The organism is Streptomyces malaysiensis subsp. malaysiensis, assembly GCF_040653035.1.
Classification (GTDB): Bacteria; Actinomycetota; Actinomycetes; order Streptomycetales; family Streptomycetaceae; genus Streptomyces; species Streptomyces malaysiensis.
The window spans coordinates 1-115343 of sequence record NZ_JBEZNG010000027.1 but is presented as its reverse complement, the minus strand read 5'-3'; the positions used below and the strand labels follow the sequence as shown (position 1 = coordinate 115343).

Here is a 115343-nt window from a genome sequence, read left to right as displayed (position 1 = left end):
GTAGCAGGACTGGGCGAAGGCCGCGGGGTTCTTCGCGGCCTCGGTGAACCCGGAGGACCAGGTCCAGCCACCGAAGGACCACAGCACCTTCAGGCCCGGGTGGAGCTTCTTCAGCTTGCGCAGCTGGTTGAAGTTGCCGCGCAGCGCGCCCGCGTCCCAGGTGTCGGCCTGGCCGTCGACGCTGCTCGCCGCGTCGTACGCCTTGTCGTAGTCGGCGTAGGAGTCGCCGATGGCGCACTTGCCCCCGGTGACATTGCCGAAGGCGTAGTTGATGTGGGTGAGCTTGGCGGCCGAGCCGGAGGTCTCGACGTTCTTGACGTGGTAGTTGCGCTGGTAGATGCCCCATTCGGTGAAGTAGCCGACGACCTTGTCGCCGGCGGCCTTCGTGGTGGGGGTCTGGGCGGCCTTGGAGGTGGCCTGGGGGGTACCGGCGCTCCGGGGTTCACCGGCGGCGGCCGAGCCCGCGAGCAGGGTGGCGGTCAGGACCGCCGTACACACCGCCGCGAGCGCGGCGGACAGTCTGGGTCTGAGCATGGAATCTCCTCGGTGGGGGGTGAGGGGAGAGTGAACTGCCCGACGACCTGCCCATAGCTTGACATGAACGCGCAGGGCAGGGTGGGGAAACGGTAGAAGGACTAGACCACTTGGGTCAATGGTCTGGGCCAATCTGTTCCGCCGTGGGACGTTGGTGGGAGAGCGGGTAGGAAGGTGGTGGGCGTACCCGTGCGAAGTTGGTTGAAGCTCGGGCAACCGGTACCGGAGCGCTCCGGACCGGGCATACTCCCACCGCCGTAGTGCAGGTCATCACCGATCGCGATCCGACGGGGCGGCCGGCCGGCGGCAGCAACACCGGCGGCGCCGCCTCACCCCGGCGAACGTCGCCGCAGCGCCTGACCAGGGGAGAGGAGAGCGCGCCATGACCGACCACGTCCCGCTGCCGGTGGAACGCGAATTGCCCACCGAAGAGGCCCGCGACCTGATGTCGCTCGTCCGCGAGCTGATCGAACGGGAGATCAGGCCCCGGGCCGCCGAGGAGGAGGCCGCCGGGCGCTTCCCCCGCGAGCTGTTCACCCTGTTGTCCCGGTCCGGGCTGCTGGGGCTGGTCCACCCCGAGGAGTTCGGCGGCGGCGGCCAGCCGTACGAGGTCTACCTCCAGGTCCTCGAAGAGTTCGCCGCGGCCCGGCTGACCGTCGGCCTCGGCGTCAGCGTCCACACCCTGGCCTGCCACGCCCTCGCCGGCTACGGCAGCAAGGAGCAGCTGGCAGAGCACCTTCCCGCGATGCTGGGCGGCGGTCTGCTCGGCGCGTACTGCCTCTCCGAGCCCTCCTCCGGCTCCGACGCGGCCGGGCTCACCACCCGGGCCACCCGCGACGGGGACACCTGGATGATCGAGGGCACCAAGGCGTGGATCACCCACGGTGGCATCGCCGACTTCTACACCGTGCTCGCCCGCACCGGCGCCGAGCGCACCCGTGGCATCAGCGCCTTCCTGGTCCCCGCCGACGCCCCGGGGCTTTCGGCGGCCGCGCCCGAGCACAAGATGGGCATGGCCGGTTCGCCGACCTCCCAGATCCATCTCGACGGGGTGCGGGTCCCCGACGCCCGCCGCATCGGCGAGGAGGGCCAGGGGTTCGCGATCGCCCTGTCCGCCCTCGACGCGGGCCGTCTTGGCATCGCGGCCTGCGCCGTCGGCGTCGCCCAGGCGGCGCTGGACGAGGCGCTCGGGTACACCGCGCAGCGACGGCAGTTCGGCAGGCCGATAGCCGACTTCCAGGGGCTGCGCTTCATGCTCGCCGACATGGCCACGCAGATCGAGGCCGGGCGCGCCCTGTACCTGGCGGCGGCACGACTCCGGGACGCGGGGCGGCCGTTCTCCAAACAGGCGGCGATGGCCAAGCTGTTCTGCACGGACGCAGCGATGCGGATCACCACCGACGCCGTCCAACTGCTGGGCGGATACGGCTACACGGCGGACTTCCCGGTCGAGCGCTATATGCGCGAGGCGAAGGTCCTCCAGATCGTGGAGGGCACCAACCAGATTCAGCGAGTGGTGATCGCCCGCGCTCTCGCGGGGCCTGAGACCGGCTGAGCCGGACGTTTCGGTTGGGGGCGCGGCATGCGCCCCCGCCGCTTCGCTACCGCTGTGCCACCGGGAACCGGACCGGGCGGGAGCCGGGGCCGCCGAGGTGGGAGAACGGCTGCATCCGCCAGTCAAGGCCCGCCGGAAGCGTCAGCAACAGCGCCGCGTTCTGCTCATGCGCCTCCAGCGACGCGTCGGCGGGCGCGGCGTCGGCCGCCCGGCGGCCGGTGCCGGCGCAGACCGTGAGCCCGAACGGGTCCCACGGGGAGGAGCACAGCGCGTGCTCGGGAAGAACGTCCTCGTCGGCGAGGAGTGCGATGGGACGGGCGCAGTCCGGGCAGATGACCCGGAACATCTCATAGGTGTCGTTGATGTCTTCGGTATCGATGTCGCCTGCGTCGAGGCGCTCGAGATGAGGCATGAGTTTCCCCCTCGGGTGGGCTGGCCAGGCGCGTCGGCCTCGACCACAGCAAGCATTTCCCTTGCGGCCGCATAGGTAATCGCCGCATCTCATAGGACACCCATGAGGAGATGTGGCGTTCGTCACATGCCCGATGCAGATGCGCCCGTACCAGCGTCTCCGTCCGCTGTGCCGACCCGTTGTGCCCGAGCGCCCCCGACCACATAAGGTGATCGGCTGTGGAGGAGTTGGACAGACAGATCGTGGAGCTGCTCGTCAAGGACGGCCGGATGAGCTACACGGACCTGGGCAAGGCCACCGGCCTGTCCACATCGGCCGTGCACCAGCGGGTTCGCCGCCTCGAACAACGGGGTGTGATCCGCGGCTACGCCGCCGTCGTGGACCCCGAGGCCGTCGGGCTCCCCCTTACCGCGTTCATCTCGGTCAAACCCTTCGACCCCAGCGCGCCGGACGACATCTCCGAGCGGCTCGCCGACGTGCCCGAGATCGAGGCGTGCCACAGCGTCGCGGGCGATGAGAACTACATCCTCAAGGTGCGCGTCGCGACCCCGCTGGAGCTGGAGCACCTGCTCAGCCGGATCCGCTCGCTGGCCGGTGTCTCCACGCGCACCACCGTGGTCCTCTCCACGCCCTACGAGGCGCGCCCGCCGCGCGTCTGAACGCCGGGTGTCCGGATGCCGGGTGCCCGAACGTCGGGCGCCTGCTGAACGCGCCCCACCCTGCTGAACGCGCTCCATCTACGCTCCGAACACACCCCCTATACGTCCCATCCGACACCCCAGCCGAGGCAGCCCGCCGTGAACGACCCGACCCCCGCCCAGGCCCCCGAAAGCCGTACCGTCCTGCTGCGCGGAGGTGAGGTCCACAGCCCCGCCGATCCCTTCGCGACCGCGATGGTCGTCGAACGCGGCACCATCGCCTGGGTCGGCTCCGAAGGGGCCGCGGACGGCTTCGCGGACGGTGTGGACGAGGTCATCCAGCTGGACGGGGCGCTTGTCACCCCCGCCTTCACCGATGCGCATGTGCACACCACCGCAACGGGGCTCGCCCTCACCGGACTCGATCTCAGCGGCGCCCGTACGCTCACCGAGGCGCTGGAGCGGGTGCGTGCCCACGCCGCCGCCCACCCCGGCGACCGGGTGCTGCTTGGCCATGGCTGGGACGCCGCCCGCTGGCCCGAGGGACGGCCGCCCTCCCGGGCCGAACTGGACGAGGCGACCGGCGGCCGCCCCCTCTATCTCACCCGCATCGATGTGCACTCCGCCGTCGTCACCACCGCGCTCCTGGACCTTGTGCCCGGCGTGTCGGACCTGGCCGGCCACCATCCCGGTGGTGCCCCCCTGACCGGCGCCGCCCACCACGCCGTCCGGGCTGCCGCCCACGCGGGCGTCACCGAACGGCAGCGCACCGACGCCCAGCGCGCCGCCCTCGCCCGCGCCGCCTCGCTCGGCATCGGCACCCTCCATGAATGCGCCGGGCCCGACATCTCCTCCGAGGACGACCTCACCGGGCTGCTGAAGCTCGCCGCCGGGGAGCCGGGGCCGCGGGTGTACGGCTACTGGGCCGAGGCCGCGAGCAGCGCCTCCGACCTGGACAAGGTGCGCGAACTCGGCGCCATCGGCGCGGCCGGCGACCTCTTCGTCGACGGGGCGCTCGGCTCGCATACGGCGTGTCTCCACCAGCCCTACGCCGACACGCCGCACACCGGCACCGCCTATCTGGATACGGCGGCCGTCGCCGCCCATGTCATCGCCTGCACCGAGGCCGGGATCCAGGCCGGTTTCCACGCCATCGGCGACGCCGCCGTCACGGCCGTCGTCGAGGGTGTACGGACCGCCGCCGACACGGCCGGGCTCGCCCGCGTCCGCGCCGCCCGCCACCGCGTCGAACACGCCGAGATGCTCACCCCCGAGACCATCGCGGCCTTCGCCGACCTCGGCCTCACCGCCTCCGTCCAGCCCGCCTTCGACGCCCTCTGGGGCGGCGAGGACGGTATGTACGCCCAGCGGCTCGGCCCCGAGCGGGCCCGCACCCTCAACCCTTACGCGGCGCTGCTGCGCGCCGGAGTGCCCCTGGCGCTCGGCTCCGACAGCCCCGTCACCCCGCTCGACCCCTGGGGCACGGTGCGTGCCGCCGCCTTCCACCGCACCCCGGAGCACCGGATCTCCGTCCGCGCCGCCTTCACCGCCCACACCCGCGGCGGCTGGCGGGCCATCGGACGGGACGACGCGGGCGTTCTGGTGCCCGGCGCGCCCGCCGACTACGCGATCTGGCGGACCGGTGAGCTCATCGTGCAGGTGCCCGACACGCGGGTCGCCGGATGGTCGACCGATCCGCGCTCCGGCACGCCCGGACTGCCCGACCTCACCCCCGGCGGCCAACTGCCCGTCTGCGTGCGCACGGTGGTGGGTGGACACACCGTCCACCTCCGGCCGGACGAGTGACGCGCGGACGCCCCGTACCGCCGAACGATGAGCCCCCGGCCTGTCGTGGCATCTGAACATCGTCCGTACTGACCTGGTCATTTGAGGAAACGGCGCAGGTCATGCGGCTGTTGACAGGGTGCGGTCGGTGGCGGGTAGGTTCGGCCTCGTCCACCACAGGACGCCCGACCGGGGAATCTTCACGCAGTCGTCGAACGCCGCTGGGCCAGAGGGAGACGCGCCACCGCGGTGCGCCACCACTGGGAGCCAGGTCCAGTGCACGGGGGCGAGGGAGGGACGCCCGGGTCGGCAGGTGCGACCCGGGAGGGGCCCGGACGCTCAGTAGACAACGGCTCTCGGTCGATCCGCAGCCAGCGGGTCCCAGGTCGGCCCGAAGGGCGTCGGGCCCCCACTCCGCTCGCGCACACGGCGGGACCGCCCCCGGCGCGGGGGCGGGCCGCCGCCGGGACAGGGAACCCCCGCCATGGCCGAAGCGTTCCGTACCGCGAGGTCACAATCCGCACCTCGGGACCACTTCCGCGCGCCCGCGTTATACGGTCACCTCACCACAGCACGACCTGTAGGAAGGCCGCACCGTGCCATCGGGTTCCGACACCACCGCCGAAGCCGCCCCCACCGGGCCGGACGCAGACCGCCCGGGTCAGCGGCCCGGCTCCGCCGCCACGCCGCCCACCGGTGGTGCCGTGGAGGGCCGTGACGCCGCCGAGAGCGGCGAATCCGGCGCGGCCGGGACGACCGGGACCACCGGGGCCGGGACGGCCGGTGCGGCCGGTGCGGCCGGGACCGGGGTCGCGCCGTCCACCGGAGAGCGGCGGCCCGGCCGGCTGCGCCGTCTGGGCCTGCTCGCCCGCCGCGAGGCGCGGCGCAGCGCGCTCGCGGCGGTCAGCGGGCTCGCGCTCGGCCTTGCCTTCCCGCCGTTCGGGGTGTGGCCGCTGTCCCTGGTGGCCGTCGCCGCCCTGGCCCTGCTCACCCACGGCCGGACCGCCCGCCAGGGCGCCTGGACGGGCTTCGCCTTCGGGCTGCCGTTCTTCCTGCTGCTGCTGAAGTGGCTCAGCGTGGTGGGCTGGGACGCGGTGGTGGGCCTGTCCATCATCGAGGCGGCCTTCCTCGCGCTGATGGGCGCGGGCCTGGCCCTGGTCTCCCGGCTGCCGGTACCGGCCCTGTGGCCGCTGTGGACGGCCTGTCTGTGGGTCGCCGAGGAGTGGGCCCGCGACCGGGTGCCCTTCGGCGGCTTCCCCTGGGGCCGGCTCGCCTTCGCCAACACCGGCTCGCCCTACACCCCGCTCGCCGCGCTGGGCGGCGCCCCGCTGGTCACCTTCGGCGTGGCGCTGACGGGCGGCGCGCTCGCCTGCGCCGCGCTCGTCCTGTGGCGGCTGCGCGGCGCCGGGGGCTTCTCGGCGCGCCGCGCCCTGCCCGCCGCCGGGGCCGTGGCCGTCGCCGCCGCCGTGACGGCGGCCGGATTCGCGGTGCCCATCCCCACCGCCGCCGACGACTCGGTCGACATCGCCGTCGTCCAGGGCAATGTGCAGCAGCCCGGGATGGACTTCCTGGGCCGCCCCATGATGATCCTCGACAACCACGCGAAGGCGACCCTGAACCTGGCGAAGGACGTCAAGGCCGGCCGTATCGCCAAGCCCGATCTCGTCATATGGCCGGAAAACGCCTCCGACCTCGACCCCTTCCAGTACCGGGAGGCATACGCCCGGATCGACGAGGCCGTGCGGGCGATCGGTGTTCCGGTGCTGGTCGGCGCCCTGGTTGACCATCCGACCAAACAGGGCTATGTGGAGAACCAGGGCATCGTCTGGGACCCGAAGAGCGGTCCCGGCGCCTCGTACACCAAGCAGCATCCGGTGCCCTTCGGTGAGTACGTCCCCTTCCGCCAGGAGCTCAGCAAGATCATCACCCGGCTCCAGCGGGTGCCCCGCGACTTCTACCCCGGCGATCACACCGGTGTGCTCAAGGTCGGCCCGGCCCGGCTCGGCGATGTGATCTGCTTCGAGGTCGCCTACGACGAGATCGTGCGCGACACGGTCAACGCGGGCGCCCGGGCGATCGTCGTCCAGACCAACAACGCCACCTACGGCCGCAGCGGCCAGCCCGAGCAGCAGCTGGTCATGTCCAAGCTGAGGGCGATCGAACACGGCCGGCCGGTGATCACCGCGGCCACGAGTGGGATCAGCGCCGTGGTCTCCCCGGATGGCACGATCGAGCAGCGGACGAAAGAATTCACGCAAGATGTGCTCACCGCGCGCATCCCGCTGCGTGACGGCAAGACCCTGGCCGACCGCGTCGGTGCGATCCCCGAGTGGGTGCTCGCTATGGTGGGCGTTCTGTCCTGCGCGGCCGCGATCATGATCGGCCGTCGGGGACGTACGGACGAGAAGGGGCAGTAGCCGTGAGCGACGCACGCGAGGCCGACGAGCCGCGCCGGAGCAACGACCGTGATGACTCGCCTCGCGGGCGGAGAAGCGAGCAATCCGATGCTGCGAGCGACGCACGCGAGGCCGAGGAGTCTGGCGCCAAGGCCGAGGAGTCTGGCGCCAAGGCTGAGGAGCTGAGCACCGAGGCTGACGAGCCGAGCACGAAGGCAGGCGAGCCTGGCGCCGAGGCCGACGAGCCGCGTAGCGGAGCCGACGAACCGCGAATCGAAGGCGCGGAATCGGGGCCGCGCCGTGCGCGTCAGGATGACGGTGGCCGGCGGAAGTACGGGCCGCTCGGTTCGACCTTGGTGATCATTCCGACCTATAACGAGGCGGAGAACATCAGGCCGATCGTCACGAGGGTCCGGGAGTCCGTTCCGGACGCGCACATCCTCGTCGCGGACGACAACAGCCCGGACGGCACGGGCAAGGTCGCCGATGAGCTGGCTGTCGAGGACGACCACGTCAAGGTGTTGCACCGCAAGGGCAAGGAGGGCCTCGGCGCCGCGTATCTGGCCGGGTTCCGCTGGGGCATCGAGCACGGCTACGGCGTGCTGGTGGAGATGGACGCCGACGGCTCCCACCAGCCCGAGGAGCTGCCCCGGCTGCTCACCGCGCTCAAGGGCGCGGATCTGGTCATCGGTTCCCGCTGGGTGCCCGGCGGCCGCATCGTCAACTGGCCCAAGTCCCGCGAGTTCATCTCCCGGGGCGGCAGTACGTACTCCCGCCTCCTCCTCGACGTCCCGATCCGCGATATGACGGCCGGGTACCGCGCGTTCCGCAAGGAGACGCTCGAGGGCATCGGCATGGACGAGGTCGCCTCCCAGGGCTACTGCTTCCAGATCGACCTGGCCTGGCGGGCCATCAAGGCGGGCTTCCACGTCATCGAGGTTCCGGTCACCTTCATCGAACGCGAGCGCGGCGAGAGCAAGATGAGCCGCGACATCGTCACGGAGGCGGCCTGGCGGGTCATGTCCTGGGGCGTGGGCACACGGGTCAACAAGGTGCTGGGCCGCAAGGATTCCAGGGACTCCAAGGACTCCAAGGACTTCTAGGACTTCTAGGCCCGCATCCCGGGCCTGGGACTCCCGGGCCCGCATCCCCGCCCTCGCCGCGGCCGTCCGATCCCCGGCTCCGCGCTCGGAGTAGTCCCGCGGGCGTTGTTCCGCCCCGTACCGGACACTTGAGGCGGAAGGAGGCGGAACATGGCTAAAGCGACCGCCAAGAGCGGGAAGACGACGGCGCGCGGCTCGATGGCCCGCGGAAGCGCCAAGTCGGGCAGCATGGAGACGCGGACCAAGGAGGATCTGTACCGCGAGGCCCAGAAGGCGGGCATCGAGGGCCGGTCCCAGATGTCCAAGAGCCAGCTGATCTCGGCACTGCGCCATCGCTGACCATGGGGACCACGGGATCGGGCCCGGCTCGGTCTCAGCGGATCCCCGGGACGGTCAGCACCGTGAGCAGTGCCGTCCCGGCGACCAGCCAGGCGACGTAGTCGCCGATATGCCCGGACTGGAGTCGCCGTAGGGGCGCGAGTAGCGCGGCCGTCCCGGTGTGGACCGGCCGCCGTACCGCCAGTGTGGCCAGGGTGATGGCGAGGGCCGTGGAGAGCAGCCCGAACAGGATCCCGGTCGTCTGCCAGTGCGGCGGCACATACACCGGGGCGGCCGCGGCGCGTCCGTCGAGGACCGTGCGCCGGTAGCCACCGGCGTCGGTGGACAGCGCCCCGGCCCGGCCCACCGCGGACGCCCCGGCCGGGATCACCCCGACGGCCGGCGACGCGGCCAGCAGCGCGGCGGGCACCGCAAGCGGCGGCACCGGGATGCGCCGGAGGCGGCCGCTGGTCTCGGGCTCCTCCTCACCGGTGGTCTCCGGTCCGCTGTACTTCTCGTCCCGGGGCCTGCGGCCCGCTCCGGTGGAGATCCGCGGCCCGGCGCGCAGCACCGCGCCTCCGGTCACCGCCGACACCCGGTCAGCGCCACCCACCACACGAGGACCTCCAGCACACCGGTCATTCGACACCTCCGCCGGTGGCGGGTACCCACGACCGCCGCGGCCGATTCCTCGAGATCCGCAGCCCTCGCGATCAGCTGTCCTCGCATCGGCGCACCCTTGCGACCTCGCGGATTCCATACGGTCTTCTCCGGACTTCCGGACCCTCCGGGACCCGTCGCACGTTGGAACCTATGAGATCTCCTCGATCCCCATGACCATGCGACCCGGGCTCCAGATCGCTCACGGCCCCGGGCACACTTGGAGGCATGATGACCGGCGCATCGCAGCAGAGCGACCCGACCCGCCCGAAGCGCTCACGCGCCCGCACCTTCGTACCGCTGGGGATCGCCGCCTGGCTGGTCCTGGAGATCTGGCTGCTGACCCTGGTGGCGGACCTGGCCGGCGGGGTGACCGTCTTCCTGCTGCTGGTGGCGGGCGTGGTGGTGGGCGGGGCCGTGGTCAAGCGCGGCGGCCGCCGGGCGTGGCAGAGCCTGGCCGGGTCGATGCGGCCGGACGCCGGGGAGCCCCCGACGCGGCCCGGAAGCTCCTTCACGATGCTCGGCGGGCTGCTGCTCATGGTGCCCGGGCTGATCTCGGACGTGGCCGCGCTGCTGTGCCTGTTCCCGCCGACTCAGGCGCTGCTGCGGCGCCGCGTGGAGAGCGCGCTGTCGCGTCGGATGGGCTTCGTCCCCGGATCGCCGTCGGACCCGTTCCGCCAGGCGCGTGAGGAGTGGGACCGCCGGAACGGGCAGGAGCCTCCGGAGCGGGGCACGGTCATCCAGGGCGAGGTGATCCAGGACGGGGACGACCGGGACCGGGGCGGCGACGGAGAGCCGGGCCCCGGGCTGCGCCCGCGCGACCGGGGCTGAGACCACCGGGCGCCGTGGCCCGGCCGAACGCGGACCGGGGCCCTGGCCCCACCGGACGCGGACCGGGAACCGTGGCCCGGCCGAACGCGAACCGGGGGCCATGGCCCCAACGGACGAGAACCGGGGCCCTGGCCCCAACGGACGTGGACCGGGCGCCGGACCTGGACCGGGGGTCATGGCCCGGCCGGACGCGAACCGGGGGCCATGGGCCCACCGGGCGCGAACCGGGAGCCGTTGTCCCGTCGGGCGTAAACGGGGCCGTCGCCCCGCCGGGCGTAAACCGGGGGCCCTGGGCCCACCGGACGTGGACTGGGCGTCGGACGTGGACTGGGCGTCGGACGTGGACCGGGGGCCGTCGCCCCGCCGGGGGCCATGACCCCACCGGACGTGGACCGGGGGCCGGACGCGAACCGGGGGCCATGGCCCCGCTGGACGCGGACGAGGGCCGGGGCCACTGCTCAGCAGTGGCCCCGGCCCTCATTACCTCTGGTGTTATCGCAGTGCTGCCGCTCGCACTCAGGCAGACTTACGGGTGTCCCGCGGATGCACGGCGATGTTCATGGCTCCGGAGCGCAGGACCGCCAGCCGCTCGGCCAGCACTTCCTCCAACTCCTCGCGGGTGCGCCGCTCCATGAGCATGTCCCAATGCGTGCGCGCGGGCTTGCCCTTCTTCTCCTCAGGACCATCGCCGTCGACGAGGAGTGCCATGGCGCCGCACGCCTTGCACTCCCACTCCGGCGGGATCTCCGCCTCTACCGAGAACGGCATCTCGAATCGATGGCCGTTCTGGCATGCGTACTCCACCGCCTGGCGCGGGGCCAGATCGATGCCGCGGTCGGTCTCGTAGCTGGTCACCACGAGTCGCGTGCCGCGAAGAGCTCGCTCACTCATGAATCGTGCCTCCCGGGCTTGTCGCCCACAGGACAGGTGTCGCTGTCGTCGTCATCCGGTCAACGTCCGGTCGGCGGTGAAGATTCCCGTATTGGGACATGCGTCGCCCGTCGTGCCGCCCCGTTGTTCTACCCACAGGCGCCCGGTTTGTCACATCTGGCAGCAGATGTCACCCAGCGTTTCTGGTACTTTAGCGCGCAGTAACGGTCCGCCTGGTAGGCCAAGGGCGTACACTACCGCCCCGACCGCGTCAGCTCTAAATCAGGTCCCGGACCTGGGGCTCGACGGCACCCTGTGCCACGATTCCGGACCCCGTCCCGGCGGGTGCGGGAATCGCGAAGACGCGCAGGAAGAGCTGCGACAGCGGCCCGATGGCCAGCGCGAACAGCACCGTGCCCACCCCCACCGACCCGCCCAGCGCGAAGCCGGTGGCCAGCACCGCCAGCTCGATCCCGGTCCGCACCAGCCGGATCGACCACCCGGTGCGCTGGCGCAGCCCCGTCATCAGCCCGTCCCGTGGGCCCGGCCCGAACCGCGCCGAGATATAGAGCCCGGTGGCCACGCCGCACAGCACGATCGCGAAGAGCAGCAGCGGGATCCGCACCGCCAGCGCCTCAGGCTGTGGTGTGAGCCACAACGTGGCGTCCATCACTGGCCCGACCACCAGCACATTCGACACCGTGCCAAGACCCGGTCGCTGGCGCAGCGGGATCCACAGCAGCAGCGCGGCGACCCCGACGGCGACCGTGACCGTGCCGATCGACAGCGGGGTGTGCTCGGTCACGCCCTGGTGGAAGACGTCCCACGGGTCGAGGCCGAGGTTGGCGCGCAACTGGAGCCCCATGGACGCCCCGTAGAAGATCAGCCCCACATACAGCTGGACCAGACGGCGCGGAAGGCGACGGCGCGGACGGCGATCGGACAATGCGTGCTCCTGGTGTGAGTGGCCTGCGGCATGTCACTCTGTGGCCCGGAACCAGTCCAGTTCCACGGCCAATTCCCGAAAGGTGGACCGCATTCGATGAGTCCATGGACGTCCGCGGTCGGGGCACCCCAACTGGCCCGGCTGCTCGGGTCACAGCACACCCGTGACGGCGTGGTCGCCGGGGCCGCGGCCTCGCTGACCGGGGGCCGCCGCGTGCCCGCCTACCGCTCCCTCGCCGATGGCGTACGGCTGCTCATCCTGGAGGGCCGGGTCGCGGTCGCGGCACGCCTCCCCGCCGAGCGCGAGCTGGCCACGGCGCTCGCGGTCAGCCGCACCACCGTCGCCGCCGCCTACGAGGCGCTGCGCGGCGAGGGGTTCCTGGAGTCCCGGCGCGGCGCCGGGAGCTGGACCGCCATGCCCGCCGGAAGCCCGCTGCCCACCCGGGGGCTCGATCCGCTGCCGCCCGAGGCCGCCGCCTCCGTGATCGACCTCGGCACCGCCGCGCTGCCCGCCCCCGAGCCATGGCTCACCCGCGCGATGCGCGGCGCCCTCGACGAACTGCCGCCCCACGCCCGCACCCACGGCGACTACCCCGCCGGGCTGCCCGCCCTGCGCCAGGCGCTCGCCGACCGCTACACCGCCCGTGGCATCCCGACCATGCCCGAGCAGATCATCGTCACCACCGGCGCCATGGGGGCCGTCGCCGCCACCTATCAGCTGATGGTCAGGCCCGGGGAGCGGGTCGCCGTGGAGTCGCCCAGTTATGCCAACATCCTCCAGCTGATGCGGGAGGCGGGCGCCCGGCTCGTCCCCGTGGCCATGGCCGACCGGCTCGCTGGCTGGGACATCCCGTCCTGGCGCCAGGTCCTCAGCGCCGCCTCACCCCGGATGGCCTATGTCGTGGCCGACTTCCACAACCCCACCGGCGCCCTCGCCACCGAGGAGCAGCGTCGGCAGCTCGTCGACGCGGCCCGCTCGGCCGGAACGATCCTGGTCGCCGACGAGACCATGGCCGAACTGCTGCTGGACGAGGAGGTGGAGCTGCCCCGCCCCGTCTGCGCCTTCGACCCGGCGGGCAGTACCGTGATCACGATCGGTTCGGCGAGCAAGTCGTTCTGGGCGGGGCTGCGCATCGGCTGGGTGCGCGCCGCGCCCGATGTCATCCGCAGCCTGGTCGCCGCCCGTGCCTACGCGGACCTGGGCACCCCCGTCATCGAACAGCTCGCCGTCGCCTGGCTGCTGAACACCGGGGGCTGGGAACAGGCCGTCGAGGTGCGCCGCGACCTCGCGCGCAGCAACAGGAACGACCTCGTCGATGCCCTCCGGCGCCATCTGCCCGACTGGGAGTTCACCGTTCCGCACGGCGGGCTCATGCTCTGGGCCCGCACCGGCGGTCTCTCCGGCTCCCGTATCGCGGAGGCGGGCGCCCGGCTGGGGGTCCGGGTGCCGTCGGGGCCCCGCTTCGGGGTGGACGGCGCGTTCGAGGGGTACGTACGGCTTCCGTTCACCGTCGCGGGAGCGGTCGCCGACAAGGCCGCCACCCGGCTGGCCGCTGCCGCCGACCTGGTGGCCACGGGCGCCACGTTCGAGGCCGAGTCGCCCCGTACGCACGTGGCCTGACCGGCCGTCGCCGCGCGCCCCGGTACACCACCCCGATACGTCACCCCGGCGGGCCATCCGCCGGACGGTTCAACCGTGGCGCGGCATCCCGGCGCACCCCCGGCAGTTCAACCGTGGCGCGGCATCCCGGCGCACCCCGGCCGCTCAACTGTGGCGCCGACGCGCGCCGGCCGCTCACCCCCCGACGGGGGCCGGGGCCGCCGGTGCCGCGGGGTCCGGGGCGGGCAGCAGCCTGAGCACCGCCTGCCGCTCGGCCTCGCTGGCCGCCTCGTCGTACGGATCGGGCGTGGCCGGCACCTGGAGGCGGTGCACCGGCCCCGCGCCCAGGCGGGCGTAGCCGCGGCCCGGCGGGACCTCGGGCGTCGGCGTGGTGTGCGGCGGCGTCCCGAGGACGGCCGCGACCCGCTCGGCCGAGACCGGGCCCAGTACCACCCGGGCCCGGGTGTGGCTCCGCACGGCCTCGCTCAGCGCCTCCGCGGCGTCCAGCTGATCGGCCACCACGACCCGTACGTTCGCCGCCCGTCCGTGCCGCAGCGGCACGGCCAGCAGCTCCTGCGGATCGGTGCGGCCGTCGGCCGCCGCGAGATGGCTCATCACCGACGGCCGGTCCAGCAGGATCCACAGCGGGCGCCGGATGTCCTCCGGCGGGGGATGCCGCAGCTGGCGGGCGCGGTTGGCGGCGATCAGCCGGCGCTCGGTCTCATGCCCCGCCCACTCCAGCGTGGCCAGCATTCCGGCCAGCCCGCACTCCACCGCCAGCACCCCCGTCCGTCCGCTCAGACACGCGTACTCGCCGGTGCCGCCGCCGTCCACCACCAGCACCTCGCCATGGGGCAGCGCCTGAAGCGCGATGGAGCGCAGCAGGGTCGTGGTGCCGCTTCCGGGCTCGCCGAGCGCGAGCAGATGCGGCTCGGTGGAGCGCGGGCCGGTGCGCCAGACCACCGGGGGCACGTCATGGGTCTCCGGTCCGTCCCCCGCCGCCTTCTCGAGGCCCACGCCCGGTGTTGTGCCGTCCGCGCTCTCCTCGCACGTCTCCGGAGCCGCCAGCACCGGCAGCGTCCGCTGCACCGACGACGGGTCGGTGAAGCCCAGCACCGTCTCGCCGGGCGTGGTGACGAAGCGCTGGGCGTGGATCGTGGTGGACAGGGCGGGGAGCACGGTGAGGGTGAGGCCGTTGGCCTCCTCGTCCCACTCGAACAGATATTCACGGCCGCGTCCCGACTTCGCGTACAGGAGTTGCTCGATCCGGGTGCGGGCCGCGGGCTCGCCGTCGGTGAAGTACGCGGGGTACTGGAGATGCAGCCGGGTGAGCCGTCCGCCCTCGTCGAAGGTGAAGGAGTCGAACGCCTTGGACCAGTCGCCGCCGTGGCTGTAGAGCGGGCTGGGGTCCTCGGCGGCGGAGAAGTACGGCACCAGGGCCTCGTAGAGCGTGCGCAGCCGCTCGGCACCGTCCGCGCCGGGCGTCCGTGGTTCGGCGGTGGCGCGCCCCCGTCCGGCCCAGCCCGCCGCGCCGATCAGGCTGATGGCCGCCGCCAGTGGGCCGTACGGCAGCAGGAAGAGAACGAAGCCGCAGGCGACCACGAGGACGAACACCGGTCCGCGGCGGTCACCCGGCAGCTCCACCCATTTGCGCCGCCCGGCGGTGGCGAGCACGCGCAGCCCCCGGGAGAGCGCGACCAGGGGGTGGAGCACATCGGCGACGCCGTCGGCCGCCGTGCGGGCGAACGCGCGGCCGCGGACGAGCGGGACGAGCGAGGAACCCGCGGTGCTGCCGAGGCGGAGGCGGGGGAGCGGTCTCCGGGCCACGTCAGATCTTGATCCCACCCAGGAGACTGGCGAGGCTCGCGCCGCCCGCCTTGATGCTCGGAGCGATCGCGGTGGACGCGAGATAGAAGCCGAAGAGCGCGCAGATGATCGCGTGCGTTCCTTTCAGGCCGTCCTTGCGGAAGAAGATGAAGACGATGATGCCGAGCAGTACGACGCCGGAAATGGACAGGATCATCACGGTCTCCTGGCTGGTGGGGGACGGTCAGTCACCATGAGGGGTTCCAGGATCACAGCATGTATCCACCGGGCGAAAGGTGCAATTGGGTGGATTATCGGTGTAATCATCACCATGGAGGCGTGGCGCTCCGAGCCGACCGCCGTCCTTAGGGTGGGTGATCACATACCCAGGTAGCGAAGCCGGAGGCGACAGGCCATGACCGAATCGAACCCCGAGAGCGAGCCCGCACACGACCCGGAGGTGCTCCAGCTGGCGGCCAAGGTCTTCGACCTGGCCCGGCAGGGTGACACCGATACGCTCGCCGCCTATGTGGACGCGGGCGTCCCGGCCAACCTCACCAACGACAAGGGCGACTCCCTGCTCATGCTCGCGGCCTACTACGGCCATCCCGCGGCGGTGTCGGCCCTGTTGGAGCGCGGCGCCGACCCCAATCGGGTGAACGAACGGGGCCAGACGCCCATCGCCGGGGCCGCGTTCAAGGGTGAGGAGGAGGTGCTGAGGGTGCTGCTGGCCAAGGGTGCCGACCCTCGTGCCGGGTCGCCCTCGGCCGTTGAGACGGCGCAGATGTTCGGGCGGGAGGATCTGCTCGCGCTGTTCCGGGCCCCGGGTGCGGAGTAGCGGGGCGTTGGGGCGGCAGTCCCCATTGACCGTTCAAAAAGTGAAGCGCGAGACTTCATTCAGACCGTGAGTTAAGCGATGAAACCAGTCGGCGTCAAGAGCGGTCGCGTCAGGTAGGTTCGGGCAGGGGGAAGGAGCCCGATGGGTCAGATGAACCGACGGACCGTCCGCGACCTGCGGCGCGGCAACCGCTCGACGCTGCTGCGCCAGCTGTACTTCCAGGGCCCGGTGAGCCGTCAGGAACTGGGGACGCTCACCGGGCTCAGCTCGGGTTCGGTCAGCAATGTCGTCGGCGAACTGCTCGCCGACGGGCTGGTGGAGGAGGCCGGGTCCGTCGAGTCCGACGGCGGCCGCCCCCGTACGCTGCTGCGGGTCGCGCCCGGCAGCGGCCATCTCATCGGGGTCGACGTCGGCGAGACCCATGTCCGCGTGGAGCTGTTCGACCTCACGCTGACCGAACTGGCCAGGTGGGAGCATCCGCTGACGCCCGGAGGGCTGGAGCGGGAGCCGGAGCCGGTCGTCGGCCACATCCTGACCGGCCTCGACGCGGTGGTCGCCAAGAGCGGCGCGGAGCCCGGGAAGGTCATCGGCGTCGGGGTCGGCGTCCCCGGCGTCGTCGAACAGGGGGACGAGGCGCTCGTCCACGGCCCGACCGCCGGCCGGGACGCGGTGCCGCTGGAGCGGCTGCTGCGCACCGGCACCGAACTGCCGCTGTTCATCGACAACGGCGCCACCGCGCAGGGCCAGGCCGAGATGTGGTTCGGGGCGGGCCGCGGCGCGGACAACGCGGTGATCGCCCTGATCGGCTCCGGCGTCGGCGCCGCCATCGTGACCGCCGGGATGCCGTACCGCGGCGCGACCAGCAGCGCGGGGGAGTGGGGGCATACGGTCGTCCAGGTCGGCGGGCGCGCCTGCCGGTGCGGCGCGGTCGGCTGTCTGGAGGCGTACGTCGGGGCGCAGGCGGTGCTCGACCGCTACGGGCGCCGGGCGGGCGGCGTGTACGGGGGCGCCGAGGGGGACGCGGCCGCCGCCGGTGCCGGTGCCGGTGCCGGTGCCGGTGCGGGTGTCGGTGCCGCCGCCGGTGTTGGCGCCGGTGCCTGTCTCGGTGCCGGTGAGGACCAGCAGGCCGCGTTCGCCGCGATCGTCGGGGCCGCCGGGACCGAGGCGCGGGCGCGCGAGGTGCTGGAGGAGACCGCCGCCTACCTCGGCGCCGGTATCGCCGATCTGATCAATCTCTTCAACCCGGAGCGGATCATCCTCGGCGGCTGGGCCGGGCTGCTCCTCGGCGGCCGGATGCTCCCCAGGATCCGGGCCGCCACCGCCGCGTACGCCCTGCACCGGCCGTACGCACAGACCGAGATCGGCCTTGCCGAACTGGGGCCCGACGCGGTGGCGCTGGGCGCGGCCACGCTTCCGCTGGCGCACTTCCTCGCCACCGGCAGAGCCCGCTGAGGGTTCGACTTCTGTCGGTTCAGGGGGAGTTGGGTCGGAGCCCGCCTCAAATTCTTTGATGCAAGAAGGTCCAGACCTATTGACATGCATCGAACAGGGCTGGACATTGTGTCTCCCTGGAGGTGACCGATGACGGCCCAGGCGCAGGCAGCCCAGCCCTCGCTGCGCACTACCGTGCGCAATCCGCGGCGTGTCAGCCGCTCAGCACTGCTGTGGACGCTGTACCGCCACGCTCCGCTCACCCGTCAGGAACTCGTCCGCCATACGGAGCTCAGCGCCACCACCGTGAACGCGGTCATCGGCGAACTGATCGCCGAAGGCGTCGTCACCGAGGTGGAATCGGACCCCGGTGCCGGGGTCCGGCGGACCCGGGCCCGCTTACGGCTGGTTCCCGAACACCGGTACGTCATCGGCGTCGACATCGCCGATACCCGGGTGCGCGTCGGGCTGTTCGACCTCGCCCGCGCCCAACGGGCCGGTGTCAGCTACCCGTTGCCCTCGGACGGGTACGACGCCCGGATCGTCGTCGGCCATATCCTCACCGGCCTCGACGCCGTCGTCGAGGCGGCCGGCATCCCCCAGGGGCACATCGTCGGCATCGGCATCGGCGTGTCGGTCACCGGCTGGGACGCCGTCCCCCTGGAGGGGCTGCTGCGCACCGGTACCGCGCTGCCCCTGCACATCGACAGCGCCGCGGAGGCCATGGGCCGGGCCGAGATGTGGTTCGGCGCCGGACGCGGTGTCCAGCACGCCGTCGTGGCGCTCATCGGCTCCGGTGTCGGCGCGAGCGTCATCACCCACGGCGCCTCCTACCGGGGCGCCACCAACAGCGCGGGCCAGTGGGGCCACACCACCGTCCAGGCCGGGGGCCGCAGCTGCCGGTGCGGCGCCCGCGGCTGTCTGGAGGCGTACGTCGGCGCCGACGCGGTCCTGGAGCGCTTCCGCCAGGCCCGGCGCGGCCGCATAGCCCCCGGCGCGGACAAGGAGTCCGCGTTCGCCGCGCTGCTCGCGGCCGCCGACACCTCGACCGCCGCACAGCGCGTCCTGGAGGAGGCGGCGGTGTACCTGGGCGCCGGAATCGCCAACCTGGTCAACCTCTTCAACCCCCAGCGGATCATCCTCGGCGGCTGGGCCGGGCTGCTGTTCGGCGCCCGTATGCTGCCCCGGATCCGCGAGACGGTCGCCGCGCAGGCGTTGCGCCGGCCGTACGCCCACACCGACATCGGGCTGTGCGGGCTCGGCCCCCACGCCGTGGCGCTCGGCGCCGCCGCCCTGCCCGTCCGCCACTTCCTCACCGAGGGCGCGCAGCGCGCCGCCCGCCGCCCGGCCACCACCCCCCGAGGAGCGCGGACGCGCGCCGCCCCTACCACCCGTATGCCGGTGCCCTAGCACCCGTGGACCCCGGCCGCGGCCAGCTGCCGGAGCCCCACCTTCCCCCCACCGGACCGGCACCCAGCCGGTCCCATCCCCCACACAGGAAGGCACCACCGTTCGATGAGAAAAACCGTGCGCAACACCGTGATCGGTCTGCTCTCCGCGACCGCGCTCGCCGCCACTCCCTGGTTGACCGCCCCGGCCACGGCCACGACCACCCCCCAGGCGAAAGCCGCCGCGGCCGAGTTCACCGACAACTTCGACGGCGCGGCGGGCAGCGCGGTCGACGGCTCCAAGTGGGGCCTGGAGACCGGTGACAACGTCAACAACCACGAGCGGCAGTACTACACCGACGGTAACAAGAACGCGGCGCTGGACGGCAACGGCAACCTTGTCATCACCGCCCGCAAGGAGAACCCGGCCAACTACAACTGCTGGTACGGCCAGTGTGAGTACACCTCCGCGCGGCTGAACACCGCGCAGAAGTTCACCACCGCCTCCGGCCATGTCGAGGCCCGGATGAAGCTGCCCCAGGGCCAGGGCATGTGGCCCGCCTTCTGGATGCTCGGCGACGACATCGGCAGTGCGGGCTGGCCCAACTGCGGTGAGATAGACATCATGGAGAACGTGGGCTTCGAGCCCAGCACCGTCCACGGCACCCTGCACGGCCCCGGCTACTCCGGCGAGGGCGGCATCGGCGCCGGCTACACCCTGCCCGACGGCGGCAAGTTCTCCGACGGCTTCCACACCTTCGCCATCGACTGGTCGCCCAACAAGATCACCTGGTCCGTCGACGGCAACGTCTACCAGACCCGCACCCCCTCGGACCTCAACGGCAACCGCTGGGTCTTCGACCACTCCTTCTACATCATCCTCAACCTGGCCGTCGGCGGTTACTGGCCCGGCGACCCGGACGGCAACACCTCCTTCCCGCAGCAGCTGGTCGTCGACTACGTCAAGGTGACGGGCGGCAGCTGACGTCTGCTGCCGATGTGGAAGCCCACTGAGCGGTGGCTTCGCTGGTCAGCATGGGGCGGACCGCCTCCGGGACCACCGCGACGCGGGCTTCCACATCGGCCCCCGGCCACGGGGATGGGCCTCGATGCGGAGTCGGTCCTCGTTCGGCCCTCCGCACCCGTATGATTGGTATCCACTCCCATGTACGGAGTTGGGGGCCAGATGACTGCCACGTGGTGGCTTATGCAAGGTGAGGCCGCGGTCGGCGAGTTGCGGCAGTACGGGGTCGACCAGCCCGTTTTTCTGTGTCACTTCACGCCGGGACCGGCCTGGGAGGCCGTCCGGGAACAGTTCGAGGCGTGGTCCGCGCTGCGTGGACCGGACCCCGACGGCAGCCGTACTGCCAAGGTCATCCGGTCCATCATGGACCTCGGACTGCGGCTTGTGCCCACCGACGACAGCCCGTCGATGGCGCTGTTCACCGAGTGCATCCTGCGCATCGACGGCCATACCGCCCGGTTGCGCTATTGACTCGGTGGCTCGTGAGGAGTCCGTGCGGCAGGGGCTGGGATCGCCCGGTAGCGTGCGGTCATGAACATCGGTGATGTGGTCGAGGACTTCGAACTGCCGGATGATACCGGCGCTGTCCGTTCGCTCAGCGGGCTGTTGGTGGACGGTCCGGTGGTGCTGTTCTTCTATCCGGCGGCCTTCACCCCCGGCTGTACCAAACAGGCGTGTCACTTCCGGGACATCGCGGCGGAGTTCAAGGAGCTCGGCGCCCAGCCGGTCGGGATCAGCGCCGATTCGGTCGAGAAGCAGGCGGAGTTCGCCCATGCGTACTCCTTCGGCTATCCGCTGCTGTCGGACCCGGAGGGGACCGTGCGGGCGCGGTTCGGGGTGAAGCGGGGGATCGCGGCGGTGCCGACCAAGCGGGTCACCTTTGTGATTGATACCGATCGCAAGGTGCTGGAGATCGTCAAGAGTGAGTTTCGGATGGGTGTGCACGCGGATCGGGCGCTGGAGGCTTTGCGCGGCAGAAGCGCGTAAGGCCGCGGGACGCGGCACCGCCCTCCCCCACCCCGCCCCTCCCCAAAACCGGAGCCAGCCCCGGCCCCCACCGAAACCAGTCTCTTGGTGGGTTCGCTGCGGGGGCATGGGGCGGGGCCGCGGTTGCTGTGTGTTCGGGGGCGGGCCGGGGGGTGGTGTCGTGCTTGTTGGGGGTGGGGGCGTGCGGTCGGGGTTGGGGGTTGGGGGGCGGACCGGCCGTGTGTAATCGGTGGGTCAGGTCAGCCGGGAGAAGGTGAACGAGAACTCCGCGGACGTTGCGTTCAGGCGGTGTTCGGCCAGTACTCCCGGGCCGCAGGACTGGCTGCCGATGCCGTGCTGGCCGTGGTCCAGGTTCAGCCACACCGTGTCGTTCGACGGGTCGAGATCCGGTGTGTGCTCGGCCGCGTCGAGCTGCTCGGTGGTCCAGCGGCGCGCGGTGAACCAGAAGGCCGGGTCGCCCTCGATCCGGACCCCCGAGCCGTCGGGTGCGGTCAGCCGTGCCCAGCGGACGTCGATCCGGGCGCCGTTCTCCTGGGGGCGGACGTATGGCGTCTGGAGTTCGTCCACCGGCAGCGCCCACCGCCCCACCCGGGCGGCCGTGCGGGTGTCCGGGTACGCCTCGCCGGGGCCGCCGCCGAACCACTCGGCGTCGCCCAGTGCCGCCGGGACCCCGAGCCGCAGGCCCAGGCGCGGCAGTGGGCAGGGCCACTCGCCCAGCGGGGTGACGGAGACGGCCAGGCTCAGCCGTCCGGCCGCGTCGGCGGTCCAGCGGTAGACCGTCTCCAGGCCGATGTCCACGGCGGCGGGCGCGACACGGGTACGGACGGTCAGCGCACCGTCCGGCGTCGTCTCCACCGCGTCGGTGCGGTGCCGCACCCGGTGCAGGCCGAGTCGGCGCCAGATGACGCCCCAGCGCTCGTCCGGCTGCCAGGACGCGCCGTTGTCGTTGTCGGTGGGCGCGCGCCAGATGTCCAGCCGGGGCGGTTCGGTGACGGGGAGCCCGCCGAGGGACGTCAGGGCGCCGGTGGCCGCGTCGAAGACGCCGGGGCCGAGCACGATCCGGTCGCCTTCGCGGCGCGGCGCCTCCCCGGAGGCGAGGGCGCGCGCCCCGGCGCCAGGGGCGGCGGCGGGGAGCTGGGCCCAGGCCACCGTATGGCCCGCCTCCGCCCACGCCGTCGCGGCCGCGAGCCGCGCCTCGACGGTCCACCAGGTCTCCGCCCCGGCCTCGGCGCCGGGCGGCGGGGCCGGGAGTTTCAGCTCGACCGACTCGCCCGGGGGCAGCGGCGGCACCGCCAGTTCACCCGAGCCGATCGCCTCGCCCTCGGCCTCATAGGTCCAGGTGAAGGCCAGATGGGACAGATCGGCGAAGTCGTGGCCGTTGGTGATCCGGACCGCGCCGTCGGCCCCGCCCGCCCCGTCCGCCCCGTCCGCCTCGGCGCCCTCGATCCGCACCGGTTCGATGACCTTCTTGTACTCGATCAGGCCGGGGGAGGGGGTGCGGTCGGGGAAGACCAGCCCGTCGCATACGAAGTTCCCGTCGTGCAGCTCTTCGCCGAAGTCCCCGCCGTACACATGGTAGAAGCGGCCGTCGGGGGCGCGCCGGGTGAAGCCGTGGTCGATCCACTCCCAGACGAAACCGCCCTGGCAGCGCTCATGCGCCTCGAAGAGCCGCTGGTACTCGCTCAGCCCGCCAGGACCGTTGCCCATGGCGTGGGCGTACTCGCACTGGATGAACGGCAGCGCCCGGCGCTTCGCGTCCAGCTCCGGATCGCTCCACGGCGGCTCGGTGCGCCGGCCGATCAGGTCGACCTCCTCGTGCGGCGCGTACATCCGTGAGTAGACGTCCGTGTCGGCGCAGGAGTGGTCGCCCTCGTAGTGGATCACCCGGGACGGGTCGCGCTCCCGGATCCAGTCGGCCATGGCGGACAGCCCGCGCCCCGTGCCGCACTCATTGCCCAGCGACCACATCACCACGGCCGGGTGGTTCTTGTCCCGCTCGACCATCCGCTCGGCGCGGTCGAGCAGCGCCGGGGTCCAGCGGTCGTCGTCCACCGGGTTGTTCCGCCAGTCCAGCACGCCGAAGCCATGGGTCTCCAGATCGCATTCGTCGATGACCCACAGCCCCAGCTCGTCGCAGAGCCCGAGGAAGGCCGGATGCGGCGGATAGTGGCTGGTGCGCACGGCGTTGATGTTGTGCCGCTTCATCAGCACCAGATCGCGGCGCATGGTCGCGAGGTCCACGGCCCGCCCGTTTTCCGGGTGGAACTCATGCCGGTTGACGCCACGGAAGAGCACCCGCCGGCCGTTGACCTTGAGCAGCCCGTCCTCGACCACCACGGTACGGAACCCCACGCGCAGCGAGACGCTCTCGCCCACCGTGGTCAGCCACGCCTCGTACAGCCGGGGCGTCTCCGCCGTCCACGGCTCGACGGGGACGGTGGCGCTCTCCCCGGTGGCCAGGTCGAGCCCCAGCTCGGGGACGGTGATCCGGCCGCCGGGGTCGGAGTCGATCCGCAGGGTGCCCTCGCCGGTGGTGTGGTCGTACGAGGCGTGGACGAAGTAGTCGGCGAGCGAGCCCTCGGGGCGGTGCTCCAGCGTCACCTCGCGGAAGATGCCGGGCAGCCACCACTGGTCCTGGTCCTCGAGATAGCTTCCGGAGGACCACTGGTGGACGCGGACGGCCAGCACGTTCCCCGACGGCTCGAGCAGACCCCCGACCGGGAACTCATGCGGCAGCCGGCTGCCCTTGAAGGTGCCGAGCTCCTCGCCGTTGAGCCAGACCCGGGCACAGGACTCGACGCCCTCGAAGCGCAGCACCGCGTCCCCGCCGTCCGGCCAGTCGCCGGGCAGGTCGAAGACGCGCAGATGGTCGCCGGTCGGGTTCTCGGCGGGGACGTGCGGCGGGTCCACCGGGAAGGGGTAGCGCACATTGGTGTAGATCGGTGCCCCGTGGCCGTGCAGCACCCAGTGGCCGGGCACCGGGATCTCGTCCCAGCCGCGGGCGTCGTAGCCGGGGCGGGCGAAGGCGTCGTCCTCGGCGGTGGCGGTCGGCGACAGCCGGAAGGACCACGTCCCGTTCAGGCTCAGCCGCGCGGCGTCGGAGGACGGGGTCCAGGGGCGGGGCGGCAGCGTTCCCGCGCCGGGGGAGCGGTCCTCGTAGTAGGGCAGTGGCGTGTGCTGCGTGGAGCTCATCGTTCTCCTCGGTCAGCCCTTGATACCGGTCTGTGCCACACCCTGCACCAGTCGGCGCCGGAGGAACACGAAGACCACCGAAGACGAGGACAAGTGGCGGGAGCCATAATGCCGTCGACCGCGCCCGTGTGCGGCAATTAGCCTGGCCGCCATGAGCGACCTGCGAACGATCCATGACGTCCCCGTCCTGATGTGCGCCGCCGACGGCGAGACCATCGGCGCCGAACGCGACGCGCTGGATCTCATCGGCAACGCCTCGTACCAGGGTGCCCAGTGGGTCGTGATCCCGGCCGAGCGGTTCGACGAGGCGTTCTTCCGGCTGAGCACGCGCGTCGCCGGGGACATCGTCCAGAAGTTCGGCCAGTACGGTATGGGGCTCGTCGTCCTCGGCGACATCTCCCGCCATACGGAGGGCAGTTCGGCGCTGCGGGACTTCGTCCGTGAGTGCAACCGGGGGCGGCAGACGTGGTTTCTGGCGGACGTCGAGGAGCTGCGGGAGCGGCTCAAGAGCTGAGCGGCCGAGGGGCTCGGCGGCCGAGGCGCCGATGGGCAACTCGGCGGAGGTTCAGCCCGCTTCGAGTACGGCGCGGACGACCGGCCCGGCGGCGTCCCCGCCGTGCCCACCGCCGGTGACCACGGCGGCGGCCGCCACATCGTTCCGGTAGGCGGTGAACCAGGCGTTGGTCTTGGGCTGGCCGTCGATCTCGGCCGAACCCGTCTTGGCGCCTATGTCACCGGTGAGCCCGGACATCGCACGGGCGGCGGTGCCGCTGGTCGCGGTCAGCCGCATCATGGCCTTGAGCTGCGACACGGTGGCCGGGCTGAGGCTGCGGTCGCTGGTGGCGATCTCCCGGTGGTCCACGGATCGCGGCACGATGACGGGCTGTTTGAAGGTGCCGGTCCGGGCGGTGGCCGCGACGGAGGCGATGGTGAGCGGATTCATCTGGACCGCGCCCTGGCCGATCATGGCGGCGGCCTTGTCGTCGCCACTTCCGCCCGGCACCTCGCCGTCGAAGGTGGTGACGCCCACCCGCCAGTTCAGCCCGAGCCCGAACACGGTGCGCGCCTCCTGGGCCAGCGCGCCATCGGGCACGGCTCCGGCGAGCGAGACGAACGCGGTGTTGCAGGACGCCGCGAAGTCCTGTGCGAAGGTGGCGCCGGGGTTCGCGCTCCCCTCGACGTTGTGGAACGTCATGCCCTGTGCGTACGCCGCCGTCCTCGGGCAGGGCACCGGGCGGCTCGGGCTGACCGTGCCCGCCTCCAGCAGGGTGGCCGCGGTGACTATCTTGAACGTCGACCCCGGCGCCGTCTGCCCCTGCAACGCGGCGTTGAACTCGGCCTGATCGGAGTTGGCCACCGCCAGGATCTCGCCGGTGCTGGGCTCGAGCGCCACCACGGAGGCGCCGTCGCGGGTGGCCACCGCCTTCTCCGCGCTCTTCTGCACCCCGGTGTCGAGGGTGGTGCGCAGCGTGCCCGGGGTGCCCTTCGTCACCACATGAAGCGTCGCCCCTGAGGTGCCGTCGGGCTTGACCGCCGCCACCTCCACCCGCGCCGTGCCGCCCGCGTCCGCCCCGTATCTCGCGCGCAGCGCGATCAGCACCGGGTCGAGCGAGGGGTAGCGGCCCTGCCGCAGCTCCTTGCCGTCGCGGTCCAGCACCCGCACCGGTGGATTGTCGGCCAGGTCCGTCCGCAGGGACTCATCGGCGCCCAGTCGGGGGTGGAGGACGGAGGGCCTCCAGTCGACCAGCGGCTTCTTGGTCGTCCGGCCGCGCACCACGGTCAGCCGCGACTCATACGTCCAGCTCGATCGGGCCTTGCCGAAGGTCACCTCGGCCTTGACGGTGAACGGCACCGTGGTGCCCCGCGCCGTGCCCGGGGTGGTCGTCACCCTCTTCACATGGGCGTCGTCGCGATAGCCGCTCAGCGCGCCGATGGCCGACTCGGCGTCATTGGTGAGTCCGGCGGCGAGCATGTCATTGCCGTCCGCCCATGCGTCCAGGAACTCCCGCGCGGTCCGCCGGGTCTCGTCCGCGGTCACCGGGCCGTCATGGGCCGCGGTGGTGTCGCCGCCGGTCACGCCCGTGTAGAGGTTGTATCCGCCGTATCCGGCGACCCCCAGGAGCCCCGTTAAGGCCGCCCCGAAGACAACCTTCCCCACCGCCCGCATGGCGTCCCCCCGATGTTCAACTGTGACCGCTTTTCAGCGGTGGTCGGCTTGTGCGCCGCCCAGTCGCCGCTCAGGCGGCCTTCTCCACCTCGCAGCGCAGCGCCCGGGTGTAGACCTTCAGCAACCGGCTGTACTCGGCCCGCTCCGAAGGCCGCAGTGCCCGGCCCGCCCGGGCCCGCAGAAAGACGCGAATCGCCTCGTTGGCCTGATCGGTGGAGGGGGTGGTCAGTAAGCCGGGTTGTTGAGTAGGAGTCGGACGCATGCCATAAGACTAGATGCCCCTACCGACAACGGCACCGGCGTAAACCGCCCAACAGCGGTGTTACCGCCGGTATGTGAGGAACGCCGCATCGTCCGCACGGGTGTTCCCCCTCCATGCCCCCATGGCATATGCCCCGCCACGGCCGGGGTATGCCTCCTGGCGCCCACCGTGCTCGGCAGCCGCTTCCCCATCAGCTCCGACCAGCGGTTTGCGGCCCGACGAGGATCACTTCGAGGGTACGGGGGCCGTGGACGCCTTCGACGCGGTCGAGTTCGATATCGCTGGTCGCGGACGGGCCCGAGATCCAGGTCAACGGGCGGGCCGGGTCGAGGCGTTCGAGCGCCTCCGGGACGGAGCCCACGACCTGGTCCGGGACGCGGATCACACAGATGTGGTGGTCGGGCACCAGGGTGATACGGCGTCGTCCCTGGTCGGGGGTGGCGTCCAGGACCACCGTGCCGGTCTCCGCGATGGCCACCGCACAGGCAGTCACCACGCTGGAGACCGCGTCCAGGTCGTGCGGGGTCAGCTCCGCCGTGTCCGGAACCCGGCGCACCGCGTCGGGGACGTCGGACAGCCAGGAGGCGGGGAGGCCCGGGGGCGCGGCCACGCTGGTCGCGCCGCGGTCGGCGAGGAGACGGGCGATCAGGGCCGGGAGGGACGGGGCGCCAGGGGCGCCGGGCGCCTCGGGGGTGCCGGTGTGGTCGGGGGTGTCGGCGCGGTGGACGATCGCGCGGTAGTCGGCCAGGTGCTCCGCGAGGAGGTCCACGGTCTCGGCGGAGCCGCGGTCGCCGTGGACGCGGTGATAGGTGCGCTCGACCGGCACCTCACCGGGCGTCTCGGCGCGCGGCACATCGGCCAGGGCGCGGCGGATGCGGGCCATCACCAGGGCACGGGAGCCGAGGCCGGAGGCACCGGGGGCGCGGGGGCCGGGGTCCTGGGTGCTCCGCGTGCCGGGGGCGTGGGCGCCCTGGGCGTCGGGGTTGCCGGGGTCGTCGGGGTTCCGGGAGCCGGGGTCTCGCGGGGTCATGTGGTCTTCCTTCCCTCCGTGCGGCTCCCGCCCCGGGTGCGCTGCCACCAGTCGCGGAACGACTCCTCCGGCACCCTCGGCAGTTCACGCGTATCGCTCCACGCCCGCCCGGGACCGGGCAGCCGGCGCGGATGGAAGCGGCGGGTGCGGGCGGCCAGGCGCTGGCCGGTGCGCAGCACCAGGGGGTGGTCCAGGGCCCAGCGGGCGGCGCGCATCGCGGCACGCTCGGCGGCGTGGCCCTTGGCGGGCTTGATGACCGCACGGGTGCCGCGGACGGAGGCGGGCCCGCCCTCGACCACGCGCTCTCGCAGATGGACCAGGACCTCCGGGATGTCGATGGCCACCGGGCACACCTCGTAGCACGCCCCGCACAGGGACGAGGCGTACGGCAGCGAGGCGTCCACCTCGCTCTGGGTGCCGCGCAGTTGGGGGGTGAGGATCGCGCCGATCGGCCCCGGATACGCCGATCCGTAGGCGTGGCCGCCCGCCCGCTCGTACACCGGGCACACATTGAGACACGCCGAGCAGCGGATGCAGCGCAGCGCCTGGCGGCCCACGGTGTCGGCGAGGGTGTCGGTGCGGCCGTTGTCCAGCAGCACCAGATGGAAGGTGCTCGGTCCGTCCGCGTCCGTGGTGCCGGTCCAGGTGGAGGTGTACGGGTTCATCCGCTCGGCGGTCGAGGAGCGGGGCAGGAGCTGGAGGAAGACCTCCAGGTCCTGGAAGGTGGGGACGATCTTCTCGATGCCGACGACGGAGATCAGCGTCTCGGGGAGGGTCAGGCACATCCGCCCGTTGCCCTCGGATTCCACGACCACGAGCGTGCCGGTCTCCGCGACCATGAAGTTGGCGCCGGAGATCCCCACCTTGGCGTTCAGGAACTTCTCGCGGAGGTGCAGCCGCGCGGCCTCCGCCAGGTCGGCGGGCGCGTCGGTCAGCCCCTCCGGGGCCGGGCGGCCCCACCGGGCCATCTTCGCCGCGAAGATGTCACGGATCTCGCCCCGGTTGCGGTGGATCGCGGGCACGAGGATGTGGGACGGGAGGTCGTCGCCGAGCTGCACGATCAGCTCGGCGAGATCGGTCTCGTACGCCGTGATCCCGGCCGTGGCGAGCGCGTTGTTCAGACCGATCTCCTGCGTGGCCATCGACTTGACCTTGACGACCTCGCGTTCGCCCGTCGCCCGCACCAGCTCGGTGACGATGCGGTTCGCCTCGTCCGCGTCCGCGGCCCAGTGCACCTGGCCGCCGGCCGCCGTGACCGCGCTCTCCAGCCGCTCCAGATAGTGGTCGAGATGGCGCAGCGTACGGTCCTTGATGGCCGCGCCCGCGGCGCGCAGCCGCGACCAGTCGTCCAGTTCGGCCACCGCCGTGGCGCGCTTGGCGCGGATGGTGTGGGTGGCGTGGCGGAGGTTGGCGCGCAGCTGGGTGTTGCGGGTCGAGGCGTCGGCGGCCGTCGGGAAGGCGGGCATCCCGAGGTAGGTGGCCTGATGGGGTGCGTTCACCAGACGTCTCCTTCCGTGCTGGCCAGGATCTCGGCGAGGTGGATGGGACGGACCGTGGATCCCTGGCGGGCGAGTGTGCCGCCGATGTGCATCTGGCAGGAGTTGTCGAGCGTGCACACGGCCTCGGCGCCGGTCGCCGTGATGTTGCGCGCCTTGTCCGCCCCCATGGCCGCCGAGACCGCCGCGTTCTTGACGGCGAACGTACCGCCGAAGCCGCAGCACTCCTCGGCGCCCGGCAGCTCCACCAGGTTCAGCCCCCGCACGGCGGCGAGGAGCGAGCGCGGGCGGTCGCCGAGCCGCAGCATCCGCAGCCCGTGGCAGGTGGGGTGGTAGGTCACGGTGTGCGGGTAGTACGCACCGACATCGGTGACCTTCAGGACGTCGGTGAGGAATTCGGTGAGCTCGTACGTCTTGGGGACGGCCTCGGCCGCCGCCTCCGCGAGCTCCTGGCCGCGCCCCTCGGCGGCGGCCTTGGCACCCATCCGGGGGTAGTTGTCGCGCACCATCGCCGCGCACGACCCCGAGGGGGTCACCACGTATTCGTAGTCCCGGAACGCCGTGGCGTAGCGGAGCAGCAGCGGTTCGGTCTGGTGGCGGTAGCCGGTGTTGAACTGCGGCTGGCCGCAGCAGCTCTGCCCGTCCGGGAAGCCGACCTCCACACCGAGCCGTTCGAGGAGCGTGACCACGGCCTGGCCGGTGCGTGGATAGAGGGTGTCGTTGACGCAGGTGATGAAGAGCGCTACGCGCACGGTTCCTCCTCGTCGCCCTGGCCGGTGGCGGCCCCTGTGACCTGCGCGTCCCCCAACCGGGCGGCTGCCCGGTCCCACGCCGAATGATCACCTGTGGGCTCATACTGCCTCAGCGGCTGGGTGCTGTGAAGCAGCGCGCGCAAGTCGGTCAGACCACCGGTGATCGCTCCGGCCGTCCGGGCCTGGACCAGTACGTTTCCCAGGGCCGCCGCCTCGGCCGGGCCCGCGACGACGGGAAGTCCGCAGGCGTCGGCGGTGAGCTGGCACAACAGTGTGTTGTGCACCCCGCCGCCGACGATGTGCACGGTGCGGACCGTACGGCCGGACAGCCGGGCGGCGTCCTCGATCGCCCGGCGGTGCGCCAGGGCCAGGGAGTCCAGGACGCAGCGGGTGGTCTCGGCCGGGGTGCGGGGGACGGGCTGGCCGGTGCGGCGGCAGGCATCGGCGATGCGGTCGGGCATATGGTCCGGGGCGATGAAGGCGGGGTCGCCGGCGTCGACCACGGAGCGGAGGGGGGTGGCCTCGGCTGCCGCCTCGAGGAGGGTGGGGAGGTGGTGTTCTCCGCCGGTGCTTTCCCAAGTGCGCAGGCACTCCTGGAGCATCCACAGGCCCATGATGTTGCGCAGATAGCGGACCGTGCCGTCGACGCCCAGCTCGTTCGTGAAGTTCGCCGCGCGGCTGGCCTCCGTGAGCACCGGCGCGTCCAGTTCGAGCCCGGCGAGGGACCAGGTGCCGGTGGCGATGTACGCGAAGTCGGGTGTGGTGGCCGGGACGCCGACGACGGCGGAGGCGGTGTCGTGCGAGCCGACCGCCGTCACGGGGGTGGGGTGCGGAAGGCCGGTTGCGGCGAGGACGTCCGGGAGGAGGTGTCCGGCGGGGGAGCCGGGGTTCCGCAGGGGCGGGAAGAGGGACAGGTCGATGCCGAGGGCGTCCGCGACCTGGGTGGACCACGAGCGGGTGCGCGGGTCGATGAGCTGGGTGGTGGACGCGTTCGTCAGCTCGGTGCCCGCCTCGCCCGTCAGCCAGTACGCGATGAGGTCCGGGATGAGGAGCAGGCGGTGGGCGGCGGCCAGGGCGGGCGTGCCCCGGGCGGCGACGAGCTGGTAGATCGTGTTGAAGGGGAGGTGCTGGAGGCCGGTTGCGGCGTAGAGGGCCGGAGGTGGGATGGCCGCCCAGACAGTGTCCGCCGTGGTGGCGGTGCGGGCGTCGCGGTAGTGGACGGGGTTGGCGAGGAGCGAGCCGGTGGCGTCGAGGAGGCCGTAGTCAACGGCCCAGGTGTCGATGCCGATGCTGGTCAGGCGGTTGTGTGCGGTGTGCGCCGCGGCCGCGTTCAGCCCTTCGAGCACGCCCTGGTACAGGGACAGGATGTTCCAGTGCAGGGTGCCCAGGACGCGGGTGGGCCGGTTGGGGAAGCGGTGCGCCTCGTGAAGGGTCAGCCGGTCGGGGGCGACCTCGCCGACGATGACGCGGCCGCTGGACGCACCGAGGTCCACGGCGGCGAAGCGGTGTTCTGTGGTGGGCACGTGGACCTCGTGGTGAGTGGGGTGCGTGGGTGGTCGCTGTGGTTCGTACGGGCGGGGGCCGGGGCCTCCGGGGCGGGGCCCTGGACCGTATATTTACGGCGCCGACGGCTGTTGAGCGTTGGGTTGGTCGGAGATCGGCGCCACAAATACGCCCCTGGCCTTCGGCATGGGGAACCCCGAGCGTCCAGGACTCCACCCCTGCGACCCCGTCCCCCCCCTCACGCGCGTGTCAGCGCAGGAACGCCGCCGCGACCCCCGCGTCGACCGGGATGTGCAGACCCGTGGTGTGGGTCAGATCGCCGCCCACGAGTGCGAAGACCGCGTTCGCCACATGGGCCGGGAGCACCTCGCGCTTGAGCAGGGTGCGCTGGGCGTAGAACTCGCCCAGCTTCTCTTCGGGGACGCCGTAGACCGCCGCGCGCTGTGCGCCCCAGCCGCCGGCGAAGATGCCGCTGCCCTGAACGACGCCATCGGGGTTCACACCGTTGACACGGATGCCGTGCTCGCCCAATTCGGCGGCGAGGAGGCGGACTTGGTGGGCCTGGTCGGCCTTGGTGGCGGAGTACGCGATGTTGTTCGGGCCCGCGAACACCGCGTTCTTGGAGGTGATGTACACGATGTCACCGCCCATGTTCTGGGCGATGAATGCCCTTGCGGCCTCGCGGGATGCCAGGAAGCTGCCTCGCGCCATGATGTTGTGCTGGAGGTCCCAGTCCTCGGTGGTTGTTTCGAGGAGGGGCTTGGAGATGCTGATCCCGGCGTTGTTGATGAGGATGTCCACGCCGCCGAAGTCCAGCGCGGCTTGGGCGAACGCCGCCTTGATCTGTTGTTCCGAGGTGACGTCGGCGGCGACTGCGGTGGCCTTGTCCGGGCCGCCCAGTTCTTGTGCGACGGCCGCGGCCGAGTCCGCGTTGATATCCGCGACCACTACGCATGCGCCCTCGGCCACGAGGCGGTGGGCGATCGCCTTGCCGATGCCTGAGCCCGCGCCGGTCACCAGGGCGATACGGGTCGCGAGGGGCTTCGGCTGCGGCATGCGCCGGAGCTTGGCCTCTTCGAGCGCCCAGTACTCGATGCGGAACTTCTCCGACTCCTCGATGGGGGAGTAGGTGGAGACGGCTTCCGCACCGCGCATGACATTGATCGCGTTGACGTAGAACTCGCCCGCCACGCGGGCTGTTTGCTTGTCCTTGCCGTAGCTGAACATCCCGATGCCGGGGATCAGCACGATGGCGGGGTCCGCGCCGCGCATGGCGGGGGAGTCGGGCGTGGCGTGGCGTTCGTAGTAGGCCGCGTAGTCGGTGCGGTACTCGGCGTGGAGCTCCTTGAGACGGGTGATCGTCTCGTCGAGGGGTGCGTCCGGGGGGAGGTCCAGGACCAGGGGGCGGACCTTCGTACGGAGGAAGTGATCCGGGCAGGAGGTGCCGAGGGCCGCGAGGCGTGGGTGTTCGGCGCGGGAGATGAAGTCCAGGACGGTGCCGGAGTCCGTGAAGTGGCCCACCTGGGGGCGGTCCGTGGAGGCCAGACCGCGGATCACGGGGGCCAGGGCGGCGGCGCGGGCGCGGCGCGCGGATTCGGGCGGGGTGGGGTGGATGACCGGGCCGAACGGGTCCGCCTTGCCGCGTGCGGTGAGGAACTCCTCGGCGGTGCGGATAATGCGGAGGGAGTTCGCCTCGCATTCGGCGGAGGTGGCGCCCCAGGCGGTGATGCCGTGGCCGCCGAGGACGCAGCCGATGGCCTGCGGATTGGCCTTCTTGACGGCGGCGATGTCCAGGCCCAGCTGGAAGCCGGGGCGGCGCCAGGGCACCCACACGACGCGGTTGCCGAAACACTCCTTGGTGAGCGCCTCACCGTCGGCCGCGCAGGCGAGGGCGATACCGGAGTCGGGGTGGAGGTGGTCGACATGGGCGGCGTCCACCAGGCCGTGCATGGCGGTGTCGATGGACGGCGCGGCGCCACCCTTGCCATGCAGGCAGTAGTCGAAGGCCGCGACCATCTCGTCCTCGCGCTCCACCCCCGGGTAGACCTCGGTGAGCGCCCGGAGCCGGTCCAGACGGAGCGCGGCGAGGCCGGAGTGGGTGAGCGTACCCAGATCGCCACCGGAGCCCTTGACCCACATCAACTCGACGTCCCGCCCCGTGACGGGATCGATCGCCGTGCCCTTGGCGGAGGTGTTCCCGCCCGCGTAGTTGGTATTGCGAGGATCGGCGCCCAAGCGATGCGAACGCTCCAGCAGCGCGGCCGCCTCGGAGTGAGGTTCTGCGGTCATGTCGTCCTCATGGTGTCAGTGGCCCTGTCTCAACGAATGCGATGAAGCGAGGCCCGCCCCCCGCGCAGGCCCGCCCCGAGGGCGGACCCGGGCCCGGGGCGGCGCCCCGGGCGGTCGGGCCCGGGCGCCCGGAAGATCCGGGCCGGCGCCCCGTGAAGCGAGTGCGGCGCCTTGGCGGGGTTGGGGGCGGTGTCCTAGCGAGGTTGGGGGCAGCGCCCGGGTGGTCGGCGGCGGTGCCCGGAGGGGCCCGGGGCGGTGCCCCGGGGGTCGAGTGCGGTGCCTTAGCGGGGTCGGGGGTCGGGGCCTCGGGTCGGGCATAGCCCGGGGTCGGGGGCGGAGCCCCAGCGGGTCGGGGCGAAGTCCCGGTAGTTCGGGGCGGTGCTCCGGGGGTCCGGGCCGGAGCCCGGGGTCGGGGGCGGAGCCCCAGCGGGTTCGGGGCGGAGCCCCGAGGGGTCGAGGGGCGGAGCCCCCGGGGGGTTGGGGGCGGAGCCCCCGCTGGGGTTTGGGGCGGAGCCCCGGAGGGGGGCCGGGGGCTTGCCCCCGGTTTCGGGGAGGGGCGGGGTGGGGGAAAGCACACGGCGCCAAGGCGCTACGCGCCCCACCCCGCCTGCTGGCCCCCCACCCGCTCCGCCACGATCCGCTCCGCCCACCCCGAGTCCCGGTACGCCCCCATCGGGTCGGGGTCGATGCCCAGTTCCTCGCGGACCTCGGCGAGCAGCGGCCGTACGTCGGTGTTGTACGCGTCCATCAGGACCGCGTTGGCACCGAGGACGTCCCCGCCGCGCTGGGCCGCCGCGAGCGCGTCGCGGTCGACCAGGAGCGCCTTGGCCGTGGCCTCTTGGACGTTCATGACGGAGCGGATGATCGCCGGGATCTTGGGCTCGATGTTGTGGCACTGGTCGAGCATGAAGGCGACCCCCGAGCTCAGCCCGCCACCACGCACCACCTCGTACATGATGCGGAAGAGCTGGAAGGGGTCGGCGGCGCCCACCATCAGGTCGTCGTCCGCGTAGAAGCGGGAGTTGAAGTCGAAGGCGCCGAGCTTCTTCTCGCGCAGGAGGAGGGCGACGATGAACTCGATGTTGGTGCCGGGGGCGTGGTGGCCGGTGTCCACGCAGACCTGGGCCTTGGGCCCCAGCTTGAGGCAGTGGGCGTAGGCGGTGCCCCAGTCGGGCACGTCCGTGGTGTAGAAGGCGGGCTCGAAGAACTTGTACTCCAGCAGCATGCGCTGCTCCTCGCCGAGCCGCTCGTACACGGCGCTCAGCGCCTCGGCGAGGCGGTCCTGACGGGCCGCGATGTCATCCTGCCCGGGATAGTTCGTGCCGTCGGAGAACCAGAGCTTGAGATCGCGGGAGCCGGTGGCATCCATGATGTCGACGCACTCCAGGAGGTGGTCAAGCGCCTTGCGGCGGACCCCGGGGTCGGGATGGGTGACCGAGCCCAGCTTGTAGTCGTCGTCCTGGAAGACGTTGGAGTTGATGGCGCCCAGTTTCAGTCCGCGTTCCTCCGCGTATTTGGCGAGCGCCCCGTAGTCCTCCACCCTGTCCCAGGGGATGTGGAGGGCGACGGTGGGTGCCACTCCGGTGAAGGTGTGCACCTGGGCGGCGTCGTCCAGCTTCTCCTGGGGGGAGCGCGGCACACCGGGCTGGGCGAAGACCTTGAAGCGGGTTCCGGAGTTGCCGTACGCCCATGACGGCGTCTCGACCGCCTGGCTCTTGAGGGCCGCCTTCACGGCTGGAACGTCAGACATGAATCTCCTTCATGAAACGATTCAAGAAACCTAGCCGCGCGGTCCGCCACGCGTCAAGAAGTGGTGCGTCCCCGACCCCACGGCGAACACCGCGCAGCCGTCCGCCAGTCGCAGGAAGCCGGCGCCGCGGCTGGTCACATCCGCCGCGCGGCGCGCGGGGACCCAGACCTCCGCGGTGGTGTTGACCGGGATGGACACCGTGAGGCTGAACTCCTCGCCCTGCGACCAGCGGGTGGTGACCGGGCCGTGCGGCGAGTCGTAGCGGCCCTCGGCGGAGCGCACTTCGCCGCCGGGGCGGGGCCGGATGAGGATCTCGCGGAAGCCGGGGGCGGCGGGGGCGATCCCGGTGATGTTCTGGTACATCCACTCGCCGACCGAGCCGTAGGCGTAGTGGTTGAAGGAGTTCATCCCGACGTCCTGGAAGCTGCCGTCGGGTTTGATGGAGTCCCAGCGCTCCCACATCGTGGTCGCCCCCCGGTCGATCTGGTACCCCCAGGAGGGGAAGGTGCGCTGGTGGAGCAGGCGGTAGGCAACGTCGGTGTGACCGGCCCCGGTGAGGGTCGGAAGCAGCCGCGGGGTGCCGAGGAAGCCGGTGGACAGATGCCAGTCGCGGTCCCGGACGAGGGCCACGAGCCGGTCGGCGGCGGGCTTGCGGAGGCCAGCGGGGAGCAGATCCATGGAGAGCGCCAGGACGTACGCGGTCTGGGTGTCGCCCTTGACCCTGCCGTCGGCGGAGACATAGGCGCGGTTGAAGGCCGCCTTGATACGGGTCAGGAGGTCCTCGTACGGGGCCGGGTCCTCGCCCAGGACGTGTGCGGTGCGGGCGACGAGGTCGGTGGCGTGTGCGAAGTAGGCGGTGGCGATGACGTCCTTGGGGGTGTCCGCCTCGACGCTGAGCCAGTCGCCGTAGCCCTCGGCGGGCCGCAGCAGATCGGTGCTGTGCCGCTCCAGGTAGGTGATCCAGCGCCGCATGGCCGGCCAGTTCTCGCGCAGCACCCGGGTGTCGCCGTACGCCTGGTAGAGGTTCCAGGGCACGGTCACCCCGGCGTCGCCCCAGCCCGCCGCGCCGTTGCCGACGTCGCCGAGGTGGGGCGCCACATCGGGGAAGGAGCCCTCGTCGGTCTGGCCGTCGCGCAGGTCCTGGAGCCACTTGGTGAGGAAGCGGGCGGACTCCATGGTGTAGGCGGCGGTGCTGGAGAACACGTTGATGTCGCCGGTCCAGCCGAGCCGTTCGTCCCGCGCCGGGGTGTCGGTGGGGATGGACAGGAAGTTGCCGCGCAGCCCCCAGGTGATGTTGGAGTGCAGCTGGTTGAGCATCGCCGAGTCGGTGTGGAAGGACATCGTGAACGGGGCGTCGGTGTGCATCACCCGCCCGGTGACCGCGTCGAGCGGAGGCTTTCCGGGGTAGCCGGTGACCTCGACGTAGCGGAAGCCGTGGAAGGTGAAGCGCGGCTCGTAGGTCTCGGGGCCGCCGCCCTTGAGGGTGTAGGTGTCGACGGGGCGGGCGGTGCGCAGATTGGCCGTGTAGGCGGTGCCGTCGGGGGCCAGTACCTCGGCGTGGCGGATCCGGACCTTTCGGCCGGCCGGGCCGGAGACGGTGAGGCGGACGCTGCCGACCATGTTCTGGCCCAGGTCGAAGAGGTGGACACCGGGGGCGGGTTCGGTGACCTCGACCGGCTTGAGCTCGCGTTCCACCCGGGTCGGGGCGTCGGTCTGGGCCACGACCTCGGCCGTGATGTCCGCGGCCGTGACGGCGGGCTGCCAGCCGGTGTCGTCGAAGCCCGGTGAGGTCCAGCCCGGGGTCTCCTTACGGGCGTCGTACTCCTCGCCCATCAGCAGATCGGCCGTCAGCAGCGGGCCGGTGGCCGCGCGCCACTGCTGGTCGGTGGTGATGCGCTCGGTGCTGCCGTCGGTGTACGTGACCTCCAGCTGGGCGAGCAGCGCGGGGTGGTCGCCGTAGCGGCCCTGGCCGAACCAGGCGATGTTCCCGGCGTACCAGCCGGGCGCGAGGGTCACCCCGAGGGCGTTGGCCCCGCGGCGGAGGGCGTCGGTGACGTCGTAGGTCTGGTACGCCACGCGCTTGCGGTAGTCCGTCCAGCCGGGCGCCAGTTGGTCGCGGCCGACGCGGACGCCGTTGAGGTGGGCTTCGTAGAGGCCCAGCGCCGTGGAGTGGAGCCGGGCGCGCGCGACGGGCTTGGTGAGCCGGAAGGTGCGCCGGAGTTGGGCGGGGGACTGGAGGGGGAACACCCTGCCCCAGGGGCCGCTGCCCCAGGGCGCCAGCTCCTTGGCGGTGGCCCAGCCGCTGTCGTCGTAGTCCGGATCCGCCCAGCCGGTGGGCGGTTCGGCGTCGGTCGTGCGCCAGGTGGCGTCCGTGTGGTGGTGGGTGGTGGTGCCGTCCTCGGTGGTGAGTTCCAGGGTGGCCAGCAGCCCCGCCGGGCCCCGCTCGGCGTTGGTGGCCGCGATGGCGAGGGTGGCGGCGCCCCGGCGCAGGAATTCGGTGATGTCGACGGTGACCGGATGGCTCCACGCCTTGAGCACGCCCAGCGCCTCACGGGCGGCGACCTCCGTGCCGTTCACCTGGGCGGTGAAGCCGTCGTCGGCCGCCACCACCAGCCGGGCGCGGCGGACGGTGCCCGGGGCGGGGACGGAGCCGCGGAACCACCGGGTGGCCGCGGGGGCCTCGGCGGCCGGATCCCCTTCGGGGAACCAGATCCAGGAGGCGCCGTCCAGGGCCGGGGGCGCGGTCAGCGCGGCGGGCGCGGTGATCCAGCGCGCCCGCCACCGCTCGGCGCCCAGCAACCCGGTCTCCCACCAGGCGGGGGCGGACCACGGGGAGGGGCGGCCGTGGCCGTCCCAGACCCGCACCGACCAGTGGTACCGGGTGCTCGGGCGCAGGGCCGGACCGTCGTAGGGGACCAGGACCGACTGGTGTGCTTCCGTCCTGCCGCTGTCCCAGACGTCGGGGTCGCCGAGCCGGTCGGGGGAGGTGGCGACCCGGATGTGGTACGCGCTCTGCACCTGGTCGTTCGCGTCCGAGTCGAGGACCCAACTCAGGCGGGGGCGGGGCGTGTCGAGGCCGAGCGGATGGGGTGCGTACTCCACCGTCGTGCTACGGACCCGCAGCCCGGCGCCGGGCCGTTCCGCGGCGGTGGCGGACGGGGTGAGTGCGGGCAGACCCGTGAGGGCCGTACCGGTGGCGGCGGTGGTGGCGAGCAGGTGGCGTCTGCTGATCACGAGCGTCCTCCAGTGACGACTGGGTACGGCTGGATACGGCTGGGTACGGCTGGATTTCCAGGAACGGTTGGCCGAGTCACGCGGGAACGGTTGGCCGGGCCACGCGGGAACGGTTGGCATGGCCAGGAAAGACGAGAGAGATGTAAAACGATTCAACCCAAGGCGCCTGGACCGTAGGGCCGGACATCAGGGTGCGTCAAGGGGGCTGAATCGATATGGGCATATCCCGTGCGCACCCCCTTGACGGCCGCATAGGGCGGGGCTAGCTTCCCGGAATCCGGCATTGAAACATTTCATTTATTGCCCCTGCGTACGCGTCAGGAGACTCCGTGAGCCAGCCTGCTACGACCGGTGTGCCGGTCCTCGCCCTCGAGGGGGTGAACAAATCCTTCGGCGCCGTACGGGCCCTCCGGGACGTCTCGCTCGAGCTCTTCGCCGGTGAGGCCCATGCCCTGGCCGGTGAGAACGGGGCGGGCAAGTCCACGCTCATCAAAACCCTCGCCGGGGTGCACCGGCCCGACTCCGGCCGGGTGCTGCTGGACGGCGAGCCGGTGGTCTTCCACGGCCCCGCCGGAGCGCGTGACGTCGGCATCGCCGTCATCTACCAGGAGCCGACGCTCTTCCCCGATCTGTCCATCGCCGAGAACATCTTCATGGGCCGTCAGCCCCGCCGGGCGCTCGGCCGGATCGACCACAAGGCGGTACGGACCTCCACCGCCGCCCTGATGGCGCGGCTCGGCGTCGAACTCGACCCGGACCGGCCCGCCAGGGGCCTGTCCATCGCCGATCAGCAGATCGTCGAGATCGCCAAGGCGCTCTCCTTCGACGCCCGGGTGCTGATCATGGATGAGCCGACGGCGGCGCTCACCGGAAGTGAGACCGCCCGCCTCTTCTCGGTGGTCGAGACGCTGCGCGCCGAGGGCGCCGCCGTGCTGTTCATCTCCCACCGCCTGGAGGAGATCTTCGAACTCTGCCAGCGGGTCACGGTCCTGAGGGACGGTCGGTGGGTGGCCTCCGAGCCGCTGGCCGGGCTGACCCAGGACGATCTGGTCCGCCGCATGGTGGGCCGGGACCTGGCCGAGCTCTACCCCAAACAGGACAGCCGGGTCGGCGAAACCGCGCTGTCGGTGCGGCGGCTGACCCGTGAGGGCGTCTTCCGGGACGTCTCCTTCGATGTACGGCGCGGTGAGATCGTCGCGCTCGCCGGGCTGGTCGGTGCCGGGCGCACCGAGGTCGCCCAGGCCGTGTTCGGCGTGGACCGGGCGGACGCGGGCGAGGTGCGGGTCGGCGGGTCGGCGCTGCGGCCCGGTTCGCCGACCGCCGCCATGGACGCCGGGCTCGCGCTCGTCCCTGAGGACCGGCGCCAGCGGGGCCTGGTGATGGAGATGTCCATCGAACGCAACATCGGGCTCACCGGCCTGGACCGGCTGGGCCGCGCGGGGCTGGTGAAACGGGCGCTGGAGCGCGGCCGCGCGGCCGACTGGGCGGTCCGGCTCCAGCTGAAGTACGGCAGTCTCGCCGACCACGTCGGGGTGCTCTCCGGGGGCAATCAGCAGAAGGTCGTGCTCGCCAAGTGGCTGGCCACCGAGCCCACGGTGCTCATCGTCGACGAGCCCACGCGCGGGATCGACGTGGGCACCAAGGCCGAGGTGCACCGGCTGCTGTCGTCGCTGGCCGCCGATGGCCTCGCGGTGCTGATGATCTCCTCCGATCTGCCCGAGGTGCTGGGCATGGCCGACCGGGTCCTGGTGATGCACGAGGGCCGGCTGGTCGCCGAGATCCCGCGCGCCGAGGCCACCGAGGAGTCGGTGATGGCCGCGGCGACCGGACTCACGGAGGGCGCCGATGGCGCCCGTATCGCCGGTGAGGCCGACGCGACCGGGCCCACCGGCACGAGTGGGCACCCCCACGCCAATGGGCCCACTGGCGACCCCGCGGCGATCGGGCACACCGAGGCCACCGGTGACACGGGCGTCACCGGGCCTACGGGCGTCACTGGGCCTACGGGCGTCACTGGGCCCACTGGGGCCACTGGCACGAGTGGGCACCCCCACGCCGCCGGGCCCACGGGCGCGACCGGGCCCCCCGGCACCACCGGTGACACGGGCGCCGCCGGGCCCACCGGCGCCAGCGGGCCCACCGGCACCACTGGGCTCACCGGGGCCACTGGCACGAGTGGGCACCCCCACGCCGCCGGGCCTACGGGCGTCACCGCTACGGGTGTCACCGGGCCCACGGGCGCCGCCGGGTCCACCGGCGTCACCGGGTCCACCGGCGTCACCGGGCCCACCGGCGCCTGCGGCGCCAGCGCAGAAGGGACTCGTACGTGAGCGTGACCGTCGAGAAACCCGAGAAGTCCGACCAGACCGCCGCCGCGCCGGAGACGGCGCGTTCGGCGCGTTCGCTCGTCGACGCCGTCTTCCGCGCCCGGGAGATCAGCATCGCCGGGGCGCTCGTCCTGCTGGTGCTGTTCACCTGGATCGCCGAGCCGCGCTTCCTCAATGACCAGGGCATCAAGGACCTGCTGCTCAATGCCGCGATCCTGGTGCTGCTCGCGGTCGGGCAGTCGGTGGTGGTCATCACCCGCAACATCGATCTGTCGGTCGGCTCCGTGGTGGGCCTGTCCGCCTTCGCCTGCGGGAAGTTCGTCTCCGGCACCGACCACGGGGTCCTGACGGTCCTGGCTCTCGGCATCCTCGTCGGCGCGGCCTGCGGCATCGTCAGCGGTGCGCTGGTGAGCTTCGGGCGGGTGCCCGCGCTGGTGGTGACCCTCGGAATGCTCTACATCATCCAGGGCGTCGACTACTGGTGGGCGCAGGGGGAGCAGATCAACGCGGCCGATGTGCCGCAGCCCGTGCTGGACCTCGGCAGCGGCAGCGTGCTGGGCATTCCGTACCTGCCGTTGATCGCCTTCGCGGCGCTCGCCGCAACCGCGTACGTCCTGCGCACCTACCGCGCGGGCCGTGAGCTGTACGCCATCGGCTCCAGCCCGGAGGCCGCCCGGCTGGCCGGGGTGCCGATCCGGCGGCGGGTGCTCGCCGCGTATCTGTTCTCCGGCGCCGTCTCGGGCTTCGCGGGCGCGCTGTGGCTGGCCCGCTTCGGCACCGTCGTCGCCGACAACGCCCACGGCTGGGAGCTGACCGTGGTCAGCGCGGTGGTGGTCGGTGGCGTCGCCATCGTCGGCGGCACCGGCACCGTGTGGGGCGCCGCGCTGGGCGCGCTGCTGCTCACCACCATCGGCAGCGCCCTGGCCGTGCTGAAGGTCGACTCCTTCTGGCAGGACGCCATCGCCGGTGCGCTGCTGCTGGCGGCCATCAGCGTGGACCGGATCGTGAGGGTGCGCATGACCCGTGCGCTGAGGAAGAGGAGCGCCCGATGAAGCTCAGGTGGGACACCGCCGTCGGGGTGCTGCTGGTGGCCGTCTTCCTGACCGGCCTCGGTACCACGGACGGCTTCGCGAGCCACGACAACCTCGCCTTCGCCTTCAACGACATCGCCGAGGTGGCGCTGATGGCGCTGCCGATGACGCTGCTGGTGGTGGCCGGGCAGGTGGATCTGTCGGTGGCCTCGATGCTCGGTCTTGGCAGCGCGCTCACCGGCCAACTGTGGGACGCGGGCTGGGCGTTCGAGACGATCGTGCCGATCGTGCTGCTGGTCGGGGTGGCCGGCGGGCTGCTCAACGGCTGGCTGGTCACCCGGGTCGGGCTGCCCTCGCTCGCCGTCACCATCGGGACGCTCGCCCTCTACCGGGGGCTGGCCTCGGTGGTGCTCGGCACGGGTGCCATCACCGACTTCCCCGAGACGTACGCCAAGTGGGCCGTGGACACCACCACCGTGCCCGGCACCTTCCTCACCTATCCGGTGGCGCTGTTCATCGTGCTGGCCGTCATCGCCGCCGTGGTGCTGCACGCCACCGGCCTGGGCCGGTCGCTGTTCGCCATCGGGGCCCAGGAGGACGCCGCGTACTTCGCGGGCATCCGCGTCAAACGCGTCAAGCTGCTGCTGTTCGTCGTCAGCGGGCTGATCTCGGCCTTCGCGGGGATCGTGTTCACCCTGCGGTACGGCAGCGCACGGGCCGACAACGGCCAGGGCTTCGAAATGCTCGTCATCGCCTCCGTCCTGCTCGGCGGGGTCGACTTCGACGGCGGGAAGGGCACGCTGTTCGGCGCCGTGGCCGGGGTGCTGCTCATCGGCGTCCTGAAGAACCTGCTGACCCTCAACGACGTGGCCAACGAGGTCCAGGTGATCGTCACCGGGCTGCTGCTGGTGGCCTCCGTCCTCACCCCCCGTCTGATCACCACCGTGAGCGCCTGGCGTCACCGGCGCGCCGCCGCCTCGACCAGCTGAGCCACGCACCCCACGCACCTCACGCACCCCACGACTCCACGCACCTCGAAAGGTCCCTCCATGGCCCTCCCGTCGCCCACCACCACCCTCGGACGAGGCGCTGCGCGCCACAGCTACTTTCCCGGACGCCGCGCCGCCACCGCCGCCGTGGTCTGTGCCCTGGCCGTGGCCCTGGCCGGCTGCGGCGGCACCACCAAGAAGGACAACGACAACGGCGGCGCCGCCAAGAGCGACGCCAAGGCCGACCCCGACGCGCCCCTGAAGAAGGGCCTCAAGCTGGCCTTTCTGCCCAAGCAGATCAACAACCCGTACGAGAAGCTCGTCGACGAGGCGGGGATCGCGGCCGTCGGGGAGTTCGGCGGCAAGGGCAAGGAGGTCGGCCCGTCCGACGCCAGCGCCTCCTCCCAGGTGTCGTACATCAACACCCTGATCCAGCAGCGGCAGGACGCCATCCTGATCGCGGCCAACGATCCCAACGCGGTGTGCGGCCCGCTCAAGCAGGCCATGAAGAAGGACATCAAGGTGGTGGCGTACGACTCCGACACCGCCCCGGCCTGCCGTCAGCTCTTCATCAACCAGGCCAGCTCCGAGGAGATCGGCCGCAGCCAGGTCCAGCACCTCGCCAAGCAGCTGGACTACAAGGGCCAGATCGCGATCCTGTCCGCCACCCAGAACGCCACCAACCAGAACACCTGGATCCGCTTCATGAAGGAGGAGCTGAGCAAGCCCGCCTACAAGGACATGAAGCTGGTCAAGACGGTGTACGGGGACGACGACGACCAGAAGTCCTTCCAGGAGACCCAGGGCCTGCTCAAGGCGTACCCCAAGCTCAAGGGCATCATCGCGCCCACCACGGTCGGCATCGCCGCGGCCGCCCGCTACATCAGCGGCTCCTCGTACAAGGGCAAGGTCGTGCTGAACGGACTCGGCACGCCCAACCAGATGCGCAAGTACGTCAAGGACGGCACCGTCGAGCAGTTCGCGCTCTGGGACCCCAAGAAGCTGGGCTACCTCGGTTCGTTCGCCGCGGCCGCGCTCGCCTCCGGGCAGATCACCGGGGCCGAGGGGGAGAAGTTCAAGGCCGGGAAGCTGGGCGAGTACACGGTCGGCAAGGACGGCGAGGTCATCCTCGGCCCGCCCACCGTCTTCGACAAGGCCAATATCGACAAGTTCCACTTCTGATTCCGAGGCGGTCGGCGATGCGGCGGGTGTGTTTTCTGCTGAAGGTCCGCCAGGACCGGATCGAGGAGTACCGCGAGCGGCACGAGGCGGTCTGGCCCGAGATGCGGGCGGCGCTCTCGGCGACCGGCTGGCACAACTACTCGCTCTTCCTGCGCGAGGACGGGCTGCTCGTCGGCTATCTGGAGACCGAGGACTTCGAGGCGGCCCAGGCCGCGATGGCCGCCACCGAGGTCAACGCCCGCTGGCAGGCCGAGATGGCGCCCTTCTTCGAAGCGCTCGACGGCGCGAAACCGGACGAGGCGATGAAGCCGCTCACGGAGGTCTTCCACCTCGCCTGAGCGCTCCGCTGAGGGTGCCACGATCCGTCGTCGGCCATCCGCGGCGCCGTCGTGGCTGGCCACGCGGCGGAGCCGCATATCGACTCAGCCGCGGCGGAGCCGCACATCGACACAGCCCCGCGCCCCTTCGGGGCGCTCGGGCTTCGGCCTCCGGCCTCGTCCCGGCCCCCGGGGGCCGGGGATCCCCCCCCCGGAATTCGCGGGGTCCAGGGGCGGAGCCCATGGTTCGGGAAGGGGCGGGGTGGGGAAAGAAGCTCGCCCCCCACAAGCGCACCAGGAAAGGAACGGACATGAGACCACTGGCCATCGCCGTCCTGGCCACCGCCCTGCTAGGCGCCGCAACCCCGTACGCGGGCGCGGACACGAGCACAGGCGCGGGCTCCGCGGCCGCCCCCGGCCCGGCCGTCAGCAAGCTCGCCGAGACCCAACTCGACGCCAAGGCAATCTACTTCGAGTCGTTCAACGGCCTGGTCAACAACAACGCGTTCCAGAAGAACGGGCTGCTCACCTACAAGGGCTATCAGTACGCCGTCTGGTACACCGCCGACCGCAGCGCCGTCATCGGGCGCCGCGCCCTCACCGCGCGGAGCTGGCAGACCGTCACCCTGCCGCACCGGCTCACCATCGACGACTCCCACAACGTCATCTCCATGGGGATCTCGCGCATCGACGGCCGGCTGCATCTGAACATGGACTCCCACAGCAGCGGCTTCTTCTATGTGAAGTCGGTGGCGGGGCTGGTGGACGACCCCGCCGGACACCCCTGGACCACCGCCCAGTTCGGCGCCGTCCAGACCACGCTCGACGGCCTCCCGCTCACCTCCCAGTTCACCTACCCGCAGTTCATCGCCACCCCCGATGGCCGGCTCCAGCTCAGCTACCGCTCCGGTGTCTCCGGCAACGGCCGCAACGCGCTCGCCGAGTACGACGGAAGCGACTGGACGGCCCTCGGCGCATGGTCCTCCGCCACCGGCACCTACACCAGCGAGCACGGCTCCAGCACCGCCCGCAATATGTATCTGCACGGCATCGACTACGGACCCGACGGCAGGCTGCACGCCTTCTACACGTGGCGCGAGCAGAGCAGCGCGGTGATGTGCGCGGGCGGCGGTCTCACCAACCACGACACCGGCTATGCCTACAGCTCCGACCGCGGCCGTACCTGGCGCAACGCGACGGGCGCCGTCGTCGGCACCACCGGCGGCTCCGACACGGTGGCGGTCGGCGACGCCGGAACCGTCGTCGATCCGCTGGGCCCCGACCACTCGCTGATGAACCAGGAGAGCCAGGCCACCGACTCCGCCGGGCTGCCGCACGCCCTGATCAGCTATGTCCCCGGCCGCTTCGGGCAGTGCACCACCGACTACGTGGCCGACCGGACGGCCAACGGCCGCACCTTCCACCTCTTCAAGGACGCCTCCGGCACCTGGAAGAAGACCGAGATCCCGGTGGCCCTCGGCTCCAGCCAGCGCAGTCACCTGGTCTTCGACCGCTACGACAACGCCTACGCGGTGATGCCGTACGGCCGGATCGTGGCCGCGTCCAAGTCCTCGGGCTGGACGGACTGGAAGACCCTCTTCGACGGCAGCGGGCTCAACGCCTTCGGCGAGGTCGTCGTGGACGACACCCGGCTCGCCCAGGACGGTGTCCTGTCGTATCTGTACCAGCGGAAGTCCAGCGGCACCACACCCTCCGCCCTCCGCGTCATCGACTTCGCACTCCCCTCCTGACGATGGCACCAGGGGTGGGCATCAAGGAGGTGGCGCGTGCGGCCGGGGTCTCGGTCGGCACCGTCTCCAACGTCATCAACCGCCCGGAGTCGGTGTCCGAGGCCACGCGCGACCGGGTGCAGGCGGTGATCGAGCGCCTGGGCTATGTACGCCAGGAGTCGGCGCGCCAGCTGCGGGCCGGTCACAGCCGGATCATCGCGCTGTTGGTGCTGGACATGGCGAACCCGTTCTTCGTGGATGTGGCGAGCGGTGCGGAGCGTGCGGCGCGGGAGGCGGGGCTGGGGGTGATGGTGTGCAACAGCGCGCAGAGCCCCGATGAGGAGGCCGACTACCTCGGGCTCTTCGCCGAGCAGCGGGTGCGCGGGGTGCTGATGACACCGGCCGATATGACCGGGCGCAACCTCGCCTCGTTCCGGCGGCAGCCCATCCCCTTCGTGCTGGTCGACCGGGTGCTGCCCAGCGCCGAGGGGTGTTCGGTGTCGGTCGACGATGTCACCGGCGGGGAACTCGCCGTCCGCCATCTGCTGGACCTGGGCCATCGCGGTGTCGCCTATGTGAGCGGGCCGATGCGGCTGGCCCAGTGCCGCGACCGCCGCGACGGCGCGCTGCGTGCCCTGGGCGAGCGGGGGCTCGGCGAGTCCGCGCTGCGCCATGTCGAGGTGGAGCGGCTGGACGTGGCCTCGGGCCGGGACGCGGGGGCCCGGCTGCTGGGCATGTCACCGCGGCCGACGGCGGTGTTCTGCGCCAACGACCTGCTGGCCCTCGGGGTGCTCCAGTCGCTGTACGGGGCGGGGGTTTCGGTGCCGGGGGAGGTGGCGCTGGTGGGGTACGACGACATCGAGTTCGCGGCGGCGGCCGCGGTGCCGCTGACCTCGGTGCGGCAGCCCGCCTTCCGGATGGGTCGTACGGCGGCCGAGCTGCTGATCGAGGAGACGGGGGAGCGGGCCGGGGACCACCGCCACCAGCGGATCGTCCTCCAGCCCGAACTCGTCGTCCGCGGGTCGAGCCTGGTCCGCGCCCGCGGCTGAGGAGGCGGCCGGGCGGGCATCTGGGAGGTGACGGTCCTGCCCGACCGGTCGAACAGAGCACTACGATGTTCCCGCGACCGCGGTAGGTCGCGGGAAGGCGGAGGGCCCGGGTCGTGGGACGCATGGTGGGGATCAAGGACGTCGCGCGGCAGGCGGGAGTGTCGGTGGGCACCGTCTCGAACGTGATCAACCGGCCCGAGATGGTCGCCGAGACCACCCGCGACCGGGTGCAGGCGGTGATCGAGCGCCTGGGCTATGTACGCCAGGAGTCCGCGCGTCAGCTGCGCGCGGGGCGCAGCCGGATCATCGCGCTGTTGGTGCTGGACATGGCGAACCCGTTCTTCGTGGATGTGGCGAGCGGTGCGGAGCGGGCGGCGCGGGAGGCGGGGCTGGGGGTGATGGTGTGCAACAGCGCCCAGAGTCCGGACGAGGAGGCCGACTACCTGGGGCTCTTCGCCGAACACCGGGTGCGCGGGGTGCTCGTCACCCCGGCCGATGTCACCGGCGGCAACCTGGACGGCTTCCGGCGCCATGACATCCCGTTCGTCTTCGTGGACCGCGAGGTGCCCAGCGCCGAGGGGTGTTCGGTGTCGGTCGACGACATCGAGGGCGGCGCGCTGGCCGGCCGCCATCTGATCGCCCAGGGCCACCGCTCGGTGGTCTACGTCAGCGGTCCGATGCTGCTCCCGCAGTGCCAGGACCGGCGCGCCGGGCTGCTCAGCGCGTTCGCGGAGGAGGGACTGCCCGCGGAGACGATGATCCATATCGAGGCCGAGCGGCTGGACGTGGCCTCCGGCCGGGACGCGGGCGCGCGGCTGCTGGGGATCTCACCGCGGCCGACGGCGGTGTTCTGCGCCAACGATCTGCTGGCCCTGGGGGTGCTCCAGGCCCTCTTCGCGGCCGGGGTTTCGGTGCCGGGGGAGGTGGCGCTGGTGGGCTACGACGACATCGAGTTCGCGGCGGCGGCCGCGGTGCCGCTGACGTCGGTGCGGCAGCCCGCCTTCCGGATGGGGCACACGGCCGCTGAGCTGCTGATCGAGGAGACCGGCGAGGACGCGGACACCCATCACCACCGGCGCATTGTGCTCCAGCCGGAACTGGTGGTCAGGGACTCGACGTTCGCCCCCAAACCGGTGGCTTGACCATCGCCTCGGCGGGGCCGACCCCCTCGTTGTGCACCCCGGGCAGGGCTATGAGGAATACGCCGGGGCCAGGGGCGACGCCGGAGCGGCGGTCAGCAGCGTCTTGATGTCCCGTACGGCGGCGCGCCCCGCGCGGTTGGCGCCGACCGTGCTGGCCGAGGGCCCGTAGCCGACCAGATGCACGCGCGGATCGCGGATCGCCCCGGTCCCCTCGACGGCGATCCCGCCACCCTGTTCGCGCAGCCTCAGCGGGGCGAGGTGGTCGATCGCGGCGCGGAAGCCGGTGGCCCACAGGATCGTGTCCGCCTCGACATGGCGCCCATCCGCCCAGGCCACTCCGTCCGGGGTGATCCGCTCGAACATCGGCAGCCGATCGAGTATCCCCTTCTCACGGGCGCGCAGCATGGCCTCCGTCAGGGGCAGCCCGGTCACGGACACCACACTCCGCGGCGGCAGGCCCTGCCGTACCCGCTGCTCGACCATCGCCACGGCCTCCCGCCCCTGCACCTCGCCGAACGGCCCCTCGCGGAATACCGGCGGGCGCCGGGTCACCCAGGTCGTCTCGGCGGCCACCTCCGCGATCTCCAGCAGATGCTGCACCCCGGAGGCCCCGCCCCCGACGACGATCACCCGCCGCCCGGCGAACGCCTCGGGCCCGGGGTACTGCGCGGTGTGCAGCTGCCGCCCCCGGAAGGTCTCCTGCCCGGGGTAGCGGGGCCAGAACGGCCGGTCCCAGGTCCCGGTCGCGTTGATCAGCGCCCGTGCGGACCAGGTCCCGGCCGAGGTCTCGACCAGCAGCCGCCCATCGTCCCCGTCCCGTACGGCGGTGACATGCACAGGGCGGACAACCCGCAGATCGAAGGCGTGCTCATAGCGTGTGAAATACGCGGGGATCACCTCGGACGAGGGCCGTTCGGCATCCGCCTCGTCGGTGGTCAGCCGCATACCGGGCAGGTCGTACATCCCGTGGACCTTGCCGTACGTCAGCGAGGGCCACCGGAACTGCCACGCCCCGCCGGGCGCGGGCGCGTGGTCGAGCACCACGAAGCCGGTGCCGGGCTCGTACCCGGCCCGCCGCAGGTGGTAGGCGGCGGACAAGCCCGCCTGCCCGGCACCGATGACCACGACGTCCACGCTGTTGTTCATGCTTCTACTAACTCTGCTCGGGTGCGGTCTCTTCCCGGTCCTCCAGCCGCCGCCCCCGGCTCTCGGCCACCCGCAGCGCGTCATGCAGCGCCTCGGCGAGCCGATGTCCCACAAAGCGCAGCTCACAGGCGTCGGCCTTGCGGTCCCGGAGCATCGGCCTGGCATGCCCGAGAAGGTCGGCCCCGGTCCGTAGCTGTACGGCCTCCATCTCGTCGGCCAGCCGGGAGAGGTAGCTGGTGCCGGTGTTGTCGGTGACGAGGAAGCAGGGCTGCCCGTTCAGTCCGGGCCAGGGCAGCAGACGAGGGCGTGATGAAGGCATGAGGGCTCCATGGCGTTCCGAGGTTTGGCTACCGCGAGTGATGGGGCGGTGGCGGAAACAGCTTCGTGTGCGCGGAAGCTGGCACGCAAGATGACAGCTAATTTCCGCTTCAGATGGCATATGTGACCGAGTGGGCAAATGACCTGATGTGGCGGGCTGTCCTTGCCAGACTCAGAACTCGCACGGCGGCATGGCAGGCTCGACCCAACGGGAGGCATACTCGTGGCAGCACCAACGGGACCGACGGTCCGTCGCATGCAACTCGGCTGGGAGCTCAAGAGGTTGCGGGACGAGGCCGGATTCACCCTCGCGGAGGCGGTGGACGGGTTGACGTTTTCCACCACGAAGCTGTTCCGCGTCGAGAACGGCCTCGCGGCCCTGCCCAAGTCCGCTGACCTGAAAGCCCTCTTGGATCGATACGGCGTCGAGGCCGAGGACGACGTGGACTTCCTCATGCAGATCCACCGTGACTCTCTCAACCGTGGCTGGTGGTCGGTCTACCGAAGTGTGCTTCCGTCCGGAGTGGGCATGCACATCGGTCTGGAGAACGGAGCCCGTACGAGCCGGACGTGGCAGCCTCATGTCGTCTTCGGCCTGCTGCAAACGGAGCGCTACACACGGGAGATGTTCCTGGCCGCCAAGCCGGTCGAAGAGACCACCACGGAGTTCGTCGAGCGGCACATCCAGATCCGTATGGAACGTAAGCGGGCCCTGACGCGTAGAGACAGCCCGTTGGAACTCTGGGTCATCCAGGACGAGGCGTCGCTGAGACGGGTGGTGGGCAGCCCGGAGATCATGCGTGAGCAGTACGAGGAGATCCAGACCCTGACCCGGCTGGACAACGTGACGGTTCAGATCCTTCCCATGGCCACGGCCACGTACAGGACCGGTGCCAACTTCAACCTGTGGGAATTCGGCAGTCCACTGCCGAGAGTCGTGCAGAGCGATGCGATCGACAGGTCGGACATCAGCGACAAGGAGACGACCATCTGGTCCTTCTCCCGCAGGTTCGAGGCTCTGCGAGCAGGTGCCCTCGCCCCCGGCGAGACACCGGCCTTTCTACAGCAACTAGCACGGGAGATCTGACATGGCCTACCGCGTAGCGACTGACGTGGCGCCGGAGAGCGCCTGGTTCAAGTCCTCCTACAGCGAGAACAATGGCACCATGTGCGTGGAGATCGCCCACCTCCCCCACAACGCCCAGGTCGGCATCCGCGACTCCAAGGACCAGGGCGGCCCCGCCCTGGTCGTCTCGGTCACGGCCTGGGCGGAGTTCCTCGCCGCAGTACGCAAGGTCTGACGGCGCTGGGGACGGGCGACCAGGCGCGGGTTTCGTCTCGCGCCTTCGGCGCATGTGAGCAGCGGGGCAGGGGGTGCCGGGCCGGGCTCGCGTCGCCGGCCGCCGGGCTGGGTGGGGCATGGCGCCGGTGGCGGCTTCTGTGCTCGGTGGCCGGGGCCCCTCCGGAGCGCGGGCGACGGGGGTTCGGTACCCCCTTCTTAAAAACGCTTGATCTGGCGCAACTAATTTGTCAAACGTTTTCCAGGGGTACCCCCTCCCCCGCCGCAGTCCGGACCGGTCCTCAACATGGGCCGACGGGGGCCGCCACCGGGCCTCGCCCCCACCGGCCCGGTGGTCGGCGACGCGAGCCCGGCCAGGGCACCCCCGGACCCATGCTCAAAGGCGCCGAAGGCGCGAACGGCGCCGCACCGACGCCGAAAACCGTTCGCGGAGCGCGCCCGCCCCGAACTACCGTGCCTGGCCGTGGACATTGACGACCCCAAGGACGTGGTCCGGGCCACCTGGCTCCGCCCTGGCGGCTGGTTCCTGGGCACCACCGGGCACAGCGCCTGGACCGGCACCGATGAGGACTGGCTCGGTGGCGGCGTCGCGATGTGGTGGAGCCACGCGGACGCCGCGACCTACCGGGACTGGCTCATCGGGGCCGGACTGACCGTCGAGGGCGAGGAGTTCGTCCCCGAGGGCGACGGCGGCCACGCGCTGTTCTGGGCGCGGCGGCCGTCGGCGGGGGAGTGACGCGCAACGGGTTCAGTCGACCGGGGCGTCCTCGCCGGGCTTCTGCCAGGCGCAGATCCCGAGCGTGGCCCGTCCCTTCTCGACCAGCGGGTCGGCGATCCGGGCGGGTGGCATGGTGCTGTGGCCCCGGTAGCAGATGACCGTGCGGTCCGTGTGTCCGGCGAGGTCTACGAGGATCTGGTCCCAGTGGCGGTACTGCACATCGTGGCCGGAGTCGGCGTAACCGCGTACGGCCGGATCGCCGGGCAGGTGCTCCTTCCAGGTGTCGATCGTGCTGGGCGGCACGGTCGTGTCCTTCTTGCCGCTGTAGAGGATGACGGGGGCCGTCAGCTTTGACAGATCGGGGCCGGGCCGCTGGCAGTACAGCCTCTGCTCATGCACCTGGGGCGCGGGATCGGCCTTCTGGCCGCGCTGGTTGTAGGTGCGGGCGCCGTCCTCGAAGGCGGTGTCGGCGAAGCCGGGGATGCGCTTGGTCGGGCTGTCGTCCGGCAGTGCCCACCAGACGCGGGGATCGGCGATCTGCGGCGCCAGCGACTTGCCCAGCTCCTCGTCGGACATCGAGCAGTCGGGGCGCTTCGGGCCGTACGGGGGCAGAGCGGCGGCCAGGTGCAGTGACTGGATGCGGTCCGGGGCCAGGGACGCCAGCTCGGCGGCGTAGGGACCGCCGCCCGAGATGGCGATCACGCTGACCTTGCGCACCCCGACGCGGTCCAGCACCTGGAGCGCGTCCTCGGCGAAGTCGGCCTTGCCCAGGCTCTTGTCGAACTCGGTGTCCCCGAAGCCGTTGCGCTCGACCGATATCAGCCGCAGTCCGAGGGACTCCCGGGTGCTGCGCAGGAAGTCCGTCATATGCGCCACCCGGGCGCTGGTGCCCGTGCCGCCGAGGTAGAGAACCGGCTTGCCGTCCCGGGGGCCCTCGTCGATGTAGTGCGCGGTGCGCCCCGAGTCCAGTTTCAGCGCCCGCACCTCCGGGCCCAGCGAGTCGAAGTCGTCCTGGATCCGGACCCGATGGACATCGGTGGCGTGTGGCTCGCGTGGCGCGGTGGCCGTGGCCGTGGCACTCACGGCTCCGGAGCCCGTGAGCAGGACGGTGGCGACGGCGGTGGCGGCGATACCGGTGACGAGCGCTCTGGGCACGTGTCTCTCCTGGTCATAGGGGGAGGGTGGCGTCGATCGGGCGGAACGAACGCCACCTACCCCCTTTGATCCGGAAGACACTAGGCGGCGGACGTCATGAAGTCCTTCGGCGCCAGGGCTCGTTTGACGATGCGGGTGTCGCCGATCCAGCCGTAGAAGCCCTGGCCGAACTTCTCCTCGAACTGGGTGGCACCGATCACGAAGGGCTTGCCGAGGGTGGCGATGCCCGTCGAGGGCTGGCCGGGGTTGCGGGCGATCTTCGAGCCGTCGACGTACACCACGGTGTGGTGGCCGTCGTTGACGACGGCGATATGGGTCCACCGGCCCACGGGCAGGGCGTGGCTCCAGGAGGTGGGATCGGCGTCCTGCACCTGGGGGTAGACCACGAACTGGAGGAAGCGTTCGGGGGTCACATTGAGGCTGCACGTGGGCTCGTCGGGGGACCAGCCGGTGGTCTTGCCCGCGTCGCCGTTGCGGCCCTCCCAGCTGAGGATGCCCATCCAGGCGTGGTCGCCCTCGAAGGGTTCCGGGAGCTTGATGAATGTCTCGATGGTGTAGCCGCTCGTGAACTTCTCGGAGTTCAGCGGCGCCGTGGCGGAGGTGGTCAGGGCCGCGCCGCGGTCGGGCGCCTTGCCGCCGTCGAAGCGCAGACTGGCGTGGGCGGGCTGGTCGCGGTGGTGGTCGCCGGACCAGGTCAGGATCTCGGGCTTGCTGTCGTGCAGCCGTGTCACCCGGAGGTCGTTGCCGTGGCCGGACAGGTCGCGGACCACCGTTTCGGTTCCGACCGGTCCGTCCGCGTCCGCGCGGGAGGCGGTGCCCGAGGCGTCGAAGCGCCAGTACGCGAGGGTGCCGCGCGGCATGACCTCGGAAGCCGGGCGCGGCTTCCGAGGCACGACCGGCGCGAAGCCGGAGAAGCGGCGCTCGAAGTCGATGCCGAGGCTGAACCGGTCGGTGGGGCCGGTCAGTTCGATGGTCTCCGCCTCCAGAGGTGTTCTCTTCTCCGGGTCGCGGCTGAGGAACCAGGGCGAGAACGTCTCGACGTCGATCACGTTGCGGACCAGGTCGAAGGCGTAGAGGCGGATCATCCCGGCGCCGCCGTAGTACCGGTCCTGGTAGTTGGTGATGTGGACGTGGACATCGTTGCCCTCGTCGTTGGTCAGGACGGTGCGCCCCGGGGGCCAGTAGTGGCCGCCGAGGGCGAGGAAGATCTGGTCGTTGCCGCGGATGAGGCCGTCCCACAGCCGGCGGCCGTTGTCCGAGAGCTGTGCGCTGCCCTCGTCGTCGGCCCAGACCAGGTCGTGGGTGGTGAGGATCGCGGGCAGTGTGGGGTGCGCGTCGAGCACCTTCTGCGCCCAGCTCAGCCCGGAGGCGGAGAGCCGCCAGTCGAGGGCGAGGACCAGCCACTCGCGCCCGCCCGCGGTCAGGACGTGGTAGCTGTTGTAGCCGTCGGACGAGGCGCCGCCGAAGGTGGGCATGGCGGAGAACCGCCGCGGGCCGAAGGCGTCGAGATAGGCGCTGTCGCCGCGCTGGTCGTCGGTGCTGGAGTCGATGTCGTGGTTGCCGGCCAGGACGCTGTAGGGGACCTTGCCGTGGATGGTCCCGAACGTGGACGCGGCCAGCGCGATCTCGTCCCGCGAGCCGTGTTCCGTGACATCGCCGAGGTGCGTCATGAAGGCGATGTTGGCGTCCTCGCGCTGGGACACCAGATACCGGAAGGTGGCCCGGAGCGGCTCCGGGTCGGCGCTGTCGGCGTCGAAGAGGTACTGCGTATCCGGCAGGACCGCGAGGCTGAACCGCGGTGAGTCCTGGTCGTACCGGTGGCCGCCGGACTTCGCGGTGGCGGCGTGGCCGGGTGTCGTACCCGATGTGACGGCCACCGTGCCCGCGGCCGACACCACGGCGGTGGCCCGCAGGAGTGTCCGTCTGCCCAGTTGGTTGCGTTCCGCCGCGTTCATCCGCACTCCCGCGCATCGTGTGAAGAATCGGTGACCTCGGCCCGCACTGTGGTCAAGGGCCGTGACCACGTGGGGGCGGCCAGATGAACGGCGCCTGATCCGTTGCGGGCGGAACGGCCGTGGGGCGGAGACGACTTGGCGGGCCCTCCGCGGCCGATATTCCTTCAACTTTCATATTTCTCCGCACCATCCGACAGTGGTCCGCCGCCGGTTCAGCGGTCATGAGAGCGTGTCTCGTCAATTACTACGGATAACCGTATTAGTAATTTGGCGGCGATTATTTTCGGACGCTCCGGCGGCGGATCCGGCGGTCCATCCATGAAATCCAGCCGAATTCATCTCCGCAAGCAACCTTGATTTAGTCGCGAGCATGTCAATTATCTCCCCCGGGCCCGTTCCATGGAGGCCCTACACGGCGGCGTGAAGCCCATCAGCGCGCATCGTCGGAGGTGGCGGGCGCCGGGCGGGGTGGCGCCAGGGAGCGGGTGCCGATCGCGCCGCTCACGGCGCTTTGTCATCGCTTTAACCACGCTATGTGTGAGCTTTATTCAGCTTTGGTGAGCGCAATTCCTAGGGAATTCCAGGTTTTCCAGCCTGGCATGCTGGCGCTGAAAGTCGCCTCGGGGGAGGATGCAGAGAAAGGTTCAGAAGATGCAGCGTTCTTTCGTCGCGGAGTTGGCGGCACCGGGTCACAAGGTGCCTGTTCGGGCCTGCGATCTGGAGTCGAACCCGGTATGGCTGTTCGCTTCGATCGGTGAGTATCCGGTGTACGACGATGTCGCCTACGAGGTGATGATCAAGGATGAGCGTCGGATGAACCGGTACTCCGAAGCCGTCCGGCGCTACGCCCCCGGCCGTACGGTGCTCGACATCGGCACGGGTCAGGACGCGGTGTGGGCGCTGGCCGCCGCCCGCGCCGGAGCGCGACACGTATGGGCCGTGGAAGTCATCCCCAGCTCCGCGCAGATCGCCCGGAAGAACATCGAGCAGGCCGGTTTCGCCGACCGGATCACCGTGGTCGAGGGGCTGTCCACCGAGATCGAACTGCCCGAGCCCGTCGAGATGTGTGTCTCCGAGATCATCGGCACGCTCGGCGGCTCGGAGGGCGCCGGCCGCGTGCTGCGGGACGCACGGGAGCGCCTGGTGCGGCCCGGCGGGGTGTTCATCCCGCACCGCAGCGCCACCACGGCCGTCGCCCTCGATGTGAGCAGCGCCAACCTCGGCGAACCGCTCGGCTTTCCGCCCCTGGTCCTCCCCTATGTGGAGAAGGTGTTCGCCTCGGTGGGCCGCCCCTTCGATCTGCGGGTGGTCCTCGAGGGGGTGCAGGACAATCCGAAGGTGCGGGAGCGGGCGTATCTGTCCGACGTCGTGGAGGTGGAGCCGCTGGAGTTCAACGGCGATCTGCGCCCGGAGGGCGTCGACGCCGCCGAGCTCACCTTCACCCGGGAGGGCCGCTTCTCCGGGCTCGCGCTGGGCATGCGGCTGTGGGTGGCCGAGGACGACGAGCCGATCGACTCGCTGTTCCAGCCGAGCAGTTGGACCCCGGCGTACGCCCCGCTGGCGGAGGAGGGCCTGCCGGTGCGGCCGGGCGACCGGTTCGAGTTCGACTTCACCACGGTGGTGAGCGACGACGGCGTACACCCCGACTACGGACTCGCCGGCGAACTGCACCGGGCCGGCGCTCGGACGGCGCCGCTGAGCTGGGGCTCGACACACCATGCGGACGGTTTCCGTACGACGCCCTTCTACCGCTCGCTGTTCCCCCGGCCCTGACGCGTCAGAGGTGGGAGCCGTCCGGCTTCGGCTGTGCCCAGCCGGCCGGGCGCCTCCACACCGCTCGCGCCCGTTCACCGGAACAGTTCCGTCAGGCGGTACGGCGCTTTCGGCCGGAGGGGAACATGAAGGTCACCGTGGCCTCGTCCGGCCCGCCGTCGTTCGCCACGTTCCATGTCGCGGAACGAAAGTTGGCTCGTGGCGGGCGGCGCGTCTATACCGGAGGCACATCGAGAGCGCAGGGGCCCGGCCCCCATGTTCTTCCTCAGGAGGTTGCCCGTGCCGAATGTTCCCGGCCATGTCCCGCAGGACGCCTTTCCCGCGGCCGTGGTCAAGGTCGCCGACGCGCTCGCGGACGCCGCCCGCCGCGGGACCCCGTGTCCGCCGGTGCGCGCACTCCTGGCAGGTGGTGCCGATGGTGCCGAAGGCGGCATCGAGGCCGCCTACGCGGTGCAGCGGCTGAATCTGCAACGCGAGCAGGCCACCGGCCGCCGGATCGTCGGCCGGAAGATCGGTCTGACCTCTCCCGCCGTGCAGCGCCAGCTCGGCGTGGACCAGCCGGACTTCGGCGCGCTGTTCGCGGACATGGCCGTACCGGAGGGCGGCGAGGTGCCCGCCGGACGGCTGCTCCAGCCCAAGGTGGAGGCCGAGGTGGCGCTCGTGCTCGGCCACGACCTGCCACACCGCCGGTGCACCGTCGTGGACCTGCTGCGCGCCACGGACTTCGCGCTGCCCGCGCTGGAGATCGTCGACAGCCGGGTGCGGGACTGGGACATCTCCATCGTCGACACCGTCGCCGACAACGCCTCCAGCGGGCTGTACGTCCTCGGCGCCTCCCCGGTGCCGCTGGCCGGGCTCAACCTGCGCTCCGTGCGGATGACCATGACACGCAACGGCGAGACGGCCTCCCAGGGGACCGGTGCCGACTGCCTCGGCAGCCCGCTCAACGCGGCCGTCTGGCTGGCCTCGGCCCTCGCCGAGCGCGGCGATCCGCTGCGGGCGGGCGACCTCGTCCTGACCGGGGCGCTGGGGCCGATGGTCCCCGCCGCCCCGGGCGATGTGTTCCACGCCCGGATCTCGGACCTGGGCGCCGTGGAGGTCCGGTTCGCCGCGGAAGGAGACCACCGGTGAGCGGCGCGATGAACACCCGCACCAAGGTGGCGGTCATCGGGTCCGGCAACATCGGCACCGATCTCATGATCAAGGTGCTGCGGCTCTCCGACACCCTGGAGATCACCGCGCTGGCCGGGATCGACCCCGACTCCGACGGTCTGGCCCGCGCCCGCCGCCTGAAGGTGGCCACCACCCATGAGGGCGTGGACGGGCTGGTGGCGATGGACGAGTTCGCGGATGTGGAGATCGTCTTCGACGCGACCTCCGCCGGTGCCCACCAGCGCCACGACGAGGTGCTGCGCCCCCTCGGCCGTACCCTGGTCGACCTCACCCCGGCGGCCATCGGCCCCTATGTGGTGCCCCCGGTCAACGGCGACGCCCACCTCGGCGCGCCCAATGTCAACATGGTCACCTGCGGCGGCCAGGCCACCATCCCGATCGTCGCCGCGGTGGGCGCGGTCGCCCCCCTCCACTACGGGGAGATCGTCGCCTCCATCTCCTCCCGCTCCGCGGGCCCCGGCACCCGGGCGAACATCGACGAGTTCACCGAGACCACCGCCTCCGCCATCGAGCGCGTCGGCGGCGCCGCCCGCGGCAAGGCCATCATCGTCCTCAACCCGGCCGAACCACCGCTGATCATGCGCGACACCGTGCACTGCCTGGTCTCGGGCTGCGCCACCGAGGAGGTCACCGCCGCCGTCGAGGACATGGTCGGCCGGGTCCAGGCATACGTACCCGGCTACCGCCTCAAGCAGAAGGTGCAGTTCGACCAGGTGAGGTCCGACGACCCGCTGCGCTCCCTGCTGCCGGCCGACGCCACGCACACCGACGCGGTGAAGGTATCGGTCTTCCTCGAGGTCGAGGGCGCCGCCCACTACCTCCCGGCCTACGCCGGAAACCTCGACATCATGACCTCGGCCGCGCTGCGCACCGCGGAGCGCATGGCCGCCCACCGCACCGGCGAGGAGGCCGCACGATGACCACGCCCGACGCCGGCGCCACCGCCGCCGCTCCGCCCGCCCTGTACATCCAGGACGTGACCCTGCGGGACGGCATGCACGCCGTCCGCCACCGCTACACCGTCGAGCAGGCCCGCACCATCGCCGCCGCCCTGGACGCCGCCGGGGTGGCCGCGATCGAGATCGCCCACGGCGACGGCCTGTCCGGCTCCAGCATCACCTACGGAATCGGCGCCCACACCGACTGGGACTGGATCGAGGCCGTCGTCGAAGCCACCGGCAAGGCGACCCCCACCACGCTGCTGCTGCCGGGCATCGGCACCCTGCACGACCTGAAGCGGGCCCATGCCCTCGGCATCGGCTCCGTGCGCATCGCCACCCACTGCACCGAGGCCGACATCTCCGCCCAGCACATCTCCGCCGCCCGCGAGATGGGCATGGACGTGGCCGGGTTCCTGATGATGTCCCATATGGCCGAACCGGCCGAACTCGCCCGCCAGGCCAAGCTGATGGAGTCCTACGGCGCCCACTGCGTGTACGTCACCGACTCCGGCGGCCGGCTGACCATGGACGGTGTCCGGGACCGCTTCCGCGCCTACCGCGATGTGCTCGACCCGAACACCGAACTCGGCATCCACGCCCACCACAACCTCGCCCTCGGCGTGGCCAACACCGTGGTCGCCGTCGAGAACGGCGTCACCCGCGTCGACGCCTCCCTCGCGGGCCAGGGCGCCGGGGCGGGCAACTGCCCGCTGGAGGCGTTCATCGCGGTGGCCGACCTGATGGGCTGGAAACACGGCTGCGATCTGTTCCCCCTGATGGACGCCGCCGACGACCTCGTCCGGCCGCTCCAGGACCGCGAGGTCCGTGTCGACCGCGAGACCCTCACCCTCGGCTACGCGGGCGTGTACTCCAGCTTCCTGCGCCACGCCGAGACCGCCGCGGCCCGCCACGGGCTGGACACCCGCGCGATCCTGGTCGAGGTCGGCCGCCGCAAGATGGTCGGCGGCCAGGAAGACATGATCACGGACATCGCACTCGACCTGACCGCCCGCCCGAACACCGCCTCCTGACCGCCCTGTCGGCCCCGGCCAGGTCCTTTGTGCCGGCTCCGCGGTGCTGCCCGCCCCGCGGCCGGACGGCGGCCGGTGACAGCGCCAGTCGCCGGCGCCCCGGCCGCGCACCGCCTGTCGCGGTGGCGAACACATGGGCGCCGGCGATGCGTGAGCATGGGAGCGCACTCGGACGCGGTGCTCAGGGCGCGGTGCTCAGGGCGCCGTGACGACCGCCCCGCCGCCCGCTCCGGCCGTGATCCTGCCGGGGCACAGCCCCCGTGCCGCGAGCCCGCTGAGGATCTGCGGCACGGCGGCGACGGTGGTCTGGTAACCGCCGTCGTGCATGAGGATGATGCTGCCCGCCCGCATGGTGGCGGCGGCCTGGACGATCTGCTGGGTGCCGGCCCCGTTCCAGTCCTGGGAGTCCACGTTCCACAGCACCTCGGTCAGCCCGAGACGGGCCTCATCGGCCTTGACCTGGGCGTTGGTCTCCCCGTACGGCGGCCGGAACAGCGTGGGCGTCTGTCCGGTGATGCGCCGGATGGTGTTCTGGGTGCCCGCGATCTCGTTGTACGCCGCCGGTTCGCCGATCTGGGTGAGATGGGGATGCGTGGTGGTGTGATTGGCGATCCACATGCCCGCCGACTGCTCGGCCCTGAGCAGATCCGGGTACTGCTCGGCGTGCTGCCCCCAGATGAAGAATGTGGCCTTCGCGCCGCCCGCCCGCAGGGCGTTGAGCAGGGCCTGTGTCGACGACGGATTCGGCCCGTCGTCGTACGTCAGACCCACGTATCCGTTCGGGCAGTCGGCCCAGGCGGTGTCGGTGCCCGCCGCGCCGGGCGTGGCCGCCGGGGACGGTGCGGCGGAGAAGGCCGCCAGGGCGGCCGTGGCCGCGGCCACGAGCGCGATCCGCAGGCGGTTTCCGCCGGCCTTTCTTCGTCCGGTCATATTCCCTCCTGAAGTGCGGGTGTCGTCGCCTGCCGGTCGGTTAGGAGGCGGTGCACGAGCCGACGGCGGGGGCCGACCAGTCCCCGTTCGCCATCACCGTGAAGCCGAAGCTGGTGGTCGCTCCGGCGCCTAGGTTGCCGTTGCCGTTGGGCCGCATCGTCATGACCTTGCCGCTGCCGTCCCAACTAGGGCTGCCGTTCCAGGTCGTGGAGACGCTCTGGGCGGAACGCACGGTCACCGTCACCGTCCAGCCGCTGATGGCGGAGGATCCGGCCCGCACCGTCACCTGGCCGTTGAAGCGGTCGCCCCACCGCTGTGTCTCGGAGTACGTCGCGGTGCACGTCCTGCCACCGCCACCGCCACCGTCGTCGCCACCGCCGGTGCCGCCCAGCGCGGTGAGCACCGCCTGGTAGGCGGGCTTCTTGCCGTAGTTGTCGTCGAACAGCAGCGGGGTGCCGCTGGCACGCCATGAGTACTTGTCGGGGATGCCCCATACGGTCATGCCGGTGCAGCGGGACACCGCCAGGCACGCCTGTGTGACACGGCGGTAGTTGTCGGCCTGGGCCGAACCGGAGCCCTCGATGTCCAGCTCGGTGATCTGCACATCCACGCCGAGGTCGGCGAAGCGCTGGAGGTTCTGCTGGTAGTCGCTCGGGACCGGGGACTGGCTGTTGAAGTGCGACTGGAAGCCCACGCAGTCGATCGGCACCCCGCGGGCCTTGAAGTCCTTGACCAGGTTGTAGACCGCGTTGCTCTTCGCGTTCTGACCGTCGGTGTTGTAGTCGTTGTAGCAGAGTTTGGCGTTGGGGTCGGCCGCACGCGCGGTGCGGAACGCCTCCTCGATGAAGCCGTTGCCCAGCTTGTCCTGGAACGGCGAGCTGCGCCGGGCGCCACTGTTGCCGTCCTGGAACGCCTCGTTGACCACGTCCCAGGCGTAGATCTTGCCCTGGTAGTGCTGCATCACCTTGGTGATGTGGTTGTTCATCGCCGAGCGCAGGTCGGTGGCGTTCAAACCGCCTACCCAGCCGGGCAGTTGGGAGTGCCAGACCAGGGTGTGGCCGCGGATCTTCATGCCCTTGCCCTGGGCGTGGCCGACGATCTGGTCGGCGCTGGAGAAGTTGAACGAGTTGCGGGAGCTCTCGACGGCGTCCCACTTCATCTCGTTCTCGGGTGTGACGGCGTTGAACTCGGTGTCCAGCGTGGCGGCGTACTGGGACTCGCCCAGGTGGTTGGCGGCCACGGCGGCACCGAAGTACCGGCCCTTGGCCGCCGCCGCGCCACCGAGGGTGCTCGCGGCGTTGGCGGGACCGGACAGGGTCAGAACACCGGCGGCGGTGAGCAAGCCGACGACACCGAGGCTGAGCGCCCTCCGGACGGGTAAGCGGAAACGCCTTTCCGCGCGTTCCTGACAGGAGTCGATGACCATTGCTGTCCCTTCTTCGGGGGCCGAACGCTGTCGAGCGGATCGTCCGGCCGTGCTGGGGGTGCACTTTTTCGCGGGCCTGCCGACCCGCCCGGGGGCCGGTGGGCGGGTGGTGGCAGTGGTGTGCCGATGGGCAGCGATCGATGCGGAGTATGCTGCGCGGCTGACGTAACGTCAACGCTTCTTTCCGGAATGATTCCGGTAGAAGTCTTCATCGGCGCTTCCGTCGATTCGCCTCTGAGCTGCGGATCTATGGCGTGTGCGCATGTCCTGTGGCTGTAAAGAGGATCTCTTCGTACTGGGCTCCGAAAAGTTTTCGGAGCGGTGGTGATGTGTTATCGGCCGTGGCGAGCATCCTGGAGGCACCGGCCCGACGCCCCGTACGGCAGGTGCAGTCAGATGACGGATACCGTCCATGGGTCATTCCGATGAGGATTCTGCCGCAATCGGTTTTTCGATGGACAAGGCGAAATTTCATGCGGCAGATAACGCTGGGCGATGTCACCATCACACGCGTCGAGGAATTCTACGGAGCTGTCGACCTGACGTCCCGGACCTTCTTCCCGGACAGCGCGGCGGAGGTCTGGGAGGACAACGCGTCCTGGCTGGCCCCGGACTTCTACGACGCGGGCACCGATATCGTGCGGTCCGCGATTCAGACCTGGGTCCTGCGCAGCGAGGGCAGGACCATCCTCGTCGACACCGGTGTGGGCAACCACAAGCACCGGCCCTACTCACCGGTGTGGAGCTATCTGAACACCGACTTCCTGGGGAATCTCGCCAGGGCGGGGGTGCGGCCCGAGGACGTCGACATCGTGATCAACACACATCTGCACGTCGACCACGTGGGCTGGAACACCCGCCTCGACGGTCGGCAGTGGGTTCCGACATTCCCGAACGCCACCTATCTCATCCCCGAGCGCGACTTCGAGTTCTGGAATCCGGAGAATGGCCACAAGCCATTGCTCGGCAGGGGCAACCAGAACGTCTTCGAGGATTCCGTCGCGCCCATCCAGGAAGCGGGCCGGGCGCGAATGTGGGACGGCAGTTTCGACATCGACGCCAATCTGCGTCTGGAACTCGCCCCCGGACACACCCCGGGATCCTCGGTGCTCGCCCTCGAATCCCGGGGCGATCGCGCGCTCTTCGTGGGGGACCTGCTGCACAGCCCGGTGCAGATCCCGCATCCCGACACCAACAGCTGCTTCTGCGAGGACCCGGCCGAATCCCGCGCCACCCGCCGCCGGGTCCTCGGCCGGGCGGCCGACGAGAACGCCCTGGTCTTCCCGGCCCATCTGGGCGGCCATGGCGCCGCGGAGGTGCGGCGCGACGGCGGCACCTTCGCCATCAAGGAATGGGCGGCCTTCGCCCGTCTGTGACGGGCGGACCGCGGCGATACCGAGGAAGAGGCACCCCACGCATGACGAACACCATCGCCCCCGAAGTGATGACCACCCATGGCGCGGTCCGCGGCCGCCGGGAGGAGCACGCCACCGTCTTCCGCCATGTCCCCTACGCCGCCCCGCCACGGGGCGCCGCCCGATTCGCCCCGCCGGAGCCGCATCCGCCATGGGATGGTGTCCGGGATGCCACGGTCGCGGGCCCCACGGCACCGCAGCCGAGGCGCGACGCGTTCGGCCACCTCGACATGTCCCCGTACTTCGGGCAGGGCTGGGTCCGGGGCGAGGACTACCTCGCGGTGAACGTCTGGACACCCGACACCACACGCGACGACCTGCCCGTGATGGTGTTCGTGCACGGCGGCGGCTTCGTGGCGGGGTCCACCCGGTCGGAGCTCTACGACGGCACCGCCTTCGCCCGAGACGGCGTCGTCCTGGTCACCCTCAACTACCGGCTGGGGGTGCCCGGTTTCCTGCATCTGCCCGACGCGCCCGACAACCGGGGCCTGCTGGATGTGATCGCGGCTCTGCGCTGGGTCGGGGAGAACATCGCGGCGTTCGGCGGCGACCGGTCCCGGGTGACGCTCTTCGGCCAGTCGGCGGGTGCCACGATCGTGGGCGCGGTGGTGGCCGACCCACGGGCCGAGGGTCTCCTCCAGCGGGCGATCATCCAGAGCGGCAGCGGCCTGGGGGCGTTCACCCCCGCCCAGGCCGGCCGGGTCACGCGGGCACTCGCCCAGGTTCTGGGGACCGCCCCGACCGCCGAGGCGCTGGCGCGGGTCCCCGACGAGCGCTTCGTCGAGGCCATGCCCCGACTCGCCGGCATCGATCTCACGGCGGACGGACACGTCGATCCGCTGATCGGTCTGAGCGCGTTCAGCCTCGTCCTGGACCAGCAGCCGGCCGAGGCCGTGGCCACCGGCCGTGGCGCGGGCGTCGATCTGCTGCTCGGCACGACCGCCGAGGAGGGCAATCTCTATCTGGCCCCGGTGGGCCATCTGACGTCCTCGACCGAGGAGGACGTCCTCGCCGCGGCGGCGCGCTCCCACCCCGCCCCGGAGCAGCTGGTGGAGGTCTACCGCCAGAGGTGGCCCGGGGCGTCCGCGGGCCGGCTGCGGTCCGCCATCATGACGGACGCCCTGTTCGGCGCGGGCACGCGGCGGCTCGCGGCCGCCCACGCCCGGCACCCCTCGTCGGGTACGCACGTCTACGAGTTCGCCTGGCGGTCGGAGGCCCTGGACGGCCGGCTCGGCGCCGCGCACGTCGTGGAGCTGCCGTTCGTGTTCGACCGCACCGGGCTGCCGGGGCTGCGCGGCCCCCAGGCGATCCTCGGCCCGGCCGAGCCGCCCGCCGACCTCGCCTCCCGCGTCCACGCCACCTGGATCCGGTTCGCGAGGACGGGCGACCCCGGCTGGCCGCGGTACGACAGCGCGCACCGGACGACCATGCGCATCGCCCGGACCTGGACGCGGGTGGCGGACCCCGCCCCCCGGATACGGCTGGCCTGGGAGTAAGCGCTCCGCCGGAAGTGCCCTGACCCGCCGTCGACCGTCCGCGGTGCCGTCGTGGGCAGTTCGCACCCCATCCGTTCTCCGGAACGGGTGGGGTTGCGCGCGTGCGGTGTTTTTCGCTCCGGCGAGGGCTTGACCGGAGGCGAAGTGGCTCCTACATTCCTCACACCCTCGAGGTAGATCGATTAACCACTCGTTAACCGCCTGGTTGGAGACCCCGCAGTGCACTCACCGCTGACTCGGCGCGGCTTCCTCGCCGCCGGTTCCGGCCTCGCCGCCGCGACCGTCCTGCCCGGCCTGTCCGGCTGCTCCGCCCTGACCGGAGCGGACTCCGATCCCGATACGCTCGTGGTCCACAGCCAGCTGGGCACCACCGCCCCGGGATCGCCCACCTACCTCGCGGCCCTCGACCGGTTCCGCAAGGAGAATCCGGGACTCAAGGTCAAGAACCTCATCAACGGCGACGACCTCGCGCAGGTCTACGAGACCTCGCGGCTGGCCCGCAAGGAGCCGGACGTCGTCATGGTCAACCTCTACGACAAGACGCTGGCGTGGACGGACGTCGGCGCCACGGTCGACGTCAAGGGCTATCTGGACGACTGGGGGCTGCGGACACGTGTGCTCCCGCAGGCGCTGGCCGAGTGGACCGACGACAAGGGCCGGGTGCGGGCCTTCCCCTACTTCGCCACCAACTGGCCGATCGCCTTCAACCGGGCCCTGCTGGACCGGGCGGGCGTCGACGCGATACCCGCCACGGGCGATGAGCTGATCGCCGCGGCCCGTAAGCTGCGCGCCAAGGGGATCGCGCCCGTGACCGTCGGTGGCAACGACTGGACCGGGCAGAAGCTGCTCGCCCAGATCATCCAGACGTTTCTCACCGAGGACGAGGCCAAACACGCCTACACCACGGGGGACTTCGGCAGCAGGGGCGCCCGGGAGGGCATCGAGTACTTCGTGACGCTGCGCGACGCGGGCGTCTTCGCCGACAAGGCGCAGGGCCTCATCGCGGACACGATGTTCACGCAGTTCAACACGGGGGCGGCGGCGATCGAGTCGGCCATGTCGTCGGCGCTCGCCAAGGTGCCGCCCACAGTGGCCCGGCACACCGAGGTGGGCGGCTGGCCGCTGGCCGAAGGCGCCGTGCACGACAAGCCCACCATCCTGCGCACCTACACCCTGATCGGGTTCTGGATCAGCCCCAACGGCACCAAGAAGATCGAGGCCGTCGAGAAGTTCCTGCGCTTCATGTACCGGCCCGACACCGTCGCCCGGTTCATCAAGGAGAGCGGCCGCGACATGGCGCTGCGCTCCGACGTCGTCAGCACGGATTTCCCGCTCGTGGCCGCCGCGCAGCAACTGGGCTCGAAGGTCGGCCAGGCGCTGCTGCCCGATGTGTACGTCCCGCCCGCCGCGGCCCAGCCGCTGATCACCGCGACCAGCACCTCCTTCACCCGCGGCACCGGCGCCGCGAAGGTCCGCGCCGTGCTCGAAGCCGCGTACCGCTCCGCGTGAACCGCCCGCCCGTTCGCTCATTTCCCGAGCCCGACTCCACGGGAGCCACCTCATGACGACGTTGACGTCGACCCCGGGCGGGGCCGCGATCCGCCAGCCCGCTCCGCCCTCCGCCACAGGCCGTTCCCGGATACCCCGGCAGGGCGGCACGATCCTCGCCGTCCCGGCGCTGGTCTGGTACGCGATCTTCATGATCGGCCCGGTGATCGCCATCTTCGTGATCGCCGCCCTGCACTGGCCCGGCATGCTCCAGCCGGTGTCCTTCGCCGGTCTGGGCAACCTCCGCACGGTCCTGGACGACCCCATCTTCTGGGACGCGGTGCGCAACACCGCCGTCCAGCTGGCGGTGGCGCTGCCGATCATGATCGTATGCGCCTACATGCTGGGCTACTACGTGGCGCAGAAGCCGCCGGGACACCGGATCATCCGCTATCTGCTGTTCATCCCCGGCCTGATCTCCACCCCCGCCAAGGCGATGGTGTTCTACGCGGCGCTGTCGCCGGACGGACTGGCCAACGGCGCGCTCCAGTCGGTGGGGCTCGGCTCGCTCACCGACGCCTGGCTCGCCTCGCCGTCGACCGCTCTGGCCTGCCTCATCGCCCTGGACGTATGGAGCGGCATCGGCTTCACCGCCGTCCTGTTCGCCGCCCGCCTCGACAGCGTGCCCGACGACCTCGGCGAGGCGGCGCAGCTGGACGGGGCCGGGCACTGGCGGACCATGTGGCGCATCCACTTCCCCGTGATCCGCGACTACGTCGGCGTCGTCACCATGCTCCAATTCCTGTGGACGCTCTTCGGCTCGGCGCAGCATGTGCTGCTGCTCACCCAGGGCGGTCCCGGCAGCTCCTCGACGACGCTGTCCTTCCTCGTCTACCAGAAGGCGTTCATCGCGGCCGACCTGGGCTACAGCCAGACCGTCGGCGTCATCCTCTTCCTGGCCGGGCTCGTCGGGCTGCTCACCATCCGCCGCGCGTTCCGCCAGAACTACTGATCGAAGGCGGCTCACCATGAAACTCGGCAAACGCTGGCTGCCCGCACACCTGCTGGTGTGGACCTACGCGGTGCTGCTGATCGTGCCGCTCTACTACTTCCTCGCCTCCGCGTTCAAGAGCAACGAGGAGATCTTCGCCCACCCCTTCGCGCTGCCGTCGTCGTTCGGCTTCGGCAACTTCCGCACCGCCTACGACAGCGCCGACCTGGGGACGGCCGTCGCCAACTCGGCGCTGGTGACGGTCCTCGCCCTGGTGCTGACCCTGCTGCTGGCGCTGCCCGCGGCGTTCGCGCTCGCCCGCTCGACGGGACGGCTCGCCTCGGCGATGGAGAAGATCTTCTCGCTCGGCTTCCTGATCCCGACGTTCGCGGCGCTCTTCCCCACGTTTCTGCTCGCCGCCGCCACCGGGCTGTTCCACACCCGGCTGTTCATGGTCTTCCTCCTGCCCGCCACCGCGATGCCGCTGTCGGTGGTGATCCTGGTGCAGTTCATGCGGACCATCCCCAGGGAGATGGAGGAGGCCGCCCGGATGGACGGGGCGTCCACCTACGCGGTGCTGCGGCACATCTACATACCGATGTGCCTGCCCGGTATCGCGACCGTGCTCCTCCTGAACTTCCTCACCTTCTGGAACGAGTACCTCTACTCGCTGGTCATCATCGGCCCCGACCCCGAACAGCGCACCGTACAGGTGGCCCTGCCCACCCTGAAGGCGATCACCGGCACCGACTACGGTGTCCTGACCGCCGGCACCGTACTGACCCTCATCCCGGTGTGGATCGTCTACACGGTGCTCCAGAAGCGCATGCAGGAGGCACTCGTCAACGGAGCGGTGAAGGCGTGAGCGTGCCCACGGCGAAGCCGGGCCGGCGGCCCACCATCAAGCAGGTGGCGGCCGCCGCCGGAGTGTCGACCGCGGCCGTGTCCCAGGCGTTCAACGACAAGGGCCGGCTGTCGGAGCGGACCAGACGGCGCATCCTGGACACCGCGACGGACCTGGGCTGGTCGCCGAGCGCGTCCGCCGCCGCCCTGCGCTCCGCCCGTACCCGCACCCTCGCCCTCGTCGTCAGGCGCCCCACCGATGTACTCGGCGCGGACCCGCACTTCAGCGAGCTGATCACCGGTATCGAGGGCGAACTGGCGCCCCGTGGCTACGGTCTGCTGCTGCACCTGGTCGCCGGCGCACACGAGGAGAACGCCCTCTACAAGCGGCTCGCGGCCGAAGGCCGGGTCGACGGAGCCGTGCTGACCGACGCCCGCGCCGACGATCCGCGCCCCGCCCTGCTGGCCCGCCTCGGACTGCCCGCGGTGCTGCTCGGTCCCCCCGACCGCGCCGCCTCCGTGCCGCGCATCGGCCTCCGCCACCAGGGCGCCGCCGTCGAGGAGGTCGTGCACCATCTGATCGGGCTCGGACACCGGCGCATCGCCTATGTGGCGGGCCCCGCCGACCTCCAGCACACCCGGCTGCGCGGCGGTGTCTTCGAGACGGCCCTCCGGCAGGCGGGCCTGCGACCCTACGCGGTGCTGCACACCGACTTCACCGAAGTGTCCGCCGTCGCCGCCACCGAGGCCCTGCTGGACGCCGACGACCGCGCCACGGCCATCGTCTACGCCAACGACTCCATGGCCATGTGCGGCATCGGCGCCGCCCGGCGCGGTGGGCTGCGCGTCCCCGAGGACCTGTCCGTCGTCGGCTACGACAACCTGCCGCTCGGCCGCTGGCTGTACCCCCGGCTGACCACCGTCGACCAGCAGGTGCAGCGGGTCGGCGCGGCCGCCGCCCGGCTGCTCCTCGCACGCTGCGGCGAGGACGTCGAGGAGACGGTGCTCGACGACCGGCCGCGGCTGGTCGTCCGCGAGTCCACCGGACCCGCCCCCGGCTGACCCCCGACCGCATGAACCCCGGACCCGTTCCGGGCACCCCCCACCCCGTACCACCGACATCCGAGAAGGACCATGCGACGCCACAGCGCCCAGCTCACCCACCACCCCGCCGTCCTGCCCTGGCTCGGCGCCAACTTCTGGTCCCGCACCGGCGGGCCCCTGATGTGGCGCGACTACGACCCGACGACGGTCCGCGCGGAACTGCGGGTGCTGCGCGAGCACGGCCTCACGATGACCCGGTCGTTCTTCTACTGGCCCGACTTCCACCCGCAGCCCCACACCATCGACGAGACGCTGTGCGAACACTTCCGCGACTTCCTCGACGCCCACCGCGAGACGGGCATGGGGACCGTGCCCACCTTCATCGTCGGACATATGTCGGGGGAGAACTGGGACCCCGTCTGGCGCGGCGGCCGCGACCTCTACGAGGACGTGTGGATGGTCGGCCGCCAGGCGTGGTTCGTGTCCCAGATGACCCGCCGCTTCAAGGACCACCCGGCGGTCACGGGCTGGCTCATCACCAATGAGATGCCCGGCTACGGCCGGATCTACCAGGTGGATCCGCCCAGCTCCGATGTGGTGACGGCCTGGGCGCAGGCCATGTGCAACGCGGTACGGGCGGCCGGCGGCACCCAGCCCGTCTCCCTCGGCGACGGCGCGTGGGGCATCGAGGTCACCGGCCGCGACAACGGTTTCTCGCTGCGCGAGACCGCCGAGTACGTGGACTTCGTGGGCCCGCATGTGTACCGCTCGGACACCGACCGGCCCCGTCAGCATCTGCGCGCCGCCTTCGAGTGCGAACTGGCGTCGGTCACCGAACAGCCCGTCGTCCTGGAGGAGTTCGGCCTCTCCACGGACACCGTGTCCGACCGCAACGCGGCGGTCCACTACCGGCAGACCCTGCACAACTCCCTGCTCGGCGGGGCCACCGGCTGGATCGCCTGGAACAACACCGACTACGACGATCTGTGGGACCGCCCGCCGTACGACCACCACCCCTTCGAGATGCACTTCGGCATCACCGACAGCACCGGCGCCCCCAAGGCCCCGCTGCTCGAACTCGCCGCGTTCGCCGAGGTGTTGAAGGCCGTGGACTTCGCACACTGCCGACGCGCTGACGCGGACGCGGCCCTGGTGGTGCCCGCCTTCCTGGAGCGCGGCTACCCCTACAGCAGGCCCGCCGACCGGCCGCTGATCTTCACCTCGCTGCACCAGAGCTATGTCGCCACCCGCGCCGCCGACCTGCCGGTGGGCTTCACCCGGGAGGCCGACGGACTGCCCGGCGAGGCGGCCCTCTATCTGCTCCCGGCCACCCGCCAGCTCACCACGCGCACCCGGCGTGAGCTGCAACGCCGCGCACACGAGGGCGCCACCGTCTACCTCTCGTTCTGCTCCGGTGAGCACCCCGCGACCCGCGGCCCGTGGTTCGACGACCTGGACGGGCTGTTCGGCGTCGAACTCCAGCTCTCCTACGGTGTCGCCGAGCCCATCGAGGACGACGTCCTGGAGATGACGTTCACCGAGGACTTCGGCGGGCTGACGGCCGGGACCTCGCTGCGCTTCCCCGTCGCGGGCAACGAGGACAGCCGGGCCTATCTGCCGGTCGTGCCGCGTGACGCCCGGGTGGTGGCCGTCGACGCCCACGGGCGGCCCGCCCTGCTGGTGCGCGACACCGGGCAGGGCCGCACCGTCCTGGCCACCTACCCCCTGGAGCACATGGCCGCCCGCACCGCGCGCGCCAACCCCGAGGAGACCCACCGGCTGTACGCGGCGCTCGCCGACGTGGCCGGGGTCCACCGTCCGGTGACGGTCGACAGCCCGCACATCGGCGCGGACCTCCTCGTCCACCAGGACGGGCGGCGCTTCGTATGGCTGGTCAGCCAGAGCCCCGACGAACTCCGTGTCCGCCCGGCCGCCGACGGCACCCTGCACGACCTCGCCACCGGCAAACCGGTCACCGATGTGTCGCTCGACCCGTACGGCGTGTGTGTCCTGGAGCTGAGGTGACCGGCCCCCGTTACCGCGACCCCACCGCGCCGGTGGCGGAGCGGGTCCGCGATCTGCTGGGGCGCATGACGCTCACCGAGAAGGTCGGCCAGGTCAACCAGCGCATGTACGGCTGGCACGCCTATGAGCGCGACGGCGGCGGCCACCGGCTCACCGACGCCTTCCGCTCCGAGGTCGCCGCGTACGGCGGGATGGGGGCCCTGTACGGGCTCCAGCGGGCCGACCCGTGGTCCGGTGTCGGCTTCGCCGACGGCATCACGGCGGCGGACGGTGCGCGGGTCGCCGACGCGGTGCAGCGGCATGTCATCGAGAACTCCCGGCTGGGCATCCCGGTGCTGCTCGTGGAGGAGGTTCCACACGGCCACCAGGCCCTGGACGGAACCGTGTTGCCGGTCAACCTCGCCGTCGGCGCCACCTGGGACCCGGAGCTCTACGAGGCCGCGGCGGCCGCGGTCGGCGCGGAGGTACGGGCGCGGGGCGGCCATGTGGCGCTCGTCTCCGCGCTCGACCTGGTGCGCGATCCGCGCTGGGGCCGCGCCGAGGAGTGCTTCGGCGAGGACCCGTACCTGGCGGCCCGGCTCACCGAGGCGCTGGTGCGGGGCGCGCGCACGGCCGATGTGGCCGTCGTGCTCAAGCACTTCGCCGGACAGGGGGCCACCGTCGGCGGGCGCAACAGCGCGGCCACCGAACTGGGCGCCCGCGAACTGCACGAGATCCATCTGGCCGCGGCACGGGCCGGGGTGCGGGCCGGTGCCGCAGGAGTGATGGCGGCGTACAACGAATTCGACGGTCTGCCGTGTGTGGCCAGCGAGCCGCTGCTGACCGAACTCCTCAGGGGGCGGCTGGAGTTCGACGGCATCGTGATGGCGGACGGCGGCGCCGTCGACCGGCTGGTCCGGCTCACCGGCGACCCGGTGGCCGCGGGCGCCCTGGCCCTGAACGCCGGATGCGACCTCGGCCTCTGGGACGACTGCTTTCCCCGGCTGGGCGAGGCGGTGGAGCGGGGGCTGGTCGCGGAGCGGACCCTGGACACCGCCGTGGCCAGGGTGCTGGCGCTGAAGTTCCGCCTGGGGCTCTTCGAACGGCCCTACGCGCCTGCCGTGGACCGGCCCTCCGACCCGCGCGAGCTGAGCGAACGCATCGCCCGCGCGTCCATCACACTGCTCGCCCACGACGGGGATGTCCTCCCGCTGCCACCGTCGATCCGCCGGATCGCCGTACTCGGCCCGAACGCCGACTCCATCGCCCAGCAGATCGGCGACTACACCGCTCCGCAGCGCCCCGGCTCCCACCACACCACGGTCCTGGACGGCATCCGCTCGGCCGCCCCGCCGGGCACCGAGGTCACCCACGCGCCGGGGTGCGATCTGGTCGGCGGCGACCTCTCCGGTGTCCCCGGGGCCGTCGAGCTGGCGGCAGCGGCGGACATCGCGGTACTCGTCCTGGGCGGGTCCAGCGCACGGTCGGGCGACACCACCTTCGACACCAATGGCGCGGCCATCGTGACGTCGGCCGAACCCACCGGTATGACCTGTGGCGAGGGTGTCGACCTGGCCGATCCACGCCTGCCCGATGGGCAGTTGGCGCTTCTGGACGCGGTGGCGGCCACCGGTGTGCCGGTCGTCGTGGTCCTGGTCCAGGGCCGGCCGCACGCCCTGCCCGACCTCTCCGGCACGGCCGCGGCGGTACTGAGCGCGTGGTACCCGGGGCCGTGGGGCGGACGGGCCGTCGCCGATGTGCTGTTCGGCGCGGCCGGGCCAGAGGGGCGGCTGCCGGTGTCGATCCCCCGGTCGGCCGCCCAGCTTCCGGTGTTCTACAACGCCAAGGACCACGGCTACCGGGGCTATGTGGACCAGCCCGCCACCGCCCGGTACCCCTTCGGCCACGGGCTGTCGTACACCACGGTCGGCTACGCGCCACCACGGCTCTCCCGCACCCGGGTGACCCCGGACGACCCCGCCCTGACCTGCCGGGTCACCGTGCGCAACACCGGGGAGCGGCCGGTGCGCGAGACGGTCCAGCTCTACGTACGGCGGCTCTCGGGCGGCTCCTCGTGGCCCCGTGTCCGCGAGCTCCGCGGCTTTGTCCGCCTCGCCCTGCGACCGGGGGAGGAGGCCGACGCCGTGTTCGAGATCGACGCCGAAACCCTCGCCTCGGTCACCCGTGACCTCGGCCTCGCCGTCGAACCCGGGGAGCTCCTGCTGGAGACCGGACCCTCGTCCGCCGAAACGCGGGGTGCGCGGCTGGTGGTCGAGCGGCCCGGCTGACCGTCCGCCGTCTGGACGGTGATGTGAGCGGCGGTCACTATGGTGCCCGGGCGCGCCGGGTCCGGCGGAGCCGCGTTCGGGCACCATCGCTCACCCAGGGGAAGGCCGCATGCCGACCAGGAGATCACTCAGGTATCTGACCGGACTCGTGTCGGTCCTCGCGCTGCTGGCCGCGGCGCCGGGGCCGGTCGCCACCGCCTCGCAACAGCCCTCCGCGCGGACGGCCTCCGCCACGTCCCCGGCCGCCTCCGCCACCACCCCGGCGGCCGATACGTGGCAGCCGCCGCTGTCGACCCGTGGCCGGTACATCGTCGACGCCAAGGGCGACCGCTTCCGGCTGAAGTCGGCCAACTGGGATGGTGCACAGGGGTCGTGGACCGGAAGCGGCAGCGTGGACGATCCCGCCAACCACCACGGCGGGCAGAACTCCTTCGGCATACCCCTCGGGCTGGACCGAGTCCCGCTGCCGACGCTGCTCGCCGACTTCCACCGGCTCGGCGTCAACAGCATCCGGCTGCCGTTCTCCAACGAGATGATCCACGCCACGGCGCCCGTCCCGGACGGCGCCGTGGCCGCCAACGCCCAACTGCGCGGAAAGACACCGCTGGAGATCTTCGACGCGGTGGTGTCCGCGCTCGGCCGGGACGGCTTCGCCGTCATCCTGAACAACCACACCAACACCACCCGGTGGTGCTGTGGCATCGACGGCAACGAGCGGTGGAACAGCGGCCAGTCCACGCAAGCGTGGATCGACGACTGGGTCTTCATGGCCCGCCGCTACGCCGACGATCCAGGTGTGGTGGGCGCCGACCTCTACAACGAGGTGCGCCGCGACATCCTGGACGATCCCAACTGGGGTCTCGGCGATCAGCACGACTGGTACGCCGCCGCGCAGAGCGCCGCCGACCGTATCCTCACCGAGGGCGACCCCGACCTCCTCATCGTCATCGAGGGCATCAACTGGACCGGGCTGCCGGTCGACGGACTGCCCCATGAGCGCCCCACCCTGGCGCCCGCGCGCACCCTCTCGCACACGCTGGTGAACTCCCACAAGCTGGTCTACTCCGCCCACTTCTACGGATACACCGGACCGCGCCACAGCGGCGCCACCGGCGTGGGCGAAACACACGACCCCCGGTACCAGGATTTCAGCCGCGAGGAGCTCCACCGGGTCCTCACCGAGCAGGCGTTCTTCGTCGCCGAGGACAGCGGGCGGCACTACACCGCACCCGTGTGGATCAGCGAGTTCGGCATCGGATCGGGTGAGACGGGCACCACCCCGCGCGCCTGGTTCACCAATATCACCGACTACTTCGCCGACCACGACGCCGACTTCGCCTACTGGCCACTCGTGGGCTGGGAAGGCCACGACGGCTGGTCGCTGCTGCGCTACGACTCCGCGGGCCGCCGCTCCGGAATCCTGGACCAGGCCGACTGGCGCGGCACCGCCTGGAACCGGCTGATGACCGGGCCCGAGCGCACCGGGCCCGTCGACCCCGTACCCGTCTGGCGCATGCTCGTCACCGACCACGGCGACCATGTGCAATCGCTGATCGAGCGGGGCCGGGGCGACTGGGATCCGGGCGCCTACAAGGCCGTGTGCCCCGACGGGCTGCGGCTGATCGGCCTCAGCCACACCGCGGGGCGCGGACTGTGCACCGACGTCGGCGCCGACGATCCACGCGCCCCCGGCACCGCCCATACGGTCGTCACGGACGAACGGTATGTGCCCGCCGGTGGCGACTGGGCCTCCGGGTACACCAAGTTCCAGTGCCCCTCGGACCAGTTCCTCATCGGCTACAGCCGCCGCGGCGACCGGGTGTCCGCCGCGCTGTGCGCCCCGGCCCGCACCCCGCTGGGCACCACGGGACGCACCGTGTGGTTCGACCGGTCCGACAACCGGCCCGCCGACGCGGCCGGTGGCGACTTCGCCAACGGCGCCTACAAGGGCCAGTGCGCGGACGGTGAGTACGCCGCCGGTATCGCCTTCACCACACGGGTGGGCAGCTCCGGGAGGCCGGACGCGCTGCTGTGCCGCGGCCTGACCTGAGCCCCACGCTGTCGCTGACCTCAGCCCGCGCGGTCGCGCCGCGACCCTTGCCTGAATCTGACGGGCCGTCATATCTTGAGACGGTGCGCGCAGCCGTTGTCGCACGACATCCGCCGAACCGATCAGAAGTCACGGGGTGGAGCCGGTGGAGCCGCACACCACACCCGGGGCCGCGCCGAAAGTCCGTGCCCGCGCGGTGACCCGCACCTTCGGGCACGGAACCCGGCAGGTGCACGCCCTCGGACCACTCGACCTGGACATCCGGCACGGGGAGTTCTGCTGCATCGTCGGCCCGTCCGGATGCGGCAAGTCCACGTTCCTGCGCATCGTCGCCGGACTCGTCCGCCCCAGCGGCGGTGAGGTCGAGATTCGCGCGGGGCGCCGGCATCCGGCCGCGATGATCCCGCAGGACTACGGCATCTACGACTGGAAGACCGTACTGGCCAACGTCCGCTTCGGACTCGATGTGCAGCGCGTGCCGCGCAAGGCCGCCGACGCGCGGGCCGGGGACTGGCTGGAGCGGCTCGGTCTCGCCGACTTCGCCCACGCCTACCCGGCCACCTTGTCGGGCGGAATGCGCCAGCGGGTGGCGATCGCCCGCGCGCTCGCGGTGGAGCCCGAGGTGCTGCTCCTGGACGAACCGTTCGCCGCGCTCGACGCCCAGCTGCGCACCATCCTCCAGGACGAGCTGCTCGCGGTGTGCCAGGCGACCCGTACCACCGCGCTGTTCGTCACCCACAGCCTGGAGGAGGCGATCGTGCTCGGGGACCGGGTGGTGGTGATGTCGGCCAGGCCCGGCAGGGTGATCGCCGAACGGCGCCCGCCGTTCGAGCGCCCGCGCACCGGGGCGATGCGCCGCGCCCCGCGGTTCGCCGCGCTGCACGCCGAGCTGTGGGAGCTGTTGCGCGACGAGGTCCAGCGGGCCGGGGCCGGTGCCGCCACCCCGGCGCACACGGTGGGGAAGCCCTCATGAGGAGCGAGAGCACGGCCGCCTCGGCCCGTACCGCACGGCCCGGTGGAGCAGCCGCGGGCCCCGCCGAGACCGTGCTGGTGCGGCGCCCGGGACCGGGGGAGCGCGACCCCGTCCGCGCCCACCGGCGCCGCCGCGGCGTCGAGCTCTCCCTCGCCCTCGCCGTACCCGCCGCGCTGATCCTGCTGTGGCAACTCGCCGCGCATCGGCACTGGATCGACCCGCGCATCTACCCCGCGCCGTCCACGATCGCGGCGGACGGCTGGCAGCGCGCCGCCGACGGCAAGCTGTGGCCGGACGTCTGGGCCACCCTCAAGCGGGTGCTCGCCGGATACGCGCTCGGCACGGCCGCGGGCTATCTCTTCGGGCTGCTGATGGGCGCGCTGCGGATGGTCCGCGCGGCCCTGGAACCGCTGCTCGACGCCCTGTACGTCGTGCCCAAGCTGGCGCTGCTCCCCGTCTTCCTCAATATGTTCGGCCTCGGCGAGGGCCCCCAGATCGCGCTCGTGGCGACCACCGTCTTCTTCTTCGTATGGATCTCCACGATGGCCGCGGTGATGGGCGTCGCCGAGGGCTACCGGGAGGCCGGACGGGTCTTCGGCGCCGGTCCCTGGCAGATGTTCCGCCATGTCCTGCTGCCCGCCTCGCTGCCCCAGGTCCTGGTCGGCATGCGGGTCGCGGCCGGAGTGGCGGTACTGGTCATCGTCGCCTCCGAGCAGATCGCCGCGAACGACGGCCTCGGCCACCTGATCTTCGACTCGCGGGCGCTGTTCCAGAACGACGTGATGTTCGTCGGCATCGTCTGCGTGGCCGTGCTCGGCGTGGTCCTCTCCGAACTCGTACGGCTCATCGGCCGCAGGCTCACCCCCTGGGCGCCACGCGACCGCGGCCGTCCCCGGTCCTGACCCCAGCCCGGCTCCGAATCCCCAGCCCCCGGAAGGCGGCACCCATGGCCCGGACACCCTCCCTCGCCCGCGCCCTGATCACGGGCGTGACCCTGCTGGGCGTCCTCGGCTCCCTCGCCGCCTGCGACGCGCAGACCTCGGACTCGGCGCGCTCCGGCACACCCGGCAAGCCCCGCCCGATCACCCCCGTCGCGGGCTGCGCCAAGGGCTGGACCGACCCCTCCGACACCTCCGCCACCCGCAAGCCGGCCCGCTGCGCGCCCGGTGCGCCCGCGCCGAAGCCGCTGAAGAAGAAGACGAAGATCGTCGTTTCGGCCAGCACGCTCACCGCCGAATATCTGGCGCCGCTGCGGATCGGCATGGCCAAGGGCGAGTTCAGCAAGGAGAAGCTCGATGTCGAGGTGAAGCTGCTGCCCACCCCGGACGCGCTTCCGCTGCTGGCCAAGGGCGATATCGACGTCCAGTACGCGGCGCCGGAGGCCGCCGTGCTCAACGGTGTCCGGCAGGGGTTCGACATTCGCTGGGTGGCCGGCAACTTCACCCCCGCGCCCGGTTCCAAGAGCGGATTCTGGGCCAGGCTGCGGCCGGGGGAGACGGCGGACGAGGTCAGCCTCAAGGACCGCTCCGTCGGCACGCTCATCGGCAAGGGCTCGGTGATCATGTACCCGATGGAGAAGGTGCTCTCCGCACACCGGGCCGACGTGGACAGCGTCCGCTTCCAGCAGCTCGGCCCGGCCGAGGTCCTCACCTCGCTGAAGAACGGCGGAGTGGACGCGGCATGGCTGCTCGACCCGGTGTGGCGCCAGGTGGACGGCGACGCGGGCTACGCCTTCCTCGGCGGTCAGCCGCGCGGCGAACCGCTCGGCGGGCTGCTGTTCGGACCCGATCTGCTGACCGGGGACCCGGACGCGGGAGTGGCGTTCCTGCGCGCCTATATCCGCACCGTCAACACCTACTTCGCCGGGGACTACAAGAAGGACAAGGCGTTCCTACGCGAGCTCGGCGAAGCGCTCAAGACCGAGCCGGACACGCTGGCCGCCGTGCCGTCGCTGCGTATGGACTGGGAGATCCGCGCGGGCACGGTGGACCGCCTGGGGAAGGCGTACGAAGCCGCCGGGGTGATCGAGGGCGACCCACCGGCCGAGAACCAGGTCGTGGACCGCTCCTTCTACACGGAGGCGGTCGGCCACCAGCCTTAGCCGCGCTACGCGGCTCGGCCGCGTGGCGGGGAGGGGAAAGAACCGATACGCGCTCCGCAGGACACCCCCTAAGCGGCCTCGATGAAGTCCGGTGCGGTTCGGGTGCGCCCCGAAGGGGCGCGGGGAACTGCGCGACCAGCCACGACACAGCCGCGGATGAACGACCGCACCGCGCGGCACTTCCCGCGGAGCGCTTAGCGCGCCACATGTCCTGGATCACGGCGCTGTTCAGCCCGCCGAACGGCCGCTAGTCTGGCCTGCGCCGTAGCGGGCCGCTTCTCCCCTCCGTGCCGCGCGTCCGTTTCCGTGTGGCTTCCCCACACGGACCTCATGGCCCGGCCGGAACGGCCCAGCTGTCGACTTGAGGACATCGAACATGCAATTCCCTCCATCCGAGCCGTCCGAATTGGCGTCCCTGGCCGTCGAGCCGCTGGTGACACGGGACTTCGAGACCCGGCCCGCCACGGTCTACGCACGGCTGCGGGCCCGGTACGGACCGGTGGCGCCGGTCGATCTGCACGGGGTCCCGGTCTGGCTGGTGCTCGGCTTCGGCGAGGTGCGGGAGGTGCTGCGCGACGAGAGCGTATGGAAGAAGGACGTCCAGCACTGGCGGTGGCTGCGCGAGGGCCGGGTGCCCGCCGACTGGCCGCATCTGCCCGGCTATCAGGTCAGCCATCTGCTGCTCCAGGACGACCAGCGGCACAAGGCGACCCGCGACGCCGTCGAGGAGGCGCTCGCCCCCTTCCAGGACGCCGACGCGCCCCAGTCCTGGGAGCTGGCGAACGCCGTCTCCCGCCACGCCGACGAACTGATCGCCTTCTTCGCGGACGGCGGCGACAGCGGATGGGCGGATCTGGGCGCGCAGTTCGCGCGGGCGCTGCCGCTGATGGCCGTCAACCGGCTGTTCGGCTTCCCGGTCGAGCAGGGCGACGACGTCTTCATGGACTCCTGGCGGATGGTGGACGGCGGCCCCGATGCCGCCGCGGCCGTGGGCCGGCTGGTGGCCGCGACGACCGAACTGGCCGCGTACAAGCGGCAGAACCCCGGCGACGACCTGACCACCCGGCTGCTCGCGGTCGAGCCCCCGCTGACGGTGGAGCAGATCGGCCTGGAGCTGTACGCGATCATCGTCATCATGTCGGAGCTGGTCAGCCACGCCATCACCAACAGCGTGCTGGAGGTGCTGGCCGGGGAGGCCGGGACGCGGGACGGTCTGATGGCGGGGCCCGTCGAGGAGCTGGTCAACCGCGTGCACATCGCCTCGCCACCATGGGTCAACCTCACCTTCCGCTTCCCCGCCGCCGACTCCGACCTGGGGGACTTCCGGCTGGCCGCGGGCGATGCGGTCGTGCCCTCGATCGCCGCCGCGCACGGCGACCCGATGTTCGCGACCCCCGGCAGCCAGGAGGCGTCGGTGAGTTCGCGCGCCCATCTGGCCTGGGGCGCGGGGCCGCATCAGTGCCCGGGCCGGGGGCTCGCCGACATGATCGTCACCACCGCGGTGGGCAGGCTGTTCGAACGGTGCGACCTCGAACTCGGCCTGCCCGTGGACCAGTTGCCCTGGCGCTCGTCCACACATGTACGCGGCCTGAAGTCCTTCCCGGTCCGGTACCGCATGCGGACGCGCCAGGTCCCGGTGGCGGCTCCGGCCGAGGCGGCGGCGCCCGGCCCGGCGCCCGAGCCCGTGGCACCCGCCCCCGCCGAACCGGTACGGCTCCGCTCCGCGCTCTGGCGCTTCCTGGCGAGCCTGCGCCGGAGCTGAGCCGGCCACCGGCCACGGTCGGGCCACCCGGGCGGGGGTGTTGCTAACCCCCCTCCGGGTTCCGGGGGCTGTCCCCCGTACCCTCAGGGTGCTGACGCCATGGTGCCGCATGGTCTTCGGTCCGTACGTTTAAGCAGCTCAGAGTGTTACTGACCAATCCAGGACCGGAGTCCTCCATGCCTCAGGCCATCGCGCCGTCCGTCGCCGCCGCGCCGTCCGTGTCCACCGCTCCCGGTGGCGGCCGCGCGGCACCGGGGAGCGAGTTCGCCCCCCTGCTGCGGAAGGTCAAGGAACGGGGGCTGCTGGAGCGCCGCAAGGGCTGGTACACGCGGATGATCGCCGGGAACCTCCTCGCCCTGGCCTTGGTGGTGACCGGACTCGTCCTCGCCGGGGACACCTGGTGGACGCTGCCGCTCGCCCTGCCGCTCGCGATCCTGTCCGCCCGCACCGCCTACATCGGCCACGACGCCGGACACGCCCAGATCGCCGTCGGCCGCCGGGCGAACCGCACCATCGGACTCCTCCATGGCAATCTGCTGCTGGGCATGAGCTACGCGTGGTGGAACGACAAGCACAACCGGCACCACGCCAACCCCAACCACATCGAGAAGGACCCGGACGTCGGCGTCGGCGCACTCGTGTGGACCGCCGAACAGGCCGCGGTGCGCCAGGGGTTCGCCCGCTGGGTCACCCGCCACCAGGCCCTGCTGTTCTTCCCGATGCTGCTGCTCGAAGGCATCGCCCTGAAGGTGAACAGCGTCCGGGACCTGTGGCGGCAGTCGCCGCGCGAGCGGGCCGTCGAAGGCGTGCTGCTGGCGGTGCACATCGCCGGATACGCGACCCTGCTGCTCACCTGTCTTCCGGTGGGCAAGGCCATCGCGTTCGCCCTGCTCCACCAGGCGCTCTTCGGACTCCACCTGGGCATGGCCTTCGCGCCCAACCACAAGGGCATGGAGATGCCCGACCCGGCCGGTGAGCGCTGGGGCCATCTGCGCCGACAGGTCCTGACCTCGCGGAACGTCCGCGGCGGGCCGGTCACGGACTGGCTGCTCGGCGGGCTGAACTACCAGATCGAGCACCACCTCTTCCCCAACCTGCCCCGGCCCCACCTCAGGCTGGTCCAGCCGCTGGTCCGGGAGCACTGCCGCGGCCTCGGGATCCCGTACGCCGAGACCGGACTGCTCGACTCCTACCGGCAGGGGCTGGGCCATATGCACACGGTCGGTGCCGCGGCCCGTCCCGACGCCACCCGGTGAGCGGCGGGCAAGGGTGAACGTCCCATCGGAAAGTCTGCCCAAACGCCATAGGGTCTCGCGCTAGTGTGCGGCGCGTGAGCTTACATGTCGTCATAGGATTCGGGCCCGCCGGAGCCGCCACCGCCAGGCTGCTGGCCGAAAAGGGCCATTCGGTACGGGTCATCACCACATCGAGCCGAAGCCCGGAACCGGGCATCGAACATGTCGCGCTGGACGCGACGGACAGCAAGCGACTGACCGAGGCCGCGCAGGGCGCGGCCGCCATCCACAGCTGTGCCGCACCGCCCTACCACCGCTGGGCGGCTCATTGGCCACCGCTGGCCGCATCGCTCTGCGCGACCGCCGAGGCCACCGGGGCCGTCCTGGTCATGCTGGGCAATCTCTACGCCTACGGCCCGGTGGACGGTCCCATGACCGAGGAGCTGCCGCTCGCGGCGACCGGCACCAAGGGGCGGGTGCGCGCCGCCGTATGGGAGCAGGCGCGGCAACTCCATGAGCAGGGCCGTATCAAGGCCGTCGAGGTGCGGGCTTCGGACTTCTTCGGGCCCGGGGTGACCGACGGCGGGCATCTGGCCGCACGGGCCATGCCCCGAGTGCTGCGCGGCAAGCCGGTCTCCTCGCTCGGGGACCCGGACACCCCGCACAGCTGGAGCTATATCCCCGATGTGGCCGCGGCGTTGGCCGAGGTCGCGGGCGAGGAACGGGCCTGGGGGCGGGCGTGGCACATGCCGACGGCGCCCGCGCTGTCCACCCGGGAGATGGTGGACCGGCTGGCCGCCCAGGCGGGAACCGGTCCGGTGGCGGTGCGCCAACTGCCGTCGGCCGTACTGAATCTGGCGTCGCTGGTCTCCCCGCTGCTGCGTGAACTCAAGGAGGTCCGCTACCAGTTCGACCGCCCCTTCGTCATCGACTCCAGCGCCTACGAAGCCGCGTTCGCGGTGCGCGCCACCCCCGTCGAGGAGCAGGTCAAGACGACGGTGGAGTGGTGGCGCGAGCGACTGGCCACCGCCGGGTGACATCTGAGACAGCGAGGGATTCCACAGTGGGTTCAGCTGGAACGCGGCGCGATGACGTCGCGATCGTAGGAATGGCCTGCCGGTTCCCGGGGGCCAGAAATGTCAACCAGTACTGGCGGCTCCTCACCGATCCACGGGCGCAGTTCGCCCCCATCCCGGACTCGAGATGGCGCACCGCCACCTTCGTCAGCGACAACTTACGCGACACATCCTCGACCTATACGGACACCATGGCGCTGCTGCCGGACGTGGGCCACTTCGACGCCCCGCACTACGGCATCCCGCCACGGCGGGCCAGATCGATGGATCCGCAGGCCCGGCTGCTGATCGACCTGGCCCGTGAGGCGATCCAGGACGCCGGATGGGAGGCCGAGGGCTTCGACCGCGAGGAGACCTCGGTGATCACGGCGCTCACCGAGAGCGGCTATCGCGAGCTCAGCACCATGCGGATCCGGATGCGCCAGCTGACCGGCGGCGAGTTCGGGGCGCGGGCCACCGACCCCCGATGGCCGGAGACGGTCCGCGCGGTGGACGGGCTGCACGGCTCCTCCGTGGCCGGGCTGCTGCTCAACATGGGCCCGAACACGGTCAGTTCGGTCTTCGATCTGCACGGCGAGAGCTATGCGCTGGACTCGGCGTGCTCCGGTGGACTCATGGCCGTGGCCAACGCGGTGTTCGCGCTCCGCGCGGGCCGGTGCCGGATCGCGCTCGCGGGCGGCGCCCAGCTGATACTCGCCCCGGATCTGCTGGTGGGGCTGTGCCGGATCGGCGCCATCTCGCGCAGCGGCAGATGCCTGCCGTTCGGCGCGGAGGCCGACGGCTTTGTGCTGGGGGAGGGCGCCGGGGTGCTGGCGCTGCGGCCCCTGACCGACGCGCTGGCCGCCGGCGACCGGGTCTACGCGGTGATCCGGGGTGTGGGCACGGCCAACGACGGGACCGTGCGGGGCGGGATGCACCCCCAGGCGGCCGGTCAGCTCAGGGCCCTGCGCCGGGCCTACCGCGACGCGGACCTGCCCCCGGACTCGGTGGGCTACCTCGAGGCGCACGGCACCGGGACCACGGTCGGCGATCCGGTCGAGGTCGGTGTGTTGCGGGAACTGCGGGGCGAGCGGAGCGCCCCCGCCTTCCTCGGCGCGGTGAAGGCGGTGGTCGGGCATGCGCTCAACTCCGCCGGGATAGCCGGACTCGTCAAGTCCGTGCTGGCCGTGCACCGGGGGGTGATACCGCCGCAGCCGGAGTTCGACCTGGCCGACCGCTCCGGGCTCGACGCCGCGCGGCTGACCATCCCGACCAAGCCCACCGGATGGCCGGAGTCCGGGCAGCCGCGCCGGGCGGGGGTGAGCGCCTTCGGCTTCGGTGGCACCGGCGTCCATATGGTGGTGGAGGAGTGCGCCACGGCACCGGCCCGCCGGGCCCCGGACGAGGGGCCGCAGCTGCTGGTGCTCAGCGCCCGCGACCGGGCCGGGCTGGCCCGTTACGCCCGGGAGCTGGCCCACACCCTCGCCGACGACCGGCCGCCGCTGGCCGGGGTGGCGGACACCCTGGCCCGCCGGGCTCCCCTGGCCGAACGCCTCGCCCTGGTGGCCGAGGACGCCGCCGACGCCGTCACCAAGCTGACCGCCGCCGCCGAGGCCGTGGCGGACGGCCGCACCGGAGAGCTCGGGCCGGGCCAGATGGCCGGCACGGTGCCACCCGGGGAGCCGCCGGAGGCCGCCGTGCCCGCGCCGGGCTCGCTGTCCGCCGAGGCCCGCTCGGCCGCGCTGGTCCGGCTCGCCGAGCGCGCGGTCACCGGCTCGGGGCTTCGGCCGGTGATGGAGCGCGTACCGCCCCACACCCTGCCGCCGAGCCCGCTCGCCCCGCGCCACCACTGGGTGGTGGACGAGTCGGCGCGCGCTCCCGCGGACGAGGCCCACACGCCCGCGGAGGTGGGGGAGGGCCGGGCGGAGGCGGTGGACTCCCCGGCCGCCGCGGCGCCCGCCGCGTCCATCGTGCTCGAAGAGCTGTCCCGGACCGGCGTCTTCCCGCTCGCCGACCTGTCCGAGCGGATGCGACTGGTGACCGACCTCGGCTTCGACTCCCTGATGCTCCAGGAGCTGGAGGTCAACATCGGCAAACGAATACCGGGATTCCGCACCGACGAGATCTTCTCGCCCGACCTCACCGTGGAGCGGCTGGTCGCGCTGGTCGATCCACACCTCCCGGGGGAGCGGGAGCCCGCCCCCGGTGAGCCGCCGCCGCGGGAGACACGGACGGACTGGGACACGGCGACCGCGTGCGCCGACGACTTCCCCGAGGTGCGGCAGTTCGAGGAGCTCCTGACCTCGATCACCGGCAGTGGCGCGGACTTTCCGTACTTCCGCGTCCACCAGGGCACCATCCGCGACACCACCGTGGTCGACGGCCGGCCGTATCTGTCCTTCGGCAGCTACAACTACCTGGGGCTCTCCGGCCATCCGGCGGTCAACGAGGCCGCGCACGAGGCGGTGGACCGGTACGGGACCTCGGTCTCCGCGAGCCGGATGCTCTCCGGTGAACGGGAGCCGACCGTACGGCTGGAGCGGGCGCTCGCCGACTTCCTCGGCGTGGCGGACTGCCTGGCGCTGGTGAGCGGCCACGCCACCAATGTGACCGCCATCGGGCATCTCGTCGGCCCGCGGGACCTCGTGGTGCACGACGCGCTCGCCCACGACAGCATCCTCCAGGGCTGCGCCCTGTCCGGGGCGGCGCGGCGCCCGTTCGCCCACAACGACATCGACGGGCTGGAGGCCACGCTGCGGCGCAACCGGTCCCGGTTCAGACGGGTGCTGATCGTCGTCGAGGGCGCCTACAGCATGGACGGCGATCTGGTGGACCTGCCGGCCGTGATCGAGCTGAAGCGGCGCTACGGCGCCCTGCTGATGGTCGACGAGGCGCACAGCATCGGCACGGTGGGCGAACGCGGCCGTGGCGTCGGCGAGTTCTTCGGCGTCGACCGCACCGATGTCGATCTGTGGATGGGCACCCTGTCCAAGACGTTCGCCAGCTGCGGCGGCTATCTCGGCGGCTCGGCCCGGATGGTGCGGTGGCTGCGCCATACGCTGCCCGGCTTCGTCTACAGCGTCGGACTGACCCCGGCCAACGCGGCCGCGGCGCTCGCCGCCACCGAGCTGATCGTCGCGGAACCGGACCGGGTGCGCGCCCTGCGGCGCAACGCGGAGCTCTTCCTCGGCCTGGCCACCTCGGCCGGTCTGGCGACGGGCACCAGCGCCCACACGCCGATCGTGCCCTGTCTCCTCGGCGACTCGGCGAGGACCCTGCACATCGCGGACCGGCTGTTCGGCCGCGGTGTCATCGCCGATCCGATCTTCCATCCCGCGGTGGAGGAGGGGCTCGCCAGGCTGCGGTTCTTCATCACCAGCGAGCACCGCGAGGACGACATCCGGCGGACCGTGTCGATCCTGGCCGAGGAGGTGGCCGCCGCCGGGGGATGAATGAGGCACCGTCGGATCCACGTCAGATCAGGGTGCGTTCGATCCGGCTGAGCATGGCGTCATTGCCGGATTCCCCGGAGCCCCCGGACGGGTGCGCGCCATGCCGCCCTTCGGTGCCGCCCACCCGTTGGGAGAGCAGATAGGCGATGATCTCCGCCTCCTGCTCCTGGACATCGTCGTAGGTCGCGCGCAGGAGCATGTCACGCACGAGGTCGGGGTCGAGGTTGGGGAAGAGGAGGCGGGCGCTCGCCTCGTCCAGCCAACCCGCCCCGCGATGGCAGCAGATGATGTGGCCCAGCTCATGCAAGATGATGTGCTCCTGATGCGCGCTGGTCGTGTTGGCGTCGTAGAAGATGAGGTCCTCGTCGCGCGCGGCGACCCACATACCGCACGGGTGCGTGGCCGGCATCTGCATCGGGACCAGCGTGATGGGGCGGCCACGGACCTCGCCGAGATGGCGGCACAGCTCGGCCACATCGGCCACCTCCGGCAGTTCGAGGTCGGCGATCCGCCGCGCCCCGGCCTTGCGGAGCCTCTTGAGCTGACTGCGGCGGTCGTGGTCGGCCGACCGCCCCTTGCCTGTGCCCCTCACCCAGCCGCACCCCTCATTCCGGGTCCGAAGGGTCGGTGACCGGCGGGAGGCCCTGCAACTGCCGGTACTGGTCCATGATGGTCGTGATGGCCTCGAGGTTCTCCTTCTTCATCCCGGCCGCCCGCATGGCCACCGCGCGCACCCCGGCCTGGCGGAGCGCCTCGATGGCGGCGACCTCGCTGAGCACCGACTCGGCCACCTGGTCGTCGAAGAAGTAGGCGACCGACACGCCGAAGAAGCGCGCCAGCGCGGCCAGCAGGTCCGGTGAGGGATTGGCACGCTTGCCCGTCCGCAGCTGCGACAGATACACGCCCCCGACCTTGAGTTGGGGGTTGGCCCGCTTCAGCTCCTCCGCGACCTCGGCGTTGGTCCAGTGCCTGCCCTTGGGGCGCACGGTCTTGAAGAGGTCGTCCAGACGCACTGCCAGCACGGGCCGGTCGTCGGTCTCGGACATGCGAATCTCCCTCCCTCACCTCCTCGGCTTTGCCCCCGGCTATTCGGCAGTTTTGCAGATTAGCGGTCAGTTGACAATCGGGCCGGACTCCGCCACCGTGGACCTCGTCGATAGCTGCCAGCTAACTCCGCTCACGGGGGTGGTCGAGTTGACTGGCAGTCATATCGACCTGGTCCGGCCCCGGTCTTTCCGGGCCGGATCCGGGCCGGGCCGGGCGGGGAACACCCGCGCGGCCCGGAAGGAAGAAACGGGGGACACGGGGGAACCACGGGGGATATCCCGCTCGGCCTGACGGGGGCAGACCGGGCGGGATCCCGCCTCAACCGGGGGTATGGCACAGGCTCTCAGCGCGCGTTGTCGAGCTTCCGGTAGGCGGCGGCCACCTTGGTGAGCCAGACGACCTCGGCGGTGAAGTTGTCCGTGTCGCGGTCCTCGAAGTCGCCGGTGTCCGCGTTGTCATCGGGGATGGTGCCGGTGCGCTTGGCGTGCAGGGCCTGTTTGATCTGCGCGGCCTCGGCGAACGCCTGCCGGGACTCCTCGCCGCCCCGGACGCCCGCCCCGCCGTCGCCCTCGCCGTCACCGCCCGTGGTGCGGTCGATGTAGGGGCGTAACTCCCGCCATCCGTCCCGGATTTCGATGACCCGCCGGTGCAGCCGGTAGTCGAGGTCGGAGACCGCGGCCCCGGGCGGCTCCAGGACGATGTCCGGCGAGGACTCGTACAGATCCCGCCACAGCGGATACAGCGCCCGGTAGGACCGGTAGCCGTGGGCCCACTCCAGCAGCCTGGTGGCCGACGGCCCCCAGGAGGAGATCGTCAGGGCGAGCGAGAGGGTGGCGATGCCCAGCGCGCTGAAGACCGAGGCGGCCAGGGTCCAGGCGCCGATGTCCAGCCCGCCCGCGGCCGTGAGGATGTTGACCACCCGCGCCAGGCAGTAGAGGAAGAGGATCACCGCCGCGACGGAGAGCATCCGCAGGGCCTGCCGCAGCGAGGTCTTGCTCGCCATCCGGGCGTAGGGCACGCACTGGCGCAGGATGGTGACGCACGGAACCGCCTGGGAGACCATGAAGACCAGGAGGTAGGTGAGGATCAGCGGCCGGCCGCTGCCGGTGTTGAAGTCCTCGGCCGGGCGGCCGGGGCCGTCGGCGATGAAGAACAGCGCGGTGAGCAGCGCGTCGAGCGCGATGCCGGTGATCAGCCAGTAGCGGGCGCCGCGCGCCGACTCCTCCGAGCCGGTCGCCCAGCGCAGCAGGATGATCTGCGCGCTGACGCAGAAGGCGACCGCCGACAGGTGCATCACCAGGATCGCGAGGTTGCCGACGCCCAGGAAGCGCTCGCTCCCCATGGCGACGGCGCCCATCGTGAAGGTGAGGCACTGGAACAGCAGAGTGATCAGCAGTGTGCGGTAGGTGCTGTCCCGCCAGCTGCGTCCGACTTGGAGCAGCCGGTAGACGAGGGCGGCGTACGACGAGAGCGCCGCGATGACGAAGCAGAGAGTCTTGATGGTGTTCACGGCCCTTTCCCCCACAGGTGCCGCGCACGCGGCGGACGGTTCAGTCGGTGTTCTCGCCCAAGGGAACCACGAGTCCGATCCCTTCGGCCGCCACCGCGATGGCGTAGTCGAAGAAGGCGGCCTCGTCCCGGACGCTGTCATGGGTACGGCTGAAGACCTGGAAGACCAGCAGCCCGATCAGATTGCTCCACAGCACGATGCCGCGCTCGATGAGGTCCGCGTACGGGGCCTCGGGCGTGCCGCCGAAGAGCTGCACGGCCTCCGGCAGGAGCAGCGGCGGCCCCGGCACCTCCCGCCGGGGCGCGGCGAGTTCACCGGCCTCCAGCGCCGAACGCACGATGCCGGCCAGGACCGCCGGGGTGCGCGAGGCGGGCGGGACGGTGTCCTGCGGGGCGTGGTAGTCCGGCACGGGCGAGCCGTAGACCAGCGTGAACTCACCGGGGTTGGCGAAGGACCAGCGCCGCAGCGCGCGGGTGGCCGCGAGGAGCCGCGCGCCCGCCGACGCGCCGGCCTCCAGGGCGGCTGCGTCGGCCTGCTCCATCGCGGCGGCGGAGTCGTCGTAGGCGTCGATGAGCAGCGCCGTCAGCAGGTCGTCCCGGTGCGGGTAGACGGCCTCCACCTCGCTCAGGCCGAGACCGCTGTCACGGGCGACGGCATCCAGGGACAGCCCTCCGGCCCCCAGTTTCACCAGCAGCTGGCGCGCGGTGGTCTTGATGACCGCCCGCGGCCTGGTGTTTTCATCGGCGGAGCTCGTTCCGGAAACATCCATGGGCCAAACCGTAGCGGTACGAGGGCACTTGCGCCCCGCGGACCCTGACCTGAACCCTGACTTCACAGGGGTCTTCGCGGCTATGGTGAGCGGGGATCGCGGGGTTTGACGGGGCTCGGCGGAGGACGCGCGCCGACGCCGCGAGGGAGGGGCTGCTGTGGACGGCGGCACGGTGGGTCTGCGGATCGCGTCGGCGGTGGTCGTGCCGGTGGTCAAACGGCTGCTGGTGCCGCCCGCGAGCGCCCCGGGGGCGGAGTACGGCGACCGGCCCGTTCCGATCCGCCGGCTCGTCTCCTTCGCCAGGGAACACCGCACCCTCACCGAGGACGATCTGCACAAGCTCGCCCGCGAGCTGGTCCGCCGCGCCGTGCGGGCCGCCGGGCCGCACGATCCGCCGATCGGCGCCGATGAGCACGACTCCGTGGGGCAGGCGCTGACCCGCACCCTGCACGCGCTCGGCGATCTCGACATGGACGACGTCCACGCCTTCGCGCTCGGCCCCGAGCGGCTGGCCGCGGAGCTGTCCCGGCGCGCCGGCCCCGATACGCGCAGGCTCCTCAGCGACGACGCGGCCCGCTTCCACGACCGGCTCCTGGAGACGGCCTGCGTCCACCTCATGCGCTTCTTCAGCCAGCGGCCCGGATTCGCGGCCCGAGCCCAGATCGAGCAGAGCCGCGAGATCCGGGAGCAGAGCGAGAAATTGGACAGAATCCTGCGGCGGCTGCCGGACATCAGCCGCCAGGACACCGAGTTCGAGGAGGAGTACGCGCGCTATATCGTCGAGTGCCACGGCAGGCTCACGATCTACGGTGTCGACCTGCGCGAACCGGACGGCCAGGACTGGCCGCTGGAGACCGCGTATCTGAGCCTGGAGGCCAGGCCGTACCGCGACGGCACCGACCGGGTGCCGGTGGTGAACGGCGAGCCGGGCGCCGACCGGGACACCGAGGCCGAGCGGGCCGCGGTCCCGGCCGAGGCGGTCTTCGCCAGCCATGAGCGCGTCCTGCTGCGCGGGCTCGCCGGCACCGGCAAGACGACCCTCGTCCAGTGGCTGGCCCTCTCCACGGCACAGCAGGACCGGGTGCCGGGCGGGCTTTCGCAGCTGTTCGGGCGCGTTCCCTTCGTCCTGCCGCTGCGCACCCTGGCGCGCAAGGACTCCGAACTGCCGATGCCCGACGACTTCCTGCGCTGGATCGGCTGCCCGCTGGTGGGCACCGAGCCCGACGGCTGGGCCGCGCGGGTGCTGCGGCACGGGCGCGGGGTGCTCCTGGTCGACGGGGCGGATGAGATCCCGAAGGACGACCGGGCCCGGGTGCGGGCCTGGCTCAGGAAGCTGCTCGCCGTATTCCCCGGCAATCTGTGGCTGCTCACCTCACGGCCCTCGGCCCTGGAGCGGGGCTGGCTGGTCCGCGAGGGGTTCCAGGAGTTCGCGCTCGCCGCCATGCGCCCGGCCGATATGAAGCAGTTCATCCGGCGCTGGCACACCGCGGCCGGCGCCTCGCAGGAGCTCGGCGAGTCGCTCACCCAGTCGCTGCGCAGCAGCCCCGAGCTGAGCCGGCTGGCGACCAACCCGCTGATGTGCGGCCTGATCTGCGCCCTGCACCGGGAGCGGCGCGGCTTCCTGCCCCAGGGCCGAGCCTCCCTCTACGAGGCGGCGCTCTCGATGCTCCTGGAGCGGCGCGACCTGGAGCGCGAGGTCTACGGCCGCAGCCGCCGGCCCGTACTGGACCAGAAGTCGGCCACCGAGCCGCTCCAGCGGCTCGCCTACTGGCTGATCCGCAACGAGCGGACGCAGCTGGACCGCCCGGACGCGGTGAACGTGGTGCGGCGGCTCCAGCCCTCCGTACCCCGCCTCGCGGAAGTCGGCACGGCGGAGGAGGCGCTTCAGCATCTGCTGGAGCGCTCCGGACTGCTGCGCGAACCGGCCCCGGGCGCCGTCAACTTCATCCACCGGACCTTCCAGGACTTCCTGGGCGCCAGGGCCGTGCTGGAAGAGCGTGATATGGGCATGCTGGTGAACAACGCACACCTGGACCAGTGGGAGGACGTGGTGCAGATGGCCGTCGCACAGGCTCGACACCAAGAGCGTGCCGACCTGCTGACCCGTTTGCGGGAGCGGGGCGACCGGGAGCAGGACGCGACCGTCCAGGCGCGGTTACGGCTCCTCGCGCTCGCCTCCCTCGAACAGGCCACCCGTCTGGAGCCCACGGTCCGCGAGGCCATCGAGGACCGGGCCGCCGCGCTGCTTCCGCCGCGCAGTCTGCGCGAGGCCAGGTCACTGGCGCAGACCGGCCCGCTGCTCATCGGCCTGCTGCCCGACGCGAAGGACCTGGAGGGCGACGAGGAGCTGGCCACCGTCCACGCGATCTGCCAGATCGGCGGGGACGCCGCCATCCCCAGGCTCCGGGAGTTCCTGGGCACCGGCCAGCCCGCGGTGCGCGCCCAGCTCCTCGCCCACTGGGACCGGTTCGACACCAAGGTGTACGCCGAGGAGATCGTGCGGCCGCTCCTCGAAACCGCGCCCGAGGAGATCGTCACGGTGCGCTCCCCCGCGGAGCTTGAGGCCCTGCGCACCATGTCCGGCTATCAACGGGTGGGCCTGCACGGCGACTTCGGCCCGGAGGAGATCCGCGCCTCGCTCGACCCGAGCCGGCTGCGCGAGCTGCGGCTGCGCAACTCCCTCCAGCTGGAGGATCTCGATCTGCTCTCCGCCTACCCCGAGCTGGAGACGCTCGCGTTGCAGGGCTGCCGGAATGTGAAGGATCCCGCGCCGCTGACCCGGCTGCCCTGTCTGCGGAGGCTGGAGCTGCGGGACCTGCCCCAGTTCGAGCCGCTGCTGAAGCTGGCGGACTGCCCGCGTCTCGAGGGGCTCCTCGTCGGTCCCGAGGTGCCCTGGCGCGGTCTGTCCGACCTGCCCCGCCCCGCCGAGCTGCGGCTGCTGTCGCTGCCGTCGTCGGCGGCGCAGCTCGCGGGGATCGTGGAGTGCCGGGAGCTTCAGGAGCTGCGTCTCCAGGACGCCAGCGAGCGCCTGACACCGGACGAATGGGGCTCCCTCATCGCGGAGTTGCCGAATCTGCGCAAGCTGACGCTCTCCCCGCAGCAGCTGAGCCTGCTGCTGTTCGCCCCGCGCACCGAGATCCCCCAGGTCACCCATCTGGATGTGTGGGCCAGGGCCGGTGTCGCGGTTCCGCTGCGGCGGATCGCCCGGCGCCTTCCGGGGCTCGAGGAGATCCATCTGTCGCAGGTGGCGGAGCTCGACCTCGCCTCCCTCGCCGGACTGCGCCGGCTGCGCCGGGTGCGGCTGGTCTACCCCGGCGAGATCCGTGGCGCGGACTCGCTCCCCGACAGCGTCGAACTCGACATATACCCGCACCCCTGACGGGCACTACCGCATATGGTGCGGCGTTTACCTGGTGGGATGTTTACCCAGCGGGTAAGTTCAGGATCGTAGGCGTAGTTGGTACGGATGTCAGCGGCTGATGTCTCGGGGGAGCGGTGCCGCCCGTCTCCGAGGTCACGGCTGCCGGGCAGCAGAGGACGACTGAGGCGGGACACAGCGAATGCGCGTATCGGAAGGGTCACCGCTCTATGGCCGGGACCCGCTGCTGCGCTCGCTCGTGCCCCGGCTGACCGGTCTGGCCTACGACGAGCGGTCGCGGACGGGCCGGGAGCACCAGGGAGATCTGCCCGTGGTGCTGGTGACGGGATACCACGGCATGGGCCGCAGCGCCGTCCTCGAAGAGATGGCCGCGCGCTACCGGGACCGGCTGCCGCTGGCCCATGTCCGGGCCGTGGCGAGCGAATCCGCCGCCTTCCCGCCCGCCCCGGCCGACGGCGGCGCCCCCACCGCCTCGACCCTGGTCGAGATCCTCGCGGAGCTGGTGTGCGGGCTCGCCCCCGATCTGCGCCGCCGCTTCCCCGTTCTGGTGCCCGGTCTGTTCGCCGTCTCCGGCTGGCACCATGGCAGCGGCGAGCAGCGGGACGCGGCATGTCTCCGGTTCGCCCGGCTGCTGCTCGCCTGCCGCCTCGCCGGCGGCGACGAGAACGCGCTGCGACACGCCTGGGCCACCGCCGTCGAAGGCCGTCTGGAGACCGTCGACGCGGAGGCCGACGCGGAATGGCGCCGGGACGCGGTCACCGCCGCCGTGGTGGCGGAGTACGCCGACCGGTATCCGCCCGCCGCGGCCCAGGAGTGGTACCGGGGGCGCTTTCCGCGGGGCGCGGACGGCCAGGATCCGCTGGTGCTGCTCGGGGAGTGGTTCCAGCGGGGCGGCGACTACCGGCACGCGGCCGAGCAGACCCTGATGGCCGCCTTCCTCCACGATGTCGCCTCCTCCTACGGCAGGCTCCAGCGCTGGAACCGCGAACCCTGGCCGCTGATCCTGATCGACGACGCGCACTGCCCGCCGGGCCAGGACTTCCTCGATCTGCTCCTCGAACACCGCGCGCTGCCCGAACGCCCCGACCGCGAGGAGCTCGTCGTCGTGGCCACCCGCCTCGGCGGCTTACCCGAGAACGCGTCGGACGCCGTCCGCCGCGACCTGCCCGACCTGGTGAAGTCCTCCGGCTGGCAGCGCAGGGGCCCGGCCCCGTCCGCCGGGCTGCTCGCCGTACCGCTCACCCCGCTCAGCCGGGACGACATCCTGCCCCTGCTGGTGCCGGACTGGCCCGCCCGGCCGCTCCACCCCTATCTCGCCTCCGCCGTGCACTCCCTGACCGGCGGCCACCCCGCGGTGACCACCGTCCTGTGCGCGGCGGTCCTGGACGCCACCAAGCGGGGCCGCAGCGTGAGCCCGCGCGATCTCCTCGAACTGACCGCGAAGGACGGCCGCCCCGTCACCGAGGCCCTTCTGGAGCGGCTGCTCCCCGACCGGCGCCAGCGCGACCGGCTGACCCTGCTCTCGCTCGCCCGCGACAGCACCGCGGCGGAGGCGCTGGCCGAGCATCTGCGCCTCCAGGGCCCGGACCAGCTGCCCGCCAACTCCGCCACCGACTACCTCGAAGAGCAGCAGTGGCAGCAACTCACCCCGCCCGACCAGCCGTTGGTCACCGACGCGCTGCTGCGGACACTGCTGGTGCACGAGGCGCGCCGCACCTCGTCGCGGGCCGAGGACGGCCGCGGCTGGCAGGACATCCACCGCTTCCTGCGGATGCACCACGCCCAGCGCGGGGAGAGCGGCGAGGCCGACGCCCTGCGGCACACCCTCGCCGCCGGAAACGCCGAGACGGTGGTGGCCATGCTGGCGGAGGAGTTCCAGTCGGAGAAGGACGCCCAGGCCGCCGCGCACTGGCTGCTGTGCCTTCAGTACGCCGCCACCGCGCCCACCCCGCCGACCGGGGACTGGACCGATGAACGGATGCAGATCGCGCTCGGCGCGCACGACGGCCGGTACGCCGAACTGCATGAGATCGAGCGCTGCGTCAACCGGCTGCTGCACGCCCTGTGGCATGTGTCCGAGCCGCACGCCGAGCCGGACCCCGACATGTGCAAGGCGGTCGGCGAAGAGCTGGCCTACCTCTCACCGCGCCATCCTTCCTGGCACGCCGTCCTGGGGCAGGCCGCCCGCAGCTGGCCCGCGGCGGCGCGGAAGAAGCGCCCCTTCCCTATCTCCGGTCAGTGAGGAAGCATGCTGCCGCGTCTGTTCCGCCGTCACCCCCGTGAGTGGGGGCCGCTCGAATGGCTGGCCGTCTTCGGGCTCGGCGTCCTGGTCGCCGTCGCGATCACCGTCGCCGTCACCATGGCGCGGGGTCCCGGCAGGTGCGGTGACGACCTGCGGGACATCGGCGGGGACTGCGTGGGCGTCACCGCGGAAGCCTTCGAGGCGGACCCGGGCATCGAAGGTCTCATCGGGGCGGTGGCGGACGAGAACGCCCGGGTGCGCCAGGACTGGGAGGACCCGCCGAGCGGCCCCAGGATCCCGTATGTGCGCATCGCGCTGATGATGCCGTTCACCGCCGACGACCACAGCGCCATGACGAAGGACATGATCCGCCGCGGACTCGCCGGTGCCCTGGCCGCCCAACGGCAGGCCAACCGCTTCGGCGGCCCCCACTACCAGCTGCTGCTCGCCCCCGACGGCCGGAACCTCGACCAATGGGAGCCCGTGGTCACCCGCCTCGCCGAGCTGACCAAGGACACCCGGGCGCCGCTGGTCGGCGTGACCGGCATCCCCAGCAGCACACCGGAGACCCGGAAGGCGATCGCCGCGCTCAGCAAGCACAGCATCCCCACCGTCGGCCCGGTCATCACCGCGGCCAATATGAACTCCCCGTACTTCTTCAAGACCTCGCCGAACAACGACCAGTTCGCCCGCGCCCTGGGGCTCTACCTGGAGAAGGAGCCGGCCCGGCACAGAGGCTTCCTGGTCTGGGACAACCGCAACGAGGACGTCTACTCCCAGAATCTGCGCGCCGTCTTCGAGCGCCACTTCGGCGACGCGTACGACCTGACCAACCACAACTCCAACTTCACCGGCACCTCCGGAACGGACAAGGGCATACCCCAGCGGTTCACCGACGCCGTGCAGAAGATCTGCAACGAGAAGTCCGACACCGTCTTCTTCGCCGGGCGTGACCAGGACCTGCCCGCGTTCATGGAGCGCCTGGCGCAGGAGGGCGACTGCGGGCGCACCACGACGCTGCGCATCCTGAAGGTCGGCATCGGCCTGGAGCCCACCCTCACCGCGGACGCGCCCACCAGATGGCTGGACGAGGCACAGGCCACGATCGTCGACGCGTCCGCCGTGGACCCCGCCTGGTGGGCGGGGAAGAGCAAGCCCAAGAAGGCGCTCGGCCGCTTCCTCGACCGCTTCGAGGAGATCGAGAAACAGTACGAGCTGGGCAGCAAGCCGCTCGACGACGGCTACGCCGTGATGTACCACGACGCCTTCGCGCTGCTCGCGGGCGCGGTGGACCGCACCTTCGCCGAGATCAACGAGGGCGGCAAGAAGGCGCCGGAGGCATTGAGCATCCCGACCAACGACGACGTCTACAACACCCTCATCATCCCGAGCATCGCCGGTGACGCGTGCAGCTCCTGCCTGGTCGGCGCCGGAGGGACCTACGGCTTCGAGGGTCCGGGCAAGAACGACCAGTGGGCCGTCTGCAAGCCCGTGCCCGTGGTCGAGTACCCGCCGGGCACCCGCTCCGGCGACAGCGGCGCACCGGGCCTCTACCGCACCTACCGGAGCGGCTCCCAGGGCGCCTGCCCCTCCTGACGCGAACGGTACGCGGCGTCCTCGCGCTGTTGACGCTCCATGGATTCCATCATAACGTTCCGATCCGGATCGGAACGTTATGATGGATATGATCGAGGGGAGCAGCCATGAAAGCCGTGGTCGTCAGGGTGTCCGGGGAGCTCGACGTGGTCGACGCACCGGAGCCCGCTCCCGGGCCGGACCAGGTGCTCGTCGACATCGACGCGATCGGCGTCGGCTATGTGGACGTGATGGCCCGGCGGGGCGAGTACCCGTACTTTCCCGGTGCGGGTTCGGTGCCGGGCCTGGAGGTCGTGGGCCGTGTGACCTCGGCCGGGCCGGACGTGCCCGGCGCGTCGGACGGGCAGCGGGTGCTCGCCCTGCCGTCCTTCGGCGGCTACGCCGAGAAGGCCGTCGCCGACGCCGACCGGGTCCTTCCGGCTCCGCCGGGCATCGACGCGGCCGATGTGGTGGGCCTGGGGGTGAACGCGCTGGTCGCGGAGAGCGTGCTCGACCGGGCGGGAGCGGCCCCCGGAGAACGTGTGCTGATCCGCGGCGCCGGTGGCGGGATCGGCGTGCTCGCCACGCAGATCGCCGCCGCCCGCGGTGGCGAGGTCACCGTCGTCACCTCGTCCGCGGCCCGCGGCGAACGGCTGCGAGCGCTGGGTGCCGCACGGGTCGTCGACCGGACCGGGTCCGCCCTTCCCGACGAGACCTATGACGTCATTGTGGACACGGTCGCCGGCCCCGATATGGGGAAGCACCTCGAACTCCTGCGGCCCAACGGGCGTTACGTCCTCTGCGGCGCCGCCGGTGGAGCTCCCGGGCCGGAGTCGTTCGAACCGCTGCTGAGCCGCTTCCACACATCGCCGACGCTGATCGCGTTCAGTCTGAACTCGGTGGCCCCCGAAGACCTCCGGACCTCGTGGGCGAGGGTCCTCACCATGCTGGAGGAGGGCCGGCTCTCGCCCGTGCTCGACCGGAGCTTCCCCCTCACCGAGGCCGAGGCCGCGCTGCGGCTGGTGGAGAGCGGCAAACCGTTCGGGAAGGTCGTCCTGAACCCCCGATAGGGTGGCCGGACGACAGGGTTTCGTGTTTCCAGGAGAGTCCGATGGCACGCCGGCGGGACGAGCGGATCGACCACGCCGTGCTGGCCGCGGTGCGCGAACTCGTACGGGAGATTGGTTATCCGGCCCTGACCATGGAGGCCATCGCGCAGCGGGCGGACACCACCAAACCCGCCATCCGCCGACGCTGGAAGAGCCAGAAACACCTGGTCGTCGAGGCCATGGCGCGGGACCGGGCCGGTGTGGTGGAGATGGACACCGGATGCACGCACTGCGACATCGTCGGGCATCTCGAAGCGCTCCGGGTTGCCATGGACGACCCGGTCCTCGGCCATGTGCTCCCGGCGCTCGTGGCCGACCTCGCGGACGATCCGGAGCTGCGGGAAACCTTCCTCACCGCGGTCTGGGCACCGCGCCGGGAAGCGTGTGAGGCATCGCTGCGGAAGGGTGTCGCACGCGGCGATCTGCGCGCCGGCCTCGATGTCGACCTCGTGCTGGACCTGTTCGCCGCCCCGGTCGTCTTCCGGGCGCTCTTCGGCCACTCCGGGCTCGGCCCGGATTTCCCGGCGGACGTCGCGCGTGCCGTGCTCTCCGGGGTGGGCACCGGCGGCGAACACCGGTGCCCGGGAAACGGCTGACGCCGCTGCTCTCAGGAAACGGCTGACGTCCGCTCAGCCGGTCTTGCGGGCCACGCCGCCGTAGTAGCCGATCTCCCCGGGTCCGGTCGGCGGCGGGGTGTCCGGGCGCCAGAACGGGACCTCGGCCAGGCCGGGCTCGACCAGGGTGAAGCCGTCGAAGAACCGCTCGATCCGGGCGCGCGACCGCAGGGTCAGGGCGGCGGTGGCATCGTCGTACACGGCCTGGGCCGCGCTGCGGTCGGCGAAGTCGTCCGTGGCGTGGGAGAGCACCAGGAAGCTCCCGTCCGGGAGCGCGTCGCGCAGCGTGGCGAGGACCCGCTCGGGCTCCTCCGCCTCGGTGAGGAAGTGCACGATGGCGACGAGGAGCACCGCGACCGGCTCGCCGAAGTCGATGACCTGGCGGACCTCGGGGTGGTCCAGGACGGCCCGCGGGTCGCGCAGATCGGCGAGCGCGATGCTGGTCGAGTCGGAGCCGCGCAGCAGCACATTGGCGTATGTGTTCACGATCGGGTCGTTGTCGACGTACGCCACGCGCGCGTCCGGCGCCAACTCCCGGGCGATCTCATGCACATTGGGCGAACTGGGCAGTCCGGTGCCGATGTCGAGAAGCTGCCGGACGCCGCTGCCGACCACATACCGCACGGCGCGCCGCAGGAAGTCGCGGTTGGCCCGTACGCCGCTCCACACCTCGGGTGCCGCGGTGGCGAGCCGGTCGGCGGCCTCGCGGTCCACCTCGTAGTTGTTCTTGCCGCCCAGCAGGTAGTCGTAGATCCGCGCGGGGTGTGGCCTGCTGGTATCGATCTCCTCGGCACGGAAGCCGTTCTCCGCCACGCTGTGCTCCTCTCGACGGCCGCTACGGCCCCCGTCCGCGTTCGACTGTCGCACAGCTTCCCCTGTCAACGCCGGTGCCGGACGCCGGAATTCACCGCGTCCGGCCCGCTGGTCAGGCGGCCGGCACCGTGCCGCCACGGCTGCTGCTCCGTGCGTTGCCCGACGCCGAGGATGTGGCCGCCACGACGAGCGTGCGCCGGTGGTCGGTCAGACCTCGGCCTCGGCTTCGGTCTTGGCCTCGGCCTTGGCGGTCTCGGTCTCGGTCTCGGCCGCCGGTGCCTTGGTCTCGGCCGTCTTGACCGTCTCGGCCGCCGGTGCCCCGGCTTCCGGTGTCTCGGTCGACGCCTCGTCCGCCGTCGTCCCGGCCGCCGCCGCGGCGGCAGCGGCAGCGCGTGCCTGGCCCCTGCGGCGCGACCGCTTGCCGTACCAGGCCGTCCATACGCCCAGGGAGCTCAGCACGGCGTAGATAAGGACGGGGCTCAGCACGACCATCGTGTCGGTTCTCAGCGTGTAGGACAGCACGATCCGCACCGCGGACTCCATGCAGTAGGCCACGCCCCATACGGTCGTCATCGTGATCATGGCCTTGCGGAAGCCGTCGACCTGCCACAGGCCGTTCCACCAGGCGATGCTCCGCTCGGTGCCGTCGGTGGCGAACTTGCGCCCCAAGTAGAAGATCAGCGGGCGCGGCGTCAGCAGCGTCGCCAGGCACAGCAGGCCGAACAGCCCGGTGACGGCCGAGTCCTTGATCAGCAGAGCGCGGGCCGAATGCGCGCCGACGGTCGACACCACGGCCGTGATGACGATGAACACCAGCGTGACGATGGCGAGTTCATCGAGGCGGCGGCGCCAGGCGATGTGCACGGCACCGTCGATCACCGGCCAGACGCTGCTGATCAGCAGTGCGGCGAATTCGCTGAAGCCGTGGTCGCGCAGTGCGTTGTACGTGATGATCGGCGCGACGACGGTGAGGCTGAGCGTGACGGTCCAGCCGAGAATGGCGGCGCGCTTGGACCGGGCGGGCGCGGGCTGGCGCTCGCCGGTCGGTGGCGCTTGTGTATCCGGTGCGCTTGGAGCGCCTTCCGAAGTTGTGTTCTGAGTGAGCACGGTTCCCCTGCAAGTGTTCCTGGTGGTAACGGGAGAGGAGAACGTAAAACAGCCCCCTCGTAAGAGGACAGTACCGGGACGCCAAATGTCGCCAAAATCTCGGCGGAAGGCCATTTCAACGCGGTGGTGAGGGTCAAGTGACCGCTTCGGGTTGACATTCCGTCGCCCCCTTCGGCTTTTGGGAAGTCAAAGGCCATTGCGGTGAGAGGCCCTGAGAAAAGCCCCTTTGTGAAAACGGTCCGGTAAACGACAGTTTCCGTTGTGTACAGGTGCACCGGAAAGTCCGGTCCCTACCCCTGATAGCGGGTCATTGCGGGGCTTCTCCATACACCGATGTGACCTGGAGGAGGGTCGTTCGTTGGGCGTCCTGCGCGGCCGTCCCCTTCGGGCGCCGCGCGGTGACCCGGGGGAGGGGTGGCATGTTCGTCCGGCTGGGGCGTTTCGACGTCGCGCGCAGGGTCTGGGTGCTCGCGGGCGCGGCAGTGGTGCTGGTGGTGTCCTGCTGGGCGTGTGCCGGGCTGCCCGGACGGCTCAGCTACGGCGGCTTCATGGCACCCGCCGCCGAGGCGAGCCGGGCGGCGGACGCGATCAGGACCGAGGCCGGGCAGGGCGGCGCCGATGTCCTGGTCACCTTCCGCAACGAGGAGTTGACCGCCGACCGGCCCGCCTTCCGGGAAGCGGTGGAGGACGCGCTGCGCCGGGCGCCCGAGAACACCGTGGACCGGGCGACGACGGCCTGGTCCTCGGCCAATCCGCTGCTGGTCTCCCTCGACCAGCACTCGACCGTGGTGCCCATCCTGCTGCGCGGCGACGGCGAGACCGGGCGCACCCAGAGCTATCTGGCGCTGCGGGACGCCGTGCGCGCACCGGGGTTCGAGGTCTCCTGGACCGGGCCCGGCGCGATCATCTCCGAGATCGTCCAGCGGTCCCAACACGACTTGGTGCGCACCGAGTTGCTGGTGCTGCCGCTGATGATGCTGCTGATGGTGTTCGTCTTCCGGGGTGTAGTCGCCGCGCTGCTGCCGGTGGTCACCGGAGTCCTGGCGACGGCCGCGGCCCTCGCCGCGCTGCGCGCCGTGGCCGATGTCATCGAGGTCCCGTATGTGACCGTCAATCTGGTGGTGGCCATCGGGCTCGCGGCGGGCGTCGACGCCGGTCTGCTCATCGTCAGCAGATTCCGGGAGGAGCTGCGAGCGGGACGGACCCCCGCGGAGGCCGTCGCCGTCACCGTCGACACCGCCGGGCGGACGGTGGCGCTGTCCGGCGTCGTCATGACCTTCATCGCGGTGGGCCTCGCCTTCTTCCCGCTCGGGTTCGTCCGCGCGCTGGGGATCGGCGCGGCGGCCGGGCTGCTGGTGGGCGCCCTTGTGACGGTGACGGTGCTGCCCGCGCTGCTGTTCTGTCTGGGCGAGCGCGTGGACGCGCTCTCACCGGCCTGGCTGCGGCGCCGGGGCGGCCGGCGCGACGGTGTGCTGTGGGGCCGGGTGGCCCGTGCGGTGATGCGGAAGCCCATCGCCTACACCTGCGCCGTCTCCGCGCTGCTGATCGCCCTCGCGGTGCCGTTCCTGCACACCGTCATCGGCTTCCCCGACCAGCGGATGCTGCCCGCCGGGGCGCCGGCCCGGGTGGCGGCCGAGCGCATGGAACACGACTTCGCCGTCTCCGGCCTCGGCACCTTGCAGGCCATCGCCACCTTCGACCACCCCGTGGACCGCGGCCGCGGCCACGCCGACCTGCTGACGTGGACCCGGAACGTCTCCGAACTGCCCGGCGCCCGGGGCGTGCTGGTGGCCGGGACGACCGGGAACAAGGCCGTCATCTACGTCGGCCAGAGCCACCGGGTGGAGAGCGACTCCGCCAAGTCGCTGGTACGGGCGGTGCGCGCGCTGCCCGTGCCCGGCGGCAGCGGGGTGCTGGTGGGCGGCGCCTCCGCCCTCGCGGTGGACACCATGGACACCTTCTATCGGCTGCTGCCCCGGGTGCTGGCCTTCATGGTGGTCACGAGCCTGGTGCTGCTCACCGTCGCCCTGCGCTCGCTCGTGCTGCCCGTCAAGGCGCTGGTGATGAACGCCCTGTCCATCGGCGCCTCCTTCGGCGCCCTCACCTGGATCTTCCAGGACGGACACGCCGGCAGACTGCTCGGCGCCGAGCCGACGGGCTATGTGGACGCGCTGGCGCCCATCGTCATGCTGTTCCTGCTCATCGCGGTGTCCATGGACTACGAGCTGTTCCTGCTGCTGCGCATCCGTGAGCAGTACCGCCTGCTCGGGGACGACCGGGAGGCGGTGGCGGTGGGGATCCAGCGCTCGGGACGGGTGATCAGCGCCGCCGCGGCGGCCGTTCTGGTGGTGACGGCCTGCTTCGCGACCAGCAGCGTGGTGATGGTCAAGGAGATATGCGTCGGGGTCTTCCTGGCCGTGCTGATCGACGCGGTGCTCGTACGGGCGGTTCTGGTGCCCGCCGTCATGCGGCTGCTCGGCGCCGCGAACTGGTGGTGGCCCCGCTTCTCCGGGAACTCGCCCACGGGCAAGGGCGGGCGGCCGGAGGCCGCCCCGGAACACGCGGCGCGGCTTCCGGCCCCCGCCGAGCCGTCAGCCGAACGTCAGCCGCGCTGAACCGCTGCCGGAACCCCCGGCCAGCCTGCCCTGCGTCCAGCAGTCCCGGCCCACACCGCGGTTGTCCACGGCGATTTCGACGCCCACGGAGCCCGCGAAGAGGCCCCTGGTGATCTGCACGTTCTCGGCCCTGAAGGTGACATTGCCATCGGCGTCGTTGGTGAAGCGGAGCTTGCCGCCGCCGCTGCTGGTGCCGATCCGTTCACCGCCCGGCCCGAGCCACTCCGCGGTGCCCGTGCCGGTGCCGGTGGCCGCCGCGCAGGTGCCCTCGGCCATGCCCTCCAGGGTGACCCGCACCGTGGAGACCACGGCGGAGCCAAGGCAGCTCCCGGTAATGGTGGCCCGGTAGCCCGCGACACCACTTCGGTCGCGCTCCAGAACCAGATCGGGGTCGGTGGGTTCCACCGTGGCCGTGCCCTTGCAGGTCAACGGCAGCGGAACCGCCGGCGCTTCGGCGGCCGCGCGGGCCGGGGGCTGCTGCCCCAGTAAGGCCACGACGGCCGCGGAGGCCGCCAGCAGCCCCAGGGCCGCCGTGTGGACGAGGGCGCGCCTGCGCCCGTTCGCTGAAGTCACGCGCTTCTCCCAGGTCGGGCCCCACAACTCGCGGGCCGTTTCCGATGGTTGATCCGTCCGATGATGGCGGCGCGGGCACCCTCGGCCGTTGGTCCATGCGGGTGATTCACCCGCACGGTCACCAAGGTGCACCCGTAATCGTGAAGGCGCCCGCCGACCGCTGACGCCATGGCCGCCGGGGGTGACGTGAGCGCCACCCGCGGCGTTGTTCCGGCTGCCGGTCGGTGTCACCGGCGGAGGGGTGGAGCGGGATGACCGGGAAGTCGACGGGGGACGCGGCCGGGGAGCTGACCGGGCAGCCGACAGGGAAGCCGCTGTTTCCGGACGCGGCCCTCGTCGCGTACGGCAGGGCGCACCCCGGCGCCGGGCTGACCATCGGCGTGGTGCTCGAGCTGGCGGGCCCGCCGCCCGAGCGGCGCCAACTCGCTGACTCGCTGCGGCCGGTGGCGGAACTGCTGGGGACCCGGCCCTCGGACGGCGGCCCATGGAACGGTGCGGTGGAGTACGCCGAAGCCGGTCCGGGGCGGGAGCTGTCCGATGTGGCGCACGAGGCGCTGACCAGTCCGCTGGAGCCGCACCGCTGGTCCTGCGGCGCGGTGGCGGGGCTGCCGGGCGGCACGTCCGCGCTGGTGTGGCGGGCGGACCACCGGCTGCTCGACGGTGCGGGAGCCGCTGGAGCGCTGGCCGCCTGGACGGGCGCCCACCGCCCGGACGCCGCCACCGCGTCCCCCGCGCGGGCCGAACCGTGGCGGGCGCACGGCGCCGTGCACCGTGCCGTCACCGATCCACTGCGCGCGGCCTGGCTGTGCGGGGCGCCCCTGCTGGAGCGGCCCCGGGCGAACGCGGCGGAGCGCGCCGAGGACGCCGTAGGCGCCGAACACCCGCCCACCGCCCTGTCCTACGCCTGCGCGGAGACCGGCCTCGGTGTGCTGCGCGACATCGCCCGGCGCCACGGCACGACCGTCAACGATGTGTATCTGGCCGCGCTCAGCGGCGCCCTGCGCACCCGTCCCGAACTCCACGGCCCCGACGGGCGGGTGCGCGCCCTGGTCCCGGTGAACGTCCGGGGGCCCGGGGACGCGGCCGTCCTGCGCAACCGCCACATTCCGCTGCGGATCCCCCTCCCCGTGGCGGAGCCCGAGGCCGGGCGGCGCCTCGCCCTCGTCGCCGCCCGCACGGCGGGCCGAGCCCGCGCGCTGCGCCATCCGCTGGTGCGTGCGGTGTTCCGGTCCATCCCCGCCGCGGCCGGGGGATGGTGTTTCCAGCGGTACTTCGACCCGGCCCACGCCACCCTGCTCGCCAGCAACGTCCGGGGCCCGTCGTCCGCCTTGGCGGTGGCCGGGCGGCGGGTCCTGCGGACGCTGCCGCTGAACTTCCTCCCGGCCGGACACCGGCTGTCCACGGTCCTGGCCACCGCCCAGGGCCGGGCCGTGGTCGGCTTCACCACCTCCGAACCCCGCGCGGCCGCAGAGTCGTTGGCCGCCGCATGGCTGGGGGAGCTACGGGTGCTGGCGGCGGCTCAGGCCGCCGCGACCGGACTCACCACCTCTCCGACGGCGTTGGCCAGGTAGGTGGCGTCCAGGGGTTCGGGGTCGGGCAGACCGACGGTGTCCTGGAGCAGGTTGCCGCGGTCGTACGTCCTGCGCTGCGCGGTGAAGACCAGCAGCGACGCCAGATGGTGGGCGAACAGCGACTCGTACGGGTCCGGGTCGTCGAGGTCGTCCACGAGGTCCAGGGACAGCCCCGGGTAGAGCCGCTCCAGGACCTTCACGGCCGTCGCGAAGGGCGTGTTGTGCGGATGGGTCAGATGCACGGTGCGCACTCCCGCCGGGGCGCCCGGACGGCACGCGGCGCGGGCGGCGCACACCGCGGCGCGCGCCGCGTACTCCACCGGGACGAGGTTGAGCGCCCCGCCGCTCCCCGCGCGGACCCGCACCCGCAGCCCGCTGCCGTGGGCGTCGCCACCGTCGAGGAGCGAGGCGAGCGCCGGATCGTCCTCGGCCCTGCGGCGCAGCGCCTCGTGGATGAGGAGCGCCAGCACCGCCAGCGGCTGACGCTGCCCGCTGCCGAGGACGGGCCGGTCGGAGACGAGCAGCGACGGCCGCAGGATCGTGGCGCCGCGGCCGGTGCGGGCGCTCCAGGCGTGTACCGCGCGTTCGGCGGTGTACTTGCTCTCCTCGTACGGCGTCAGGAAGCCGTGGCCGCCGTCCAGGTCGTCCTCGCGGATATGCCCCTCGGCGCGTCCCCCGGCCACGTACGCGGTGCTCAGATGGACCACCCGCGCCCCTGCCGCCTCGGTGGCCAGGTCGAGGACGCGCCGGGTGCCGAGGACGTTCGCCTTGAACAGCGGCACCGGGTCGTCGTGCAGCGCGAGTTGTGCGGCACAGTGCCAGACCTCCGAGCAGCCGTGGGTGAGGGCGTGGCGCTCGCCGTCGGCGAGGCCGAGGCCCGGCAGGGTGAGGTCGGCGGACACGTACCGCAGGCGCCCGCGCGGTGTCGCGGCGCCCGCCAGGACGTCGAGCCCGTCGAGGGCCGTCTCGACGCGCGCCCGCAGACTCCGGGCTCCGGCACGGCCTGCACCCTGTCCTCCGTCACGGTCTCCGCCACAGTCTCCGCCACGGCCCTCGCCACGGCCGAGGACGGTGATGGGCCGGTCGTCGGCGTCCTCGGTGAGCAGTTGGCGCAGGACGCGGCTGCCGAGGAAACCGGTCGCGCCGGTGAAGAGTACGGCCATGGCGGGCTCCAGACGTCGAAGGGCGGGTGGTTGCGGCTCCGGCGGGTTCGGGAGCGTCCCGGCGTGTTTCCGTGGCGGACCCCACCGCCGGGGCGCGTGCCGAGGACACCACACCGACCGCACCCCGCCACGCCGCCCGAGCGCCGCCGTACGCGCACTCCGTACGCGCACTCCGTACGGACCCCGCCGGTGCGGCTCACCCGAATGGGCTAAGCGGCTCGGAAGGGGTCCTTTCATCACACCGAGTGCACTTCAACTCCGTTCCCTCTAACGGGTGTACGGGGCGGCGTCGGCGGTCGCCCGGCTGGCTAGTGTGCGTCGCTGCCGAGAGCGTGAGCCGAAAGCGTGACGCGGGCCACCCGCCGGCGTCGCCGAGTGAACATGAGAGAGGCCCCGGTATGCGTCAGGACGAGGCCGAACCGATCGCGGTGGTGGGGGCGGCCTGCCGGCTCCCCGGTGGCATCCGGGACCTGGACGGGCTCTGGGAGGCCCTGGACCAGGGCAGGGACCTGGTGGGGGAGGTGCCCGCGGACCGCTTCGACGCCCGCCTGTTCACCGACCCCTCCGTGCCGCGCCGCGGCAAGTCGTACACCGCCGCCGGTGGTTTCCTCGACGACGTGGCCGGATTCGACGCCGCCTACTTCGGGATCTCCCCCAAGGAAGCGGCGCACATGGACCCGCAACACCGGCTGCTCCTGGAGATGACCGCCGAGGCGCTGGACGACGCCGCCGTGGACCCGGCCACGCTGGCCGGTTCCGACACCGCCGTGTTCGTCGGGATCTCGGACGCCTCCTACGGCGCGCTCCAGATGTCCTCGCTGCGCACGGTCGGCGCCTACACGATGTCCGGCGCCGCCTCGTCGATCGCCGCCAACCGGGTCTCGCACGCCTTCGACCTGCGCGGTCCCAGCATGGCGATCGACACCGCCTGCTCCTCCTCCCTGGTGGCCCTCGACCGCGCCTGCCGCACCCTGTGGGAGGGCGGCGGCCGGGCCGCCGTCTGCGGCGGGGTCAACGTGCTGCTCAGCCCCTTCCACTACGTGGGGTTCTCCCAGGCGTCGATGCTCTCCCAGCGGGGCCGGTGCGCCTCCTTCTCGGCGCGGGCCGACGGGTTCGTCCGGGCCGAGGGCGGCGGCGTGGTGCTGCTGAAACGGCTGTCGGACGCCCTGGCCGACGGCGACCGTATCCACGGACTCGTCCTGGGCACCGGCAGCAACAGCGACGGCAGGACCATGGGGCTCGCGCTGCCCAACTCCGAGGCCCAGGAGCGGCTGCTGCGCGAGGTCTACGACCGTGCTCGGGTACACCCCGACGAACTGGTCTACTTCGAGGCCCATGGCACCGGCACCCCGGTCGGCGACCCGCTGGAGGCCCTCGCCATCGGCCGCGCCCTCGGCGTGCGCCGGATCTCCGGCGCCCTCCCGATCGGCTCGGTGAAGACCAACCTCGGTCATCTCGAACCGGCGTCCGGCATGGCCGGTCTGTTCAAGGCCCTCCTGGTACTGCGGCACCGCACCGCACCGGCCTCCCTCCACGCCGACCCGCCGCACCCCGACATCGACTTCGAGGGCCTCGGGCTGCGGCTCACCACCCGCTCGACGGCCCTCGCGCCGGTCGAGGCCGACGGGCGGGCCGTCGCCGGGGTGAACTCCTTCGGCTTCGGCGGCGCCAACGCCCACGCCATCGTGGCCGACGCCCCGCCCATGCCCAACGGCCCCCGGCCCCCGCGCGAACCGGTGCCGGTGCTGGTCTCGGCCCGCACGGCGAAGGCGCTGCGGCAGGCAGCCGAGACCATGGCCGCCCACCTGGACCAGATGCCCCCGGCCGACTTCTACGACCTGGCCCACACCTCCTGCCTACGCCGAGGACGCCACGACCACCGCGCCGTCGTCTGGGCAACCACCCCAACGGAAGCGGCCCGCGCCCTACGCGCCTTGGCCGCGCCGGAGCCGGACCCTGGACGGCTTGATGGCGGGGATCCGGCCGGGGAGCCGGTCGGGCTGGGTGAGGAGTCGGTTGCGTCTGGCGGGCAGTTGGTCCGAGCCGGTGGGGAGTTGGCCACGCTGGGTGGGGAGTCGGCCGCGCCCACCGGGCAACCGAAGGTGCCCGCCGTGGAGTTGGCGTCCGCCTCCGGGGAGGCGGTCGCGCTCGCCGTGGAGCGGACTACGCCTGCCGGAGCCTCGGCCACGCCTGTCGGAGCCTCGGCCGTGCCTGGTGGGGAGTTGGCCGTATCCGCCGGGAAGTCGGTCGCGTCTGCCGGGGCGCCGACCGCGCCGGTCGGGGAGTCACCCGTGCCTGCCGTGGAGGCGGCCGTACCCGTCGGGGACCCGGTCCTGCCCGCCGCGAAGGCGATCGTGCCCGGTGCGGTGAGTCTTGCCGCTGACAGTGGGCGTGTGGCCTTTGTGTTCTGTGGCAATGGGTCGCAGTGGGCCGGGATGGGGGCCGATCTCTTCGCTGCCGACGACGTCTTCCGGCGCGCGGTGCATGACGTCGACGTCGAACTCGCGCCCCGGTTGGGCTGGTCGGTGGGCGAGGTGCTCGCCGCGCCCGTCGGGAAGGCGGATCTCGACGCGACGGAGGTGGCTCAGCCCCTCCTCTTCGCCGTGCAGTTGGGGATCACCGCCGTGCTGCGGGACCGGGGGATCGAGCCCGCCATGGTCGTCGGCCATAGCGTCGGGGAGGTGGCCGCCGCCCACGTCTGTGGGGCGCTGTCGCTGCCGGACGCGGCGCGGGTGATCGCCGAGCGTGGCCGGGTGCAGGGGAGTACGGCCGGGAGTGGCCGGATGGCCGCCGTGGGGCTGTCCGCCGAACGGGCCGCGAAGGCGCTCGCCGGGTACGGGGAGAAGCTGGAGATCGCCGGGGTCAACAGCGCCGAGGACGTCACGGTGGCCGGTGACGCCGAGGCCCTGGACCTGCTCGGCGCGGAACTCGCCGCCGAGGGTGTCTTCTTCCGCGATCTGGGCCTCGACTACGCCTTCCACAGCCGCCACATGGACCCCGTCGAGGACGAACTCCTGGCCTGTTTGACGGACGTGACACCGTCGCCCGTGCGCGTACCGTTCTACTCCACCGTCACCGGTTTCCGCGCCCGCGGTACCGACCTGGACGCGGCGTACTGGTGGCGGAACGTGCGTCACCCCGTGCTCTTCGCGGACGCGGTGCGGCGCGCCCTCGCGGACGGGGCCGGGATCCTCCTGGAGATCGGCCCGCATCCCGTACTCCGCGCCTATCTCCGGCGTGTGGCGGCCCGGCGCGGCAAGACCGGTTCGGGCACCGGAACCGGCACCGTCGTGCTGCCGACCCTGCGGCGCGGGGCGGACGGCCCCGCCGCCCTCGGCGCGGCGGCGGCCGCGGCGCTCGCGGCCGGGGCCGCCGTCGACTACGCGGCGCACTTCCCCGTGCCCGGCCGGGTCACCCGGCTCCCGGCTTACCCGTGGCAGTACGAGCGCCACTGGTCCGGCACCCCCCACTCCTGGGCCAACTCCAGCGGGGACGGCGTCATCGTCCATCCCCTGCTGGGCGAGCGCATGCCCACCGCCGTCCCCGGCTGGGAGGGCGCGATCGAACCCGTCCTCGTGCCCTGGCTCGCCGACCACCGGCTCGGCGGATCGGTGGTCATGCCGGCCACCGGATACGCCGAAGCCCTCCTCGCAGCGGGGCGCGCCGTGTACGGGCGGCCGGTCGAGGTGGCACATCTCGACATCAGCGCAAGCCTCGTGGTGCCCTGGCCGGACGCCTCCGCCGTACGGCTACGGGTGGGGCTCGACCCCGACACCACCCTCGCCACGGTCACCAGCACCGACGAGCGCGGCCCGGAGCCACGGGCGCATGCGCGGGCCCGGGTGCGCCCGCTGCTGCGGCCCCGGCCCGAGCCGGTGGACCCCGAGCGCCTGCGCGCCCTGTGCGACAGGCGCGTCAGCGGCGAGGAACACTACGCCGCCTGCGCCGAGGTGGGACTCGGCTACGGGCCCGCCTTCCAAACGCTGGAGGAGGTACGTCTGGGCGAGGTGTGTCTGGGCGAGGTCCGGGTGGGCGACGTGCGCCCGGACGACACGCACCCGGGCGAGCGGATCTCGGTCGCCACCTATCGGCACGAGGCCCCGGGCGCCCCGTACACCGTCCACCCGGCGCTGCTCGACGGAGCCCTCCAGGCCGGTGTCGCGCTCCTCCATGACCGGCTGCGGGAGCGGGGCGCCTATCTGCCCGCGTCCATCGGCTCGGTGCGGGTGTGGTCGACACCGTCGCCCACCGGGATCATGTGGGTGACCGAACGCGACTCCACCGGCAGCGAGGTGTGCTGGGACATCACGGTCGCGGACGCCGACGGCACCGTGACGGCACGGCTCGAGGAGTGCCGGCTGCGCCTCTTCCCGATCGCCCGCACCGCCCCCGTCACCCTCCACCACACCGTTCCGCGGGCCGCTCCCCGCGCGCACCTCCCGGCCGCGCCCTCACCCCTGCCGCCGCCCGCGGACATCCTCCGGGACGCCGCCCCGCGTCTGGACGCCGTGTGCGAGCGGTGGCGCGAGGCCCGCTACGACCTGACGTCACGCCATGACGAGGAGCTGACCGCGCACTCGGCCGCCGCCGCGCTGGCCGGGCTGCTGCCCGACCCCGCGGCGCCCTTCACCGTCGAGGACCTCGTGGCAGCCGGTATGGAGGAACGGCACCGGCCGCTGATCGCCCTGCTCGAACCCCTGCTGCTGCGCCGCGGTCTGCTCGCCGAGGTCCCCGGCGGCCGGTGCCGTCTGACGCCCGGCGCCCGCGACACCCCGCCGCCGGTGCGCGAGGCCCTCGCCCAGGCGCCCGGGGATGTGCACCGGATCGCCCTGACGGCCCATCTGACCCGGCACCTGGAGGAGGTCCTCAGGGGGCACATGAGCGCCCTGCGGCTGCTCACCGCCGAACCGGCCGCGCACCTCCTGGAGCAGTACTACGACACCGCGCCGGTCTCCCGCTTCCACAACCGCCTCGCCCAGGCCCTGCTTCGCGCCCAGCTCTCCCACTGGCCCGCCGACCGCGCGCTGCGGGTCCTGGAAATCGGCGCGGGCACCGGTGGCATGACCGGGGCGCTGCTGCCCCTGCTGCCCGCCGACCGCACCCGCTACCGCTACACCGATGTCTCACCGGCCTATCTGCCCCGCGCCCGCAACCGCTTCGGCGGCTACGACTTCGTCGAGTACGGCACCTTCGACCTGGACCGGGACCCCGCCGAACAGGGCTACCGCGAGCAGGGCTTCGACCTCGTCGTCGCGGCCAACGCGCTGCACACGGCCAAGGACCTGGAGCCCGCCCTCGGCCGTGTGGCCTCGCTGCTCGCACCCGGCGGACATCTGCTGGCCTTCGAATGCCACGACCCGGAGACGCTGCTCCCCGTCTTCGGCGCCCTCGACAGCTTCCACCACCGCACCGACACCGCCCTGCGCCCCGAATCCCCGCTGCTGACCCGCGAGCAGTGGCCCGCGCTGCTGCGGCGGTGCGGCTTCACCTCCTGTGCCCGCACGGGCGACACCGAGCCGCCCGGACGCGATCACGCGTCCGTCTTCCTGGCCGCGGCCGGTGGCGCTCCCGCCGTCGCGCCACCACCCCCCGCCCCGTCCGCCGCGTACGTCGTCTGCGGCGATACGGCGGAGGATCCGCTGCCCCGCGCCGTCGCCGAGGCGCTGACCGCATACGGCGCTGGGCACAGCGTCGTCACCGACGCCCGTACGGACGCCGCCGCGTGGACCCGGGCGCTGACCGGGGCGGGCACCGGTGAGACGGCCGTGGTCCTGGTCCTGGGCGGCGCCGAACCCACCGACGCCGAGGAGGCCGTGGCCCGTGCCGCCCACGCGGGCCAGACGCTGCGGGCCGTCGCGGAGGCCCACCGGTTCCTCGGCTCACCGGCCGCGGTCCGCCTGTGGCTGGTCACCCGGCCGCACGGCGCCGAGGCGACCCCCGGGCCGATCACCCATCCCACCGACGCCGCCGCGTGGGGCGTGGCACGCTGCCTGGCCAACGAGGAACCCGATCTGCGCGGGCGCCGCCTGAGCCTGTGCCGGAGCGACGACCCGGCCGCGGACGCCGCCCGTCTGGTCCGCGAACTCCTCGACACCGATGCCGAAGACGCCACAGATGCCGAAAACGCCACCGAGGCCACCGATGTCGCCGAGGCCGTCGGCACCCCCGGCGGCGCCTATGGCACGGCCGCCGACGAGGACGAGATCGTGCTCACCCCGCACGACCGCTTCGTCCTGCGCGAGCGCGCCCTGCCGCCCGCCGTCCCCCTTGCGGACGGCGCGGCCCCGCCGCCGTACACCCTGCGGGTGCGTCAGCCCGGCCTCTCCTACCGGCTCGCCTGGGAAGAGATCCCGCCGCCGGTCGCGGGCCCCGGAGAGGTGGTCGTCGAGGTGCGCGCGGCGGCCCTGAACTACCGCGACATCATGCAGACGGTCGGGCTGCTGCCCACGGAGGCGCTGAACGGCAGCCCGCGCGAGGAGAACCTCGGGCTCGAATGCGCGGGTGTGGTCACCGCCCGCGGGCCGGGCGTGGACCGCTTCGCGCCCGGGGACCGGGTGGTCGGGGTGGGGACCGGGGCGCTCTCGTCCCACGTGGTCAGCCCGGTGGGCAACCTCTGGCCGATCCCCGCCGGGATCACCTTCGCCGAGGCCGCCGGTGTGCCGGTCGCCTACTGCACCGTCCACTACGGCCTGGTGTACACCGCCAGGATGCGGGCGGGTGAGACCGTGCTGGTGCACGGCGCGGCCGGGGGTGTCGGCCTCGCGGCCCTCCAGTACGCACGGGCGTACGGCGCCACGGTCATCGCCACGGCGGGCAGCGGGCCCAAACGCGATCTGCTGCGCGCGCTCGGCGTGGAGCACGTCCTCGACTCACGCTCGCTGGACTTCACCGTCCAGGTCATGGATCTCACCGAGGGCAGGGGGGTGGACATCGTCCTGAACTCCCTGTCCGGCCAGGCCCTGGCCCGGGGCCTGGAGGTGCTCCGCCCCGGCGGCCGCTTCATCGAGCTCGGCAAACGCGACTTCTACGAGGACCGGACGCTGCCGCTGCGCCCGTTCGGCTCCCATATCTCCTTCCACGGCGTGGATCTCACCACCGTGCTGCGCGACCCCAGGCTGCGGGGGGACCTGCTGGAGGATGTGGGCCGGACGCTGAACGGCGGCCACGTGGCGCGAACCGGCCCGGACTTCCACCCGCTGCCCCACACCGCCTACCCCGCCGCGCGTGTGGCGGACGCCTTCCTGCTGATGCGCCACTCACGCCATATCGGCAAGGTCGTCGTCACCTTCGACCCGCTGGACGAGCCCTGCGCCATCGAACCGGCCTCCGCGTTCGCCTCCTCGCCCGCGCGGCGCGAAGGTGCGGCCATCGTCGCCGCCCGCGGACCGGCGGCGGCGCGTACGACGCCCACCGCGCCCCGCGCCCCCCGTCTCGACCCGGACGCCTCGTACCTGGTCACGGGCGGCACCAGCGGCTTCGGCGCGGCCACCGCACAGTGGCTGGCCGGCCTCGGCGCCCGCCATCTCGCCCTGGTGAGCCGCAGCGGGGCCGACGGTCCGGACGCCGCCGCCGTGCGCGACGCGCTCGCCCCGGAGGGGGTGCGGGTCACCGCGTACGCCGCGGACGTGGCCGACGCGGAGGCGATGCGCCGGGTGCTGGAGGAGATCGAGGAGAGCGGCCATCCGCTGCGCGGTGTGGTCCACGCGGCGATGGCACTGGACGACGCGCCACTCGCCGAACTCACCGCAGAGCGGATGAGCGCCGTCCTGCGGCCCAAGATCGGCGGAGCCCGGGTCCTGGACACCCTGACCCGCGGTCTGCCACTGGACTTCTTCCTGAGCTACTCCTCCACGACCGCCATGGTGGGCAACTTCAAGCAGTCGGCCTATACGGCGGGCAACCTCTGTCTGGAGGGCCTGGCCCGGCTGCGCCGCCGGTGCGGCGAGCCCGCGCTCACCCTCGCCTGGGGCGCCATCGGCGAGATCGGCTACGCGGCACGCAACGACCTGCTGGACTCCCTCCACGGCCTGGGCATCGAGCCCCTCGCCCCGCACACCGCCCTCGACTACGGGAGGCGGCTGCTCGGCGGCGACCGGCCGGACGCCCCCGGGGTGGTGGGCGTCTCCCGGACGGACTGGTCGCGCGCCGCCGTGCTGCTGCCCCTGCTGCGCGCCCCGCGCCTCGGCGAGCTCGTACCGCCCCAGGTGGGCGACGGGGAGACCACCCGTGAGGAACTTCTGCGCAGGCTCTCCCTCATGGACGAGGAGGCCGCCCTCGACCATCTCGTCGACCAGCTCACCCGCCTGCTCGCCGAGGTCCTGCACATGGACCACGAGGACCTCGACCCGCACCGGCGGCTGGACTCCTACGGCATGGACTCCCTGATGGCGGCCCAGGTGCTCGTCTCGCTCAACCAGCGCTACGAACTCGACATCCCGCCCATGGAACTGCTGCGCAGCAACGGCACCATCGCCGAGTTCGCCCGGATCGTACAGCTCCGGCTGGGACTGCATGTCACGGAAACCGCCTGCCCCGCCTAAGGGGTCCTTGCACTATGCCCGCCCGGGTCGCGCGGCCTGGCACCGCACCTCGCCGCGTTGCCGAAAAGCCCTAGTAGCTCCGCTACGAGG

General features: G+C 71.9%; 84 protein-coding genes and 1 pseudogene (1 of these 85 running past the window's edge). 54 read left to right on the top strand and 31 right to left on the bottom strand.

The window, feature by feature from the left end:
* Positions 1 to 534, bottom strand: the start of a protein-coding gene (locus AB0E24_RS37365) for a glycoside hydrolase family 18 protein (RefSeq protein WP_069867504.1). It extends 729 nt beyond the left edge of the window; 534 of the gene's 1263 nt are visible here — the first part of the coding sequence; the start codon lies at positions 532 to 534; its stop codon lies off the left edge, out of view.
* Positions 535 to 916: 382 nt separating this feature from the next.
* Between AB0E24_RS37365 and AB0E24_RS37360 the strand changes: the two genes are divergently transcribed.
* A complete protein-coding gene (locus AB0E24_RS37360) occupies positions 917 to 2089 on the top strand; it encodes an acyl-CoA dehydrogenase family protein (protein ID WP_359383948.1) in 1173 nt (390 codons plus the stop codon).
* A gap of 46 nt (positions 2090 to 2135) precedes the next feature.
* On the opposite strand, the gene AB0E24_RS37355 is transcribed toward AB0E24_RS37360, so the two are convergent.
* Positions 2136 to 2501, bottom strand: coding sequence for a hypothetical protein (locus tag AB0E24_RS37355; RefSeq protein WP_069867502.1), 366 nt, complete (start codon positions 2499 to 2501; stop codon positions 2136 to 2138).
* Between the two features lie 218 nt (positions 2502 to 2719).
* Between AB0E24_RS37355 and AB0E24_RS37350 the strand changes: the two genes are divergently transcribed.
* From AB0E24_RS37350 to AB0E24_RS37330, 5 genes are all read left to right on the top strand, one after another.
* Positions 2720 to 3160, top strand: coding sequence for an Lrp/AsnC family transcriptional regulator (locus AB0E24_RS37350; RefSeq protein ID WP_069867501.1), 441 nt, complete (start codon positions 2720 to 2722; stop codon positions 3158 to 3160).
* A gap of 138 nt (positions 3161 to 3298) precedes the next feature.
* Positions 3299 to 4945 (top strand): amidohydrolase, encoded by a 1647-nt coding sequence (locus tag AB0E24_RS37345; protein WP_174884937.1) that lies wholly within the window; start codon positions 3299 to 3301, stop codon positions 4943 to 4945.
* A 575-nt stretch (positions 4946 to 5520) separates the two neighbouring features.
* On the top strand, positions 5521 to 7341 hold the full coding sequence (gene lnt, locus AB0E24_RS37340) for an apolipoprotein N-acyltransferase (RefSeq protein WP_359383944.1): 1821 nt from the start codon (positions 5521 to 5523) through the stop codon (positions 7339 to 7341).
* A gap of 332 nt (positions 7342 to 7673) precedes the next feature.
* Complete coding sequence (locus tag AB0E24_RS37335) at positions 7674 to 8423, top strand: polyprenol monophosphomannose synthase (protein WP_202544080.1); 750 nt, start codon at positions 7674 to 7676, stop codon at positions 8421 to 8423.
* A gap of 150 nt (positions 8424 to 8573) precedes the next feature.
* A complete protein-coding gene (locus AB0E24_RS37330; RefSeq protein WP_069867498.1) occupies positions 8574 to 8762 on the top strand; it encodes a Rho termination factor N-terminal domain-containing protein in 189 nt (62 codons plus the stop codon).
* 34 nt (positions 8763 to 8796) lie between these two features.
* On the opposite strand, the gene AB0E24_RS37325 is transcribed toward AB0E24_RS37330, so the two are convergent.
* Positions 8797 to 9357 (bottom strand): hypothetical protein, encoded by a 561-nt coding sequence (locus AB0E24_RS37325; protein WP_359383939.1) that lies wholly within the window; start codon positions 9355 to 9357, stop codon positions 8797 to 8799.
* A 275-nt stretch (positions 9358 to 9632) separates the two neighbouring features.
* On the opposite strand from AB0E24_RS37325, the gene fxsA reads away from it, so the two are divergent.
* Positions 9633 to 10232, top strand: coding sequence for an FxsA family membrane protein (fxsA, locus tag AB0E24_RS37320; protein ID WP_359383970.1), 600 nt, complete (start codon positions 9633 to 9635; stop codon positions 10230 to 10232).
* A gap of 516 nt (positions 10233 to 10748) precedes the next feature.
* On the opposite strand, the gene AB0E24_RS37315 is transcribed toward fxsA, so the two are convergent.
* On the bottom strand, positions 10749 to 11123 hold the full coding sequence (locus AB0E24_RS37315) for an RNA polymerase-binding protein RbpA (protein WP_014056358.1): 375 nt from the start codon (positions 11121 to 11123) through the stop codon (positions 10749 to 10751).
* A gap of 256 nt (positions 11124 to 11379) precedes the next feature.
* Entirely contained in the window at positions 11380 to 12048 is a 669-nt protein-coding gene (gene yczE, locus AB0E24_RS37310) for a membrane protein YczE (RefSeq protein ID WP_079259697.1), read from the bottom strand.
* Positions 12049 to 12144: 96 nt separating this feature from the next.
* Here yczE and AB0E24_RS37305 point away from each other — a divergent pair, with 96 nt between their 5' ends.
* Positions 12145 to 13668 (top strand): SCO1417 family PLP biosynthesis transcription factor, encoded by a 1524-nt coding sequence (locus AB0E24_RS37305; protein ID WP_359383936.1) that lies wholly within the window; start codon positions 12145 to 12147, stop codon positions 13666 to 13668.
* A gap of 174 nt (positions 13669 to 13842) precedes the next feature.
* On the opposite strand, the gene AB0E24_RS37300 is transcribed toward AB0E24_RS37305, so the two are convergent.
* Together AB0E24_RS37300 and AB0E24_RS37295 are read right to left on the bottom strand one after the other, a co-directional pair.
* Positions 13843 to 15474 (bottom strand): ATP-binding protein, encoded by a 1632-nt coding sequence (locus AB0E24_RS37300; protein ID WP_359150608.1) that lies wholly within the window; start codon positions 15472 to 15474, stop codon positions 13843 to 13845.
* Position 15475: 1 nt separating this feature from the next.
* On the bottom strand, positions 15476 to 15670 hold the full coding sequence (locus tag AB0E24_RS37295) for a hypothetical protein (RefSeq protein ID WP_069867492.1): 195 nt from the start codon (positions 15668 to 15670) through the stop codon (positions 15476 to 15478).
* 198 nt (positions 15671 to 15868) lie between these two features.
* On the opposite strand from AB0E24_RS37295, the gene AB0E24_RS37290 reads away from it, so the two are divergent.
* From AB0E24_RS37290 to AB0E24_RS37265, 6 genes are all read left to right on the top strand, one after another.
* Positions 15869 to 16291, top strand: a complete 423-nt coding sequence (locus tag AB0E24_RS37290; RefSeq protein WP_079259700.1) for an ankyrin repeat domain-containing protein — start codon at positions 15869 to 15871, stop codon at positions 16289 to 16291.
* Positions 16292 to 16432: 141 nt separating this feature from the next.
* Positions 16433 to 17743, top strand: a complete 1311-nt coding sequence (locus tag AB0E24_RS37285) for an ROK family transcriptional regulator (protein WP_359383932.1) — start codon at positions 16433 to 16435, stop codon at positions 17741 to 17743.
* 129 nt (positions 17744 to 17872) lie between these two features.
* Positions 17873 to 19132 carry an ROK family transcriptional regulator gene (locus tag AB0E24_RS37280; RefSeq protein WP_359383929.1) on the top strand — a complete coding sequence of 420 codons (1260 nt, stop codon included), beginning with the start codon at positions 17873 to 17875 and terminating at the stop codon, positions 19130 to 19132.
* Between the two features lie 105 nt (positions 19133 to 19237).
* A complete protein-coding gene (locus tag AB0E24_RS37275) occupies positions 19238 to 20095 on the top strand; it encodes a glycoside hydrolase family 16 protein (protein ID WP_069867488.1) in 858 nt (285 codons plus the stop codon).
* 201 nt (positions 20096 to 20296) lie between these two features.
* Positions 20297 to 20605: a hypothetical protein gene (locus AB0E24_RS37270; protein ID WP_079259703.1), complete on the top strand. Its 309-nt coding sequence runs from the start codon at positions 20297 to 20299 to the stop codon at positions 20603 to 20605.
* A 60-nt stretch (positions 20606 to 20665) separates the two neighbouring features.
* Positions 20666 to 21121, top strand: coding sequence for a peroxiredoxin (locus AB0E24_RS37265; protein ID WP_069867486.1), 456 nt, complete (start codon positions 20666 to 20668; stop codon positions 21119 to 21121).
* A 234-nt stretch (positions 21122 to 21355) separates the two neighbouring features.
* Here the strand turns inward: AB0E24_RS37265 and AB0E24_RS37260 are convergent, their stop codons facing one another.
* A complete protein-coding gene (locus AB0E24_RS37260) occupies positions 21356 to 24313 on the bottom strand; it encodes a glycoside hydrolase family 2 TIM barrel-domain containing protein (protein ID WP_359383924.1) in 2958 nt (985 codons plus the stop codon).
* A 151-nt stretch (positions 24314 to 24464) separates the two neighbouring features.
* On the opposite strand from AB0E24_RS37260, the gene AB0E24_RS37255 reads away from it, so the two are divergent.
* Positions 24465 to 24827, top strand: coding sequence for a DUF4180 domain-containing protein (locus AB0E24_RS37255; RefSeq protein ID WP_079259706.1), 363 nt, complete (start codon positions 24465 to 24467; stop codon positions 24825 to 24827).
* Between the two features lie 51 nt (positions 24828 to 24878).
* On the opposite strand, the gene AB0E24_RS37250 is transcribed toward AB0E24_RS37255, so the two are convergent.
* The 9 genes from AB0E24_RS37250 to AB0E24_RS37210 form a co-directional block, all read right to left on the bottom strand.
* The gene (locus tag AB0E24_RS37250) at positions 24879 to 26480 is read right to left on the bottom strand and encodes a penicillin-binding transpeptidase domain-containing protein (RefSeq protein ID WP_359383922.1); all 1602 of its coding nucleotides are present in this window, start codon (positions 26478 to 26480) and stop codon (positions 24879 to 24881) included.
* Positions 26481 to 26550: 70 nt separating this feature from the next.
* Positions 26551 to 26742, bottom strand: coding sequence for a hypothetical protein (locus AB0E24_RS37245; RefSeq protein ID WP_079153216.1), 192 nt, complete (start codon positions 26740 to 26742; stop codon positions 26551 to 26553).
* Between the two features lie 190 nt (positions 26743 to 26932).
* Entirely contained in the window at positions 26933 to 27625 is a 693-nt protein-coding gene (locus AB0E24_RS37240) for a LutC/YkgG family protein (RefSeq protein ID WP_359383967.1), read from the bottom strand.
* Between the two features lie 143 nt (positions 27626 to 27768).
* Complete coding sequence (locus AB0E24_RS37235) at positions 27769 to 29238, bottom strand: lactate utilization protein B (protein WP_359383964.1); 1470 nt, start codon at positions 29236 to 29238, stop codon at positions 27769 to 27771.
* A gap of 29 nt (positions 29239 to 29267) precedes the next feature.
* Positions 29268 to 30020, bottom strand: a complete 753-nt coding sequence (locus AB0E24_RS37230; protein WP_069867482.1) for a (Fe-S)-binding protein — start codon at positions 30018 to 30020, stop codon at positions 29268 to 29270.
* On the bottom strand, positions 30011 to 31543 hold the full coding sequence (locus AB0E24_RS37225) for a rhamnulokinase (RefSeq protein ID WP_359383919.1): 1533 nt from the start codon (positions 31541 to 31543) through the stop codon (positions 30011 to 30013). Before AB0E24_RS37225 ends, AB0E24_RS37230 begins: the two co-directional genes overlap by 10 nt.
* Positions 31544 to 31772: 229 nt before the next feature.
* The gene (locus tag AB0E24_RS37220; RefSeq protein ID WP_359383916.1) at positions 31773 to 33812 is read right to left on the bottom strand and encodes a bifunctional aldolase/short-chain dehydrogenase; all 2040 of its coding nucleotides are present in this window, start codon (positions 33810 to 33812) and stop codon (positions 31773 to 31775) included.
* Between the two features lie 589 nt (positions 33813 to 34401).
* A complete protein-coding gene (rhaI, locus tag AB0E24_RS37215) occupies positions 34402 to 35562 on the bottom strand; it encodes an L-rhamnose isomerase (protein ID WP_359383913.1) in 1161 nt (386 codons plus the stop codon).
* Positions 35563 to 35592: 30 nt separating this feature from the next.
* On the bottom strand, positions 35593 to 38796 hold the full coding sequence (locus AB0E24_RS37210; protein ID WP_359383911.1) for an alpha-L-rhamnosidase: 3204 nt from the start codon (positions 38794 to 38796) through the stop codon (positions 35593 to 35595).
* Between the two features lie 329 nt (positions 38797 to 39125).
* Between AB0E24_RS37210 and AB0E24_RS37205 the strand changes: the two are divergent.
* From AB0E24_RS37205 to AB0E24_RS37170, 8 genes and pseudogenes are all read left to right on the top strand, one after another.
* Positions 39126 to 40625, top strand: a pseudogene (locus AB0E24_RS37205) (sugar ABC transporter ATP-binding protein); the annotation flags it as partial.
* 497 nt (positions 40626 to 41122) lie between these two features.
* Positions 41123 to 42175 carry an ABC transporter permease gene (locus tag AB0E24_RS37200; protein ID WP_373567837.1) on the top strand — a complete coding sequence of 351 codons (1053 nt, stop codon included), beginning with the start codon at positions 41123 to 41125 and terminating at the stop codon, positions 42173 to 42175.
* Entirely contained in the window at positions 42172 to 43143 is a 972-nt protein-coding gene (locus AB0E24_RS37195; RefSeq protein WP_359383908.1) for an ABC transporter permease, read from the top strand. Before AB0E24_RS37200 ends, AB0E24_RS37195 begins: the two co-directional genes overlap by 4 nt.
* A gap of 60 nt (positions 43144 to 43203) precedes the next feature.
* Positions 43204 to 44325, top strand: a complete 1122-nt coding sequence (rhaS, locus tag AB0E24_RS37190) for a rhamnose ABC transporter substrate-binding protein (RefSeq protein ID WP_250850884.1) — start codon at positions 43204 to 43206, stop codon at positions 44323 to 44325.
* Positions 44326 to 44342: 17 nt separating this feature from the next.
* On the top strand, positions 44343 to 44663 hold the full coding sequence (locus AB0E24_RS37185; protein ID WP_069867475.1) for an L-rhamnose mutarotase: 321 nt from the start codon (positions 44343 to 44345) through the stop codon (positions 44661 to 44663).
* A 290-nt stretch (positions 44664 to 44953) separates the two neighbouring features.
* Positions 44954 to 46393, top strand: a complete 1440-nt coding sequence (locus AB0E24_RS37180) for a BNR repeat-containing protein (RefSeq protein ID WP_232638486.1) — start codon at positions 44954 to 44956, stop codon at positions 46391 to 46393.
* Positions 46394 to 46395: 2 nt separating this feature from the next.
* Positions 46396 to 47421, top strand: a complete 1026-nt coding sequence (locus AB0E24_RS37175) for a LacI family DNA-binding transcriptional regulator (protein WP_174884924.1) — start codon at positions 46396 to 46398, stop codon at positions 47419 to 47421.
* Positions 47422 to 47543: 122 nt separating this feature from the next.
* Positions 47544 to 48563 carry a LacI family DNA-binding transcriptional regulator gene (locus tag AB0E24_RS37170; protein WP_069867472.1) on the top strand — a complete coding sequence of 340 codons (1020 nt, stop codon included), beginning with the start codon at positions 47544 to 47546 and terminating at the stop codon, positions 48561 to 48563.
* Between the two features lie 48 nt (positions 48564 to 48611).
* On the opposite strand, the gene AB0E24_RS37165 is transcribed toward AB0E24_RS37170, so the two are convergent.
* The gene (locus tag AB0E24_RS37165; protein ID WP_359383903.1) at positions 48612 to 49709 is read right to left on the bottom strand and encodes an NAD(P)-binding domain-containing protein; all 1098 of its coding nucleotides are present in this window, start codon (positions 49707 to 49709) and stop codon (positions 48612 to 48614) included.
* A 7-nt stretch (positions 49710 to 49716) separates the two neighbouring features.
* Positions 49717 to 50028, bottom strand: a complete 312-nt coding sequence (locus AB0E24_RS37160; protein ID WP_069867470.1) for a hypothetical protein — start codon at positions 50026 to 50028, stop codon at positions 49717 to 49719.
* 255 nt (positions 50029 to 50283) lie between these two features.
* On the opposite strand from AB0E24_RS37160, the gene AB0E24_RS37155 reads away from it, so the two are divergent.
* From AB0E24_RS37155 to AB0E24_RS37145, 3 genes are all read left to right on the top strand, one after another.
* On the top strand, positions 50284 to 51114 hold the full coding sequence (locus tag AB0E24_RS37155; protein WP_202543810.1) for a helix-turn-helix domain-containing protein: 831 nt from the start codon (positions 50284 to 50286) through the stop codon (positions 51112 to 51114).
* 1 nt (position 51115) lies between these two features.
* A complete protein-coding gene (locus tag AB0E24_RS37150; RefSeq protein ID WP_359383900.1) occupies positions 51116 to 51328 on the top strand; it encodes a DUF397 domain-containing protein in 213 nt (70 codons plus the stop codon).
* A 462-nt stretch (positions 51329 to 51790) separates the two neighbouring features.
* Complete coding sequence (locus AB0E24_RS37145; protein WP_232564841.1) at positions 51791 to 52063, top strand: hypothetical protein; 273 nt, start codon at positions 51791 to 51793, stop codon at positions 52061 to 52063.
* A gap of 12 nt (positions 52064 to 52075) precedes the next feature.
* Here AB0E24_RS37145 and AB0E24_RS37140 read toward each other — a convergent pair whose 3' ends face one another.
* Both AB0E24_RS37140 and AB0E24_RS37135 read right to left on the bottom strand, forming a co-directional pair.
* Positions 52076 to 53200: an alpha/beta fold hydrolase gene (locus AB0E24_RS37140; protein WP_102936751.1), complete on the bottom strand. Its 1125-nt coding sequence runs from the start codon at positions 53198 to 53200 to the stop codon at positions 52076 to 52078.
* An 80-nt stretch (positions 53201 to 53280) separates the two neighbouring features.
* Entirely contained in the window at positions 53281 to 55155 is a 1875-nt protein-coding gene (locus tag AB0E24_RS37135) for a LamG-like jellyroll fold domain-containing protein (protein WP_359383896.1), read from the bottom strand.
* Positions 55156 to 55806: 651 nt separating this feature from the next.
* On the opposite strand from AB0E24_RS37135, the gene AB0E24_RS37130 reads away from it, so the two are divergent.
* The 4 genes from AB0E24_RS37130 (at position 55807) to dmpG (ending at position 60073) form a co-directional block, all read left to right on the top strand.
* A complete protein-coding gene (locus AB0E24_RS37130; protein ID WP_359383892.1) occupies positions 55807 to 56928 on the top strand; it encodes a 50S ribosomal protein L11 methyltransferase in 1122 nt (373 codons plus the stop codon).
* 273 nt (positions 56929 to 57201) lie between these two features.
* A complete protein-coding gene (gene mhpD, locus AB0E24_RS37125; RefSeq protein ID WP_420544184.1) occupies positions 57202 to 58059 on the top strand; it encodes a 2-keto-4-pentenoate hydratase in 858 nt (285 codons plus the stop codon).
* An 8-nt stretch (positions 58060 to 58067) separates the two neighbouring features.
* The gene (locus AB0E24_RS37120; RefSeq protein ID WP_100809111.1) at positions 58068 to 59021 is read left to right on the top strand and encodes an acetaldehyde dehydrogenase (acetylating); all 954 of its coding nucleotides are present in this window, start codon (positions 58068 to 58070) and stop codon (positions 59019 to 59021) included.
* Positions 59018 to 60073 carry a 4-hydroxy-2-oxovalerate aldolase gene (gene dmpG / locus AB0E24_RS37115; protein WP_347210974.1) on the top strand — a complete coding sequence of 352 codons (1056 nt, stop codon included), beginning with the start codon at positions 59018 to 59020 and terminating at the stop codon, positions 60071 to 60073. The genes AB0E24_RS37120 and dmpG overlap by 4 nt, the downstream gene beginning before the upstream one ends.
* Before the next feature lie 195 nt (positions 60074 to 60268).
* On the opposite strand, the gene AB0E24_RS37110 is transcribed toward dmpG, so the two are convergent.
* The gene (locus AB0E24_RS37110) at positions 60269 to 61003 is read right to left on the bottom strand and encodes a polysaccharide deacetylase family protein (RefSeq protein WP_069867462.1); all 735 of its coding nucleotides are present in this window, start codon (positions 61001 to 61003) and stop codon (positions 60269 to 60271) included.
* 40 nt (positions 61004 to 61043) lie between these two features.
* Positions 61044 to 62429, bottom strand: a complete 1386-nt coding sequence (locus AB0E24_RS37105; RefSeq protein WP_167505003.1) for a glycoside hydrolase family 10 protein — start codon at positions 62427 to 62429, stop codon at positions 61044 to 61046.
* A gap of 473 nt (positions 62430 to 62902) precedes the next feature.
* Between AB0E24_RS37105 and AB0E24_RS37100 the strand changes: the two genes are divergently transcribed.
* The 16 genes from AB0E24_RS37100 (at position 62903) to AB0E24_RS37025 (ending at position 86626) form a co-directional block, all read left to right on the top strand.
* Entirely contained in the window at positions 62903 to 63805 is a 903-nt protein-coding gene (locus AB0E24_RS37100) for an MBL fold metallo-hydrolase (RefSeq protein ID WP_359383887.1), read from the top strand.
* Between the two features lie 41 nt (positions 63806 to 63846).
* Positions 63847 to 65340: a carboxylesterase/lipase family protein gene (locus AB0E24_RS37095; protein ID WP_359383884.1), complete on the top strand. Its 1494-nt coding sequence runs from the start codon at positions 63847 to 63849 to the stop codon at positions 65338 to 65340.
* A 219-nt stretch (positions 65341 to 65559) separates the two neighbouring features.
* Complete coding sequence (locus AB0E24_RS37090) at positions 65560 to 66849, top strand: ABC transporter substrate-binding protein (RefSeq protein ID WP_347234389.1); 1290 nt, start codon at positions 65560 to 65562, stop codon at positions 66847 to 66849.
* 52 nt (positions 66850 to 66901) lie between these two features.
* Positions 66902 to 67840: a carbohydrate ABC transporter permease gene (locus AB0E24_RS37085; RefSeq protein WP_079259729.1), complete on the top strand. Its 939-nt coding sequence runs from the start codon at positions 66902 to 66904 to the stop codon at positions 67838 to 67840.
* 16 nt (positions 67841 to 67856) lie between these two features.
* A complete protein-coding gene (locus tag AB0E24_RS37080) occupies positions 67857 to 68684 on the top strand; it encodes a carbohydrate ABC transporter permease (protein ID WP_069867456.1) in 828 nt (275 codons plus the stop codon).
* Positions 68681 to 69724: a LacI family DNA-binding transcriptional regulator gene (locus AB0E24_RS37075; protein WP_079259731.1), complete on the top strand. Its 1044-nt coding sequence runs from the start codon at positions 68681 to 68683 to the stop codon at positions 69722 to 69724. Before AB0E24_RS37080 ends, AB0E24_RS37075 begins: the two co-directional genes overlap by 4 nt.
* Before the next feature lie 72 nt (positions 69725 to 69796).
* Positions 69797 to 71731 carry a cellulase family glycosylhydrolase gene (locus AB0E24_RS37070; protein ID WP_359383879.1) on the top strand — a complete coding sequence of 645 codons (1935 nt, stop codon included), beginning with the start codon at positions 69797 to 69799 and terminating at the stop codon, positions 71729 to 71731.
* Positions 71728 to 73998 (top strand): glycoside hydrolase family 3 N-terminal domain-containing protein, encoded by a 2271-nt coding sequence (locus tag AB0E24_RS37065; RefSeq protein ID WP_359383877.1) that lies wholly within the window; start codon positions 71728 to 71730, stop codon positions 73996 to 73998. The genes AB0E24_RS37070 and AB0E24_RS37065 overlap by 4 nt, the downstream gene beginning before the upstream one ends.
* A 109-nt stretch (positions 73999 to 74107) precedes the next feature.
* The gene (locus AB0E24_RS37060; protein ID WP_359383874.1) at positions 74108 to 76048 is read left to right on the top strand and encodes a glycoside hydrolase family 5 protein; all 1941 of its coding nucleotides are present in this window, start codon (positions 74108 to 74110) and stop codon (positions 76046 to 76048) included.
* Positions 76049 to 76193: 145 nt separating this feature from the next.
* On the top strand, positions 76194 to 77021 hold the full coding sequence (locus AB0E24_RS37055; protein ID WP_102937848.1) for an ABC transporter ATP-binding protein: 828 nt from the start codon (positions 76194 to 76196) through the stop codon (positions 77019 to 77021).
* Positions 77018 to 77923, top strand: a complete 906-nt coding sequence (locus AB0E24_RS37050; protein WP_254645733.1) for an ABC transporter permease — start codon at positions 77018 to 77020, stop codon at positions 77921 to 77923. The genes AB0E24_RS37055 and AB0E24_RS37050 overlap by 4 nt, the downstream gene beginning before the upstream one ends.
* 44 nt (positions 77924 to 77967) lie before the next feature.
* Positions 77968 to 79122, top strand: coding sequence for an ABC transporter substrate-binding protein (locus tag AB0E24_RS37045; RefSeq protein WP_251770386.1), 1155 nt, complete (start codon positions 77968 to 77970; stop codon positions 79120 to 79122).
* Between the two features lie 376 nt (positions 79123 to 79498).
* Entirely contained in the window at positions 79499 to 80884 is a 1386-nt protein-coding gene (locus AB0E24_RS37040) for a cytochrome P450 (protein WP_359383868.1), read from the top strand.
* A gap of 176 nt (positions 80885 to 81060) precedes the next feature.
* Positions 81061 to 82140: a fatty acid desaturase family protein gene (locus tag AB0E24_RS37035; RefSeq protein WP_359383865.1), complete on the top strand. Its 1080-nt coding sequence runs from the start codon at positions 81061 to 81063 to the stop codon at positions 82138 to 82140.
* A gap of 74 nt (positions 82141 to 82214) precedes the next feature.
* On the top strand, positions 82215 to 83156 hold the full coding sequence (locus AB0E24_RS37030) for an NAD-dependent epimerase/dehydratase family protein (protein WP_359383862.1): 942 nt from the start codon (positions 82215 to 82217) through the stop codon (positions 83154 to 83156).
* Positions 83157 to 83182: 26 nt separating this feature from the next.
* Complete coding sequence (locus tag AB0E24_RS37025; RefSeq protein ID WP_359383860.1) at positions 83183 to 86626, top strand: aminotransferase class I/II-fold pyridoxal phosphate-dependent enzyme; 3444 nt, start codon at positions 83183 to 83185, stop codon at positions 86624 to 86626.
* A 22-nt stretch (positions 86627 to 86648) separates the two neighbouring features.
* Here AB0E24_RS37025 and AB0E24_RS37020 read toward each other — a convergent pair whose 3' ends face one another.
* The 4 genes from AB0E24_RS37020 to AB0E24_RS37005 all read right to left on the bottom strand — a co-directional run bounded on the left by AB0E24_RS37020 (position 86649) and on the right by AB0E24_RS37005 (position 89952).
* Complete coding sequence (locus AB0E24_RS37020) at positions 86649 to 87218, bottom strand: toxin (protein ID WP_359383857.1); 570 nt, start codon at positions 87216 to 87218, stop codon at positions 86649 to 86651.
* A 13-nt stretch (positions 87219 to 87231) separates the two neighbouring features.
* Complete coding sequence (locus AB0E24_RS37015) at positions 87232 to 87672, bottom strand: helix-turn-helix domain-containing protein (RefSeq protein ID WP_069867447.1); 441 nt, start codon at positions 87670 to 87672, stop codon at positions 87232 to 87234.
* Positions 87673 to 88016: 344 nt separating this feature from the next.
* Positions 88017 to 89183 (bottom strand): MAB_1171c family putative transporter, encoded by a 1167-nt coding sequence (locus AB0E24_RS37010; RefSeq protein ID WP_283882855.1) that lies wholly within the window; start codon positions 89181 to 89183, stop codon positions 88017 to 88019.
* 40 nt (positions 89184 to 89223) lie between these two features.
* Positions 89224 to 89952: a TetR-like C-terminal domain-containing protein gene (locus AB0E24_RS37005; RefSeq protein WP_359383854.1), complete on the bottom strand. Its 729-nt coding sequence runs from the start codon at positions 89950 to 89952 to the stop codon at positions 89224 to 89226.
* A 157-nt stretch (positions 89953 to 90109) separates the two neighbouring features.
* On the opposite strand from AB0E24_RS37005, the gene AB0E24_RS37000 reads away from it, so the two are divergent.
* The 5 genes from AB0E24_RS37000 (at position 90110) to AB0E24_RS36980 (ending at position 98853) form a co-directional block, all read left to right on the top strand.
* Positions 90110 to 93331, top strand: a complete 3222-nt coding sequence (locus AB0E24_RS37000) for an NACHT domain-containing protein (RefSeq protein WP_100805556.1) — start codon at positions 90110 to 90112, stop codon at positions 93329 to 93331.
* Positions 93332 to 93512: 181 nt separating this feature from the next.
* A complete protein-coding gene (locus tag AB0E24_RS36995) occupies positions 93513 to 95573 on the top strand; it encodes a P-loop NTPase family protein (RefSeq protein ID WP_069867443.1) in 2061 nt (686 codons plus the stop codon).
* A gap of 6 nt (positions 95574 to 95579) precedes the next feature.
* Positions 95580 to 97169, top strand: coding sequence for an ABC transporter substrate-binding protein (locus AB0E24_RS36990; RefSeq protein WP_206333796.1), 1590 nt, complete (start codon positions 95580 to 95582; stop codon positions 97167 to 97169).
* Between the two features lie 107 nt (positions 97170 to 97276).
* Positions 97277 to 98218: a quinone oxidoreductase family protein gene (locus AB0E24_RS36985; RefSeq protein ID WP_359383849.1), complete on the top strand. Its 942-nt coding sequence runs from the start codon at positions 97277 to 97279 to the stop codon at positions 98216 to 98218.
* A gap of 41 nt (positions 98219 to 98259) precedes the next feature.
* Positions 98260 to 98853: a TetR/AcrR family transcriptional regulator gene (locus tag AB0E24_RS36980; protein WP_099015651.1), complete on the top strand. Its 594-nt coding sequence runs from the start codon at positions 98260 to 98262 to the stop codon at positions 98851 to 98853.
* Positions 98854 to 98886: 33 nt separating this feature from the next.
* On the opposite strand, the gene AB0E24_RS36975 is transcribed toward AB0E24_RS36980, so the two are convergent.
* Together AB0E24_RS36975 and AB0E24_RS36970 are read right to left on the bottom strand one after the other, a co-directional pair.
* Positions 98887 to 99684, bottom strand: a complete 798-nt coding sequence (locus AB0E24_RS36975) for an SAM-dependent methyltransferase (protein WP_099015652.1) — start codon at positions 99682 to 99684, stop codon at positions 98887 to 98889.
* A 207-nt stretch (positions 99685 to 99891) separates the two neighbouring features.
* A complete protein-coding gene (locus AB0E24_RS36970; protein WP_359383845.1) occupies positions 99892 to 100791 on the bottom strand; it encodes a VC0807 family protein in 900 nt (299 codons plus the stop codon).
* A 419-nt stretch (positions 100792 to 101210) separates the two neighbouring features.
* Here AB0E24_RS36970 and AB0E24_RS36965 point away from each other — a divergent pair, with 419 nt between their 5' ends.
* Positions 101211 to 103406, top strand: a complete 2196-nt coding sequence (locus AB0E24_RS36965) for an MMPL family transporter (RefSeq protein WP_232638503.1) — start codon at positions 101211 to 101213, stop codon at positions 103404 to 103406.
* Here AB0E24_RS36965 and AB0E24_RS36960 read toward each other — a convergent pair.
* Positions 103383 to 103979 carry a hypothetical protein gene (locus AB0E24_RS36960; protein WP_187286979.1) on the bottom strand — a complete coding sequence of 199 codons (597 nt, stop codon included), beginning with the start codon at positions 103977 to 103979 and terminating at the stop codon, positions 103383 to 103385. The genes AB0E24_RS36965 and AB0E24_RS36960 overlap by 24 nt on opposite strands.
* Positions 103980 to 104230: 251 nt before the next feature.
* On the opposite strand from AB0E24_RS36960, the gene AB0E24_RS36955 reads away from it, so the two are divergent.
* Positions 104231 to 105550, top strand: coding sequence for a WS/DGAT domain-containing protein (locus AB0E24_RS36955; protein WP_359383840.1), 1320 nt, complete (start codon positions 104231 to 104233; stop codon positions 105548 to 105550).
* On the opposite strand, the gene AB0E24_RS36950 is transcribed toward AB0E24_RS36955, so the two are convergent.
* Positions 105499 to 106713 (bottom strand): SDR family oxidoreductase, encoded by a 1215-nt coding sequence (locus tag AB0E24_RS36950; protein WP_359383838.1) that lies wholly within the window; start codon positions 106711 to 106713, stop codon positions 105499 to 105501. The genes AB0E24_RS36955 and AB0E24_RS36950 overlap by 52 nt on opposite strands.
* A gap of 398 nt (positions 106714 to 107111) precedes the next feature.
* Here AB0E24_RS36950 and AB0E24_RS36945 point away from each other — a divergent pair, with 398 nt between their 5' ends.
* On the top strand, positions 107112 to 115253 hold the full coding sequence (locus AB0E24_RS36945) for an SDR family NAD(P)-dependent oxidoreductase (protein WP_359383836.1): 8142 nt from the start codon (positions 107112 to 107114) through the stop codon (positions 115251 to 115253).
* The last annotated feature ends 90 nt before the right edge of the window (positions 115254 to 115343 follow it).

What these genes read in the sequence shown, in the direction of transcription:
- AB0E24_RS37160 (WP_069867470.1), bottom strand. Translation starts at nt 50,028, where the DNA reads ATGCCTTCATCACGCCCTCGTCTGCTGCCCTGGCCCGGACTGAACGGG.
- AB0E24_RS37135 (WP_359383896.1), bottom strand. Translation starts at nt 55,155, where the DNA reads ATGAACGCGGCGGAACGCAACCAACTGGGCAGACGGACACTCCTGCGG.
- AB0E24_RS36965 (WP_232638503.1), top strand. Translation starts at nt 101,211, where the DNA reads ATGTTCGTCCGGCTGGGGCGTTTCGACGTCGCGCGCAGGGTCTGGGTG.
- AB0E24_RS37130 (WP_359383892.1), top strand. Translation starts at nt 55,807, where the DNA reads ATGCAGCGTTCTTTCGTCGCGGAGTTGGCGGCACCGGGTCACAAGGTG.
- AB0E24_RS37330 (WP_069867498.1), top strand. Translation starts at nt 8,574, where the DNA reads ATGGCTAAAGCGACCGCCAAGAGCGGGAAGACGACGGCGCGCGGCTCG.
- fxsA (WP_359383970.1), top strand. Translation starts at nt 9,633, where the DNA reads ATGACCGGCGCATCGCAGCAGAGCGACCCGACCCGCCCGAAGCGCTCA.
- AB0E24_RS37295 (WP_069867492.1), bottom strand. Translation starts at nt 15,670, where the DNA reads ATGATCCTGTCCATTTCCGGCGTCGTACTGCTCGGCATCATCGTCTTC.
- rhaI (WP_359383913.1), bottom strand. Translation starts at nt 35,562, where the DNA reads ATGTCTGACGTTCCAGCCGTGAAGGCGGCCCTCAAGAGCCAGGCGGTC.
- AB0E24_RS37105 (WP_167505003.1), bottom strand. Translation starts at nt 62,429, where the DNA reads ATGGTCATCGACTCCTGTCAGGAACGCGCGGAAAGGCGTTTCCGCTTA.
- AB0E24_RS37120 (WP_100809111.1), top strand. Translation starts at nt 58,068, where the DNA reads ATGAACACCCGCACCAAGGTGGCGGTCATCGGGTCCGGCAACATCGGC.
- AB0E24_RS37285 (WP_359383932.1), top strand. Translation starts at nt 16,433, where the DNA reads ATGGGTCAGATGAACCGACGGACCGTCCGCGACCTGCGGCGCGGCAAC.
- AB0E24_RS37360 (WP_359383948.1), top strand. Translation starts at nt 917, where the DNA reads ATGACCGACCACGTCCCGCTGCCGGTGGAACGCGAATTGCCCACCGAA.
- AB0E24_RS37355 (WP_069867502.1), bottom strand. Translation starts at nt 2,501, where the DNA reads ATGCCTCATCTCGAGCGCCTCGACGCAGGCGACATCGATACCGAAGAC.
- AB0E24_RS37315 (WP_014056358.1), bottom strand. Translation starts at nt 11,123, where the DNA reads ATGAGTGAGCGAGCTCTTCGCGGCACGCGACTCGTGGTGACCAGCTAC.
- AB0E24_RS37240 (WP_359383967.1), bottom strand. Translation starts at nt 27,625, where the DNA reads ATGGCCCGCATCCGCCGCGCCCTGGCCGATGTGCCGCGCGCCGAGACG.
- AB0E24_RS37180 (WP_232638486.1), top strand. Translation starts at nt 44,954, where the DNA reads ATGAGACCACTGGCCATCGCCGTCCTGGCCACCGCCCTGCTAGGCGCC.
- AB0E24_RS37260 (WP_359383924.1), bottom strand. Translation starts at nt 24,313, where the DNA reads ATGAGCTCCACGCAGCACACGCCACTGCCCTACTACGAGGACCGCTCC.
- AB0E24_RS37255 (WP_079259706.1), top strand. Translation starts at nt 24,465, where the DNA reads ATGAGCGACCTGCGAACGATCCATGACGTCCCCGTCCTGATGTGCGCC.
- AB0E24_RS36980 (WP_099015651.1), top strand. Translation starts at nt 98,260, where the DNA reads ATGGCACGCCGGCGGGACGAGCGGATCGACCACGCCGTGCTGGCCGCG.
- AB0E24_RS37040 (WP_359383868.1), top strand. Translation starts at nt 79,499, where the DNA reads ATGCAATTCCCTCCATCCGAGCCGTCCGAATTGGCGTCCCTGGCCGTC.
- AB0E24_RS37070 (WP_359383879.1), top strand. Translation starts at nt 69,797, where the DNA reads ATGCGACGCCACAGCGCCCAGCTCACCCACCACCCCGCCGTCCTGCCC.
- rhaS (WP_250850884.1), top strand. Translation starts at nt 43,204, where the DNA reads ATGGCCCTCCCGTCGCCCACCACCACCCTCGGACGAGGCGCTGCGCGC.
- AB0E24_RS37195 (WP_359383908.1), top strand. Translation starts at nt 42,172, where the DNA reads ATGAAGCTCAGGTGGGACACCGCCGTCGGGGTGCTGCTGGTGGCCGTC.
- AB0E24_RS37100 (WP_359383887.1), top strand. Translation starts at nt 62,903, where the DNA reads ATGCGGCAGATAACGCTGGGCGATGTCACCATCACACGCGTCGAGGAA.
- AB0E24_RS37110 (WP_069867462.1), bottom strand. Translation starts at nt 61,003, where the DNA reads ATGACCGGACGAAGAAAGGCCGGCGGAAACCGCCTGCGGATCGCGCTC.
- AB0E24_RS37155 (WP_202543810.1), top strand. Translation starts at nt 50,284, where the DNA reads ATGCAACTCGGCTGGGAGCTCAAGAGGTTGCGGGACGAGGCCGGATTC.
- AB0E24_RS37250 (WP_359383922.1), bottom strand. Translation starts at nt 26,480, where the DNA reads ATGCGGGCGGTGGGGAAGGTTGTCTTCGGGGCGGCCTTAACGGGGCTC.
- AB0E24_RS37265 (WP_069867486.1), top strand. Translation starts at nt 20,666, where the DNA reads ATGAACATCGGTGATGTGGTCGAGGACTTCGAACTGCCGGATGATACC.
- AB0E24_RS37290 (WP_079259700.1), top strand. Translation starts at nt 15,869, where the DNA reads ATGACCGAATCGAACCCCGAGAGCGAGCCCGCACACGACCCGGAGGTG.
- AB0E24_RS36955 (WP_359383840.1), top strand. Translation starts at nt 104,231, where the DNA reads ATGACCGGGAAGTCGACGGGGGACGCGGCCGGGGAGCTGACCGGGCAG.
- AB0E24_RS37275 (WP_069867488.1), top strand. Translation starts at nt 19,238, where the DNA reads ATGAGAAAAACCGTGCGCAACACCGTGATCGGTCTGCTCTCCGCGACC.
- dmpG (WP_347210974.1), top strand. Translation starts at nt 59,018, where the DNA reads ATGACCACGCCCGACGCCGGCGCCACCGCCGCCGCTCCGCCCGCCCTG.
- AB0E24_RS37035 (WP_359383865.1), top strand. Translation starts at nt 81,061, where the DNA reads ATGCCTCAGGCCATCGCGCCGTCCGTCGCCGCCGCGCCGTCCGTGTCC.
- AB0E24_RS36945 (WP_359383836.1), top strand. Translation starts at nt 107,112, where the DNA reads ATGCGTCAGGACGAGGCCGAACCGATCGCGGTGGTGGGGGCGGCCTGC.
- AB0E24_RS37235 (WP_359383964.1), bottom strand. Translation starts at nt 29,238, where the DNA reads ATGCCCGCCTTCCCGACGGCCGCCGACGCCTCGACCCGCAACACCCAG.
- AB0E24_RS37015 (WP_069867447.1), bottom strand. Translation starts at nt 87,672, where the DNA reads ATGTCCGAGACCGACGACCGGCCCGTGCTGGCAGTGCGTCTGGACGAC.
- AB0E24_RS36950 (WP_359383838.1), bottom strand. Translation starts at nt 106,713, where the DNA reads ATGGCCGTACTCTTCACCGGCGCGACCGGTTTCCTCGGCAGCCGCGTC.
- AB0E24_RS37060 (WP_359383874.1), top strand. Translation starts at nt 74,108, where the DNA reads ATGCCGACCAGGAGATCACTCAGGTATCTGACCGGACTCGTGTCGGTC.
- AB0E24_RS37085 (WP_079259729.1), top strand. Translation starts at nt 66,902, where the DNA reads ATGACGACGTTGACGTCGACCCCGGGCGGGGCCGCGATCCGCCAGCCC.
- AB0E24_RS37185 (WP_069867475.1), top strand. Translation starts at nt 44,343, where the DNA reads ATGCGGCGGGTGTGTTTTCTGCTGAAGGTCCGCCAGGACCGGATCGAG.
- AB0E24_RS36990 (WP_206333796.1), top strand. Translation starts at nt 95,580, where the DNA reads ATGCTGCCGCGTCTGTTCCGCCGTCACCCCCGTGAGTGGGGGCCGCTC.
- AB0E24_RS37270 (WP_079259703.1), top strand. Translation starts at nt 20,297, where the DNA reads ATGACTGCCACGTGGTGGCTTATGCAAGGTGAGGCCGCGGTCGGCGAG.
- AB0E24_RS37045 (WP_251770386.1), top strand. Translation starts at nt 77,968, where the DNA reads ATGGCCCGGACACCCTCCCTCGCCCGCGCCCTGATCACGGGCGTGACC.
- AB0E24_RS37165 (WP_359383903.1), bottom strand. Translation starts at nt 49,709, where the DNA reads ATGAACAACAGCGTGGACGTCGTGGTCATCGGTGCCGGGCAGGCGGGC.
- AB0E24_RS37080 (WP_069867456.1), top strand. Translation starts at nt 67,857, where the DNA reads ATGAAACTCGGCAAACGCTGGCTGCCCGCACACCTGCTGGTGTGGACC.
- AB0E24_RS37170 (WP_069867472.1), top strand. Translation starts at nt 47,544, where the DNA reads ATGGTGGGGATCAAGGACGTCGCGCGGCAGGCGGGAGTGTCGGTGGGC.
- AB0E24_RS37005 (WP_359383854.1), bottom strand. Translation starts at nt 89,952, where the DNA reads ATGGATGTTTCCGGAACGAGCTCCGCCGATGAAAACACCAGGCCGCGG.
- AB0E24_RS37175 (WP_174884924.1), top strand. Translation starts at nt 46,396, where the DNA reads ATGGCACCAGGGGTGGGCATCAAGGAGGTGGCGCGTGCGGCCGGGGTC.
- AB0E24_RS37305 (WP_359383936.1), top strand. Translation starts at nt 12,145, where the DNA reads ATGAGTCCATGGACGTCCGCGGTCGGGGCACCCCAACTGGCCCGGCTG.
- AB0E24_RS37280 (WP_359383929.1), top strand. Translation starts at nt 17,873, where the DNA reads ATGACGGCCCAGGCGCAGGCAGCCCAGCCCTCGCTGCGCACTACCGTG.
- AB0E24_RS36985 (WP_359383849.1), top strand. Translation starts at nt 97,277, where the DNA reads ATGAAAGCCGTGGTCGTCAGGGTGTCCGGGGAGCTCGACGTGGTCGAC.
- AB0E24_RS37150 (WP_359383900.1), top strand. Translation starts at nt 51,116, where the DNA reads ATGGCCTACCGCGTAGCGACTGACGTGGCGCCGGAGAGCGCCTGGTTC.
- AB0E24_RS37220 (WP_359383916.1), bottom strand. Translation starts at nt 33,812, where the DNA reads ATGACCGCAGAACCTCACTCCGAGGCGGCCGCGCTGCTGGAGCGTTCG.
- AB0E24_RS37050 (WP_254645733.1), top strand. Translation starts at nt 77,018, where the DNA reads ATGAGGAGCGAGAGCACGGCCGCCTCGGCCCGTACCGCACGGCCCGGT.
- AB0E24_RS37095 (WP_359383884.1), top strand. Translation starts at nt 63,847, where the DNA reads ATGACGAACACCATCGCCCCCGAAGTGATGACCACCCATGGCGCGGTC.
- AB0E24_RS36995 (WP_069867443.1), top strand. Translation starts at nt 93,513, where the DNA reads ATGCGCGTATCGGAAGGGTCACCGCTCTATGGCCGGGACCCGCTGCTG.
- AB0E24_RS37245 (WP_079153216.1), bottom strand. Translation starts at nt 26,742, where the DNA reads ATGCGTCCGACTCCTACTCAACAACCCGGCTTACTGACCACCCCCTCC.